This is a genomic window from Pectobacterium polonicum, from assembly GCF_005497185.1.
Classification (GTDB): domain Bacteria; phylum Pseudomonadota; class Gammaproteobacteria; order Enterobacterales; family Enterobacteriaceae; genus Pectobacterium; species Pectobacterium polonicum.
In genome coordinates, this window is record NZ_RJTN01000010.1 from 57,672 (window position 1) to 152,229 (window position 94,558).

The following is a 94,558-nucleotide window of genomic DNA, read 5'->3' on the forward strand; positions in this document are numbered from 1 at the left end:
CGGCTGGTTTGCGTTTCCGGGTTAAACATCACCAGACGCGTAAACTGCGCTTTGTTTTTGGTTTTGCCGTCGATATCCAGCGTACTTTGCACGGCCATGACGATCGTGCCGTCCGGCAGGCGAGTCAGCCCTTCAAAACCCCGATTTGGCTGACGCCACTTGATGATGTTTGGTAAGCCGCTGGCGACGGAGTGCTCATTGCCCGCAGGCGTTGGCCCAAATTTTTGCAGAATTTTTCCGCTGGCATCAATATGGATCAGGAACGGGCCGTATTCATCACACAGCCAGAAGCCGCCTTTGCCATCCGGCGTGATCCCTTCGGTGTCCAGTCCGCGCTGGCTGGTGCTGAGCGGTTGTAGCGCGTCATTCAGCGCCACTTCGTTGGTGGTACCAATAAAATCCGCAGGCAGTGGCAGACCGGTGATGTTGCCCTCGGCATCGTGCAGCGAGCGTGGGTTTATAGCTTCGGCAGCGTTCGCGCTAACCCGAATATCCATAATTAGCGGTGCGTAGTCGGGGCTAGCGAAGATTTTGGCCTCTTTCTCTCCGACCAGCGGCGAATCGGCGTTCGGGCCACGATCGGTGACGGTAGTGAACATGAGGTCATCGCCTTGTTTGCCCGTGAAGTAAAGACCAGAACCAATACCGACAGGCAGACCGTTGGGAAAATTTTTGGCGAATTTGCCTTGATATGAAACATGATCGCTGGCCGGGAAGGTGACGACATAACGCGTCACTTTTTCTCCTGCGGCCTGAACGCTGAACGGCAAAAACCCGGCAACCAGCAGTGCTAACAACGTGTGTTTCATGGCGTTTGCTCTTTGATGTGGATCGATTTGACTGAAGTATCGTCGGAGCATAGATAATAGACATGTCAGTTCTGTGACCGCACGCTTGATTTTGAAATGAAGCATGCGGTTTTCATGACACATCACTGGTTAGAAAGTCTGCCGCTATCCTTTTCCGCGTGGTTTCCTGAAGGTGAAAAAGAGTTGCAGCGTATTGCATAACACCAGAAAAGCGGTGACGACGAACACCCAGCGGAACCCCATCAGGGCGGAGACACCGGAACCCATCAGTGGCCCCAGCACGTTGCCTAAATACATGAATGACTGGTTATAGCCGAAGATGCGGCCTGTCACCTGCTGACTGCTGTATTTGACCAACAGCGCCTGCACGGTTGGCATCAGTGCGCCATCGGCAAAGCCCAGCATGAAACGCAGAATGCCAAGCTGTGTGGGGCTTTGTACCACAGCCATGACCAGGAATAGCAGTACGCTGATCGCCAGCGCGGCGATCAAGACACGATGTGCGCCGATGCGGTCACCTAAACGGCCAAGGCGTGGTGCCGATAGCAGGGCGGAAACGCCAGGAATGGCCGCAATCACGCCGCTGATAAAAGCAATATTGTCCGTACCGGGAGCCAGATCGCGGATGAATAAGGTGAGAATAGGGCTGATGGAGCCGTTTGCCATCTGGATCATCATTGTCGTAATGAACAGACAGATGATAAGTGCTGGATAGGGAAGCGAAGCAAAGACCGCTTTCCCGCTGAGTCGATTCTCTTTGGTGACCTTAACCACGCTCTCTTTAATGGCGAAAAGCGTAATCAGGAAGCTGGTAAACAGCATGCCTCCCGTGATGAAAAAGACGATACGTAGCCCGATATAGTCGGCCATAAAGCCACCGAATAAGGGACCGAGGATGACGCCTGCGATCTGTCCGGTCGATAGCATCCCCAGCGCCCAGCCGCTTTTTTCACGCGGAACCTGTGAGGCGATCAGCGCCATCGCGTTGGGAATGTAGCCGGAGGTCAGCCCCATTAACGAACGCAGGATGAACAACTGCCACACGTTGGTCGCTAACCCTTGCAGCGACATCACGATCGCCATGCCGAGCGCAGCGCGCAGCAGCATGAGTTTGCGCCCCTTACGATCGGCGAGGCTTCCCCACAGTGGTGCCACGGCAGCAGAGATGAGAAAAGACGAGCTGAAGATCAAACCAGACCACAGGCTCAGCGACTCGTGTGAATTAACACCAAGCTGCTCAATGTACAGTGGCAAGAAGGGCAGTATCTGGCTCATGGCCAGCCCGGTGAAAAAGCATCCCAGCCAGGCAGAGAAGAGGTTAAGTTTCCAGGTTTCCATGTGGGCGGAAGGGGCCTTCATCAGCGAATAACCAATGGCGAAATTGTGGTTACCCTGCGTAAAAAGCGGGCTAACCGCTAGCGAATAGCGCTCAATTAATAACGGACAGTGACTAAAATTTCGTCTTTCATCATGAGCATAGCATAGCCCACAGCGTATTGGTTACTGAGGGTAATGATTCGCAACAAAAGAAAATCAGCATGAGCAGGGGATAGTGCGGGTAAATTTAATTTTGTGATTCACGTCACAAAAAATGTGCTTTTGCCAGGCAGTCGTTGTACAATTCACCGACATAAGGCAAAGCATCGCCATTAAGAGAAAAGTTATTCCATCGCGTGATTAAAACTATTGCTTAATTAAACAATAAGCTAAGTAAAACCAAGGTGAAAAAAGTGCGTAACTTCTTTAAAAAAATGCTGGCGGCTTACCTGAATACCTATAAAGACGTGCCGCCTGGCGCACTGTTCTAAGAATCTGTGCTATGCAAACAGGCCGCCATATTGGCGGCCTGTTTATTGATGGGGCCGACGCATTTTGAGAATCAACGTAACGTGGTTCTCAGTCCGTTCACCATTTTCATGGTGATATTACTTCGTACTGTAGACCGGAACAGCGGTCACTTCTGGCACGGCCTCGGTCAGGTAAGCACCGGCTGCGCTGCTTTTGACTTCATTCTCATCAATAAAGCCATAGAACACGCCCTGCGACGCGGAAACGCCGCGAATTTCCGCATCCCCGCGCATTTGCGCATTGCCTGATAACACAATACCGCGTTCATAGGCTCCCGGCCCCATGAAGACTGTATGTAGCCGTGCGTTATCACGAACGACAGTATCGCCCTGCATGACGGTGAGGCCGCTAACAACGGCACGTCCTTCCACTGTTCCGCTCAGAATCGTTGCACGATCTTCAATTCTGGCGTTATCCCTCACCGTACCACCGATGACGCGCGCATAAGGCCCGACGTAGGCGGTAGGCGCGACATTCGCAGAATTAGACACCCAGCCGCCGCCGTTTGGATGGCGAGAGCCGTTAGCGGTTGGATTCGGCGCACCGGGCTGGCTGCCTTCTGGCCAAACGCCTGTGAAATCGGCCATCCACGGATAGCGGTAAAGAGAGTAGTAAGCCTGATCCCACTTGATCTTCTGCATTTGCGACGGTGTGCCCATCACCACCATGTAAATGCCGCGATCGTCCTGTCGGATAGTGAAATTTTTCACCGTAGCCGACGCGCCGCGCTGCAATTCACTGTAGCGAGAAACGCCGTCCGAACCGACAGCGACAATACCCCAGCGCCAGTCGGAATTTGGCTGCGGCATGGTTGCCGGATCGTTTTTCAGCCCCGGGAAGCGGGTAATGGCCGATTTACTCTGCACCATACCACGGAATTTAACGGTGATTTTCGTCGCACCGCTTTCTGGGATAAGTTTGACGATGTTGTAGCCTAACTGCTGCGGAGCCTGATCGAACGGCACGGAGAAGCGGCGAAAGCTGGCGCTGGCACCGACAACGGGCTCAAGCGCGGTGGTTCTCAGCAAACGGTCAGCGTTACTCTGGTTGGGTTGGACCGCCCCATAGCTGCCGTAGGTTGAGCGGTAAAAACGACCACGATCGAAACCATCTGGATCGACGTAATCCCAGTTGACGTTGTGCATCGCCCAGTCGCCGAAGACGTCGTTGAATTCTGACTGGCTCCAGCCCATGTTGGTACGCAAAACGGATAGCGGATCGGCGGTAGATTGGCCGCTTTCGCCCCATTTCGGCGCTTTTGCCCACATATCGTTGATGGCGCCATAACCAAAGCGGTTCTTCAGGTATTCCATAAACTGCCAGTTGCAGTAACGGTTACGCGTTGAACCCAGATAAATATGCGAGTAGTTGACCTGCATTTCCGAACAGTGTGCCGACGTACCGCGGAATTCATCCATCTGGTGCGTCATCCAGTTCGCGTGGGATTCCCAAATCCAGCCCACGTAGTTATCTCCCGTACTCTGGAAACCGCCTGTTTGCCCTTGCAGTGCATGGGTAAATTCGTGCGCCAGTCCCCAGTTATCTTTGAGTGAGGCTGGTCCGATCCACATTCCCATACTGCCACCGCCAGCAATACCACCGCTGAGGCCAAAAGTGGGATCGATGTGAATATTGGCCTTATATTTCACGGTTTGTTTGCAGTAAGGCTCGGGATACTGAATTTGGTTAATGAACTTATCCCAAATTTGTTCCAGTTTTTGCCCTGCGGCAACCGCATCATTCCGATTAACGTCGTTATTATTCCAGCGGAAGGCAAAGTGCTCCGTTTGGTATTTCACGGAAGGCATATCAGTGATGGAATTATCCACCTGCCAACTGCCTGCGACACAAGCCTCAGCGGCGTTTGCCGTATTGACCATTAATGCGCCACTTAAAACGAGTAGACAGTTTAGGGGCGTGAGACGTGTTTTTATTTTTGGCATAAATCCTTTTCCTAGCATGAATATTGCTAATCAGCCTTATTATTTATCGAGAATAAATTCCTCGTTAATATATAAGACTCCATCCCAAGGCCATCATGGCCTATTTTGCTTAAGTAAAAAAATATTGGCCTCTGTAAGAAGAGGCCGATTGGATTATAGATTAGTTTTATCTTGTTACCTATTTCATTTTAATTTTTTGGTTATGTTTTAGTTTCCTAAAATAAGTATGGTTATTGATGTGATGCTGTATTACCAAATAAATCAGGCTGGCGGCCAGTAATGAATTAAATGCCGGTACGCCCCACTCAAAGGCTAATCCGACGATGGCGCCGACAGTGCTGGCAATAATAGCCGGCCAGCCAATCAGCGGCGTTTGTGCGCTGTCGGGTAATTGGCCTTCAGCACGACTGGTGTCGAGCAGGGTTCTGTGAGTGCGTAAAATATAATAATCAACCAGCATCACGCCGATAATCGGTGGGAATAACACGCCCAATAGCGTCAGAAAATCGATAAAGCGGTCCAGAATACCGGCTACGGATAGCGCAGTGCCGATGAGGCCAATCACCAGTGTTATTGATACATAACGTAGTTTTTTTCCCGTAACGCCTTCTATCGCATTGGCGATGCCTAAAGAGGAAGAATAAAGATTAATATCATTCACCCTCAATGTTGAAAATATAACGGCAATCAGCCCGAGCCCACCCGCAGCCTGGGACATGATCGTTACGACGTCTGCGGTGTTGAGTGCGCGGGCAATAATGATGGCAAGACCGTTCACAATAAATTCCCCGACGATAATCGACAGCATCGTCATCCAGAAAACGTGTTTTCCTTTTTGGGAATAACGCGTCATATCTGGGGTAATTAAGCTGGCGACAATACAGCCGCCTACCACCATCGTCGCGCCTGCGCTAATGGAAATAACCTCGCCGTTGGGGGCTGAGGCAAGCAGTTCAGCAATATTGTGGCCGGAGAGCGTCATGATCGAAATATAGCCGACAACGAGAACAAACATCGGTACGGCAATTTTGGCGGTGAAGCGTAATGCTCTGAAGCCAAAGGCAACCAGCAGTGTCAGCGCAATGCCGGAAAGGGCAGCGGACCAGCCAAAGCCGAGCTTATCCGCCATCGCAAAGTTAAGCGCCTTGGCGAATACGGCATTTTGGACACCAAACCAGCCGATGAGGCTAATGGCGATCACCAGCCCAATCAGGACGGAGCCAATACGGCCAAAGCCGCACCAGCGTGCGAGCAGGCTACCCGACATGCCTTCTTTCATTCCCGCATAGCCCAGCCCCACGGTCACCACGCCAAAAATGGCGCTGCCAATAAAGATGGCGATAAATGCCTGGCTTAGCGTCATTGAATGGCCGAGTACTGCGCCTAGCATAAATTGGTCTAGCGCGGTTAACATCCCGATGTGCACTAAAGCTACATTTAAAAAAGGCAGTCGAACATTTAGCGGAACGCGACTGACCGGATAATCATCTATTTTTTCCATGTGGGTATATTCGCTTATATAAATTGAATGCCTTTTTCGATGAGTGAATTGGGAATATAACCATCTATCCCAAGGTGACGACAAAATTCCTCAAATTGAGGTAATGAATGAGTCTCCGCTTTTTGATAAATACTATATATTCTGTTCTCGATGGTTTTAGGTGATACATTCATTTTTCTTGCAATTTCTTTGTTTGAAAAACGTTGTAACATCAAAAAGATAGTGTCAAGCTCCGACTGGGTGAAAATGCTGGTAGTTAACTCAGTTTGCAACGTAGTCGGCTTTTTTTGGTCTATATAAATGAGCGGAGAGCGCGTATCCAGAGCTCTGGCGTTCCACATCGTACCAATGCACACTTTATTTTCATCAAAGATAGGAATCTTTTCGCTGACAAAGGGAGTTAGCGTTTTCTTTCCATACCAATAGTGTGTTTCGATCACGGTTACGCGTTGCTCGCTATTTTCTGTTAACCGGTCATGTTCTTTTAAATCGTCAGAAAGTTCCGCCCAACTGGCAGGAAATTCATCATCTAATCGCCCTTCAATATCAAAACGTATTGGCGTATTGGTATAAAGGTAAGCGGCTTTATTCATGTAAACATGGCGCGATGATAAATCTTTAATACCCCATGGTTCATTTAAACACTCCATCATAATAATCAGATTGCGAATATAATCAGTCATGTTTGCTTGTGATGATGGCATCCTGCCCTCCTTATAGGTCGGGATTAATTCAACGGATCAATTTAGCTAAATAGTGTCGAGTATGCTTGTGTGCATATCCCGGTAGGTTTCCATATTCTTTGTAGCCCAACTTTTCGTAAAACCCCTTGGCTTGAAAGTCGAATGTGTCTACATAAGCTAGATGGCAGCCTCGTTTTAGTGCTTCTTTTTCAGCAGCTTGCATAAGTTGACGACCAAGGCCACTTTTACGGTGCTTATCACTAACCCACAGGTATTGAACTTCTAATGCTCCCCACCAGGTTCTGGATATTAACCCTGCGATGATATTATTTTCATCGTCTTTGAAATTTAAAAAAAGGGGAGAAATATCAACCGCGTCATACTGTGCGTTGTGCTTCCACAGGCTTTCTATTACAAATTCTTCTTCATCCAGCTCTGGTGTGCCAGTAATATTCAGATTCATTACAATAAAACCTCATTATTAGCATGCTAAATTATACTTCCAATGTGAATGCTTCTTTATCATATCAAATATATTTAGGCAAGAGTGAATTTCACTCGTTCTTAGGTGGCTATATTACTCTATGATAAACAGCATAATCTGATAGGTATTGATTGTATTTTGATGATAATCAGAAAGTAAGCACGTATTTGCCTCACCAGGGAAAATACCAGATCATTTATAATAAAAATGTATGTTTTGTCGAAAAATGTGTTTTTTATGAGGGGGTTAGTTACTTGCTGATCTTCTTGAAAACCGATGCTGGCTAAACACAATATGCTGACTAAAAACAAGGTGGAGGCCATGGTAAATCCGGCCTCCTTTATCCTGCATATCTTTAACTTATTTCTGCTTCAATTTCCGCTAGGGAAACGATACGACGTTCTGCCGCGGCACGCGTTGCGGCTTCTGCCATCATTTGAGCACGCAGTCCATCATAAACGCCGGGAACGGAAATGGCTTCTGGCGTACCAGCATTGCGCACAAATACCGTAAAAGCCTGAATTGCGGCCGCATAGCTTGGTGCCATGCGGATCATGGGATCTTTCGGCAGCCCTTCCGTCAGGACTTTGTCATCAAAAATACGCATGACGCTGCCCTCGGTAATGCGTGATGATTCAGCCAGCCCGCCTGTACCAAACACTTCAATGCGATCGTCATAGCCATATACGGCGCGACGGGCGTTATCGATTTGGCAAAGCGCCCCGCTGGCGGTGCGCAGTGTCACCATCGCGGTATCGACATCGTTAGCTTCAAGAAACAGCGGGTCGGCAATCACCGAACCGAAGGCCGAGATATCCGTAACTTCTTCACCGGTTAACCAGCGCACCAGATCAAAAAAGTGGATCATCTTGTCATAAAACAAGCCACCGGAAACGCGTAGATATTCTAGGGAGGGAATTCCGTTAGGGCCGCGTGACGTGATTTGCACGGTCTGTATTCGACCCAAACGCCCCTGTGTAATGTCCGTTTGTATTGCGGCGTGGTTACGATCGAAACGGCGGTTAAAGCCGACCATCACCTGCTGCTGCTGTTCACCTAATTCAATCAGTGTGCGGTGGGCTTCTGCCAGCGTTGAGGCCAGCGGCTTTTCGCAATACACTTTTTTTCCTGCTCGCACGGCCGCCAGCATTAGCGGGCAATGTGTCTCTGTTGATGACGCGATGATGACGGCATCAATCTCATGAGCCGCGATGATGGCTTCTGCGTCAGGGAATACACGGGCACCGTGTTCAGCGGCAATTGCTTCTGCCCGTGCTGCTACGGGGTCGGTAACGGCAACCAGCCGTGCGAACGGGTGATTTTTCAGGTGTTGAGCGTGTACCGAGGCAATGCGCCCGGCACCAATAAGTCCGATAGAAATCAAAACGGTTCTCCAGTAATTATTCGGTAATCATGAGCTATTGCAGGCTATTAGCCGACGGTCATGGGGAGATCGTCCGCGTCTGCCCATTCGGACAGCGAGGCATCGTAAAGGGCGACATTAGGATGGCCGAGTAACGTCAGGACAAAAACGTCGGCACTGGCAGCCACGCCGTGTCCGCAATAGGCAATGACTTTTTTATTATCGAGATCGAGCGCGGCAGCGGCCTCACGCAGCCGATCCAGCGGAAAATAGGTTCCACTGTCGGCATCGAACAGGCTGGCGGCAGGCAAATTATGGCTACCAGTGATGCGCCCAGCACGACCGTAATTGTTTCCCTCCGCGCCGGAGAACTGTGCGGGCTGGCGTGCGCTAAGGATGCAAATATGTTGGTTACCGATGGCGGCCAGCACTTCAGTTTTCTCGGCAATCAGGTGCGGACGCAGCGAAGCGATGAACTGACCTGCTGGGCGATGGCGACCCTTACCACTTTCCAGCGGCAGGTGTTCGCGCCGCCACTTTTGCAGTCCGCCATCCAGCACAGCGACGTTATCAAAGCCAAAAACGCGTAACAGCCACCAGACGCGAGTCGCCCACCACGGGTCGGCGCTGGAATAAACCACAACGCGAGTGTCGGGCCGAACGCCAAAGCGTGTCATGGCGGCAGCGAAATTCTCTGTCGTAGGGAGCATGTATTTATAGCGGTGGGTGTTATCAGACAGGTCGGCTTGTACATCAATAAACTGCGCGCCTGGGATATGGCCAGCATGAAAATCAGCCCGTGCTGGTTCTGCGCGGTATAGCGTTTTTTCATCAGGGACTAAACGGGTGGTACAGTCAAAAATCAATATATCGGGGTCGGTCAGGTGGGCGGCGAGCCATTCGGTACTCACCAGCCCGTCAGCATGTGACGTCTTCATCGTGTTTTGTCCGTTACTCTCACAGCACCTTGTCCAGAAAGGCTTGTGTCCGAGGGTCCTGTGGATGATCAAAGAATGCCTGCGGCGTGTTGCTTTCGACGATTTTTCCTTTGTCGGTAAAGTAAATACGGTCGGCAACCTCGCGGGCAAAGCGCATTTCGTGGGTGACCAAAATGCAAGTCATGCCATCACGCGCCACATCCTGAATAGTGGTCAGCACTTCTTTGACCATTTCAGGGTCCAGCGCGGCTGTCACTTCATCAAACATCATTACTTCCGGGTTCATACACAGCGCCCGCGCAATGGCTACGCGCTGCTGTTGTCCGCCGGACAACTCGCCCGGATAGGCGTTTGCTTTGGCTTCCAGATGCACTTTTGCCAACAGCTCACGCGCACGGACTTCCACGTCTCGCGCTGGCTGTTTTAACACCTGCATAGGGGCCATCATGATGTTTTCCAGGACGGTACGATGCGGGAAGAGGTTGTAGCTCTGGAAAACCATTCCTACCTTACGTCGCAGTGCCAGCGCATCCAGCTTGGGATCGTTCACCTCAATGCCACCGACGGTGATCGAACCTGCATTGATGGGAGCCAGCGCATTGATGCAGCGCAGCAGCGTAGATTTGCCGGAGCCGGAAGGGCCGATGATGCAAACAATTTCCGAACGGGCGACGGACAGGGAAATACCGCTCAGCACGTTTGTTTTGCCAAAGGATTTATGAACATCAGTCAGGATTACCTGTGCAGGCGGCGTATGCGTATCAGTCATCAGCGGGTTCCAAATTGCCACGTCCGTTCTAAACGGCGTGAAAATAGCGAGATCGGAAAAACAAAGGCAAAAAAGAGGACCAGCGTAATGCCATAGGCTGGCAGAATCAGGCCGGGGCGTGTTTCCGTGGTTAGAATCGTTTGGGTGATCGTCATAACTTCCTGCACGCCGACCACATTGGCCAGCGATGTTGCCATGACCACTGAACAATAGAGGTTCATGGTAGGCGGTACCATCTGGCGTATCGCCTGCGGTAAAATGATCGTGAGCGTGGTGCGAACGCTACCAAAGGCGAGGGCAGCAGCGGCTTCCCACTGTGTCGTGGGGATGGATTTCAGCCCGCCTCGCACAATCTCCGAGGTATAGCCACTGACGGGGATAGCCAGTGCCACAACGGCTTTCACCCAGTCGGGAAAGCTGAACCATGTACCTGCAATCTTGATCTCAAACGGCAGCAGGAACATCACGTAAAACATGATGACCAGCCAAGGGCTGTTGCGAAAGAATAAGGTCAGAATGCGAGCGGGCAGCCGGATAATCGCAACATTGGCCATCTGGGCGGCGCCCAGCAGCGTACCGGCCAGCATGCCAATCGCCATACTCAGAATCGAAATGAGTAAATTGAGTCCGAACCCTTTTAGAATCAGCGGCAGCCAGGGAAGTAGTACCGCGGAAGCGCTACCTGCGGGGAAAATTGTGTCTATGATCGTCATCGTCCTAGCCCCGGTACTTTTAGCCAACGCTCCAGCAGTTTCACCAGTAGGGTGAATATGCCCATTAATCCCAGATAGCTGAGCAGCACCACATTCATCATTTCGAGCACATTGAAGTGTTCCGTCCAGATTTCATGCGCCACATATAGGGCTTCAGGCACCGCGATGGCATAGGCAAGCGCGGTGCTTTTGACGATCTGAGCCATGTTATTACCCAGCGCAGGCAGGCTGGTGCGAAAGGCCAGCGGCAAAATGATATGAATCATGGCGCGGGTGCGGTTGTAACCGAGAGATTCTGCTGCTTCGACGGTCGTTCTCGGCACGGCTTCAATACCCGCCCGCAGGATCTCGGCGACAAAGGCGCCGTATTGCAATGACAGGGCGATAACCACGAATTGAAACGGCGAGACCAGCGGCAGTTCACCGTTTTGTCCGTAGGTGGAAAGATGGAAGTAGGAGCCGATACCAAAGAATAAAAAGTAGAGCTGGGCGAGTCCCGGTGTATTCCTAAATAGTTCGACATAGGCAGTGACCAGCCAGCGCAAAGGCCGCAGGCTGGACTGCCTGGCAAACACGCAGAGAAAGCCAATGAGCATTGAGCCGAGGAGCGACCAGACTGCCAGCTCAACGGCAAGGGTAAGCCCCGTAAAGTATTTACGGGCTTCCCATGCGTTGTAAAACACCGAAAAGTTCCAGCCTGTTTGCTCGTAGAGCGCTTTAAACCCATCGGCGATAAATAACATCATTGTTACAGCTTAATCGCTTCTTCGTGGGCTTTTACGGCAAACGGTGCCGGTTTCAGGCCCCATTTTTTCGCCAATTCAATGATGGTGCCTTGCTTATTCCAGTCTTTGATCACATCGGAAATGAAGTGGGTAAACTGCGGCTCGTTAAAGCGAACGGCCAGACCCCACGGGCCTTCGGTAAACGGCGTTAGGTTCTGAATGATGTAATCTTTCCAGATGCCTTCTTTGTCGTTAAGAAAACGAGCCTGAAGATAACTGTCATCGGATACCAGCGCGGCACAGCGACCGTCACGTAAGGACTGATCGACTTCCTGCTGAGTCTGGAAAGCAACGATGTTCGCGCCAAACTTCTGTTCTAACGGGACGTTCCAGCTCGATCCCTGATTGCTACAAATCGCTTTGCCTTTCACCTCTTCCCAGTTCGAGAAAGTCACGCCTTTTTTCGTCAGCAGCGCTGGGCCTGCGGCGTAATAGTAAGGTTCGACAAACTGAACCAGTTTCTTACGCTCTTCGCTAACCGTCAGTGAGGTAAACAGGATGTCGCATTTGCCCTGTTGCAAGAATTGCACGCGGTTTGCGGGCAGAACGGGCACCAGATCGACTTTGACCGTTTTACCCAGTTGCGTGGACAGGCGTTGAGTAAAGTCGTTCAGCAGATCGATGTGCAGGCCTTTGGTTTCTCCCGATGACTCGAGAAAGGCCAGTGGCGGGTTGTTGACGTTAGTACAGACTGAAATCACACCGCGATCGGCGATTTTTTCCAGTACGTCAGCGTGGGCAATCGTGGGAATGAATGATGCGGTAAGCGCAACACCACTCAAGGTCATCAGAGAACTCAGCATTGTTTTTGACATATGATCAATTTACCTTAGTTAAGATAAGAGCCTCTGATATATTTTGCTAACGAGGCAGCCCACAGATAGGGGGGAATGTAGGGGGAATTGCCATTTTGTGTCAATAAAATCAACATTCGATTAAGTTGTATATATATCAACTTTTTGTATATGCCCGTTAAATAGAGAGAATGGAAACGTGAAAACTCGCAACGTCCAGCCTGTGGCGAACATAGCTGAAGAGGTGACTCGAACTGAAAATGTAAAAGGGGAGCTTAAGACGCTGACAAAAGGTCTGGCGGCACTGGATTTGCTGATGCACAACCAAACGGTGCGAACCAGCGATGTCGCTGATGTACTCGCAATCGATAAAAGCAGCGCGTCACGTATTCTGCAAACGCTGGCTCAGGCGGGCTATGCGCAATCCGGCGAGCGCCGCAGCTTTGTGCTGGGGCCAAAATTGGCCGATAGGCCGAATACCGTGCGCCCAAAGAAAAGCCTGCGCGTGTGCGCTCGTCCGGTTCTGGAATGCCTATCTGCCCGTACCGGAGAAGCGGTACATTTATCGATTCTGGCAGATGAGCAGGTTTTATATTTGGATACGATCGAATCCAGCTACTCTTTGCGGGTTGATAGCCGTCCTGGCACCCTGGCACCTCTGGCGTATACCGCGATTGGCCGGATTTTTCTCGCGCTGGCGGGAGCACCCTTACCCGATCAATTGCAGGCGCAAACGGAGCACACTATTACTGACCCTCGCCTCTTTCAAATGGCGCTACAGACTATCGCACAGCAGGGTTATGCACTGCATGATGAAGAGTTTCATTTGGGTATTCGCGGTGCGGCTGCGCCCTTGTTCGATCGCAACGGTTACGTTATTGGGGCCGTTGGCGTTTCTGGCCCAACCGTGCGTATTCACACCGAAGACCTCGATGCGTTGGGTGTGCTGGTGCGTGAAGAAGCGAATAAATTTATCATGGAATAATCGGATGAGACCCGCGCGTTCCGGCGTGTCTCTCACTGTGTGACATCAGGTTAAGGTCAATTCGGAATATGATGTAATATTGCTGTATATGCAAAATTGAAGATAGTTGTTGATTTAGGGATGGGTTGCGGCAGACTGGTAAAAAGAGAGGAATCGGGGCCAGCCCATCAACGAGAACACGATTTATCATGAAACCTGAAACGAAGGTTATCCATGCCGGACGCCATCCAGATGATTTTCTTGGTGCGGTTAATACACCGGTCTACCGTACATCCACGGTAATTTGCAGTTCGATGGCAGAGTGGGACAGTAAACAGCGCCAGCAAACCTCTTTCGATGAGCCAGAACTCTTCTACGGCCGCCATGGCACTCCAACCACAAAGTCGTTGCAAGAAGCCATCGCAGAGCTGGAAGGTGGCTATAAATCCTTTGTTTATCCCTCCGGCGTGTCCGCGTGCGCGACAGCCATTTTAGCGTTTACCTCGGCAGATGATCATGTGCTGGTGCCTGACAGCGTCTATGGCCCAGTGCGTCAGATTGCTGGCACGCTGTTGAAAAGATTTCGAATCAACGTCGAGTTTTACGATCCGGCGCTGGGGGCGGATATTGAAAAATTATTCCGACCTGAAACCCGCGTGGTATACACCGAAGCGCCAGGTTCAATGACGTTTGAAATGCAGGATATACCGGCCATTGCTGAGGCCGCTCATCGTCATGGTGCCATTGTCGTGATGGATAACACTTGGGCTAGCCCGCTGTATTTTCAACCCTTTACTAAAGGTGTAGATATCTCTGTGCAGGCGGCGACAAAATACATTGTCGGCCATTCTGATGTCATGATGGGGATTGTTACCGCCACCGAAGCGACCTACCAACGTCTGAAAGCGACCACGCATGAGCTGGGTTTGCTTGCTAGTCCTGACGATTGTTATCTGGCGCAGCGCGGTTTGCGCACGTTGCATGTCCGCTTGGAACGTCATTATCAAACGGGGCTTCGGCTTGCCGAATTTATTGCCCGCCAGCCAGAAGTTGCCCGCGTCATTCACCCTGCGTTACCCGACGATCCGGGGCATGCCCTGTGGAAACGTGATTTCACGGGGGCATCGGGGCTCTTTGCGTTTGCGCTCCACCCTGCGTTAAGCCACAAACGCACTGCGTTTGTTGAAGCGCTCACCTTGTTTGGCATTGGCGGTTCCTGGGGAGGCTACGAAAGCCTAATCCTGCCGCTGAACCCCGTCCGATCGGTTCACCCTGATGCGCATCCGGGGACGTTGCTGCGTATTCATGCGGGATTAGAGAGTGTGGACGATCTGCTAGCCGATCTAGAACGGGCTTTTGCCCTTATTCGCCAATCTTAGCCTGCCATTTGGGGCATTTCATCGAACGACACATCATTCTAAAAGAGAGTCATGCTATGCGAATTATTGCCTGTGGGGATTTGCTGTTTTCCAGTCGCAATCTGGCCGCGCGAGTAGACAAAAATATCGTTGACCAACTTGCAGCAGCGGATGCTGTTTTCGCCAATGCCGAATTTTGTTGCCCAAAACCCACCACGCCACCTGCGGCGGGTCGTGGCTATATCACGGCGGTGAAGCAGGCAACGCTGGACGAGTTTGTTGATTTAAATATCAAGCTGGTTTCCTTTGCCAACAACCACACGGGGGATTTTGGCTGGGAAGGCGTCGTTGATACGATCGATGCAGCAGAAGAACGCGGGCTGATTCACTGCGGCGTAGGGCGTAACCTTGACGATGCCCGTGCGGCGCGGTTCCTCGATACGCCAAAAGGGCGAGTTGGTGTCGTTGCCGTCAGCAGCACCCGTTCGGAAATCTTTGCCGCGAGTGTCGCAGGGGGCAGTGTGGTCGCACGCCCTGGCCTCAACCCGCTGCGCTGGGGGCGAGCTTACGTATTACCGGACAAAGAATTCGAGCAGCTACAGGGGATCACTGAACTGCTTGGCGTCGCTGACAGCAACCGTGAGGGTGCCCGAATTGAAGTGATGGCAGATCAGGGGCCCGATCGTTTTAAATTCGGTTCGCTGTTTGAAAGTTCGATACAGATAGAGCGCGGCGAACAGGCTCACGTTCGCACGTTTATGAATGAAGAAGACTGCGCTGCGATTCTGAAAAGTGTACGCGATGCGGCAAACCGTTCTGATGTCGCCATCGTTAGCCTTCATACGCATGAAGGGGAAGGCGATGGCTGGTATGCCCCACATCCCCCAGCATTTATCGAAGATTTTGCCCGCCGGGCCATTGATGCGGGGGCATCAGCCGTGGTGGGGCATGGCGCGCATTTCCTGCGTGGGGTGGAAATTTATAATAAACGCCCGATTTTTTACAATCTGGGCAGCCTGCTGATGGAGTTTGAAGCGGGTGAATCGATTATCGCGCCAGAAATGTATACCGCTTACGGCTACGATCACGATGCGCGTCCTTCCGATTTGCACCGGGCGCGAGCAAAAGATCGGGAAGGGAACTTCATTGGCTTCAATGCCGAATCCCGTTTCTCCAAAAACTGTGCCGCGTTGCTGGATTATGCCGACGGGGCGCTACAGTTCACATTGTTACCCCTCGATCTGGGTATGAACCGTGAGCGTCCGCTCGATCGTGGCTTACCCGTTACGGTGTCTGCGGCTCTCGGGCATGAAATCGCGGCCGATCTGACGCGCATGAGTGCACGCTATGGCACGGTATTACGCTATGACGAGGTGCTCGGAACGATCGCGATTGAAGCAGCCTAAACGGCAATTCTCTGTCAGCCTATGCCTCATGAAGGAGGCATAGGTGAATATTTTCCCGCTCGTTTTTCCTCTATGCTTCTCTTTTCTCACTTTACCGGGCTGTTATACCCGCCATACTTCACGCTGCTTTGCGTTGGCTGCGTTTAGCGATCTTTTGCTTTTCTGTGCAAATGTTGGCAAGAAACGCCCCTTTTTACCCTGTTTGTCTCTATCGGAGAGTGGACTGAATGTCGTTAAAAGCCTTACGCACGTTGGTTGCGATTGCTCAGTATGGATCGTTTGCCCGCGCGGCTGAAGCCGTATGCCTGACGCAATCTGCCGTCAGTCTGCATGTCCGCAGCCTGGAAGAAGACTTCAAGGTGTCGCTTTTCGATCGCTCACGCCGCATTCCGGTGCTCACCGAAGCCGGACATCGCGCAGTGGAGCAGGCGCGGGATATCCTTGCGCAGTATGACGGTATTGCCGCCGAGTTAGGCGAGGGTGGGGAACTGGCCGGACGCCTGCGAATTGGCGCGATCCAGACCGCACTGGCTGGCGTTTTGCCCGCTGCGCTGGCCGCATTACGTCGCGCTCATCCACGCCTGCGTGTTCTGGTGAATTCGGGGATGTCGGCGGAGCTGGCAATTCGCATTGATGCTGGCGAACTGGACGCCGCTGTGACCACCGAGCCGGTAAAACCTTATCCAACCGGTCTGGTGAGCACGCCGCTGTATCAGGAAGGATTCTGGATCGTTGCCCCACCGGCGCTGGCGTCTCTGGATGCCAGGCAGCTCCTGCAAGATCGTCCTTTCATTCGTTTCGATCGTCGTGCCTGGGCTGGGAGAACTATCGATCGCGAGCTGCGCCGCCAGCGGCTGCGGGTACAAACCGATATGGAGCTGGACAGTCAGGACGCGATTATTCAGATGGTCGCCAGTGGGCTTGGCGTAGCGGTGATTCCCCTGTCCGAACGGGAGAAGAACCGTTTGGATAATCTGCTCTGTATCCCCTTCGGTGAGCCTCAGCAGCAGCGTCGTGTTGTGCTGCTGGAGCGCGAAGACCGCCCGGCAGCGCGCCTTGCTGCGGCACTGGCGGAAGCGATTCGAACACAGTCTGGTGACGACGCCATTCATGAGAAATAATTGAGTTAACGTCGATTTAATCTCGTTTTTTTCTCATCAGAAGTCCCGCTATGGTAGTGCCAGTTTCTTCACTTTCAGGTACTGACTCATGGTGTCCACTTCGCAGTCCATTTCCCCTCCGCTATCACCGATTTTGCAAATGGCTCGGCGAGCCGCAGCGCGACGAGCCGAAGGGCATGATGTTATCGATCTGACATTGGGTGAGCCTGATTTCAGCGCGCCTGAGCATGTGATTAGTGCGGCGCACGAGGCACTTGAACAGCCGTTAACCTATTCACCGGCGAATGGTCTACCGCGTTTGCGTCAGGCGATTCGGGCGCGGTTGCAACAGGATCGTGGGCTAACGTATGGCGATGATCAGATTGCCGTTGGCTGTGGAGCCAAGCAGATTATCTTCAATGCGTTCCTCGCCACGCTACGGCCAGGGGATGAGGTCATCATTCCTGCACCCTATTGGGCAAGCTACCCCGACATGGTGCGGATGTTTGGTGGCGTGCCGATTATTCTGCCGACGGAAACGCGGAACGGGTTTCGGCTGGAGCCGTCATCCCTTGCGACAGCGCTGAGTGACCGTACACGCTGGCTGGTACTTAATGCGCCGGGAAATCCGTCGGGTGCCACTTATGAGCCAGTGACGTTGCTGGCCTTCGCGGAAATTCTTCGTCAGTATCCTCAGGTGAATGTGCTCTCGGACGATATCTATGCGCATATCCGCTTTGGTTCGGAGCCTTATGCCACGCTGGCGGCGGTGGCAGAGGAGATGAGAGAGCGTACGCTAGTGGTTGATGGCGTTTCCAAAGCGTATGCCATGACGGGCTGGCGCGTGGGGTGGGGCTGCGGTTCGGCGGAATTGGTTCGGGCGATCACATCGATACAATCGCAGAACTGTACGCAGACCAGCACACTCAGCCAATTGGCGGCTATCGCTGCGTTGGAAGGGCCGCAGGATGGGCTGGCAGAACGAGCGGTAATCTATCGGCAGCGGCGCGACGCGGCGTTGACGGAGTTACGCCGTAGCCCACGTATCGACGTGATGACGCCCGATGGCGCGTTTTACCTGTTGCCAAAAATCCACGGTGTGCGTGACGATAATGCGCTGGCATTGCGCCTGCTTGATGCGGGCGTCGCGACGGTTCCGGGAAGCGCATTTGGTGTTCCAGGTCACCTGCGTGTGTCTTTCGCTACCGATTTGGCGGTTTTGGTCGAAGGATGCAGACGGATGGTTACCGCGCTGGAGGCAAGCGAATGATCGTCTCGCTCCTGCTGGCGCTGTTGCCTATCGCGCTACTGATCGTGTTGGGATCGTGGTTACGTCAGCGTGCTTTTCTGACGGCGGCATTTTGGCCACAGGCTGAAAGGCTGGGTTATTACCTTCTGCTTCCCGCACTATTTCTGCATGGGCTGGCGACAGCGCGTCTGGATGGCGTGCCGGTAGCGGCGATGATCCTGACGCTGGTGTGCTCGACGCTGGCTGTCGCTGTCGGGCTGGTTGCAGTACGCCGCTGCTTTCCCGTTGATGATGCGGCGTTTACCTCGATATTTCAGGGCGGCGTCCGTTTTAATAACTATGTTGGCGTGTCTGCCGCTGCCGGGCTATTTGGCGCACACGGTGTGGCGCTTGCCGCCGTCGCGAACGCGGCAATTGTGCCGACGGTCAATATTCTCTGTGTCTTGATTTTCGCCCGCTACGGCAATGCCGGGACGCCGTCATTCAAGAATATCGTGCGGCTGCTGGCGCTAAACCCGCTGGTGGTGGCCTGTGCCATCGGCATTACTTTGCAGATTACCGGGTTAGGGTTGCCGCCGGGGATTGAGCCGGTAATGAAATCATTGGGACAGGCGTCGCTACCGCTCGGTCTGCTGTGTGTGGGCGCGGCGCTGGATTTCTCTGCCGCGCGTAGCTGGCTGCGTCCTGTAGTGATTGCATCATGCGCGAAATTTATTGCGATGCCGCTGGTGACGATCGTCGCCTGCCACCTCTTCGGTCTGTCTGGCCCAGCGGCGATTGCCTCACTGCTGTTTCAGGCGCTGCCGACGGCATCGTCGTCTTACATCATGGCTCGCCAGCTTGGTGGTGATGCGCCATTGATGGCAGGTATCATTGCGGTTCAGACACTGGTGGCGGGCATTGCGCTGCCGATTGCCGTCCTTGGGCTGAGTGGACTGTTATAAATTCTTCGAATGTTCTTTTTGTAACAATGCCTTGCTAACGATATGGTGATTTGTTCTTTTCTATCTATTTGTATTTTAAATGAATTAATCCTTGCGTTGAAATAACAATAATAATGCGTATAGTTATCATTTACCTTTCTGTGCAAATGTTGACAAGAAACGCCTCAGCATCTCGCCAAAATCACCATCAGTTAACCGAGGATATACCATGTCTTTTAGAGTTACTCGCGCCGAAAAAACGCGCGTTTGTGATTCTTCGCTGGCCGGAGTAAAACCATTCGGAGTCTCTCTTCTCGCCCTGTTGATCTCAGCCTCTTTCCTACCTGTTCAGGCCGCTGCCGAAGAAAAACCAGCTTCCGGTGATACGCTTGTCGTCAGCGCGAATGCTAACGCTAATGCAGAAGTCAGCGACCCGCAGGATTACAGCGTGAAAGTGACTAACGCCGGAACCAAGATGACGCTGACCCCACGTGATATCCCACAGTCGGTGAGCGTCATCAGCCAGCAGCGTATCGAAGATCAAGGTCTGCAAACGATTGGTGAGGTGATGGCGAACACGACGGGTGTATCCTCCAAAATTATCGACTCCGAACGCATGACGTATTTCGCGCGTGGTTTCCTTATCAATAACTACCTGTTCGACGGTATTCCAACGGTGGTTGACGATATCTGGAACTTTGGTGATTCAGCTTCGGACACGGCGATTTACGATCGTATCGAGGTGGTGCGCGGGGCGACTGGGTTAATGACCGGAACGGGCAACCCTTCTGCCGCGGTAAACATGGTGCGCAAACATGCGGACAGCCGTGAATTTAAAGGCTCGGTATCCGGCAGCTACGGCTCATGGGATAAACAGCGGATGGTGACGGATCTGTCTGCGCCGCTGACGGAGTCCGGTAATGTGCGTGGGCGTGTGGTTGCAGGCTATCAGGATAATGACAGCTGGCTCGATCGTTACCACAGCCGCAAAAAATTCGTCTACGGCGTGATTGATGCCGATGTTACAGATTCCACCACGTTATCCCTTGGCTATGATTATCAGGATAACCACAACACTAACTCAACGTGGGGTGGGTTGCCGACGTGGTACAGCGATGGCAGCCGTGTTCGTTTTGATCGCAGCCTTAACTCCGCGCCGAACTGGAGTTATACAGACTCAACGTCGAAAAAAGTGTTTGCCGGTTTGACCCAGCGTTTTGATAACGGCTGGCAGCTGCGTATGAACGGAACGCATGACGAAACGAACTTTGACTCGAAACAGATGTATGCCAACGGTTTCCCAGATAAAAATACTGGGGTACTGGTTGACCCTTACTATCCTACTTATAACCCTGTAGCCGTTGGTGCCTATGGTGGCTGGAATAGAGGGAAGCGTAAAGTTGATTCTGTTGATACCTATGCGACAGGTCCCTTCGAGCTGTTAGGCCGCCAGCATGAGTTGGTGGTGGGGGCTAGCTATAGTAGACAAAGTAATGACTACTATAACTCTTACCCGACAGATACGCTGACTTCTACTGCTGTTGGTAATTATTTCAACTGGAATGGCAATCTTGCCGACCCTGCATGGAGTTCTTGGCAACCTTACGAAAACTCTACGACACGCCAGAAATCAGCTTATACCTCGGCACGATTCTCGTTAGCCGATCCGCTGCACTTGATCGTTGGTGCGCGCTATACCGATTGGAGCGTAGACGGGTCCTCGGATAGCGATAGCCGAAACCGCATTACGCCATATGCGGGACTGGTGTATGACATTGATGATACTTGGTCGACGTATGCCAGCTACACCGATATCTTCCAGCCGAACAACAAGCGCGATATCAACAAAACCTATCTACAGCCGACTACGGGCAGAAACTACGAAACGGGTCTGAAAGGGGATTGGTATAACAGTCGTCTGACCGCGTCAGTTTCGGTTTTCCGTATCGAACAGGATCACGTTGCACAGACAAATAGTGCTCGCTTTGCTGGGTCGAACGAGACAATTTATTACGCTGTTGATGGTGTCGTCAGCAAAGGGATCGAATTTGAAGTCAACGGCGCGGTGACGGACAACCTGCAAATGACGTTTGGCGGTTCTCGTTTTGTTGTGGACGACAAAGATGGCAAGTCGGTCAATCCAGAATTACCACGCACGTCGTTCAAGCTGTTTACTCGCTACCAGTTGCCAATGGTGCCGGACTTAACCGTTGGCGGCGGCGTGAACTGGCAAAATGGCATCTGGCAGGAAGGCTCTGGCCCGCAAAACACCACGCTGCGTGCCGATCAGGGCAGCTATGCGCTGGTTAACTTGTTTGGCCGCTATCAGGTGACTAAACAGCTGGCGGTACAGGCGAATATCAACAACCTGTTTGATAAAGAGTACTACGACTACGTTGCGCCTTATGCTGTGTATGGCACGCCGCGCAGCGTCTCGATGACGGTTAACTATGCGTTCTAGTCCGATGCTCTAAATTGATGCAAGTGACTTGCCCGATGGCTCGGTGACCTGCTGTCGGGAATAATCGTAGCGCTCGTTGTTTCAATGACTCGGGCGCTTTTTCTTTTGCTGCGATGTTGAAATGTCTCCCTTCATCACCTGAAGCATTGGTTACATGAATATACCCGTCATACTTCAAGTTGCAGGTGCGTTGGCTTCGCTACTCGGCACACTGACGTGTGCCTCGCCCCTTGGGGCCGTTGCAAGCCGCGTTACAAGGCTTATCAATAAGCCTTGCCCTATCGGGCCAACGCTTTGCGTTGTTCAAACGTTACGTGTGTCCTGAAACTCGAATTATTTAGGGTTATATACCCGTAATACTTCAAGCCGCAGGTGCGTTGGCTGCGTTCACTCACCCGAATCACTTACCTGAGTAAGCTCATCGGGACTCCCTCTCTTGCCGCCTTCCTGCAACTCGAATTATTTGGGGTATAGATAGTGGAATAGGGGGTTAACATTGATTCGGGGATCGGGGACAATTGCGTATTATATTCAGGCGGGGAACCGTTACCGTTTTTTCCTTTCGGAACATTTTTACAGGGATTGAAAAATGAAGTGCTTGAACTGCGAGAACGATGCGCAAAAAGAATCTGGCTTGTGTACAGATTGTGAAGGAAAAGAGCAGCAGAAGATTAACGGTATTCTCTACCTTCCGGCGCTGGGAATTATTCTCTCTGTCATTATGGCGCCGTTCTCACTGTATGAACTGGTCAGTGTCGTGTTGGCGCATTTCAAAAAAACGGGGTTTGTTAGTTATTACAGTCTGTTCGCTATATTTTGCGTCATTGCTTTATTCGGCATGTCTATTTTTACTGCGCTAACGTTTTTTCGCCGCAAGAGGCGGACAAAGGTGGTAATGGTCGCTTACTATGTCATTAATGCCGTTTGCGTATGTTGCCTAACGTTATTGCCTTCACTGCTGTTTGGTGTCGCGCTGGACGATGATGCATTGAGTATGCTTTCTGGCGTTGTTGTCGGCATTATCGTCTGGGTTCCGTATTTCTTGTTCTCGAAAAGAATTCCGCTGGTTTTTAGTCGCTAACAAATAGGTTCAGCCGAGAGTGAGTGCCTGTGCGGCCAGTGTCTGGTAAGCACGTAGCGATCTGCACTTTCCCCTTAACCGACTATAAATAGCTCAACGTGAAGTTTGCCGTTGCCACAAAATCGCCGGACTTAATCAGGTCGTCGCGTATCTTTTCGATACGGGCTGAAAAGGGAATGGTGTTGTCCCCACTTTGCAGCACAATGCTATCTGTGCTGCTGTTGATGCCGACCAGTTGATTGGCATGATAAATGCCAATCGCGATACCTTTGGCACCGGATGGCGTATCCAGCGCCAGACGCTTGGGCAGTAGCGGCTCTTCTTTCCCTGAAAAGCGGACGGTGACGTTTTGGTAGGTATCCAGATTGCAGTCCGTGAGGTTAATCGTGAAATCATGCCAACTGCCGTAGCTATTGGTTTTTAAATAGCGCTCAGAGATTTCGCTCATGTTCACCACAATCGCTTTGCTTTCCGTACTGACATTACAGGCGGCGTTGACGACGGAAACGCGGAACGTCACTTCACGATCGCTCAAAAGAGGGGGCTGTTGTGCAAAAGGTGAACTTGATTGTAGTGTCATAATACCGGCCGCTACGGTGAGCAGGATGCGGCAAGACGTGATTCTTATTACTGTATTGTCATTTTTTATCATCGTTGCTATCTCATACAGGCACGCGGATTAGTGATAATTAAAACGCAGAATAATATTTTTTTCGGTATCGCCGACAGTCGCGGGGCCTGCGGCATAGAGTTGTGCTTTATAGCGTCGCTCAACTACGCCACTTGCTGTCGTCAGTCCTTCGACCAGACTAATGAACTGATTAAACGTCACGTTATTACCGCTGCGCATATCTTCGATTTTCAGCGTAGCGCCGTTCCCCATATTCATGCCGTCTATCCCGACGAGTGAATTCCCTCGTGAGGTGGCATCAAAATTGATGTCCAGATCGAATCCCTTACCGCAGTCTTCGCCACCGTCGGTGGACACATCAATGTTAAATTCCGACTGTGCTAGTGGACCGGCCTCCGTGCCTGACCACGCCCTGACCGTACCAAAGTCGACATAACTATCGGGCGAAACGTTGATCGTCGCGGCGCACTGCATAATGTCGATGCCGTGTAGTCCTGACAGGCTCAAGCCATAGTTACTGTCGGGTTTATTATTGATGCCCCCTTCACCATCAATCTGGAAGACTGACAGGGAGTCCGCTCCTGCTGTGGTGTCGGTAATGTTCCCCGTTTTTTCGAGATAGAGCTGTACTGTGACATTTAGCATGGTTGGGGAAGCGGGCGGGCGTGAACCGCTGGGGCCTGCGATGACCCACTGTCCTGTGGGTACGCGGGAAGAGGTGGAGCCGCCATTGGTAATCACGCCGAGATCCTGCCCGTTATAGATGATGCCGATTCCGATGCCCTGTCCGATGATCTTTCCTTCGGGATTGGGATAGAAATAGGACATCTCACCCTGCGGGCGGACGGAATGATATGCCCAGCAGGCCAAATTGCGGGTATAGCTTTTCGACGTCCAGAGACGGCTGCCGATCGGTAGCGTCGCCGGGATCTTGAGCGTGCCGATATCTTCATAATCGGCTACCGGGCCCGTCACGGTACCCAATCGACATTCCAGCGCACTGGCGTTAAACGCGGTTAAGCTGAGACAGAGTGTTGCACAGAAGACAACATAGCGATTTTTACGAATGGTTAACCAATGCATGGTCGATATCCCTGTAGCTTATTCATCGGTAATGGGCTGGCACTGGTTTTGTGCGCAAGTAAAAGGCAATGCAACATGGCCGCCGTAGTCGTTGACGTAGTACAGATAGAAGCGATTGATCGCGCCGTCATTGACTTCAACAGGAAACGTTGAGCGCGGTGCCACCATAAAGGCGTTGCCTTTTAACAGATTGGCAGGGTTGGCATTGGCTACCTTGGGTTGCTTCAGGATGCGGCTTACGGTGATGTAGTACGGGGTCGGGTTTTCCACCTGAAAAACGTTGCCCGTTTTTTTGATCCGCAGTTTTTGCTGCCATATCTCATCTTTTGCGGGCTTCACACCGCGTGGGCGGAAGAACACCTTGATTTCAGACTGAATGGCGATCTGCAAGACGTTAGCCTTTTCCGTTTTGGGCGGAATTTCCCGCACGTTAAGATAAAACAACGATTCGCGATCGGTTGGCAACTGTGTGATTTGTTCCGTCTTAACCAGACGGATCAGGCTATATCCTTTCGCTTCGATGCGCTGTAATGGCGGTAACACCATCAGCGGACTTGTTACTTTATTGCGTCGCTCGTCCGTCAGCCAGGACTGTGCCAGAAACGGATTCTCCGCGTTTTGGTTCATCAACATCACCGTTGCTGACTGTTCATCATCGTTAAAAATAACGCGGGTGCGATCGAGGCTCAGCGCACTATAGGCTGAGGGTATCAAAAGCAGGCAGCCGATAATGATTCCTGCTGTTCGCCGATAAGATGGGTATTTCATACGTACTCTCCGGGATTTTCTATTTCTTGCCGCTTATTTGCAGGGCAGCAGCAATGTATCAAGGTGGTTTAAGGTAGCGGGTAGGGTGATGGAGCACTGCGCCTCCCCTGCCCAGATGACGGACAGCGTTTCGTCAGGCGACACGCCCGTGATATAGGCCTGTCCACTGTTGGTGATCATGGCAATATCGCGGCCTTTCTTGTTTTTTATCTGAGCCGCGAAGGGGGGATATTTGCCATCGACCAGCGTGATATGCCCCATGATTTTTGCCCCGCTGACCACATCAAATTTGCGGTAACCAATTGCACCTTCAGTCAGAGTTCCTTGAACCACGGTCGTCATCGCTTCAATATTTTGCGGTAATTTCTGCATATCGATGCGGGTCGAGATATCGTAGTAGCTACTGCTGCCAGCAATGACAGCCAGGCCATAGCGGTTAGTCTCGACTTGGCTGCCAGCGAATGCCACGCCTGCCTGATCCGTGTCGACCATAATGCGAGTGCCGCCCTGATTGCCTTTCGGATGTGCTGCAACGCCGTGGCGGGTTGCGGTAATACCGCCGCGCAGCGAACCGTTCAGATAGGTATAACGATCCTGCTGCCAGGCGACACCCACGGAGGCATCGGTCATCGGTGCCAGACGGGTATAGTTGCCGCTCAGGTACGTGTTCTCCCTGCTGTCGTGTCGAGTGCTCAGGTTCCAGGTTCGGCTCGGATCGGCGTGATTGGAATAGGTCAGCGTCTGATTACTGCTGTTGTTATAGTGTCCCACGCTGTAGCTCAGACGATCCTTCTCCCTGAGTGGAATGGAAAAGCTGAGGTACAGACTGTCATCAGTACGTTGGTTGAATTCGGTACGATAGGCCGATAAATTCGCAGAAATGCCTTTAATCTCGCCGATATCAAAATATTTGTTCAGTGAAATCCCATAGCGATCCTGCTCGGCTTCATTCCAGTAGGTTTGGCGCGTATAGGTAACGTAAGTTGATAGTCCACTCAGCAGTGAGGCTGTCTCTTGTGTCGCGAAGTTTTTTGAGACCGTAATGGTGTAGCGTTCTTTTTCATTGCGATAGCGGCTATCAAGATTCAGGGCGTAGAGATACTGCGCCATGCTCATGTAGGTTTTTTCTGAGAAGCGGTAGCCCGCAAAGCTGACTTGGCTATCGATCGAATTGAAATATTTAGACCAGTTAAGTGAAAAAGCATGCCCCATTTGCGACGTGGATGGGGCCGGTAGTGTTGCGCGTGACTGGGTGACGTCAGCGGACAGTGCGCCAAAGAGATAAAGATTTTTCCCGATGCCCGCCGACCAAGACTGATAACTATCAGACAAAATAGTGCCGCCGTACACCGACCAGGCATTGGATAATCCCCATGAGGCTTCCGCGGCAGAAAAGGCAGGCCCTTGCAGGCGGTGATTGGTATTCGACGGTTTACCCGCGGCGAGTTTGTACTGGACGTGGCCTGGTCGTGTCAGGTAAGGCAGATTGGCCGACTCGGTCTGGAACGTTGTTACCGTGCCATCTTCTTCTGTTACGCGAACATCCAGCGTACCGCTGACGCCATTTTTCATATCTTGAATCGCAAAAGGACCCGCAGGCACGGTTGTTTCATAGATCAGCCTGCCATTTTGCATCACGGTCACCGTCGCGTTTGATTTGGCGACACCGCGAATTTCTGGCGCATAACCACGCAGAGAAGGGGGAAGCATATTGTCGTTATTGGCTAATGACACACCGGTAAAGCGATAGCTATCAAATAAATTACTGCTGAAATACATTTCACCCAGTTTGAGATCGGCTGACAGGGTGGGAAGCGGGCGGTAGGCGTAAAACTGATCCCACGAGAAGCTATCGCGATTCGAATTGCGTGATTTTTGCAGGAAATAGCGATAATCGGCACGGTAGCGCCAGGCTCCAAGATTGAATCCGGTTGTGCCGTAACTACTGAGATAGTGCGATGTGCCTCTGCCGTTAGTATCACGACGCATGTTCCCAACGAGGTTATAGTCCAGCAGCGCACCGCCGATCCCGTGGTCCCATTGTTCTGGTGGAACCCAGTTGCGATCGCTGTACATCAACCATGCTTGGGGGATCGTAATATTCAGCGTTCCCATGCCAATTTGATTAGAGACTTTGACGCCGGCAATGGGGGTCAGATCGACGCACGTTCCATTATTCCAGGATTCGATTTTATCGCGTGCTTCTTTTTTTAGCGCCAGTTTATCGACAAGTTCAGGTGGAAGGCAGGCTGTAGGCCGGGTGCTCTTATTGCCTTCTGGTAGATAGTTTATTATCTGCTGCTGTATTTCACGTGAGTTTACTTTTAGGGATAAAAGGTAGGCACCTGGTGTGACATATTCGGGATCGGAAAAATGGCTAAGATCAATGTCGTTGCGATCGTCAACATCAAGCACATTGACGTTAAATTCCGTCGCACTGAGCGATGTCGTGCCCAAAGAAAAAATAAAAATACTATAGCGGGCTAACATGGTTTTTATTTTTTCTTTGAACGTAATGTTTTTCATTGCCATAGGGAATATATGCTTAAGCAGATGCCGCGTTGTCGGTATCCACGCACGTCAAATGACATGTGGAATAAAGAGGGTATAGGGGAAGAATTCTCCCCCCTGTTATTGGATATACCCGTTCAAACCTGCTGTTGGCATAGCTGCCTTTTATTGATAAGAAACAACAAAATTAGCTGTGCTAGAGAAGCTACCCGTTGTGACTACAGGGGCTTGGCCTGCCTCTGGTGTTGGCAGTTTTTCGACATAAGAGGTGAAGGAGAAAATATTGTCCCCATTTGATAACGGCGTGGCAGCTACGGCCAGCGTCGTTCCGTCGAATTTAATTTTTTCGCCGACCCGTTCTACGGCAATACCTGCACCGCCGGCACTGCCATTTAACGCTAACAGCTCATTATTGGTGCCAGATGCAACACCGCCAGAGAAAACAATTTTGGCGCTGGTTGCTGTGTCCAAACTGCAATCTTTTAATGTGATATCAAAAGGCTTAATTTCTGATGTACCACCGTTTTCCAATACAGTTTTACTGATTTCACCAAAATCGATAGTTTGGTGCAGATCTTCGGGAGACACCGAGCAGGGCGTATCAATAATTTTTCCTTTAAACGTCACCGATCCATTGTGTGAATCTGCTGCCTGTGCACCGACAGAAAATATCACGGAGATGAGTGATGCCAGGGTGAATTTTGATAATTTCATATGATGCTCTCTCTGTTGGTTACTCTATTAAAAACGTGAACGCGAATCATGAGTACTCGCCACATTCCTACATGGTGAGTCGTGCCTTTTTTGTGGTTGGTTAACGATTTGCAGCCTTACTCACGTGGTGAATATATTGGCTGACTTGTCCAGTAGGCTGCCCTGGAGCTGGTGAAATAGTAGTGTTAGGTTGTTTTGTGGTCAAATATATTAATTTAATTATATTTATTTAGATTAAATGTTTTAAATTTATGTTTATTTAGGTTTTTATTCTAATTGTTGTGCGTGGCAGATAATATCGAATGATGTGATGTAAATATCATTTTATAGATAAGTTATTTTAATTCAGTGTGTTATTTGTCATTTGTCTTCTTGGGGTGTTGATAAGATTGAATGTCTTTTTATTTGTAAAAATAATGAAATGTCTTTTTATTTATATAATGATTAAATGAAAATCAAATAGTCTTTGACAATATATGGGTAAATTTTTATCCTTGCCAAGGATCGCCTTGGTAAGGCTATGTATATAATTTATTTTTCTTTTGTAGATAACGTTTTTTTTGTTTGGTTATAGTGGTTTTTCAGACTATTCCGTAGATTTTATGTCCATAAAAAAGCGTATCTATAGTCTTACTGTAACAAATGAATAGTGCCTCTAATCTTGATGGAAAAAGGTCGAATGGTTTATTTGATTAATGATTTAATCATTTTCAACGAGGGAGAGGGAACGCTGGCATGGATAGAACGTGAAAATGAAGCAACCTCTGTGAATTTTCCTATTTCACGATTGCTCTGTTTGTTAATTGAGAATCAAGGAGTAACGTTAAGCCGTGATTTTTTGTTAAAAGAAGCACTGGAAAAGCATGCACTTTGCCCTTCTCTCAATAATCTCAACAATTATCTCTCTCTACTCAGGAAGGTATTGCGTGAGTTTGATCTTTCGGACTCGATTGTGACTATCCCTAAACTGGGCGTTGTTTTTAACGCCGTGAGTATTGTTCCCTACCCAATGTTAGAGGGGAGAGAAAAAGAAACGTCAAATCAAGGGGAAGAGGAAGAAGTTAAAGAAGACGTTTATGAAGAAGAAAAGCCATTTTCTATAAAACATCACGCCATACCTGAGCCAGTAAAAAAACAGCAATATGTCCGGTTCCTTCTCATATGGATAATGATAGTTGGGGTTTTCCTGCTCGTGTTGGAGAACGTAAATCGTTTTCCGTATCGACATCTTGTCGATGTGAAGATGAATGGGAAGTGTGATCTTTTCTATTTATATAACAGTGTGGGTTATCCTCTCCCGACCGACTATAAAAATCTGTGCTCAGATAACGCATTATTCTTCCTATCGAAAAAGATTGTTATATCTGGAGTGTTGGATAGGAAAAGTGAAATCGTTATTTCCTGCAATAAAGATGGGCATGGATGTATCACTTATGTTAATAATTAAAGTCAGAAAGAAATTTTTTTGCACCATGTTGGTGCTTTTTATTTCATTTTCTCTTGGGGTTGTTTTTTATTTAACCAGCAATTTATATAGAAAGCCGCTGATATGTCAGGGTGAGGTAAAGCTCTACGAAGAAGATCAGAAGGTCAGAAAGGAATATGACGTCTATTTTTATCTAAATAAACAAAATAGAGCGCTGGTTTTAGTCAATGGTCTTTACATTGGCGAGGATAGCGTACCGTTGACGATTCGGCGGACGTTCAGCTTTGATTCCGTGTGGGAGGGGAATCGACTGGTGGTGAACAATATCGGGATGAGTAAGAATACCAATGATAATGCGCCCGATGAGGCGATTCCCATTCTGGCTGAAAATGATGTTATCCAGTTCGAAATGCTGACGAAGCATGCCTATCTGATTAGCACCGTCCAGTCAAAGATGGCATGTAATATCCGCGATTAATGGATGTTGGAACTACACATTAATCGCAATTCAGGGGGTTATCGCTATTTTTGGCGTGCGGCTCATGCGTTTCACAACACGCGTTGTATAAAATCATCAATGTCTTCAATTGCTTGCTTAAAATCAGCGGGAGTAGGGTTAATAACCAGATGATCGGAGTAGCCGTTTAACAACGCACCTAGCTGGCGGGAAACTCGCTGGGTATCGGTATTTTTAAGATCGTGAGGCACTGGGCTACCTTGCTATCGGTGCCGCTGTTGCCGTCCTGTTTTCACTGACGATTGTGTATATGGCGCTTAACGGCGGAACCAATGCGGGGCATATCTATTCGGTGATGACCTACATGTGGATGTTTGCAATGAATCTGGATGATGCGCCTGGGCTGTTAGAAAAATACTCGCAGCCCAAAGATATCGGTAAGCGCGTGGATACTGGCGTGGTGACGGGGTGATTCCAGATGCCCGATAGCCTTCTATGCGATAACGCAATATTGTTTTTAGCATGTAGTAGTAGAATGGCTAGTACAATTTGTTACAGGGAGTTTGTGATGAGAGTTGGCGTTTTTTGTGGTTCGGCATCAGGTAATTCACCTATCTATATTGAGAAAACTAAACAGATGGGGCATTTCCTTGCCGATTCTGGTGTAGAGATTGTATACGGTGGCGGTAAAGTCGGGCTGATGGGGGAGATTGCGAATTCCGTACTATCCCATGCTGGCACCGCGATCGGCGTGATGCCCAAAGCACTCGTTGAAAAAGAAATTGTGCATCAGGGGCTGACAGAATTGCATGTTGTTGAAAATATGCATGAACGTAAGAGCAAGATGGCAGAACTATCTGATGCGTTTATTGCACTTCCCGGCGGCGCGGGAACATTTGAAGAAATATTCGAGCAATGGACATGGGCACAGTTGGGCATTCACGATAAACCCTGTGCTTTTCTCAACATCGCGGGTTATTTTGATCCCTTGCAAGACATGATTAGCGGCATGGTTGAGGCCGGGTTCTTACGTCGTGACTATGCGGATATGCTGCTGTTTTCCGACAGTCCTGAGGCGTTATTAACATTCTTTCATGCTTATCAGCCACCAGAAAAGAAATGGACGCAAAAGTAAAAGCGCCGATTTTTGTCTGTGTAACCTGTATTTTTAATCTCGCTACATAATGCCTTCTGGTGTGTAAATAAGAAGCGAGAGCTATTTTTGCCGGGGGCATCCTCGGCAAAAATAGGCATGGTGTTTCCTATCGTGCAGTAGATTCGTACTTTTCACTACGCCTGTTCTTTCAATGGCAATGTCGTCATGCAGGTCTGGCTGTCGCTATAGGTTGCAAACGCTGAGCTTGCCACGCGTCCCTGATAGGTGACGTTAATCGTGCCTTCAATATTGCGTGGTAACCATACGCCAACAAAACCATTCTGGTGACTACTTAGGGTTTTCTGCACGACAACGTTACCGGCTTTATCCGTGATTTTTACGTCAAATGCCGTATTGGCGAGTTCGCCCTGACACCCAGACAAGCTGTGGTTAAAGCAGGGATGGGTTTGCTGAATATAAGGGGCGAATGAGAGATAAAATTTATCTCCCAGCGGATAGCTGTATTGCTGCTGCCCATCCGATAATTTCAGTTCTTTGCTGGTAATGGAAGCGCTGTAGGGCAAAGGCCTCGCTTGCGGCGACCGATCGATAGCATCGACGATCTGCTCGACAGTTTTCCCCGCCAGTCCTTGCTTGGCGAGAAAAGCGTTGGCATCAGTTGTCGCTGCGAAACCATGGCTGCTTAATGTCAGGCCGAGTAGTACCGCCATCATCTTTATCTTCATTATTGCTTTCCCCTCAATAGCGTCATTATCTTGAAATAAGATGCTATGACGTTACACCTTCCCCCTACGGGAAGGTCAAAAGCTTGAGCGTATAGAAAGGTAAATTAATGTATTTGCTAGTTTTTTATTGATTTTGATCAATTTTAAACCATGCTAAGTGGCGGTGATCTCTGAGCCGTTATTGATGTGGAACATGAACCGGGTTTTCTTAATCCGTGCTTACTGACCTGACCAGTAAAACTCGATGCGGATTCCACTCGGTTCATAGCACATCATATGCATTGCCGGACCACCATTAATCAGAGAAGGCGCGAACTCAATGTTGATCTTATGGGCGGATAATTTCTCAAGGATCTCAAACAGCGCGGCTTTGTTATCAACCTTAATCGCAAGATGATGCAAACCGACATTGTTTTTTCGATCGAACTGGACAGGTTCGCTGGCTTGTACCTGCCAAAGCGTTAGCATCACCGTTCCGTCGCTGACAAAAATAGCAGGGTAATCCTCTCTTCGTTTCACTTCTTGCCAACCCAGCAGTTCGGTGAAGAAATGTGCGCTTTCTTCCAATGCTGATACCGTCAAACCAATATGGTGAGCGCCTTGCGTTACTGGTGAATTCATAGTGACTTCCTCAATTAAAGACAACATCAATGGTGACTACTCGTTCGTCGGTTTGCTTTGCCGATGTGCGGTAGGCACCGCGTTATTACTGGCTGAGAGAAGGATGAGATAATGCTAAGAACTTCGCGTGTCGGCGATAAACATCCTCGCTGCTGGCTACGCCGATAAATTCCGCTCTCACGATCATGCCTTCAAGAAACGTCATGATAGCTTCGGCTTTATATTCCTTGTCTGCTTCTTCGGGCGTGAAGATTGACAGTAGGAATGACTTGAGCCAGGTTTTATGGCGCAACGCTAGAGCCGTAATGGCTTCATCTTGCCCTTTAAATTCAGCCAGCGCATGCATGAACATACATCCTTTAAAGCTTGCGGTTCGGAACCAGGAAAAATGCCAATCCATCACGGCATCGAGGCGACTTTCCGCGTCTTTACCCCCTGATACTACGTGAGTTAGTCCTTCCTCAAAATGCGTATGCCGACGAATCAGTACGGCTTCAATCAGCTTGTTTTTTGAACCGAAATGGCGATACATGGAGGTCTTGGAGACTTCCGCCTTATCTCGAATTAAATCTACGCCAACGGCGGTATAGCCAAATTCATTAAATAGCGCTTCTGCGATATCTAGAATGTGCTCTTTCTTACCCACGCTCTCTTTCATCGTTTTTCTTCATCGGTAATAGGTTGATTTTTTGTGTACAGATCTGTACTGTTCTTTTGTGAGTGTACAGATCTGTACACTCAATATAGCACAGCAATTTCATAAAACTCACATTTTTTATCGGGGATGACAATGAAGAGACTCAGAGGCGGCGGTGCTTTGCCACCAAAACCAACAATTATGCAGTTGATGAAAGGGTTAATTGGCGGAAGTGTGGGGATTCTATTCCTAAGCTACTTAGGGCAATCCACTGGCGCACCCTGGTTGATGGCACCTTTTGGCGCAACGTGCGTTATTTTATTTGCTGCGTCAGCGTCGCCTTTCGCGCAGCCAAGAAACGTAATTGGAGGACATTTCATTACATCAGCCGTAGGTCTAATTGCTTTATATGGATTCGGTGACACGATCGTTGTTTTGTCACTCGCGGTTGGTGTGGCGACGATGTTGATGCAATATTTTCGTGCGGTTCACCCACCAGCTGGCGCTAACCCACTAGTCATTATTCTGGCAGGGAAAAGCGCCGTGGGGTTTGAGTTCTTAGTCACGCCCGTTCTGCTAGGGAGCGTTGTGCTGGTGGCGATCGCCGCTGTGATCAACAACTACGCTGAGGAAAACAACTGGCCTACGTACTGGCACGGCATTGGTCTGCGTAAGCGCCAACCCTGAGATGGTCTACCTCAGGGATGAGGCGGGTCGTTAGATGTTCTTTGATGTGGGGTGTTTTCTTTCTAATTCAGTGTGGTGCGGCTAGCCAGAGAACATTTGAAAAACGTGGCTACACGGACGCCTTTCATGCACAGATCGCACACGGGATTTTTGACTACTGCGGTGCGCCAGTGATGACATCTAAGATGATGTTGATGCCGGAATCAGGAACACCGGAAGCGTGTATCGATGCCGTTCGCCATATTGGCGAAAATGTTTTTCGGTAATTTTTTCATTGAGCCTACGTTTCGTATCATCGCTGAATTGACAAGGGCATGCCATACGTGTGGAAAACTTCTATATGCTATTTGATAATCCATGCTGGAGCATGAAGGAGATTATTAATGAATACATCTTTCAATCAGTTATCTGTCAGAATGGAACGTGGTGCAGAATGTCGAAAGATATGAACGATACGCTTAACTTAAGCAGATTCATCATCGTGGATATGAATAAAGTAAAAACCAGCCATCCGGTCTTTGCAATTAGAGAAAACACAGTGCCGCATGGCTAAATTTCGTTAATACTGTTATTAAAAACATGTTATTAATAACAGTATTGACATGGTTTTTAAAACCCGTAAATTGGTTATCAATAGCAGTAAGTTTTCAGTCTGCTGTTATATTAAAGACAACGAACATGTTCTTTAATAAGTATTTTTGCGATAAAGGCCACGACGTGTTTTTGTATGGGGAATCGGTGTTGAGAAAAATTTATATTCTCACTCGATGATGCTTTAAGGCCACGTAGTCAGTACCGACAATCGCAAAAAATGGGGCGAAAGCGCGATGATGTAAGGCTATGATTTAGCGTTATTGTTTGCGATAGGTTGTGATTGAGTTATGTGTAAAATATCGCAACGAGAGTAAGGCCACGCATCAAAGAGTATATATCGCGATGGGGGATGTACCTGCTAACCGCCTATCTTTAAGTGTCTGGTAAGGTTGGTGGGGTGTTTAAACCAGCAAATATATGGGAGGTTTTAGCTATTTTTTTAATACCCAATATTATCTGTGATAAACGCGTACATTTGAGGCAGTATCAATAGTAGTAAGACGTTACTAAGTCAATGAATGTTAAATATTAAGTCTGTAGTACCTTAAAAGCCCTGGCTATGCAGTCAGGGCTTTTATCATTTTATATCTAACTATCAGAGAGTCACTTTTTCGGCTAACAGAACGTTAACTTTTATGCTTTCTTTTTGTGCAAGGGAATTATTTATTGAAACCATTAGCATATACTCGATCAACCCACTTAAAGCAGCCCTTATAGCAATTTATAAAAGAAGGTTGTGCCATCGAGAGTACCAGCGGAGCTACGAGCAAACTGTGGGATTTGACCTGCTTCCTGATAGCCCGATTTGCGATACAAAATAGAGGCTGTGTCATTAGTTCGGGTATCAAGGACGAGCAGGGTACGCTGATTGGCTTGTGCCTGACGTTCCACTTCAGCCATTAACTGCTGAGCAATGCCGCGTTGACGAAATGCCGTATGCACCATCAGTTTTTCTACTTCAGCACGGTGGCTGCCATTTTTCTTTGGACAATAGCTAATCTGTACTGCACCCGTGATGCGTCCCGCGTCACGCGCTACCAATAACGTACGACCACCTTCAGCCAGATCGGCGGCAACCCCCTGCCAATAGCGTTCTGCTTCACCGGGTTCCAGTGGTGCAACAAAACCGATGGACGCTCCACTTTCCACACAATCGTTTAATAAGACAGCTAACTCATCATAGCTTTCTGACAGCGTACTCAATTGTTCAATTTTCATATGTCCTTGCCTCTCAAAGTACAAACTTGGGATAAAGAAACCAACATCTTCCCTGACATTTTCATCTACGCTTTTACCAAAACAAGCTCTGGTCCACGCTAGATTCAGCGCCGCAGACGGTGTGGCTGGCCGCATGAATGAGCAAGGCTGTTATCCCACCGATATTATTGCGGTGTTGAAAACGCGAGGAAGATTACTGGCAGCAGTTTCACGTAAAGCTGGGCTGGTGCCTTTAAATAAGTGATGCAGAATTCGGGGGCATCCAGTTCTCTATTAAGTTGAAATGTAGCATAAATTTTAAGCGTTGGTGTTGTCAATAACCGCAATGTAACCCGTATTTCTATAGATAGATCAGAATGATATGGCTCGTGTGATAAAGAAATGCCCGGTTAGTTCCTTCGGTTCGATTCCCTATGATATCGATAAATCGTAATGACATCAGCGTTACGTTTGCTGTATGATTAATATCCAGAGAGTATGACGGAGGATAACATCATGCCAGTGACGAACAACGTTTCTGTTAAACGCGAAACACTAAATTTACGCATCAAACCCGCAGAACGGGATCTTATCGATCGTGCAGCGAAGGCCAGAGGAAAAAATCGCACTGATTTTGTCCTTGAGGCTGCTCGCGCCGCCGCAGAGGAAGCGTTGATCGATCAGCGCATCATCATGGCAGATCCCGATGCTTATCAGGAGTTTCTCGCCCGTTTGGATCAGGCTCCTTCACCGAATGCCGCGCTGCGTAAAACCATGCAAACACCTGCACCGTGGGAACAGAAAAAATGATTTCCGCCCCTGAGCCACTCCGCGCCAAACATGTACTATCTTCATTCTGTTGCGGCGTGGAGTCTATGGACAACTGGCTAAAACTACGGGCGATGAAAAATCAGGTCACTGGCGCATCACGAACTTTCGTTAGTTGCAATGATTCAAAAGTGTTGGCGTATTACTCATTGGCCTCCAGCGCCGTAGCAACGAATGCCGCTCCCGGACGTTTTCGCCGCAATATGCCCGATCCGATCCCGGTTGTGGTGCTGGGACGTCTGGCGGTTGATACGTCATTGCATGGTCAAGGTGTTGGCCGTGCTCTGATACGTGATGCTGGGCTAAGAGTGATTCAGGTGGCGGATACTATCGGTATTCGCGGGATGTTGGTTCATGCGCTGTCTGATGAAGCACGGGCGTTTTACCTGCGGGTGGGATTTGAGCCTTCACCGATTGACCCTATGATGTTGATGGTGACGTTGGGGGATTTGGTGGGAAGTTTATCAATTTGAAATTGATACCGCGCTCATAAATTCCCTAAAAATGAATGGTCCGTTTTGCTGGGATACTTACAAGTTCAGTTGTCATCAGCCGATAATCTTCGCCGTCGATGCCGATCAGAGGGAACAGCGTTTTATTCACTTTCTCAGACAGGTGATGTGATTCGATAAGCGGAATGACCATACGCCGCTTGGGTGTCTCGACAATATCGCTTTGTACATCGACAAATATTTTGTAGTGACTGGCGCGTTTGTATTGATAAACAATGAATTGCATGATCACCAATTCCTGTTTTCATCTGCAAAGGAGCCATTCTGCGCGATAAATCGGGCGACTTCTTCCATCCCTTCGCGGTTTTCCTTCTTCCACTCTTCAGCCTTGATACGGCGGGCTTCTTTGCCAATGGCGTCATTCACCAGCCCGGAAATATTGACTCCGGCAGCACTCAGAATCTGATAATTGTCTTTGTCCACGGTAATGCTAATCCGGTGTTTCATTGTAGTGCTCCTCTTTAACCAAGCGCTTTATATTTTGCAGGGATCTTAGCAATAATGCTGGCGGGGTCTAGAGAAAGTAAACGAGCGATATGAATAAATTCTACGATGTCTAACCTTCTTTCCCCGTTCTCAACTTTGGCGATAAACGATTGGGGACGATCCAGCGCGAGCGCCAAGTTTCCCTGCGTGATCCCTTTGGCAATGCGTGCTTCACGTAATGCCTTGATAACGATTTGATATTCATCAGAGTAAACAGAAGCCATCGATTCAACCCCATAAAATTTGGGATCAAATATCAGTCGCTCACTGTTTTATCCCAAAATGGGATAAGTGGTTTTTTTGTGTTGATTACTTAATGCTATCTGTCTGTATTTTATGCGCTATTTTTTCTAAAACTGTGGAAGCGTCTACAGATAACAGGTGAGCGATGTGGATAAATTCAACAACATCCAGCCTACGTTCCCCATTCTCGATTTTGGCTACAAAAGACTGAGGTCGACCTAAAGCGTTGGCCAAATTTTCTTGGGTTATGCCTTTTTCGATTCTGGCCTCTCGCAGTATTTTTATAACTGATTGATATTCATCTGAATAAATCGATGCCATTTTGGTGACCTTGCTTAATATCCCAAAATCGAATATCAATCATTTCTCTTTTTATCCCAAAATGGGATAATTGGGATAATTCATCATAGGGAGAGGTAAGAGAAATGGATAAGCACGATTGGCATCCAGCAGACATTATTGCTGGCTTAAGAAAGAAAGGAACAACGCTGGCGGCGGTATCAAGAGCATCAGGATTAGCGTCTTCAACACTCGCTAATGCTTTAACAAGACATTGGCCCAAAGGCGAAAGGTTAATTGCCTGTGCATTGGGAAAGCAGCCGGAGGAGATTTGGCCGTCACGGTATCAAGGCACGAGCATGAATCATGGGGAAGGGGAGGCGGGATAACACTCTTGTAGAGAATCGAACCCTATTCAGGACCAATCCCCCAAAAGCAAAAAACCAGCCGTTAGGCTGGTTTCTTTAAATTAGTGGTGCCGGACTCGGAATCGAACCAAGGACACGAGGATTTTCAATCCTCGTGCTGAGATAGCCGCAAAAAAGCTGCGCATTCAACCGAGTGTGCAAAATGAAAATTTTACCCGTGATTTCAACAAAGGGCGGCGAAGGTAAGTCTACTCAAGCTGCTAATCTTGCAGGTTTTTTTGCAGATGCAGGCTTAAAGACTCTGCTTATCGATGGCGACTATTCGCAGCCTACAGCCAGCAGTATTTATGCGCTGGAGCATGAGGCTCCGTTTGGTTTGTTTGAGCTGTTAATGCAAACAACAGATTTAAACCAGCCAGACAGCATAATTTCTCGGACAGCTATACCCAACCTCGACCTCATCATTTCCAACGATCCTGATGATCGCCTTCCCACTGCAATGCTTCATGCCCCTGATGGACGCATGCGTCTCAAGAACATCCTTCAGCATCACAGCTTCCAGAGTTACGACGTCATCATGATTGACTCGAAAGGGGCCGCCGGTGTGATGGTTGAGCTCGTTGTTCTGGCTGCCACAGAAAATGTTGTTGGCGTGATTAAACCCATACTTCCTGATGTTCGGGAATTCATGCGCGGAACCGTGCGTCTAATGTCCCGACTACTGGCGTTGCAGGCTTATGGGATTCAGATCCCTGATATAAAAATCCTGGCCAACTGTGTTGAGAACACCTCATTGGATCGTAAGACGTTGGAAGAGTTGGGCAACATCGTTTCTGAGAAAAAATACCTTCAATCCGAAAGCATAAACATCTCGATACTTGAAACAAAAATTGACCAGCTCGAAGTCTATAAGCGCGGTCACGCCTTTGGTCAACCAGTCCACCGTCTTGAATATGTCACTGATCGTAAGAGCGCAGCGGCGGCTGTGACCATGCATAGTCTTGCTTGTGAGCTATTCCCCCATTGGAAAGAGCAGTTTGATTCCGTGTTACGGAATCAAACTGGCGCAGGGGAGGTCGCTAATGTCTAACCTTCAGCCACTATTATGCCGGAATGGCATTTGCCTGCGTGCTTTTCGGCCAAATATCCATTCCGGTGTACGGATCATCCAATCGGTCGAGCTGCTTCTCGATATCCCATTGCTTGGAGCTCCATTCAAGATCGGCTGCGAAAGCAGTCCAATAGTCGGTCAGCGCCAGCGACATCTCTTTATCGGACATGCTTTGAATAATTTCGGGCGTCCATTGATGTTGCTTAATCAGCGCATATTCCAATGCTTCTCGCGGGGAACAGGGACTGAATTGCTGATGCCAGCTATGTGTCAGACGAAGCCATTCGCCCAGCCACAGCAAGCGGTAGGACATCTGAATCAGTTCTGCACCGGGATATTCCGAATACTTTTCTGCTGCCTGCTGGTAAAAAAAGCTACAGCGTTTTTCAAAAGAATCCATGTCGGATCTCCGTTGTTAGGTTCTCTGTTGTTGGATTTACTGCCAGTTCCTTCTGACCGGAGTCGTCAAACTAAGCGGTCAGGAAATGATCTGTCAGTAGAAGGGAATGTATCCCTCGCAACGGTAGATTCGACGCCCTTTTCAGAAGTTTACATAACCTCATTAAAAATACTGTTATTACATGGCCTTAATGTAGTTTTAGCAGGTGATTATGTCGTGGAGGGAGTGCGATGAAGGCCCTCTATCGAGCATTCTGTTCCTGTAATCATTGGCGCTATAAAGACGTTGATGAACAGACCGTTTTTTTTGAAACATTTCACAATGAGCATGCAGGCGATCGTTTACGGTCACTGCTTGCGAATACGTGGGGCGTACCTGAGTCCTCAGTCATTGTTTACAACGTGTTTCCTGAACAGGAACTGTCTCTTCTCTCATTAGATGATTCACTATCATCTGGTGACAAGATGCTGTTTGAGACTGGCTGGAATCGAGACGCCAAATGTCCCTGTTATTTGGATGATTGGCCGTTAATGCTGGTTTCTCCTCGGACACAGGAACGTCTTGTGAAAGCATTCATGAGTCTTGGCCTGCCTGGTTGTGGCGAAATGAAGGAGGCTGCGCATGGCTAACTCTCAGATGCAACATATTCCTTTTTCTTTGGAGGCCGAGCAGTCAGTTATCGGGGCATTAATGCTCGAGAACAATCGCTGGGATGATGTGGTTGAACGGATTGTTGCCGGCGATTTTTATAATCGGGCACATCAGCAGATATTTAAGGCTATGCAACGGTTAGTCGAGAGCGGCCAACCCATCGACCTTATAACGCTTTCTGAATCAATCGAAAAAGCCCCTAATAACCTGTTTGAGTCAATTGGGGGATTTGCCTACCTCGCAGAACTGGCCAAAAACACACCCAGCGCAGCAAATACGAATGCCTATGCTGAGATTGTCAGAGACCGGAGTCAGGCTCGTCAGTTGATCTCATTGGGTAAAAAAATCAGTGCTGACGCCATGTCTACGGCACAGGGACGAATAAAGATTTCTGATATTGCAGAGCAGGCTGAGCAAGCGCTTTTTGACATATCTGAGCAGCGGGAAGCCAAAAGTGAGACAACAGTCCAAGAGGGATTGACGCTGGTTGCAAATCGTTTAGAGCGTAACTTCTCCATACCTGATGGAATAACCGGAACGCCTACGGGATATAGCGAGTTAGACAAAGAAACGTGCGGTCTTCAGGACGCAGATCTGATTATTCTTGCCGCACGCCCTTCAATGGGGAAAACCTCGTTAGGGCTAAATTTCGCTGAAAATGCGATTGAACGTATATCCGATAAACCCATATTCATATTTAGCCTGGAGATGCCAACAGATCAGTTGCTTATGCGGATGGTTGCCTCTATCGCAGGTGTCAGTGTCCAGGCAATGCGTAGTGGTCAATTGAATGATGAGGAGTGGGGGAAAATATCCAATGCACTCGGTGTGATGAAAGACTGGGAAGATCGCTTGGTCATTGATGACAACAGTGATTTAACCCCATCTTTGTTACGTTCTCGTCTGCGCCGTTTTATTCGCAAGTATGGTAAACCCAGCTTGGTCATGGTTGATTACTTGCAGCTGATGAGTTCTCCTGGTTCTGAAAACCGTACTCAGGAAATATCGGTAATCTCTCGTTCTCTCAAGTTCATTGCCAAGTATTTTGATGTTCCTTTACTTGCGCTATCTCAGTTGAATCGTGCGTCACAAACCCGAGCTGATAAGCGACCGACCCTATCCGATCTTAGAGATGGTGGTTCTCTGGAGCAGGATGCGGACATGATTATGTTCATCCATCGTGAAGAGGTTTACGACTCGAATACCTCAGACAAAGGGTTGGCAGAAATCATTATTGGTAAACAACGTCAGGGACCCGTAGGCACGGTAAAACTTGCTTTTGATGCGCAATATACACGCTTCAGGGATTCGACATCTGGCCATAGGGATCAATACTAATGAATAAGAAAATAGCCTCGTTACAGCTTGGGAATGCGATGCTGCAAGGAAGTCGCGAGCCCGTAACGGCTCAGGTTTCTGTGTTGCCAGTTAATGAAATGCCAATGGTGTTGACGTTGGATCAGATGGCTCCTAATCCAGACAACCCACGTACTACCCGTAATCCCAAATATGACGAAATTAAAGAGTCTATTCGTCATAAAGGATTAGCCACTGTACCTATGGTCACGCGTGACCCTGACCTCCCAGATGTCTATATATTCAGTGATGGCGGTAATACCCGTCATAAAATTCTGAGTGAACTATGGGAAGAAACTCGGGAAGATCGCTTCTTTCGTCACACGGTTATTTTTAAACCTTGGCCCGGCCGCCTTAAGTGTGTCATTGGCCATCTGGTTGAGAATGAAGTGCGTGGTGAGCTGGCTTTTATCGAAAAGGCCTTTGGTATCCAGAAAGCTCGTGGCATTTATGAAGAACAACTGGGTAAACCTGTATCGCTGCGTGAGTTAGAGGAATTGTTAGCAGAAGAAGGATTACCAACAGACAAATCCAGTATTAGTCGCATGGAGAACACGATAACCTTCCTGTATCCCCACATGCCAAATTTACTTGAATCAGGGTTAGGAAGGCACCAAATAAAAAGCCTTTTATCACTTAGAAGTGTAGCGGAAACTGTTTGGTCTTCTTACGATTTTAGGGCGACACCGTTAATGTCTTTTGAGGATGTTTTTGGTGGATGCTGCAAAAAATTCGATTCTCCAGATGACTGGTCACTGGAAATATTCCGGGACGAGTTTATCGGCGCCCTGGTCAATGCTTTACCGCACCCGTCTCTTAACTACGACCGCTGGGTGATGGAATTAGATCCTAAAGTGCGTAATCAGCGCAAACTTTTCGGCGAGACTGACCCATTACCCGCGTTCGTCCACGAGCCTCCACCTGAAGCCGCAAATAAGGATAAAAACGATGACGATACGGGTCTAAAATCTACGCCTCCATCTTCCCAGCAGTCTGGAAATAATGACGACAGGCAACATTTTTCAGCACCGCCTTTAACATCTGTGCCTCCTTCGTTAAATAGCGCAATTGATGAACATCGTCAGCATACCGATGAACATGATGATGAAAACGCAGAGGACAGTGAATCTCTGGGCAATGACAATGCCTTCTCTCATGACAATCTTTCTGGGTACAACGTTTCATTAGCAAATAGCCAAAGTCAAAGCGCAGATAATCAGACAGCATTTTCTTTACCTTCTGGTGAGCATTCTACACAGCAGTTAGCCTCTTCTGCTTCTGTGCTTTCTTTTGCTAACGTGGGGCTGGAGCCTGTTTCTGATATCTGGCAGATCTCTGCGTTCCAGGATGACATCGAGCATCTGCAAGGTAGCGCCTACCGACTCGCATTTGAGCTGGCAGAAGTGATGGGGTATCCCGGTGAAATTCAAGAAGCAAAGGGGCCTCTTGATGCTGGCTATATCGCACCGATGACATCTAAGACTCCTTTTATTCTCTTTCTCAATGGGCTGGCCGGCGAACAAAGTGTTGAACCATTCAACATGTTCAGCTTCTGCCTGAATATTATCGGTTCTGCAAACAAAGGAGACTCTCCCGTTCTTGATGATGAATACACCGTAAAAATATTACGTCTGATTCGGGTATTGCGTCGTTTACGCGAACATCAGCGGCAGATCGCCACGGAACAAACAGAGCAGTAAAGGATGGGAAAATTGCGTTTACAAAGTGGCACCTATTATGAGGTGCTACTTAATGCACTATCCAGTGCGATAAAAGAAAAGGAACAACAGATACGGGATGCGTATACGGATGATGTCCAGGCATTGGATCGGTGCGGGGAAATACTCAGTCAGCATGGTGAATGTGATGCTTTCTTAAAAACAGCGAATGAATGTAAACCGCTAATTGATGACTTTCGGCGTATTCATTCGTATTTATCGGATAAGTATTTAGATAGTTCAAAAAAGAGATAAGTGACATTTTATAAATGGAGGGGTTTTATGAGTGAGAGTTCGTTACAAATAGCAAATGCATCCCAGTCAGCAAATAACCTTCTGACTCAATTAGTGATGGATTTAAAAAGTGGCCACATTCGTCGATGTGAGTCCCTTGGATTAAAACAAGAGGAGATGCAATTACTGCAAAGTTTGACTATTGATGACCTGCATTATATTTCCAATAGCTCTGTCTCTGTATTGCAATTCAACATTCATCACGAAAATTTTTACCGTCTGGTTCAGCATGCCCGCCGTGAGCAAATGCGTACGCAGCGCATTGATCGTGCGTTATCACTAGGTGGTTCTATTGAACTTATGCAACACATGTTTGGGCTATCCAGTCTGGAAGTCGCCAATCGACGACGCATTGCTGGCATTGACGTACGTCCTGGTCGAGGTGTTGTCTTGAGTGAAGAGGAAAGTGCCACACTTTGGCAGCGTTTGCAGTTGGCTACTGTAGAGAATATCGATAGCGGCGAGGGGCTGGATGTCATGATGTTAGCCGCAGAGCAGATGGATGTATCTTTGACTGCTGTTTGGCACGCCGTTCGGTCGTGGGGCCAAACGCATCGCATGAATGTGTCCGCTGAATCATCAAAAAAAACGATATCACGGTGAGGATAATAATGAGTTCTCGTTTATGCGAAATCATGCCGGGATTATATGCTCCGGCAACAGTGCCAAAATCACCTTATCAAAAAGCAAAGAGTCAAATTCAACGCTTTCGACAAGGTGAACGTAATTATACTCGCCTTGCGGAAAGGAATTCTAATTATCTAAAAATAGATATCGGTCCATTTTGGCGATTATTAAGTCGAAATCATGGTGATTCGTGGGAATTAATGAATCACGAACGTTATAACAAAGAAATACGAAAATAATATGAGGCGGTATATGACGATAGCGAAATAGTAAAAATGAGCCAATCAAAACATGACTAATCAGTGTGTTTATGCTGCATCTGTTTATTCGGATGCAGAAACAAGTGCATTGATGTTTTTTATCACGAGCCAACGGGCGGATAAGGAACAATCAGCGATAAGGATAATGTTATGAATCTGCCGGCAGACAGCCTGATAGCTTACACCGTTGAGAAGATGAACCTCCGGTTGGCTGAGCGAATACCCGGCGATGACGCAGGACAACTGCGTAGCGGGCTACTTTATATGGGGAATGTACATGATGCATACCCCAGACGTTTATTATTAGACACCCGACTATCTCCCCTGGATAAGATGGCCTGGATGATGATCCGCCTGTACGCCCAGCAAAATGAAGGGGCGATTTTCCCCACCTATGATGAATTACAGCTTCAGTTAGCTTCTCCCCATAAAGGCAAGGCTTCCCGGGAGACAATCAGCCGCGTGTTGTTGATGCTGAGGATCACTGGCTGGCTAAGTTTGTGCAAACGCGTTCGTGATGAAAAAGGCCGGGTCCGAGGGAATATTTATGCGCAGCATGATGAACCACTCTCATTCCGTGATGCAGAGATTTTCGATCCAGGTTGGCTGGATACGGTTGCTGAAGCATGTCAGAACAAGAACAAAACTATCAGTCAGACAGCATGGGAAGTATTGAACGAGCTCAAAAATGATACCACGATGCGGCATCGTCATAGCCGTATTGCGCTTATTGAGAGCCGTCTTGGTTCCGCACAAACACCGCAACAAATGGCGGTCAGACAGGCTGTTCGTCACCCTGGTTCGGAATCCGAACTAAGACAAAAATCACTGAGTTCGGACTCAAATTCACTGAGTTCGGTATCCGAACTCAGTCATCCTGAAGAGGATGAATCACCTAGTTCGGAATCCGAACTCAGTGGTATTTCAAGGGGTTGTCACTCAGTTCGGAATCCGAACCATTACGTACGTAGTAATACACAGTGTGTAAAAAGAAATACGTACGTACTGCCGAACGTGTTCGAACAATTGCTACCGATGGTCGACCGTAGCATGGTGACTGAACAACTTCAGGCACTGACCAGCGAGCAAGCTGAACAGGTGCTGCAATCGATAAACAGGGTGCTTTCTGACGGAGGACTTACTAACCCGATTGGCTGGCTACTGGCCGTATTGAAACGGGCCCGTGACGGGAAACTCTTTGCCCAAAAAGCGTCTAAACCGCCTGTACAGCCCCAAATGGTCATCCCTCCTGTGGTAGCTGATGTAGTGCCCAAGTCAGTTTCAGACAAAGCGTTCGTCCAGGATATGCTGGCCGAGATACGGAAAAAGTGTTCTCCAAGATAAACGGGGTGTCCAGATGGGACTTTTTAATAATTAGTGCCGTATTGGTTAAATATTGAACGCCGTTGCCCCGGGCAACGATGGTTAAAAAATAGACAAAACATAGTGGTGTTAGGCGATGTTATAGGGATGTGTAAATTTATATAATAGTGTTACCCGGGCGAGTTGGATTTTTGGTGGTTAGTGTGTGCTCCTCTCGTTCCGGCTCATTTATATTTACGTCTTCTCAAAACTGGTTTTGAATTGAGCTGATAACTTCTTTGCCCTGAATATTTCTACCCCAAATCAGAAATATTTCAGGTTAAAACAAGGAGTCAGCGATGTCAGATTCAGAGAACGGCGTGAATAAGGCACCTCATCAGGAGCCTGCTTTACCAGAGCCAACAACCTCATCTCCTACCATTCAGCCCTCCCGTGAACGAGAATCCCGTTCCGGTGCATTGAAATCATCCTTAACTCTCGATCTCCATACTCATTATGCTATCAGGTTATGGGACGGGCGCCGCAAAGAGCAAACGGCGACAGCTGATGTGAATTCACAACGGCCTCCTCGCCATATTTTTAGCATGCCGCAAGTGATATCACGGGCCGGTCAGGCATATCAGGCATCCGTTGCCGATAATCCTTATGCCGATGCACTGCTGGTTAGGTTGGAAGATGCTATTGAAATATCGACAGATAAAGTTCAGAAAGTGGTTCAAGAGATATCGGAGATCCTGAAGTCTATCCCTGTATCAATAAAGCTAACCGATGTTATGTCTGTTTCACCACTAAATATCGGGGTTTATAGCAGTTCTCCGCTTGGATATCGCTGCGTCTGGCTATTGGTCGGCTACGACCAATTAGCAATGAAGGTATTTCAGGCTTTCCACTATGGTCTTATTTCTCGTGCAACTCGCGATCAATACTTGGATAAGGGAGGGTATGCGATCAGACAGATATACAGCATCGTGCAGAATTACCGTGCTGTTGCTGTTACCCGCAATGATATTCTAGCCAGAACGCCAGCAGGCCTGAAAGCTATTGAGCTTTACGGCGAGCCTGATGCAGACATTATGTCTGGAAAAGTGCGTTCTTCTTTTTCTGCACGGCTTTCTCCAATCGGGGGGGCGTAATGCGTTTATTTTTATGCGAGAAACCTTCTCAGGCCAAAGACATAGCGAAAGTTATGGGAATAACCCAGCGTGGTAAAGGATTTCTTTTTGGTAAGGACATTACAATTACGTGGGCTATTGGTCACCTTCTGGAGCTGGCTAATCCTGAATCATATAGCGATGAATTTGCTCAATGGAGCCTTGATTCTCTGCCAATGATCCCTTCACAGTGGAAGCTTCTTGTAAAGAAAGATACGTCGGATCAATTCTCTGTCGTTAGTCGTTTGCTGAAGCAGGCTGATGACGTTGTTATTGCGTCAGATGCAGATCGGGAAGGTGAGGTTCTGGCCAGAGAGTTACTGGATTACTGCCATTTTACTGGAAATGTAAAACGCTTGTGGTTGAGTGCGCTCGACGACGCTAGTATCCGGAAGGGGTTAGACAATTTGTTGCCTGGGGAAAAAACGGTTCGCCTTTACTACGCAGGAATGGGACGTAGTAAAGCGGATTGGTTGATTGGCATGAATCTGACCCGCCTTTATACCTTAAAGGCTCGTGATAAAGGTTTTGGGCGACGTGATGTATTGTCAATCGGACGAGTGCAAACGCCAACGATGGCACTCGTGGTTCGCCGCGATCTTGAAATCGATAGTTTTGTGCCAAAGCCCTACTGGAAAGTTTGGGCTGAGTTAGAAAAAGATGGGATTCGGTTTAACGCAATCTGGATCCCAGCCGCTGGTTATTGTGATAGTGAGCATCGATGTATACAGCAGAACGCAGCATTGGCTGTAGAGCAATTGTGCCGAAATACTGAAACGGCCGTGGTACTTGATGTCACGATGAAGCGAGATAGGACCCCTGCACCTTTATGTTTTAGCTTAAGCGCTCTTCAGCAAGTTTGTTCTCGTAAATGGGGGATGGGGGCAAATCAGGTACTCGGTATCGCGCAAGCACTCTACGAAACACATAAAGCAACAACGTACCCTAGAACGGATTGTGGATATCTACCTGAGTCAATGAAAACAGAGATTGACGAAGTCCTTTCTGCGCTTGTGCAATCCGATCCTGTTATAGCCTCTGCTGTGCAAAGAGCTGACCGCTCGTTTATTTCCCGTGTCTGGAATGATAAAAAAATCACTGCGCACCATGCCATTATCCCTACCAGGCAATCCTTTGATATGGCGAAATTATCACAGGATGAATTGAAGGTTTATTCCCTCATTCGGCAACATTACTTGGCTCAATTCTTTCCGCTTCAGGAAGCTGATGTAACTGAAGCTACGTTTAATGTCGGTGGGCAACTATTTCGGACCCGAGGACGTATTAGTGTTGTTCTTGGCTGGAAGGCTCTCTTTGTCGACGAGAAAGAAGATCATGTAGTCACTAAGGAGCTGGATGATAACGGCGGTGGCGAGTTACCCAAATTAAGTCAAAACGATTTATGCCAGGTAAAAGGGGGGGAAGTTAAGTCTCTGCAAACGAAGCCACCATCTCATTTCACTGACGGAACGCTCATTGCAGCGATGGAAAATGCGGCAAGTTTTGTTACTGATCCTGAATTAAAAAAGGTACTTCGTGATAATGCAGGCCTAGGAACGGAGGCAACACGTGGCGGAATTATTGAAACATTGTTTAAACGGAATTATCTGGAGAGAAAAGGTGCCCATATTCACGCGACCTTAATCGCCAGAGAATTGGTGTCTGCCCTACCAGAGACGTTAACCAGTCCTGGTATGACGGCGTTGTGGGAACAGTCGTTGGAAGACATATATCAGGGAAAACTCTCTCTTGAAGTCTTTATGCAGCGTCAGACAGAATGGACGCGTATCTTGGTTGAAAAAGGTAAACAGCAGGCAATTTCACTAACGCCTCCCGTTACTCCGCCATGTCCAACATGCGGTGGTATTACTCAAAGAGTAAAAGGTACCAATGGAATATTTTGGGGATGTATAAAGTACCCCCTTTGTAAAGGCGTTGTAAGCGAAGGAACAAAGATGAAAAGTAAATCAGGTAAAAGGGCAGTAAAAATTAAGAATAAACCGGTTACCTGACAAGCGGTATTTTTGATATTGTAATTCCGCTTTGATGCAATTCGTACCTCGCAGGCTACGACGTAGTGTGATGTTCTTACGGGGAACTGAATACTACTAGCCCAGCAGATGACTACCGCACACTAGTCGATCTGTAAGACGCATGCCCTCCGTGAAAAGCGCGTCGGGAAACTTCCCCGGAGCCACATTGAATACCTCAGGGATATGGTACACCCCACCAGACGGTGTCGGATAAAACCGACACCGTTTTTATTTTTACAGGCACATAAACAATTTAGGTTTGACGATATTGCACTGTGATTTAAAAATGACCGTGCTTACTCGTCATCTTTGATGACCACCAATGATCCAGTGGCTCGTGAGGATCGCCTTCGGGTAGTCACAAAAGAACACTTCTGTAGCCTGTAAGGAAGAACACGCTCAGTTGCGTGTGGTAAATCTGCCAGCCTTTGGAAGCAGATATCACCAGGTAGTTTGAACGCCGTTGCGAGCGTGGTGATGAAGGTCCGATTTTACTAACCAGACAAGTCAGGATAACAGCTGATCCTGACCCTTGACGGGAAAAACAATTCCCTCAAGGGAAATGTTTTCTCCGTTACACCTTATTTAACACTCCTGGAGAACACTATGTCTGCAAATAACAATACTCAAGCTCAAAACCAAAACAATTCTCAAGCTGGCAAATCAGAATATTTTAATCTTCTGATTAATGGATTGGGATACGTCAGTAATATTCGTCACGTTACTGGCACGTCAGGACCATTCCTGAGTTGTGTCATTAATGCCTTAAGTGGTCCGGCAGATAAAGCGAACTATGTTCGTTTTGATGTCACTGTGGCCGGTAAGGAAGCAACTGACCTGATTGCACGCTGTCAAAAAGCGTCTGATGAGGATAAGAAAGTCCTTATTGGTTTCACACTGAGTAATCTCTCTGCTGAGATTTTTACATTAAAATCCGGTGAACATGCCGGTGAACAGCGTGTTAGCCAGAAAGCCCGATTGATTAAGGTTGACTGGATCAAAGTGGGCCAACAACAGGTCTATAAAGCTGAAAAACCTGACTCCGTGCCTCCTCAGAATAATGGTACCGCTGCGGCTAAATCCTATGCGAATAATTCATTCTGATATCAGGTACTCATTATAGACACCCCGTTCGCGGGGTGTTTTTCAATGTAAAAGGAGAAAGATTATGGCTTCACGTGGTGTTAACAAAGTTATTCTAGTTGGCCATCTTGGTCAGGATCCTGAAATTCGCTATATGCCGAATGGTGGTGCAGTTGCCAACATGACATTAGCGACTTCTGAAACCTGGCGGGATAAGCAAAGTGGTGAACAGAAAGAGAAGACCGAATGGCACCGTGTGGTGATTTTTGGGAAGCTCGCTGAAATCGCTGGCGAATATCTCCGCAAGGGATCTCAGGTTTACATTGAAGGTTCATTACAAACGCGTAAATGGGCCGATCAGGCCGGAGTAGAACGTTATACGACTGAAATTGTCGTTAATGTTGGCGGCACATTGCAGATGCTAGGTTCTCGTCCTAACGCTGGAAGCAACAACCAAAGTGCAGCCAGCACTTCATGGGGTAAACCTCAGCAACCAGCAGCACCTGCGCACAGTGGTACACCTCAGTCTCAACATCCAGCAGGCAATGAGCCGCCGATGGATTTTGACGACGACATACCGTTCCTGGGGTTTGGCTATGGCGTATGTCGTAAAGCGATTTATGCCATTTCTTAATCTCATGCGCCAGGGTTTTTCTGGCGCTTTTCTTATTTACCTTTCCTTGCGGGAGAATTTCCCCGCGGGAAAGTTCTCCTAATCAATCAGGAGAACCGAACTTATGATCAACAATATACCTTCTTTTTTTCATACACCGTATGAACCAGGTATTTCGCTACGCGAAGACATCTTCAACAGACAGTTCACAGCTGACGTTATGGGCAGTGTTGAGTACCTGGAAGATGATCGGAACTATGGTTCCTTTTACCGAATTGAATCACTTCAAATCTCTGGCGGTGCCACTATCGCAGAGATTATTGATCGATTAACTGTCATTTATCGCGATGATAGCTGGCCATTTCGTGATGAAGATGCTGATTACTATGATCCCGACCTTGGACATGATTCTGGGCCACAAAGTTTTTATCCTTCTCAGATCAGAATTCTAGACAGATTCGGAAAGCTGGTTCTCGGCGGTGTCTTTGCTGGGGATGGCATTCAGTGGACTAAGCCAGTTTCTAGTGATGTTGAGGCGAAACAGTTGTATTCCCAATGTGAAGAACTCCGCAAAGAAGCGGCGATTGAAGCATCATGGGATAATTATTCGACTGCCGAACGAATGAGGGAACAGGCAAACCGTTTATTACTTGCTGATGCGGATCGGCGTTGGCGACAGCATCCAGAAATTCTCGCTCTTGTTAGCTAAATTGACGGGTACTTTCTTACATGACAGACTTAGTAAAACACTTACTTTTTCTGTGATCCTTCGGGGGTAAAAATGACTACTCATACTCGATACGAGACTGATGTTGTCGCTTGGTCTAATGAGCAGGCGGAACTTTTACGCTCCGGTAAATTTTCAGAGATCGACGGCAAAAACATAGCCGAGGAGATTGCAGACGTGGGTAAGAGCGAACAACGGGAGCTGGCAAGCCGCATGGCTGTCTTGATTGCTCACTTACTGAAATGGAAATATCAACCGGAACGACGCGGTTCGAGCTGGGAAAAGACGATCAAAGCGCAGCGTAAAGATGTGGCATATGCGCTTAAAGAGTCTCCCAGTCTGAAAACCAAACTGAATGACCCTGATTGGTATGATGTGATCTGGTCTAAAGCAGTGGCTATTGCTGCATCGGAAACACAGCTTGAAAACTTACCAGATGAGCAAATCTGGACGGTAGAAGATGTGTTGTACTCCGAGTTTTGGCCAAATTAACCTTTCTCATGTAGCTATGGGACACTAACGCTGGCTTCGGTCAGCGTTTTTCTTTTCTGAGCACGTTTTTAGTTTAGCGTTGTTCAGTCCGGGCTTGTCGGCAGAATAACCACCTGATTTTGAGATTTCTCTTAAACACGGTGGAGACTGATGACAAGACCTATGCGGCACCCTCGAAATACGCCAGCTACGACGACGCTGGCATGCCTTTCTGCTGCAATGCTGGTAGTGGGGTGCGCACAACAAACAACCTCTTCAGTTTCCCGCCCGGCTGTGCAGCCAAGGACGAACGATATTTATCAAAATCGTTCACCTGAAGTCGTGCGTTATGACCGTTACACACTGGTCAGCACTCGCCCTGCAGATTCACAACGCGATCCACTCAACCAAATGATCGACATCACGATGCCGCCGCAACTGGTGCGTAGTGTCGGGGATGGATTTCGTTATTTGTTGTTAGAGTCTGGCTATTCGCTGTGCCCCTCAACGTCATCAACGTTTTCTGAGCTTCTTGGTCGACCTTTGCCAGGTGTCCAGCGCAATATCGGTCCGGTTCGTCTCAGTGAAGCGTTGCAGATAGTTGCGGGGCCCGCGTGGCGGCTACGCGTTGACGATGTGAATCGTGAAGTCTGCTTTGCTCTGCGTGATGAATATCGTTCGTTTGCACCGGCCGCTTCTGCATCATTGTCTACTTCCCCCGTTAAATCGGCCATTTCTGTCCCGCCTCGCACTTCCGGAAATCCTTTTACGAACCCAGGGGCGCAGACGAAGCCAGGCATGTTAAAACCGGACAGCCAACCCTTACCTGTACCAACCCTGACAACGCTTTCGCCGACAGCGACAGAGAGTAAACCTTCGGTATTGGCTACGGGGGTACCTGTTTCTGTGAACAAGCCGGTCGCTTCTGCCCCCATATCGAAACCTTCTGCTGCCGCCCAAACAGCCCCGTTGTCTGCGCTGCCATCACCTGTAAAATCCTCAGTCGCTCCAGCTCCAGCTGCAAAATCAATCCTAGCACCGACGACAGCATTGCCGCCGGCTCCTGTCGCGCAGCCGCCAAAAAAAGATGAAACGGCAAAGTTGCTTTCGATGTCGTCTAAGACGAGCCCGGCAGTAGCTGCACCTGTGGTCCCGACGCCAGTAGCGTCTCCAGCCCTAGCTTCTGACCCCAAGCCCGCACCAGTTATTACACCCGTCTGGAAAGCAGAGCCGGGCACCACCACATTACGTGAGTTTTTGACGCGGCAGGCCTCCACGGTGGATTGCCCGTATGGCGGTAAATGGGCCGTTGTTTGGCCGATCAATGTCGATTATCCCTTGCCGCCTCGTCTGGTTATCCATGGCAGTTTCGATGCATTCGTGAACCGCATTTTTTATTTATATGGACCAGAAAGGGTGGATGGGAAAGTGGATACCCCGCTCTATGGCCTCGCTAACCGCAGCCAGTGTGTTGTTGTGGTCTCTGATAAACCCCTAAGAACAGGGCTGAACTGATGCAAGGCATGTTGGTGTTAATGGCGTTGTTAGTCCTGGTTGGCGGATACCAGGGGGCACGCTCTACTGGTGATTTGTCGGTGGATACGGCCATAGAAACTTCTACGGCACGCCAAATGCTTCAGACAGCCAACACGCTAGGAAGGTTAAAAGCTCAGGGGGGAAATGTCCTGTCCTTATGTCCCGGGAACCGTCCTTCGAATCTGCTTTCAATCCCTGGTTTGGAAGATAACCCAGACATTTACTGCACCGAATATAACGGACGAGTTTTCGTGTGGGCAAAAGAAAAACCAGGTATGGCCAGGGTGTTACGTGAATTATCACGCGACTCACGGCTTCTGGCTCGTATCAACGAAGGGCGTGTGAATACTCTTGTTGACCCCGCTCCCTGGCCAGTTCCATTGCCTGCCGGCATCACGGAAGGCTCTTTGGTATACATCAACTAAGAGAAGACGATGTCACAATTTACCCCGCATTTTATATACCGGAACGTTGCGCTGGCATTGCTTGTTTCTACCGTCCTGAATGGTTGTGCTACCAACGGGTTTAGGGGGGCAGATGAGCAAGCGGAGCGGGATATCCGAACGGCTGAGCAGTTACATGGATTATCTCGCACACAGCCTTCCTCTCCTTCACTTGTCTGGGTTGACGAGCCCTGGGTCAATCCCCGTCCTATTCGTGTCAGTGCACGGGCGCAACAGGTCAAGTTACCTCCATGCAGCCTGACATTGATTATTGATGGCAGCTTGTCTCTGTATGAGGTTGGCCAGCGTATTACCCGCAGTTGCGGGTTCCCGGTTGTGATAACGCCTGATGCCATGAGTGCGCTATCCGGCTCAGCATCACAGGGGGGCGCTGGGGCGACTCGAGCTATCCAAGGGGCACTTCCTCGTCCGGATGAAGGTGGGCGTCCCGCACTGGCCAGTATTGGCGGCGTAACGTCTACCTCGTCATTTTCACCGAATATCGGTGCGGGACTGATTACTGATATCAGTTGGGAAGGTGAGCCTCTCGGTGGGGCTCTGGACCAAATCACATCGCGTACGGGGCTTAACTGGAAATTCGAAAACAATCAGGTGGTGCTGTATTACCTGGACACGCGAACTTACCGATTAAAGGTTCTCAACGCTGAAACATCCATGAATTCCAACTTGACCGGCACTAGTAGCTCGACGGCCGGAGGTGATAATAGCTCGGTAAGCGGTAGCCAGAATTCAGGACAGAGCACTAGCGTTAAGCTGGAAAGCAAAATTCATAATGACATCGGTCAATCCATTAAGTCGATGATCAGTCCATCGGGGAACTGGCACCTTTCTGGTTCAACGGGCGAACTTGTTGTAACAGATGTTCCCCAGGTACTGGACAGAGTTGAGGGATATATCGACAACCTGAATGTGCGTATGAATCGGATGGTCAAGCTTATGGTTAGCGTCTATTCGGTTCAGCGCAAAGGTTCAAGCCAGACGTCACTGGACTGGTCTGTTGTTGCTAATCGTCTCGATCGATTTGGCTTAACGTTGGCGGGTACGCCAACGGCCACTACTGCAATTTCATCCGCAGGTATCAATGTTATTGATGGAAAATTTGCAGGCACGACGGCGTTGTTCCGAGCGTTGGAGTCGCAAGGCAAGGTGTCTGTGGTGATGGCTCATGAGGCAACGACGACTAATTTGGTTCCTGCACCGTTTCAGATCGCGGGGCAAATGGTTTACCTGCGTAACCAGAAAACAACTGTGTCTGAAAATTATGCCACGACGGACATGGAACCCGGAAGCATCACTACGGGGACGCAGATGACGCTATTGCCTGATATCCGTGATGAGGGGGATATCCAACTGCAATTTAACTTCAGTCACTCCGATCCGGCTCAGTTGCGCAAAGAGTCATCTGAAGATGGCAGAACCAAAATGGAGATGCCGTATACCACCGTACGGAGCTTAAGTGAACGGGTTAATCTGAGGCCGGGTCAGACGTTGATCGTCAGTGGTTATAACTCGCGCAATCTGACTACATCTCGGGAAGGCGCATTTGATCCTGATGTCACTGTCGCCGGCGGTGGTAAATCAAGTGAAACGGATGATGTCACCCTGATCATCGCCGTTACGCCAGTTCTGATGTGAGGGCGGCGATGTGATTACTGTACCTCATGAGAATGGTGGGTTAGTCGCAGGATTGCGCTGGGAGCCGACAGCAGAGAAAAGTGTCCAGCGGTTTGGGCGCGATATGTTATCCCTGAAGCTCAACCCTGTTCGTCGACGCAATCCAGCTTCCGATATTCATTCTGGTGCGTCAGCGGTCACGGGCGCTTGCCCATGGAGGCCAGGTCGGTTGTGGTCACTTGCCGCACTGGCGACGAACTGGACGGGGGAAAACGGGTATGGCGTTGTCCAACTCGGTGACGATGAATATGTTTTTTTAGCGACTATTCACGGTGTTCCTGCGCTTAACGGCGACATTTGCGGTACGCGCGACGATATGTTCGCCATCACAAATGAATTTATTAACCTCACGCTTGCGCCGGAAGCGGGATGGCATGTGGCCTCTACGCCGGATGCGCCTGCGGTACCCGCTGATATCCTGCCGTTGCGTCGTCGCGACTGGCCAACACGTTATCGATTGACGTGTCCCGCCAGAATACAACGTACGTTATTGATTAGTGTGCCTGTGCTGTTTGCGGTCAGCATTGCAGGGATGTGGGGCGTGCAGTATTGGCAGAACTGGTCTGCTCGCCAGGCCCAAGCAGCAAAAGCAAAGCTGGCTGCTATGGCTGCAGGAGGCAGCGAGCTTTCTCAAAAAGAAAAACGTTTATTACCCCATCCATGGGTGATGCAACCATCGGCTCAGACTTTGCTAACGGTCTGCGAACGTAAGTTGGATGCGCTTCCTCTGGATCTGGGTTTTTGGCCATTGTCCTCTGCCGACTGCCGGGCTGATGGCGTTATGACCGCATGGGTGCGGGATAAGAACAATCGACTGGCGACGGTCAACCGCCTGATTCAGGCTGTGCAGTCTCTTCCAGGCTCACCGGTTGTCTTTATCGATGAGAGTGGGGATAACGCGCAGGTGGCGTTCTCCTATCCTGCGCTGCCCAGTGGCGGTGACGATCACGTGATTGACAGTGAAACTCACCGTCGACTTTTGCTGAGTTTCTTTCAGTCCCGGGGGATCCCTCCGTCACTCCAGAATGTTCCGCCAACATCAACTCCGGTGGATGAAACGGTCGAGTGGATTCAGGACTGGAGCGCATTTGCCTTTTCTCATACCTCTCGCTTAGCCCCTTCCTTTCAACTGGCAGGTTTGTCTGCGGTGGGACTCCGTCTGACGCGTGTTGGACTGAAGGTTGAGGGACGGTCATTGACCTGGTCATGGGATGGAACGGCGTACAGTCGTGCCCAGGACAGCGTTGCACCAGAAGGAAATACACCATGATGAAAGTTTTTTCCCTATTTCCGTTGCTGTTTACAGCATCGGTATTGGCTTCTGATATGACGGAAATTAGTCCTGTTCCCTCAGGGGACGTCCTGGTTTCTGATGAAGTGACAGTCAGGACGCTGAGAGCTGTCGAGCTGGAAATTGATTTGATAAAAACACAGCAGGCTCGTCAGGACGCGCAGAACGCACTGGCGGAAAGTCGGTTGAAGGGGCAAACGCTGAAGAACCGGCCCGATATGTTACTGCCTTCAGCTACACCAGGTGTTGGGCTTGGGACTGCGAGCAAAGGCGCCGGGATAAGCCTGGCTATTACGGCTGCGCGGTTGAAAGAGATATGGAGTGAAAACAGAACGCTGCGCGCGGCTGCCGAGTTTAACGGTCGGCGTATCGTACTTCAGCCAGGCGATGCCTGGCCAGGCAGTGAGCATCGCGTGAAAAGCATCACTTCACGCGGTGTCGAACTTAGCAACGGACAGATGATCCAGACAGGGGTAGCGCAGTAATGAAAACGGATAACCATCAATCAACTGATGCCGATTTGGCCTGCCGCGTTCCAGAGCCATACAGTGATGACATTGAGCTCATTCGTCTTGATAACGAGTCTGTGAGTGTGCGCATTAACCGGGAAATTAGTAAGGAGCCGGAATTCATCAGCTGGTTTGCAGGATTGCGCCGGGCCGGGCTGAAGCCATTGCCGCCTGAATTCGTGATGAAAAGTGAGCTTGGTCAGGTAGGGCTGGCCAATACGCATGATGTGGAGGCGGGGATCAGTGGTGCTCAGCGCGAGGTCCGTCGGATGTTCCGCGATGTCATCTCGATGAGCGCCTCTGATATTCACGTACATCTCGACCGTCGCCAGGGAAGCCGGATCCGTACCCGGATCAATGGGTTGTTGTACACAATTCGTGAACCGGATTTTGAAGAGGGAGGAACGCTGCTGTCGACTATGGTGGAAAGTATGTGTGACACCAAATCTCAGGGCTACAACCCGCGTGTTGCTCAGGATGGTCGTGTTAAACCTGAATTTCTGGCGGATATGAATTTGTATGCAGCCCGCTATAGCCATCGTCCGACTGACGATGGTGGTGTTTTTGCGGTGATGCGCCTGATTGAAGACGATCGTGGGCGTACCCGAACGCTGCAAAGCTTAGGCTATCAGCCGGAGCATGAAGCGGCGGTGGAAGAAATTGAGCTGACATCACAGGGACTTATCGGTCTGTGTGGGACGACCGGATCGGGTAAATCCACGACGCAAAGGGTACTTGCAAGTCGATGGCTGGCCAGAAACAACGGACAGGTCAGTCTACAAACCCAGGAAGCGCCGATTGAAGGGCTGATTTTGGGCGCAGTGCAGTGTGCCGTTAATACCGACAATCTCAGTCTGCATCAGGCGGGAGAAGCCTGGGCGGGCAGTGTGGTGATGTCCATGCGTCTTGACCCGGATGGTATCTATACCGGAGAAGCCCGCGACTACGCATCAGCATACGCTGCATTGGAAACGTCCGTCAGTGGCCACCCTGGCTGGTTTGGGCTCCACTGTACCTATCCGCTGGATGCACTGACCCGCATGCGTAACTGGGGAATTGACGCGCGTGAGCTGGCGAACCCGACGTATTTTCGGGGACTGATTGCACAGTCGTTGGTGAATACGCTCTGCCCGTCCTGCTCATTGCCGTGGTCTGAAGCCCTTAAACGTCAGTTGATCCCGGCTTCGCATCAGACGCTGGCAAAGCGCATGTTTAATGCGGATGAGCTTGAGCAGTTACGTTTTCGAAACCCTGATGGTTGCGGTAAGTGCACGAAGCAATTGCTGGGAACCGAGATTAATCAGGGGATTAGCGGACGAACCATCGTGGCTGAAATCGTGCGCCCCGACCGTCATATCATGAAAAGCTGGCTGGAAGAGGGGAGTTTTGTGGCGCGCCGGCTCTGGCTTCAGGCGGGCGGGTTTAGTCGTGGGCAGCATTTGCGGCGTCTGCTGCTGGCTGGTCAGACAGACCTGGTGATGGCCACAGAGCACATGGATCCCGATGAAGACCGCGATTTTAGGGAGTGTGCCTAGCCATGGTGACATTACTGATAGTCATCTTCTGTGTGCTGCTGGTCTTAGGGGTTTTTTTGATCCTCTCTGTAACCTGGCCGCCGATGATGCGCCGGACGTTTTGGCTGACGGAACGAATTAAGTTTTGGCAGATGGTGCGTACGTTCTGGCGAATGGAGATGCTGCCGGCAGAAATTTTCGACATTATGCGGGATATCTACAGCGATAACGGAAAACGGCGTAATCGCGGTAGCCTGCTGTGCCAGCAATTGAGCGATGCGGTTAGCAAACGCACATTCGGGGAGATGAATCTGCCCGGCCCCTGCGATCAGATAGCGACACCGGAAGATGTTCTGGCAGCCTGGTGCTCGCCACTAGAAGCTGTGCTTTTTCGGGTGGGTAATGTCTCGGGCAATATGTCTGAGGCATTAGCCCAATCTATCAGCCTGCTTAAATATATTCAGCAAATACGCAGTGCGATGGTCCCTGCATTGGGCCAGATGGGCCTGGTTCTGTGCTCTGTACCCGGGATACTCTACGGCGTATCACAACATCTGTTGCCGGCAATGTCCAAGCTGATCCCAGAGGAGCGCTGGACGTTGCATATCATCATATTGAACAGTGTCAGCCACGGGATACAAGAGCACGGAGCCGTTCTGTGTTTTGTCATCGGTATGATCACTTTCCGCATTATCCGCACTATTCCGAAGCGTGGGGGCGTTATCCGTCGCCGCTTTCTTGAGTTTATTCCTCCCTGGTCGATCTACTCCACCTTGCAAGGGGCGCTATTTATGCTCAGTGCCGGTTCGTTGCTGAAGGCGGGCATGTTGCCGCTGGACGTCCTGAATACGCTCAGTAAGCACGCCTCACCATGGCTTGTCGCGCGCCTTGATGCTGCGGCTTTCCGTGTGCGCAGTGGCCGAAACCTGGGGTTGGCGCTCTATGAAAGTGGCTACAACTTCCCTTCCAGGGAAAGTGCCATCTTTCTTAGTCGTGCCGGTGCCAGCCGGGATATTGCTGATGTGCTCAATGACTGGGGGCAGGAGCAAATGCCTGTCGCACTGGAGCGTATTCGGTCACTGAGTAACTGGCTGACCTTTGGTCTGGGGGGCGTGATCGGCGCTTTTCTGATTTACGTCATGTTCGCTGTGGTCGGGCTGACGATGACCTTGAGTTCTCAAGGGTTCTGACCCGTATCACTACATTATATTTTTTTAACGCTAGTTATTTATCAAGAGGTTATTGAATGGAAACGTCTCTGACTACATCCCGCCGCAAGGCTGGTATTGCGAAGTGGCTTATCACCCCTGCTCGGGGAGGCAATTTGAAAGATGCGATTATCGCGGTTGTGGTCGCTGCAGCGGTCGTTATTCTTGTCTTTCAACTGGGGGCTTATCTGTGGGGGTTGTATCAGAACAGTGCTACGCAAACTGAAGTAACGACCATGTTAGAACAGTCGCGTAAATTAAAGAGTCGGGCCGGGTATACCGGTGCCTCGATGGCAACCCTGCGTGCGGTCAATGGTATTCCCGCGTCTGTCGATCGCACTGGTGATGTCTATTACAACCGCTACGGCGGAACGTATGCCCTGGCTCCCGCCAGGACAAATGGATCGGCATTTAATAACTCGGTTGCGATGACGTTGACGGGAGTATCTGAGGGAGGCTGTGGTGATCTGGCTCAAATGTTCCTGAATGCTGGAGAATCTATTTATTCCGTCACCATTGGCAGTACCGCGATGCTGACGGCCAACGTGACCACTGGGACATCAACTGCCGCGACGTTGATTGGTACGCAATGTGATGGTGGTGACAAAACGTTGATTATTACTACTTCGCGTTGATGATCATGGCCAATGCATTGCTGCTGATCACCGTTATCTTTCTTGCTTATTCCCCAGGCAACAGTGTTGCCCTGGGTAAACCCCCTGTGAAATATACGGTGCAGCCCTGGTTGGCCTGTATTCACACCGCGAGTGTGAAGTACGTCATCGATTCACTGCTGATTGAGGCGGTGATGGAGCAGGAAAGCAGCTTTAATCCGCAAGCAGTCAACCGCAGCAACTCGGATGGTAGTGCGGATTACGGTCTGATGATGGTTAACTCGGGGAATGTACCAAAACTGATCCGGGAGGGCATTATCGCGACAGTGCAGGATTTGCTGGATAAGCCGTGCCTGAATATTCAGATTGGTACCCGATTGTTGGCATCCCATTTCCAGGTGTGTGGTGTGAGCTGGAACTGCCTGGGCAGTTACAACGCGGGGTTCGGCGATAAGCGCCACCGGCTGCGTGAGAAATACGCCAACCTCATCTGGGAACGCTATAAACGGTTGTTACGCGAACGACGGGGTGTCGTACTGAAATGAGTCTATTCATTTTAGCCCCGTTACTTTTCGTTGTATTGACGATGGTCGCCTGGCTGGCTTGCCAGCACGTTCGCTGGATAGAGCGTTTTTTGGCGCTGCAACCTGCACGAGTGCTGAACGGAATGACCTTGTTGTTGCTCGTTATTCCGTTCTGGCTTGCTAGTCTGGTATCACTTTATGTTCATGAGTCCGGCTCTCTGTTGCTACTGGTGATGCAGGCGGGTCTGCTTGCCTGTGCTGTGGCTGATGTGGAAAGGGAATGGCTACCTGAGAGTTATACCGTCCCGCTGTTTTTTCTTGCGCTGAATTACTCACCGTTGCCAACCTACATCATTCAGCCGGTGATGGTGATGTCTGCCGTGGTCGTGGTGGCTGCGCTTATTGCCGTTATTGTCCGACCGTCGCTGTCCGCTCTTCTACCCGGGCGGGGAGACATCATGCTGTGGCTGGTATTGAGCGCCTGGGGCGGAGTTGCAGGCAGCGTTATTCTGTTTGTGTCTCTGGTTACTGGTGCGCTGACGATGCAATTGACCAGACGCGATCATACGCCGATTGGCCCCTGGATGGCAGGATTTGGGGGGCTGCTTATTCCTTTTACGACGGACATCCAACGGTTAACGGACCGTTGGATGTTTACGCTCTGGCACTGATAGAGGTTGCCTTATGTTTTCGATAATCCAGTTATCACAGGGCTTTTTGAGCCGCTTTATCCGACGCCAGCCCGCCCGCGGTAGCTTAATCAAAGATTCGATCATCGGTGTGCTTGTTTTTATTGCGTTGATTGGTCTTGTAACGCAGGTGATCAGTAACTACGTGACTGAGCTGCACTATCAGACTGTGGCTCGTCACGCGAGTAAAGTCTCCCAGGCTGCAGGTAAGTATGTATCTGATAAACATGATGCTTATTTATGTCAGTTGGCGCCTGCCTCCTGTACTACGGGAACGTCTACACCCTTGCCACAGCCTTTCACTGCTCAGACGTTGATTGATGCCGGATATCTGGATGATGGGATGGGTACAACGACGGTGGACAGGCAAGTCTATCGTTTCGGGGTCAGGGCTAGAACACTCAGTGGGTCAGTTAAACCATCACTTGAAGCCCTGATGGTGACAACAGGCGGTGATGCGTTGGATGAGGGCGCCGTTCGTCGTATTGCACAGTTGATTGATGGGATGGGGGGATTTATCAGCGATCCATCGTTAACTGAACTCGGTGGGCAGGCAGATACCGCTTATGGTGCTGAGCTTTCCTGGTCACTTCCTGTAACGCCGTTTGGGTTAACTGCGGAACCAGGGCATATCGCTGTAGCCATTAGCGGCGGTGTGATTGGAGGCCTTAACAAAGAAAGCGATCGTCTGTACCGATTTAGTAGTGATGCGCATCCGGAATATAACCAGATGAATACTGCTATCGATATGAACTCGAACAATCTGAACAATGCTGAACAGGTCAACGCAAATGAAGTGAATGCCGCGAGATTTGTGGCATTGGAGAGCAATGGCTTTTTTGGTTGGCGCAATGGGAATGATATTGAGGCCTGGCTCAAATGGAATAATGACAAAAAGCGCGCGGAGCTCAATGCAGGGATTAATGCTGAAGGCGACATTAGTTCAGAAAAAAACGTTAGTGCTGCTGCTGATGTCAGTGCTGGTAAGTTGGTTATTGCTGACCAATTTTTGTATCAAAAGACGGTTGTTGTTTCGGGCGATTCCTGTGATGCGGTGACGCTGGGACTGACATCAATCAGTGATACAACTGGCCTGATAGGCCATGATAGCACTGGATCCATGCTTACTTGCCAATCCGGTGCGTGGAAATCATCTTCCTCTATCCAGCCCGGCACCATCACTATGTGGGGGACACCCGTCCCTCCAGAGGGCTGGCTGGAACTCAATGGTCAAGTGTTTAACCCTAGTGGAAATCCCGTTCTGGCCAGCCTGTATCCCTCCAGTCAGGTACCGGACTTCAGGGGATACTTTCCTCGGGGCTGGGATAATGGTGCAGGAATTGATCCCGACAGCAGAGCAATTCTCAGTGTTCAGGGAGATGCTATACGCAATATAACAGGCGAGTTTAATCCTGGAGGCTCATCCAACTGGGGGAAAGGTGTATTTAGTAGTTACGGCTGGCCTTACCCGTCTAACTCAGGTTCAGCTAACGATGCATCAATCATTACGTTTGATGCATCAAGAGTAGTCCCAACAGCTGCAGAAAATCGGCCCACAAATATCGCTGTGATGTTCATCATTAAAGCTGGTTGAACCGCTTGTGAGCACCTTGCCAATCCGGTGCGTGGTCAGGTGATGAAAAATCTCAGGGTGCATTGTGCGGTTTTGCTTCTGATGACCACTTATCAGGGAATATCAATATCTATCTTTGCAGGGGGCATAACCCATCGATTTCATGCCCCCATGACTATGTTCGATCGAGAATTTTCCAGGCAGACTCGAATTATCTCTATTCTTGCGTTGTCATCAAAGAGTTGATCGGTAGCTAACCTGTACTGCATTGACTGAGAGGTTTTACTGTTTCGAACAATCAACCGGCCTTGATGATGAACATCACAGCGATGTTCTTAGGCCTTGTCTCAACACCTCCAGTTTTTCCTGAATCGGATGGATCATAGTTATCAACACCTTGTGCATTATCAAGCCCCCAACCATCTATATGACCGCCCCATGTATATCGTCGAATGATAGAGCCGGTATGAGTATGTTCTTTTAATTCATCAGGTTGATAGCTAGCTATAGAGCGGGTGCTATCAGGATCGACCCCGGCACCATTATCCCACCCCCTAGGGAAATACCCGCGAAAATCAGGTACCTGACCAGTGGGGTACAAGCTAGTCAGAACGGGATTTCCACTAGGGTTAAACACTTGGCCATTGAGCTCCAGCCAACCATCGGGAGGAACCGGAGCTCCCCACATAGTGATGGTGCCAGGCTGGATAGAGGAAGATGATTTCCACGCACCGGATTGGCAAGGCGCTCACAAGCGGTTCAACCAGCTTTAATGATGAACATCACAGAGATATTTTTAGGTCGATTCTCGTCAGCGGTAGGTACTGAACGCGATGCATCAAGTTGAACTTTTGAATGACTCCAGTCTTGAGGTGTTCCACCTATTTGAGCTCTACCTGATTTTTCAACGCGACCAAATACACCACTAGCTTCATACCCGAAGTAATCAATTGTTTGGAATTCGCCAGTCAGATTTCTAATAGCATCTTCCTGATAACTAAGCATAGCCCGCTCATCTGGATCAATTCCTGCACCATTATCCCAGCCCCGAGGAAAGTATCCCCTGAAGTCCGGTACCTGACTGGAGGGATACAAGCTGGCCAGAACGGGATTGCCGCTGGGATTAAATAGCTGGCCATTGAGTTCCAGCCAACCCTCAGGGGGGACAGGTGTCCCCCACATCGTAATGGTACCAGGCTGAACGGAGGAAGATGATTTCCACAGACCGGATTGGCAATTAGGAAAACTGCGGTATTGTCTTCCCTTTTAAATTTTAGGGACGGACATTTCTGATGAAAAAATGTATAAAAAAGATGCTATTAAGCAAGGCGCTGGACAAATATTTCGCTACTGTCTCACGATATAAACGGGGGCAGTTGCAAGAATTTTATCGAATAAACGTTATCAAAAGATCACCGCTTGCTAACCGACATATGGATGAAATTTCATCAGTTGATATTGCTGGATATCGAGATGACAGACTGGCACAGATAAATCCACGTACAAAAAAATCTATCAGTGGCAACACCGTTCGTCTTGAGCTTGCGTTGCTCTCCGCATTGTATAATTTGGCCAAAGTCGAATGGGGAACATGCACGAGTAATCCAGTTGAACACGTCAGAAAGCCTGCGGTGTCTTCGGGTCGAGTACGTCGATTAACGTCACAAGAAGAACGAGGTCTGACCCGTTACTTCAGAGGTAAAAAACCTGAGTTATTAGCTATTTTCCGGTTGGCCATTGAGACCGCAATGCGGCAGGGCGAAATACTGTCATTACGATGGGAGAATATCGATCTTCGACTCGGGATTGCTCACCTGCCGTTAACAAAAAATGGCTCTGCTCGTGATGTGCCATTGTCTTCAAAGGCGCGTCTGGTTTTGAAGGAAATTGGCGAACTGGGGCGCGATGATATGGGGAGTGTTTTTACATATACGTCGAGTGGCTTTAAAAGTGCCTGGCGTATCGCATTACAATCCTTATCGATTAATGATCTGCATTTTCATGATTTGAGGCATGAAGCGATTAGCCGGCTGTTTGAATTGGGGACATTAAACGTCATGGAGGTCGCTGCGATATCGGGGCATAAGTCCATGAATATGCTAAAAAGGTATACGCATCTCAGGGCTACTCACCTTGTCAGTAAATTGGATGCTCGCAAAAAGCAGGCACAAAAACTGACCTCAATATTTATTCCTTACCCCGCAGATATCGAAGTTCATGATTGTGGCAGTCAGGTGACAATCACATTTTCTGACCTTGATGATTTGACAGTGACAGCATCAACGTATGATGACGCAGTAAAAGTAGCATCTGTCGAATTACTCAAATTCCAGGCTATTGCCGCGAAGAACGGTGAACGGCTGCCTCCCCCAGGCCATGTTTCTGTCAATATGCCTGAGCGCATACTGATCAACCCGCTTTAAACTTGCATAGGCGATATTGAGTTAAATATCGCCATTTCCTTAAGCAGTTCGCATGCTTAGATATCTAGAAGATATTCATGTGTCCAGCTATGACTTTTTTATTGGTATTTATCACCTTTCTTGTTCTGTACTGCCCACTCTACTCTGTCATATGTTTATTGGTGCCGTTTAAAGGGTTTGCTATTTCATCACTGAAGCATAGAAAAACACGGTATATGGTAATACATTTAGCGGTGTTTTCTCGTATAGGGAACATGAACAAGGCACAGTTACAGAAATTTAACTTTGCGTTTGTTACGGTCTTGCAACAGGCTCTTCAGAAGAATAGGCCAATCGTTTTTCGTTCTCATTTGATGCGAGCCTCTCAGGTGAAGCTAGCAGAGACGGTTTTGGCTAAATACGGTCATAGCTACCGGGTATCTAAAGTTATTCTCTCCAGAACTGAACGAATAGGGATCACGTGCCAGATGTTGTTTCAAGAATGGCGATTGGTGAGGGTCAGCCGTGGTGGTGTAATGATCGTAGTTATGGTTCGATAAATTTTTAATGATATGTGATTAATTTATCGTGGATTGAAAAAGTACATTACTTTAATGTGATCGATACATTAGATCGAACCGATCGATTTATTTTGTTGTACACGATTAATAATGTTGTTTAACCTCGCTAGTACATTAAAGCGAATTACTGAATTACATTGAAATGATTTTTATGTGGAGTCGTAGTGAATGAATCCTACATATACTGCGTTAATTGCATTATTGCGTTCAGGGGACATGGTCTTCCCTGAACGTGATGAAAAGTATGATGGTGGTAATAGCCAATTTTCAGTAAGAATCAAACCAGAAAGCAGGGCGTTCCTTGATATGCATGCCGAGCGTATCGGTGTTTCCAAGTCTACGCTCTACGGCATTATCTTGGAAGGGGTGCTTTCTGAAGCCAGGGCATCAACATCTGACAAAATAATGGGGGTTTATGAACGTTTTTGTTTGTTAATGGATGCTCATAGCGTAAATGTATTGCAACAGGCGCAATTACTTGCCCCATTTGGTATTAGTCAGGGGGCATTATCCAGCGCAGAACGAACACTGGACTTGCTAAACCCTCAAGTATTGCATCAATTGGCATCATGGTTTGAAATCGACGTGCAGTGGTTATTTTGCGAGAAAATGTATCCAATGGATAATTATCATTTTTTTGGACAGAAACCTCTGAATTATGATGATTTGAGTGATGACGCTGAGTTGGTTTTCTTTCGCGCAATGAATGATTGTGATGTGACTTTTGCTTTTACTCGGGAATGGAAAAATGTTCAGGGGGTAATTAATATCCCAATCATTAAGATTTATCGTGTATTGAAAGAATGGGAACTTCCGAAAGGGAAAAATATCAAGTATTTGGCTTATTCGCAGAAACAAGTTGAATCGTTAACTGATGGCTCTGTGTTTCCCATTCTGATTGTTGATAATTACAAGTGTGAATATAAAAACTATCAAGATTGGTTGGCCAGTTAAATAGTAATTTTTTCATTATTAATGGTGCGCCAGCATCAGGGGATCTTTTTGTCAAAAGAATGTTGTGCCAGTACCAGGGAATACCAAGAAAAACATAATCATAAATATTTAACCTCCATATAGGAATAAAGAATGAAACACTCATTAATTACACGCAGTTTTATTATTGCGGGCATCGTGGTTGCTGCTTCAGCTAACGCAGCCGGAACATGGACGGAAGCTCGGAATGACGCCATGGGGGGAACTGGGGTTGCATCATCACACTACGGTGCAGCTGCTCTGGTTAACCCTGCACTCTTGACGAAATTCGATAGGTCAGATGACTTTAGTCTGATTTTGCCAGCAGTCGGCGCTCAGGTTTCAGACCCGGATAATCTGGAGGATGGTGTCGATCGCATCAACAATGATTGGAAATCGTTTGAGCGTATCGTTAGTGCTAGCGGAGATGCCAGTTTAGCTGCGTCGAGGCTGCGTGGATCATTACAAGACTTTTCTGGAAGTCATGCTAAAGCGCATGCCGGTGCGTCAACGGTTGCTGCAGTTCCCAATAGCGTTCTGCCATTTGCAGTCGTTGCCAAGGCGTGGGGGACTGCAACGGTCAAAACGAATGTAACAGATATCGACCTGCAGTGGCTCGATGGTGTGTCAAACGGTACTGCAAACAGCTCAGATCTGAGTTCGTTAACGTCATCCGCTAATGGTCGTGCTGCTGTCGTGGCAGATGTCGGTGTTGCGATGGCACGCGAATTCAACGTCGGCGGATTCGAGTTCTCTGCCGGCATTACACCGAAAGTGCAGCGCGTCTATACATTCAATTACAACGTTGCGATCAACAACTATGACAGCTCTGATTTTCGTAGTGGCAACTATCGTAACGATAAAACGGGCGCCAACGTAGATGTCGGTTTTTCAACCAATCTGAGTGATAACTGGATTGTTGGTCTTGTTGGCCAGAACCTGGTTGCCCGCAGCATCGAGACGAAAGAAGTCAACGGCGTCAAAGACACGTTCAAAATCAAGCCTCAAGCCACATTGGGAACCGCATACAGTAACGACTTCTTTACTACTGCGCTTGATGTCGATCTGACTCCAGCAAGCCATTTTAACTCTGATAAAGATAGTCAATTTGTCAGCGTGGGCGGTGAGCTGAATGCCTGGAAATGGGCACAGCTGAGGGCAGGGTATCGTACTGATATTCATGACAGCGATAACTCCTATTTTACTGCCGGCATTGGTTTGTCCCCATTTGATGTCGTACATCTGGATATCACTGGCATGGCAGGAACAGACAGAACGTATGGTGCTGTTGCTCAACTGACGTTCACATTTTGACGATGGACAGGGGCTATTCACCAATAGCCCCTCCTGTGAATATCAGTAGAAAGGAGAAAGCCAGTGAGTGACGAAAAAGAAAAATACATGGAGAAAATCCAAAAACTCCTTCATTTAGCAAAGCGCAGTACAAATGAGCATGAGGCTGCTAATGCCATCAATCAGGCTCAAAATTTAATGCGTAAATTTGGCTTGAGTGAGTTGGATATTGATCTCCAGTCTATTAAAGAGTTTCGCAGTGAGAGTTGCCCATCAGATGCGAACAAGCTTCCTGAATATGTGGTCAGCTTGGCCAACATGCTGTGCCATGCATTCGGTGTGCGCTGTTATTATACTTGGGTAAGGAAGCACCGACGTTCTATTGCGTTCTACGGTCCGAATGAGCGGCCGCAGATTGCTGCATATGGGTTCGATGTATTGAGCATCCAGTTAGTTAAAGCCAGAGGGGAGTATATCTCTTCACAAAATAAACGAATCAAACGCAGCACAAAGACCAATCGTGCTGATCAATTTTGCGCTGGTTGGGTGAGTGGAGCCTGGAATGCCATCAGCCGGTTTTCCGTCGAGGCAGAAGAGCAAAGGTTAATGCTGCTGTATTACAAGCAGATCTCCGAAGGATTTGGAAAACTGGAAAGCCGTGAAGCGAAAAGCTGTCGCGGAGATGATGATGCGTATTCGGCTGGCTATAATTCTGGCAAAGATGCCAGGCTGCACCAAGCGGTTGGTGGAACCTCAATGGGGGAGATCGCGAGGTAATCCAGTTCAGTGATAAACCAATAACAATGGGTAGTCAGATGAATGGTTTGATAGCAGAATCATAAAGAAGAGAATCCTATATATCCTGCATTGTTTGAGATAAATGTATTAGCTAATATTTGAACTGTCACTTTTGTGGATCAACGCTACACCTAATTTTACAGACTGTTTTTTGTCAAGCGCTGACTCTTAATACCTAGATACTAAACTCTATGTGGAGTTGGGCACAGGCTGAAAACGTATAGACTAAAGGCCAGTTATGGTCAATAAATCTGGCCGTTTGTTTCACTCTGGAGGGCACTTGGGGGAACGAAATACATTGTACGTTAAGTGTTACAACCCTTAGCTGTGTCATAAGCTTGAACTGCGGCTTCTAGATTCTCAACGTACCGCTTAATTTCACCAACAGCGTACATTAAAAATCGGCCATCCATAAGGACACCATCAACGCGATTGACAGATATTCCTGAACTTTCATATTCAGCTCTGTGTATTGCTCTCTGTAACCTTTTTTCACGATCAGTTTTCTTGCTTTTTTTGTATAAGATTTCTTTATAGCCAGAAGCAACACCATCACCATGAGCCATAATATTTCGGATTATTGTAAGGTGATCTAAATCAACAATATCTTTTCCACCAATGACATCTGTTAGTATTGTGTGAGCTTTCTCAACCGTACCTCCTTTGATTTCGCCTCTGTAATCAGATCGATTAATCATAACGTTGAGACACCCGCTCATACGATGTTCGAACAAGCCAAATATAGTGAGAAATGCAGAGCGTCTTGTTAGCTGAGTGATTAGATGTTTGTATTCGGATTTTACTTCGTCATGGTCTAGACCAACGCATGAACCACATGAGTAATAGCTTTGTTGATACGTATAAATCTCTCCATACTCGTCTTGGCCCTCATCCATATATTCCCCTTCCGTTACAGCTCCTGGTAAATCGGCCTTTTCGACCGCATTGGCGATATTACTCTCTGCCTGCTCGGCGAGCATTTGCATGATGGATATTGAGGCGGTAGCCTCCCAAAGCTGTATGCTTATTGGTAAAAGAAGCCTTGCCATATATATCCTTTTATAAGATTGTCTGAATAAGGGAACTGTAAATTCCGCTATAACTTACTGTCCAAGGGGCGCAGGGTTTCTTTCTAGCTGTTGTACTGAAAAGAATTGCCTGAACGTCCCGAGAGGAATTACAGGAATAGTTCAGTATACTGAAAACTTTGATCTTGTTGTTGCCGACTGTCAGGTTTAATCGTGCTTTAATACTGTACAAAGGTCATGTCCATGCAAGCCCTAGTTTAAATTTCCCAATCTTAATATTCAGTTGTTTGTCGTCTCTGGTTCTCGATTTTTGCAAAGTAATGGCGAAAACCGTTAACCAAAGGCAAGGATTTGAGGCATGACAACTGAGTCCTCCATTATAGACACCGTAATACCATCGTTCACTAAAACTCAAGAAGATGATCCGTTTGCTGAAGAGGTCAACGCACATTACGCCAAGACTTCTTCGGCAGACGTCGCTGCGCGGCGCATGGGGCTCTTCAATAGAGAAGAATCTACGGATAAGGAAAATCAATCTTCGCGGCTCTCCTGGCTCTTTAAAAGTCTGCTTGCCGTTTTATTTTTCGTTCCGCTAGGTCTTTCTGTCGTGCTTTTCCTGATCGTTCAACAGCAGAGCGTTCAATTGGACTCTCTTGATGCCGCATTTCGGCGTGGCCAGCTTCAGCAATTGCCGGCAGAGATACAAGATGTGAAAAGTAAAATTGGCTTGCTTCGGAGCGAGTTTGTTTCTGTGCAGGAGCTAGACACATTGCGTCAGTCTCAGAATGATTGGGCTAACACCCTAGATACGAAACTGAATCAATACATAAAAAGTGTAGAAGGGCAATCAGCCATTCCTGAACGGCTCGCACACCTTGAACAGCGTATTAATGATCTTCAGGGAACTGCAGATGCACATGATAAACGCATTTCCTCTTTAGCCTCTGAATGGCAAAACAGATTTGAAAAGTTAGCACCGCAGAAGCAGAAGGCTACCCCTGCAAAAAAGTCTCAACGGGTAATTAAACCCGTTCCCGCCCCTTTTGCATTAACCAGTATTGAGCATCGGGGAGGGCAGCAATATGCCGTCATCATCCCTCATTCAGCAAGCAATCGCTGGTCAGATATACGAATGCTAACGCCTGGCGAATCGGTTAATGGCTGGACGTTAGCCAGCATTGACGGAAATCAGGCGCGTTTTTGGGTTAATGGGAAGCCTCAAATTCTCACATTGCAGTAAGGAACCGTTATGAAAGTGAAAGCAATGGCGCTGATGTTTGCTTTGGCAGGAATGGCACACGCGTCCGTCAATACCAGCATTCATGTTACACCTGAGTCGAATTCACAAACTCGAGCTGTTGATCAGGGATTATCTCACCTTCAGTCGACACAATGGGGGTTGACCGATGAAGAATGGGCTCGATATCAGGACATGATTCGAGGGAAAACCGGTATTCAATCCCCAGGATTGGATCCGTTAACCACCCTGGGTATTGAAGCTCGCAGCGATGCAGAACGGCGGCAGTTAGCAGAGAAGTGGGTTAAAGAAGAATTTCAGCGAACTGAAAAAATTCTGAAATTTCAGCGTGAGGTGGATGCGGCCTGGGGGCGTATTTATCCGAATGCATTGCCAGTCAACATGGGTAATGCGGGCGGTGTCGCACACGATAACGGTGGTCGATTGGCGTTATTTGTGAAATCCAAGGATTGCGGCAACTGTAATTCACGCCTCGCGGCCGTTCTGGCGGATGATCGCCCGGTTGACATCTATCTGGTTGATAGCGGCGGGGATGATAACAAACTGCGTGAATGGGCCAGAGAGCGCAATATCCCAGTGGATCGCGTGCGTAATCGCCAAATCACATTGAACCATGATGGTGGCCGTTGGATTCGATTTGGTAATGGACTGATGCCAGTGTTGCTGCAGCAGGGAGAAAGTGGATGGCGTGTCGCTGCCTTCTGATGCTGGTTATATTCAGCATTGTTTCTGCCAGTGCTAACGCATCACGACAACCGGTGCCTGACGGGTATCAGCGTGTTGCGCATTTACATCAGGTTCCGCCTGAACTGTTCTATGCACAATCATTACAGGAGTCTAGCCGAAAGCTGCCTCATGGCGTTCGCCCCTGGCCCTGGAGCCTTAATGTCCAGGGGAGAAGCTATCAATATGATAGCCGGCTGGAAGCCTGGCAGGCACTACAGCGTTTTCTGAAGACGGTTCCACATAAAAACATTGATGTTGGATTAGGGCAGGTTAACTGGGGTTGGAACGGTCGTCGTTTTGCAAACTCCTGGGAGGCGTTTGAACCCTATACCAATCTGAATGTTTCAGCACAAATTCTACGTGAATGCTACGAGAGAAAACCGGGCAGCTGGTTACGTGCTGTTGGTTGCTACCACCATCCAGCCGGCGGTGCTCCGGCTGCCAGATACATTTCTTCGGTGCAGCGCAAATTGGCCATGATTGAACCTTCGACAGCTTCCCTCCTTCCTGAGATTGCTCCTGCCACTCAACTTGTCTGGATCGAACCTCGGAGTATCAAATAAATGAAAATTATTTCTGCATCTGTGCTGTGTTTGCTGGCTATCCCGTTCTTTGTTCATGCAGAACTGAATGTTGTCGCCGATTTGGGAGGGAAAGATACCGCATCGTTCTTTGATGGTATTAACCGCCAGGACAACAACGAAGCCAATAACACTGAAAAACGCACCTGGAAAGGTCAGCCAGGAGAGGGAGCTATGCTGCCCGTGCTGACACCAGAACTGACTGTTGGTATTGAAGCGTCAAGAACGCTGAGTTTGCATGGAATTGGTGCGTTATTTCTCGTCGGAGACGATCCGGTGTCACGTTCCTGGTTACAGATGAATGCTGCAAAATTGAGCCAAATGCAGGCGGTTGGCTTAATCGTTAATGTAACGGATATGGCTGCGGTTCAGTCCCTGCGCTCACTGGTTCCTGATGTGCAGATGGCTCCTGCGTCAGGTGGTGAGTTAGCTCGCCGGCTACAATTGCGACATTATCCCGCGCTGATCACGGAGACCTCTGTATCCTCAGAGGTACAACCATGATCCCACCGCGTCCATATCTGGCTGAGGCTGTGATTGCAGACCCTGTCTTGATTGTTGTGCCTATTCTTTTTTTCATTCTTACTGTTGCCATTATAAGCATGTTATTCCGCTGGCGTGGCAAAGCTAGCGTGCGTCGCCATCGGCGTTATCGTAAAACGGCCGAACGCTTGTTAAAAAGACTCCCTACTTTGGCAGGCGATGCGCAGCGTTTTTCCTATCTCCGTCGTGTTAATCCGTATGTGTTCGAAGAACTGCTTTTACTGGCAATGGAGCGTCAGGGATTACAAGTGATTCGCAATGCATCATACAGCGGTGACGGTGGATTGGATGGGCAAGTATTTATTGAAGGGCAGCGTTGGTTAATCCAGGCAAAACGCTATAGCAGAGCGATAGATCCCGCGCACGTCGCTGAGTTCTCGGCATTGCTGATACAGCATCGGTGTGGCGGTTTATTTATTCATACCGGACGGACTGGCGCTAAAAGCAAGCAACATGCGATCTCTAGCCACAGCAATATCTTTCCCCTTTATATCATCAGTGGACAACGGCTGATTGCGTTGTTGGCTGGGAACCCAGACTGGATAAGGAAAAACCAATGAGCGATCGCTATGTCATTGAGGCATTGCTACGGCCAGCCGTTGAACTGAATACGGCTGCTGTATCTGCCACAGCAGCATTTGTCTGTGTGCAAGCGCCGTGGGCGATAGCACTTGCCCCTTCAGTCAGTTACGTGACGGCCGGTGGGTTTGCTGTTCTTGCCATGGTACGTACTCAGCAGGGAATGAAAGTGCTGCGTTACCGTCGTAATTTACGACGACTACCACGCTATGTGATGAGTAGTAAGCAAATCCCCGTAAGTAAACGCCGCTTGTTTATCGGTAAGGGATTCATGTGGACGCAGAAACACACTCAGCGGCTGCGTGACACGTTACGTCCGGAGGTTGAGCGCTATATTCAGCCATCAACGTTATATCAGGCAGCCCGTAAACTGGAGAATGTCTCAGAGCATAGTTTTCCATGGCTCACCAAACTGTTAAGTGTCGATTCTCCGATGAACCCGGTACGACCATTACCGCCAGTTGGTGGAAAGCCCGTTCTGCATGGTATTGAACCTGATGAGGTTGATGTCACCATGCCACTGGCCGATCGTCCTGGGCATACCATCATATTAGGGACGACTCGCGTTGGGAAAACGCGGTTGGCTGAACTGTTTATTACCCAGGATATTCGTCGCGGTGATGTAACGATCGTCTTTGATCCCAAAGGGGACTCCGATTTATTGCGCCGCGTCTGGGCTGAAGCGCGCCGGGCAGGACGGGAGGATGAACTCTATATCTTCCATCTGGGCTGGCCTGAAATATCCGCCCGCTATAACGCCGTCGGGCGATTTGGCCGCGTGTCTGAAGTCGCGTCACGTATCTCAGGGCAATTGGCAGGGGAAGGGAACAGTGCCGCGTTTAAAGAGTTTGCGTGGCGTTTCGTAAACATTGTGGCCAGGGCGCTGGTTGCATTGGGTGAACGACCTGATTACACGCTGATTATGCGTTACGTCAATAATATTGCGGATCTGTATCAGCGCTACGCGGAGAAGGTTATTGAAGAGGAATTGCCGGAGCTGCAGCAACAGATACGTAATAATCTGAGTGTGCTCACTGATGAGGACGTACCCCGGAATATGCAGGGGCAGCCGAATGGTGTTGGGATATGGGCGATAGAGGTTGCGTTAAGCTCCGAAGCTGGCAAGGCACTCTATGATCCAATTCTCGATGGTCTGCGTAGTGCTGTCCGCTACGACAGAACCTATTTCGATAAAATCGTCGCATCGTTGTTGCCGCTGCTGGAGAAGCTGACAACAGGTAAAACGGCGTCCCTTTTATCTCCTGATTATCTTGATATGGATGACCCCCGTCCCATCTTTGACTGGGAGCAAGTGATTCGCAAGCGGGGCGTTGTGTATATCGGTCTTGATGCATTGACAGATAGTGAGGTTGCTACGGCTGTCGGGAACAGTATGTTTGCCGACCTTGTCAGTGTTGCAGGCCATATTTATAAACATGGAATTAATGCAGGGCTGCCGCAGCAGAAAGAAGAAAAGGCCGTTATCAACCTGCACTGCGATGAATTCAATGAACTAATGGGTGATGAATTCATTCCGCTGATCAATAAAGGCGGCGGTGCTGGCGTTCAAGTGACGGCCTATACTCAAACGTCATCGGATATCGAAGCGCGTATTGGTAACGCTGCGAAAACCGCACAAGTTATTGGTAACTTCAATACCTTGATCATGCTGCGTGTCCGGGACAATAAAACCGCAGAACTCCTCACGACACAGCTGCCGCAGGTTGAGATCTACAGCAAAACGTTGGTTTCTGGCCACTCGGATACGGCTAATGTTGAAACTGGACAGGATTTTACCTCCAGCACGCAGGACCGTGTCGGCACGATAAAAACTCCACTGATTGAACCGTCTGATGTCGTTAGTCTACCTAAAGGTCAGGCGTTCGGCCTGCTTGAAGGTGGTCAGTTGTGGAAAATCAGGATGCCACTGCCGGCGAATGATTTGAATGATGCAATGATGCCAGCCAATTTGCAGGCTGTAGCGGCAGAGATGCGCCGTAACTACCGTTCCAGTGAGGGATGGTGGGACGGGCGTTCATTTGCTGCTGGAGGTGAGTAGTATGGCTGAACCTGCACGTAATGCACCTCCACAGAAGCCAGATCGCCAACATGGGTTGCTCTACAACGTGTTGTGGGGCTGGCCATGGAAACTGATTGGTATTGTTTTAGGTTCGCTGTTACTCAGTTTGCTGATCGAATATGTGGGGATCGCTTTCTTTTGGCCGACAGAAGGCGCCGCCCACAGCCTGCAGGTTATGAACACTGAGCTGGGGTATCTGTCGTCAGAGTTCAAGCGGAGCCTGCTGCTGTCTGAGCCATCAGTAACGGTTATCCACTGGATTAATACGGGATATCACTGGGCATTTATCAACAGTGGTTTTATGGATTGGGTCAGTAACCAGTATCAGATGCAGGCAAACAGTCATAGTGAGCTGACTCGTAGTTTAAATGCCTGGAGTGGCTGGCTGGCACAATCGTTACGGGAATATTTGCTGGCCACTGTCTATGTCACGGTAGTTACTCTGGTTAGGGTAACCATTCTGGTTCTCTCCATACCCCTATTCACCATGGTGGTAATTGTGGCCATTGTTGAGGGGTTGGGGCGGCGTGACCTGAGGCGTTTTGGCGCGGGCTATGAATCCAGTTTTCTCTATCACCATGCTAAGCGCCTGGTTAAACCTGCATTCTATGTACCTGCCATGCTGTACCTGTCCTGGCCTATGGCGGTCTACCCTAATTTATTACTGTTACCGGCAGCACTGCTGTTTGGTACCGCAATTACAGTAACAACAGCCACATTTAAAAAATATCTTTGATTTTATAGAAGGAGATACGGTAATGAGTGATGAATCCTGTGAGGCGGCTGTCGCTGCTATTCAGTTTGCGTTGGAGCTGGATGCAGATGAATGCAAGATGTTCCTGCGATACTGGAATGAAGGTGAATTCGATATTCTGCGGAAAGAATGGGGAGGTATCCCAGATGAGGTATTTATTGGCGCGGATCCTCTCTTTCATAAGATGCATGGCTCTTAATTGAGCTGGACAAAAGCGTACAAAACTTGCTTTTGTGCGCTTTTGTCAGCAGACAAGCCACGAACGTACAATTTCTGGCGCGTCAGCTTGCTAACTTAATGAGGGTAGTGGCAATTGCTGGATGATGTCAAAGACCTATAACTCCAATTATTAAACCTGCAACGCCGAGTATCACACTTAGGTATGTCATCTGACGTTCCCGTCTCGCTTGGCGTTTAGCTGAAATCGAGATATCACTGAGGGATTTTGACAGTTTGTTAACATCATCATGGTGACTGATTGCTGTTTTCTGTAGGTGCTGTAGCTGTAGTCTGATGTTATCTGGGAGATCAGAAAAAGGATCATTTTCCTGGTGCCAAAGGATAAGGCTTCTTATTTTTTCCAACTGTTCATCAGCACAATTCTTTTCATTAAGATAGTCGCTGAGAATGACATTAAGCACGACAGATATTTTTTCTTGTTTTACCGACCATCGCTTAGCCAAAAGATAAATATCTTCATTCTTTATTCTTCCCGTATTGATTGCCCTTTTTATCATCTCCTTATACTTACGTCTTTTGATGGAGAGATCTACATCATTGAGAATGAGAAAAAATAAAGCGATATATACCACAGATAAAAGTGGAGCAACTAATGATGCGTAAAACGCAGGGTCTTTAATAAATTCCATGTGTGTTCCTGTTGCATGAGCGTGTAGGTATATTTTCCACCATAAATTTTAGACATCGCAAATAGAGTTTATCGCTGACCAACCCTCCCTGATTCCTCATCCTATGCACACCGTCAACTCACTGTGAGGTGTGCATGTTTTCTCCCTCAGTCCGGCTTGCTTGTCTGCTCGGTGCTGCACTGCTGTTTACCCATGCAGCAAATGCATCAGAAAAAGACGAACTGGCCAGCACGCAGCGCTTGCTTGATCAGGTTCAGGCCTCGCTGGAACGAGCTCGCGTTGTCGCTGCGCAATCTGACCCTGCTGATCGTGCCCGATACCACTTTGACTATCAACGCATTACTGCTGATTTGAATGCCATCAGAGCGGGCATCGATACCTATTTGGCTCCATCCCGGGCGCAACCTCGGGAAGCCAGTTCTATTGCGGGGAACTACCGTCGGGAGAGCCCCTGATATGTCTATGACTGCCGCACAGTCTTCAGCCTTTAAATCGGCATCTGGTTTCGATCCCCAAATACTGAACCTCATCTGTGTCGGCTTTCTGTTGGCTGCGCTGTTCCTATGGGCTGCATGGGCGTTAGGTGATGTCTGGAATGGATGGGCTAACGAGAAAGTCAGAGACGCAGCGATGGGCAGATTTGCATTCAGGGCCGCGATCTTATTGGTCATCAGTATTTGGATGTTTGCCAGTTAATTTTTCTACACAAGGAGTTACCCATGTTTATGTTTCGTCGTTTTATCTCATTCCTGTTTTACATTGGAATATTATGCCAGTCCGCTTTTGCTGCTTTGCCTCCTGTTGAGGCTCCTCAATCCAGCGGAGGGTCAGGACTCATGGGACAAATTAAAGGCTATCTACAGGATGGCATTGTTCTGGCTGGATTATTGGTTGCGGCCATCATGTTTATTAATGTCGCGATTGCTGCAGGCCATACCTTCGTTGAAGTCCGTAATGGACGAGCAGAATGGCCAAAATTTGGTGCTATCGTTGTTGTAGGTGCTTGCTTACTCGTCCTCATTATCTGGTTACTGGGCAAATCTGCCAACATCATTTTGTGAGGTGCGAGCATGCGAACCATTCCTTTTTTACCCGATCGCCTGAATGCCGAACCCGTGGTGTTTCGTGGATTTACCACACCAGAGTTAGGGCTTGCTGCGTTGTTTGGGGCTTTTGTTGGCGTCTTGTGGTCCTTATTCCTTATCCCTCTAACCGGGTGGGTCATTATCCCGACAGGGATATTATTGACCCCTCTGTTGGTCATTGGCCTCGGAGGCAACTGGATGGCTCGAATTAAACGCGGTAAGCCTGAGAACTACATCTGGCAGAAGTTAGGGGAAAAGAAACGGCGCATTGGGATAGGGGATGAAACGTTGATTATTCACTCTCGCTGCTGGTCATTACGCCGCCACCAAGCGAAGGGACGAGCATGAGCATCTACCGTAACGCGGTAAGAAATCGCGACCAGCATATTCTGACATTACGCATTGCCTGCGGCGTTCTGGTTGTCCTGTTACTGGTCACTATACTCGGCTGGATGCGGGCGCCTAGCAATTTGACGGTTCACAATCCTCCCGATCTCCGGGCTGGTAGTACCAAGCCTTGGTGGGAAGTTCCTGCACCGACCGTCTATGGATTTGCGTTTTACATTTTCCAGCAACTAAACGCATGGCCTAAAAATGGCGAACAGGACTATCCCGGCAAGATATTCAGCCTATCCCCGTACCTGACGCCATCTTGTCTGGATTTTCTGAATGCAGATGCGAAAAAACGCTCATTGGGTAACGAGTTGCTGGACCGTGTTCGTGTGGTTTACGAGATCCCCGGGCGGGGATACAACGCGGAGAGCGTGGATGTTATCAGCCGTGATAACTGGGTTGTCCGTTTAGATTTGGTGACCGATGAGTATTACCACACCGAACCCGTTAAACGGGTGCTAGTGCGTTACCCATTGAAAGTCGTTCGTTGGGATGGGGATGCAGAACGTAACCCATTTGGTTTGGCTCTGGATTGTTATGACGCGATGCCACAGCGTCTGGAAATATCACATCAGCCACAGCCAGAGAAAAAGGGGGTTATGCAGTGAGAGTGAAACCTTCCACAGCACGGAGATTTTGTCAGCGCGGTTTACTGGCATTACTCATGACGGGGTCATTGCACGTTTCCGCTGATGAATTAATTAAATGGGAACGCATCCCCCTGCAGATCCCATTAAAGGTAGGGCAAGAACGCGTTATTTTTGCAGATAAAAATGTTCGTGTCGGTTTCCCCCCGGCACTGAATGACAAGTTACGCGTGCAATCGACCGGTGGGGCGGTTTATCTCAAGGCGGACAGTGCATTTCCTCAAACTCGGTTGCAGTTACAGGATCTGGAAAGCGGCGAGATTATTCTGCTCGACGTGACTGCGTCACCGAATGGCCCGACAGAACCTGTCCGTCTGGTATATAGCGGTGACGTAACCACTGTCGATAATAGCGATCGCCCGGCCAAATCCGGGCGTAGTAGCTCATCTTCGACTGTGGAAACAAAGTCAGACGCAAAAGAGTCTAAGGCCCCTCGCTACAATGCTCCGTTACCCGTTGTTCTGACTCGTTTTGCCGCGCAAACCCTTTACGGACCATTACGTGCAGTAGAGCCTGTGAGCGGTATTCATCCTGTTAATCCACGATTATCAGGGAAGATCACGACGCTATATCCCTCTGAACCACTTGATATTACGACGTTGTCAGCCTGGGGAGTGGGCTCTCGCTCCGTTGTGGCACTACGCGTTCGCAACACCTCAAGCAGAAAGATCGTTCTCGATCCCCGGATTCTTCAGGGGCAGTTTGTTTCTGCCACATTCCAGCATCGTTGGGTTGGGCCAATAGGTACACCAGAAGACACAACAACATTGTATCTGGTCACCGATAACCGTCCTGAACTGGCATTCGTCGCAGAGCCGGTCGTTAAAGTGAGTCCGACATCAGCTAAAGCCAGCAAGAAGGAGCGCGGCCATGCAAATTAAGTCCAATACGCTGGTAAAATTCATGGTTCCGTCGGTATTGGCCATCGGCGCATTGATTGGCGTAAAAAGCTGCCAGGGACCTGCTCAGACACAGAATACTACCGATACGTCAACGACGACGCTGGGGTTGTCTCAAGACGAACTGAAGGCATTAGGCGTCGCCGGTGATACCCCTCAGGATACATTACGCACGTTGGTCGGCTCGCTGAATCAGGTGCGTAGTGATTTAGGTAAACTCAGTCAGCAAAACGAAGATCTAAAAAAGCAAAATGAGGCGCTGACCCGCCGTAGTACTGACGTATCCGGGCAGGTGAACGAAGCCGTTTCTGGCGTGCAGCAGTCCTACGATACGCAGCAAAAACGCCTACAGGATGAACAGCTACGGTTACAGAATAAAATCCAGGAATTGACCGATAAACTGGCTAATTCGATGAGTAATCCCGGAGGCCATATTAGTGGAGGAAGTAGCTACCAGGGACCCTCCGGGCACGGCGATATCCCTCTGGGATTAGGGCTGGACGGTATGGGAAATGGTACCAGTGGCACTATGTCGCAAGGTGCAGATGGTCTGATATGGGTACAGCCAAAAGACCAGAAACCAGCCGACCCGAATAATACGTCCAGTTCAGGTATGCCTGAGCTTCCCCAATTTCCGACCTCTTTCCTGAACGATAATGAGCTGACGCGCCAGAAGGCGGCGTATGAGCAGCAGGTGAAGGGGTACTCGAACGAAAAAAGTGAGGTTACAACTGAGCCTGTTTACACCTTACCTGAGAATTCTACCCTGATCGGCAGTCGGGCAATGACGGCGCTACTGGGCCGAGTCCCGATTAACGGTACGGTGACTGACCCTTATCCCTTCAAAGTCTTAATTGGTAAAGACAACCTGACAGCAAATGGTATCGATTTACCGGATGTTGAAGGAGCAATCGTATCAGGAACAGCCAGTGGTGACTGGACGTTGTCGTGCGTTCGTGGGCAGGTCAACAATATTACGTTTGTGTTTGCCGATGGCACGGTTCGCACATTGCCGCGCTCTGACGCTAATGGCAACAGTAATAGCAATAATGGCGGCAGCAATCAGAGCGCGAGTGGCTCCAGCGGTGGTATTGGCTGGATTTCTGATGAAGCGGGGATCCCGTGCATCAGTGGTGAGCGAAAGTCTAACGCATCCACCTATCTGCCCACTATTTTTGCCCTTTCTGCTGGCTCAGGTGCAGCCAGCGCGCTGAGCCAGAATCAGCAAACGACGCAAACAAATGGTTACGGTGGAATGACGTCCTCACTCACGGGGGATGTAGGGCAAGCTGTTCTCGGTAAGGCGCTGGCCGGCGGCTTGAATGAGACGACTGACTGGGTGAAACAACGCTATGGCCAGACATTCGATGCGATTTATGTCCCGCCAGGCATGCGATTAGCCGTGCATATTACCAGGCAACTGGCGATTGATTACGAAGAAAAAGGGCGCAAGGTTCGGTACGACTTCTCGTTGCCGGCTGATGGTCGCAGTCAACGTGGTTTGGATTGAGGAGGCGAGATGGACGCTGTTCACGCCTGTTGGGAAAACATCTGGATCTTTAGCACGACATCCGTAATCGATCGGCTCCGTATAGATATTCACTATTGTCAGTCCGACTCTGAGCTGTTGGCCAAAAGTCTGGCTGAATCAGCGCAAGCCTCTCTGTACTGGGTTAACGACGCTCTGTTTCTTGACGTCGGCAGCCATTGTATTCCGGTGCAGGAGGGTTGTTTTTTTGTCAGACAACTACTGCCCACCTCACTCAAACGCTTTGAATTGGCCTGTTTTCTGGAGAAACAGGCAGATCCTTTCCTGATGGCCATCGAGCAGGGCCACTTTAATGACTGGCACACCGTACGGATGACTGTCGCCGAATTATCCCGCCACTCGATGTGTCGGTCGTTTTCACTCATTGCCGGTCATTTTCATTTATTCCGACGTTCTGGAGAAACACATGCCTAAATGCCAGATTATGGCCACACTGCTTGTAATAATGTTATTGAGCGGGTGCTCGACCTCAAAAGAAGAAATGCTGCCAGCTGGGGAGCACTCCATGCTGGAATTATGGAATGGCGCAGATGGTGAGGGAACAACTCGACGTTCTGCCCAGGCCAGGGATGCATTACGCCGACCGCTGAGTACCGGAGAGCTTCAAACGTCTTTACATGACGATCGTAGCTACAGTCGAACTCAGGAGAGTGAAATCAGCCAACAGTTTCCCCGTCTGCCGAACCCAGACATGGTGATATACATTTTCCCTCATCTTGCAGAGGGCAATACGCCCGTTCCTGGTTACAGCACGGTCTTTCCCTTCTATAGCCAGACCCAGTACGCGATGCCGGGTGAACGCGTGGAGGCGCTGTAATGTTCTCACTGTTTAATAAAAAGCGCCTATCCCGCTCTCGGGAAATCCGTGTACCTGATGACGCGATCGACAATCTTGCTGAAGGTATCCCGCTCCAGGTCGCGGGACGCCTGTCTATGCAACGGCCCGGGAAAATGACGATACAGGATGAGGTCAGGCTGAATCATGCCAATCCGTCAATTATCGATTACCTGCCGTGGGCTGAATTCCTGGATAACGATAAATGTCTGCTGTTGGATGACGGCATTTCTGTCGGGGCGGTATATGAAGTCTCTCCCGTTGCGACAGAAGGACGTACGGAAGATCGACTGGAACAAATCCGCGATACGGTCGAGGATGCCATACAGGACAGCTTTGAAGAACTTGATGAAAACCCCTGGGTTGTGCAGTTCTTTTGTCAGGATGAGAACAATGTCGATACTTATGTCGATCACCTGAGGGGCTATGTCAAACCCCATGCGCAGGGAACGCCTTTTTCGGAGGCCTGGCTGAAGGAAACGGAGCGTCATTTACGGGGGATTGCTCGTTCGGAAGGGTTGTTTACGGATACTAAAATTACTGGCCAACCCTGGCGTGGACAGCAGCGCCGTACGCGTATGGTGATCTATCGCTGGATTGGTAAAAACAACCGAGATCCAATGCCGCCAATCGCGATGCTCAATCAGGTCTGTGAACGTGTGACCAGCGCATTGTCCGGTGCCGGTGTAATGTGTGTGCGGCAGAATGGCCATCAGGTGCATGGCTGGTTGCTGCGACATTTTAATCCCTCACCGGAATGGGTCGATAAAGACACGTTATATCGCCAGGCTGCCTATTTTGACCGACGCGATACGCCTGATGGCACCATGCCGGTACTCAACGATTTTACAGAAACGCTGTGGTTCAACCCGCCACGTTCGGACGTGGAGAACGGCGTGTGGTGGTTTGATAATCAGGCGCATTGTGCGTTGCCGGTCGAAAAATTACGGCGCCCGCCAAAACCCGGCGCGATTACAGGGGAAATGCTCCGGGGAGAGAAGATCAATGCGTTGATGGATCTCTTTCCGGAAGGTACCACCCTGTGTATGACCATAGTGGTACAGCCGCAAGATAAACTGGAAGCTGATTTTACCCGGCTATCGAAGAACGCAGTGGGCGAGAACACCGAGTCAGGTCGCGTTCGCCAGGATGTTAAAACCGTCAAAGAGTATCTGGGAAATCGGCACAAGTTGTACCGTGCCGGACTGACCTTTTTGTTACGCGCCGATGATGTGGAAACGCTCAATCATAAACGGGTTGAGCTGACGACCGTATTGCTGGGAGCCGGCTTGCAGCCGGTGCGGCCCGAATATGACGTTGCGCCATTGAACACCTATTTACGTGCATTACCCATGTGTTTTAACCCGGAGACGGATAAGAAACACTGGTATACCCGGCTAACGTGGGTACAGCATCTGGCAGGGTTGTTACCCGTGACAGGTCGTGAAACGGGTACGGGTAATCCTGGGATCAGCTTTTTCAATCGCGGTGGTGACGTATTGTCATTCGATCCGTTGAATAAAGGTGATCGCAGCCAAAATGCCCATAAGCTGATATTCGGACCGACGGGAGCCGGGAAGTCGGCAACGCTGTGTTCGATGTTATCGCAGGTGATGGCCATACACCGCCCTCGGTTGTTCATTGCTGAAGCCGGCAACTCATTTGGGTTATTGGCCGATTATTTTGAAAGCCTTGGCCTGACGGTGAATAAGGTCAGTATCAAACCGGGTAATGGGTTGAGTCTTCCGTTGTTTGGTGATGCTTACCAGTTGGTGAATAGCGATGTGCCTCTGGCGATTGACGTTGATGCTTTGCCTGAGCTGGACGCCGATAGCGAAGAGCAAGATGACAGTCAACAGGACAAGAAAGAAAAACGAGACATCCTGGGGGAGATGGAGATCTCAGCTCGCATGATGATCACTGGCGGTGATGCGAAGGAAGAAACGGAACTGAAGCGTGCCGATCGCGCAATGATCCGTGAAGCACTGGTGATGGCCGCTAAAGCCTCTTACGCAGTTCCTAAACAAATGCTGCCGTCTGATCTGCAACGTGCCCTGCTTGATATTTCCATGGATACTGAACGCAATGAGCAGCGGCGCACTAAGGCCGCGGAGATGGCTGAATCGCTAAGTATTTTCACACAGGAAGGGAGTTTTGAGGCTGAGTTATTTAACCGTGAAGGGCAGCTTTGGCCAGAAGCAGACGTCACGTTGATAGACCTGGGATATTTTGCGCGCGAAGGGTATGAAGCACAGATGGCGTTGACCATGGTGTCACTGACGAACACCATCAACAACATTGCCGAGCGTGACCAGTATAAGAAACGGGATATCGTTTTCGCTGTCGATGAAGCGCACATTGCAACGGTTAACCCGCTGCTGGCGCCATATATGACTAAGATCGTCAAAATGTGGCGAAAACTGGGAGCCTGGCTCTGGCTTGCGACGCAAAACCTGGAGGATTTCCCTGATGCGGCCGGAAAAATGTTGAATATGGCGGAGTGGTGGTTGTGTCTGGTGATGCCGAAAAAAGAAGTCGATGATATCAGCCGCTTCAAATCCCTGACGGATGAACAGAAATCGGTGCTGATGTCAGCCAGTAAACTGGATAAATGCTACACCGAGGGGGTCGTATTATCGAAGAACGTTCAAGCGTTGTTCCGTGCCGTTCCCCCCAGTTTGTACCTGGCTCTTGGTATGACAGAAAAAGAAGAAAAAGTGGAACGACGTCGTTTGATGAATGAATTCCATTGTTCGGAGCTGGAAGCGGCAATGCGGGTCGCCACAGCATTAGATAAAGCCCGTGGCTTGGTTGAGCAGGAGAAAGTTGTAGCATGATGACATTGAAATACCCTACGCCAACTATCCAAACGGAGAGTGGCCATTTCCCCATGCTTTTTAGTCTGAAACCGCAAGGTGAGGCAGGTATTTCCCTGAAAAACGATAATGAACTGCAGCAACTGCGTGATGCTATTCGCCAGCGCTTACCCATGCAGTGCAATGTAACATGCCATCCTCACCGGGTTGGCACCCGAGGCGCTGTAGCGCTGCATTTTGATGGCGGGCACGGTATCGGTCCCTGCGTTGATATCCTGATTTCGGTTGCCGGCACAACGAGCTGGCCAGAGCCAGATGATTACGATCATCCACGCTGGTATGTTTCTGTTCCGGATGCGGTGGATGTGGTTTATCTGGTTCTGTACCTGAAAGAGGTTACGACTAGCTGCATAAAGAGTTGATGCTGTTGTGACAACCAATTGATTAAAATCGCTGTCGCATCGAATAATGAATACAGACGAATAGAGCCTCAGATTCGCTGAGGCTTTTATTATGTAAAATACTTAGACACCGTCATCATTCCATGTTTCTGGATGCCCTTCACAAAAGCTGCAGCCAGTCATTACGCTGAATTCATTTACATCTGTACTGTGATGAGAGCAGAACGCGCACTGGCCAATAGATTCGAAAAAGCTAAAGCAATGTGTGCAGAAATACCCCTCTCCAAGTTCACAAACAGAATGTTCGATCTCGCATTCGGAGCAACCCGCTGGAGTGGGGGCACAATTGTACTCGTCCAGTGAGTAACTACTCGTATCAAAAAGTTCATAACGGGAAGCAGAATACTTGCATTTGGTGCATTCAAAATCAGTTTCATCCCAAGCTATTAAACTTTGCTGCTTATTGCATTCAGGGCATGAAAATTCGATGAGCTTGTCCTGAAAAGAACCGCACACTAAGCATGACGCCGTTTTGACAGAATAATCATTTATTTGTAAAAGCACTTTTACCGGTGCGGCAGATTTATTGCATAGCTTGCAGTTGATAACCTGATCCCCGCTTTTTCGATGTTCTTTGATTACTTGTTTAATCTGCTTAAACTTAATATCTGCATAGTAAGTGTTTTTTATAAGAAGACTAGTTTCCTGCCTAGCTAGATAGCTTCCCAGTGCCCCTTCAAAAAGAGACTTCCAGTCTTCGCGCAGGAGTCGGTTCAGCGCAAACCAGGCATCAGCCTGCTCAGCAAGGAGTTGCGTTTTTGCTTCATCGGTAAAGGCATTGTGATAAAAATGGACTACTCGGTTGCGGTGCTGACGGATTTTGTCAAAGGCTTCAAATGTGGCCGATGGAAGAGGCTTTTCCAGTACATCCTTCAGTCGCTCACAGGCCTCTGCAAAGGTGATAGATTGAAAATCACCGCTAAGGTATTTCGCTCGAATAATTTTTCTTCCGCTACATACCAGAGACCAATGTTCATGAGCAAGCGGTACTTTAAGCAGCAATTCGACGGCAGTCCAGAAACTGACGATGGAATGGGTAGGGGAAGTGGAAAACTCATCCTGTGCCTTTTGTAAGAAGTCCATGCCGTTATCCAGTAGGCCACGTACCTCAGGGGAAAGTTTAAGACTGGCAGCCCCTAGTCTTCGAATAGCCATATGCCTCCGGTTGATGAAAAATTATGGGAAGTGGTCTTATTCATGTCGCAGTTATTGTAGCCCGTAAATTTTCATCTATTTAAAAAGAGTTTACCGCTGTTTATCTTTTCCGCTTGCTGCAACCTGATAGGTATTTATTAACCTAAAGGAGTGTGGTGATGAATGGCAAAATCAGTGCTTTTCTTCTCCTGTTTTTACCTGTGCCATTATTGGCTAACCCCGTTGTCTATACCGACCCGCAACACCCTCCTACCAATCTTACTCCCGAGACTCAGATAGTCTGGCTGGATGCACCGGAACGATTACAGCGTTCTGTGTTTGGCGAGTTTTCAGCATCGATGGAACAAGCGACAGCGCAAGCTCAGGCTGTCATGCGTTCCCCGCAGTGGCAACAGCATGAGAATGACCTGCAAACGGCTTATCGTGGTGTCGTGCATGCATGGGAAATAGGCGTGCGGAAATATCCCGCTGTTGTTTTTGACGATCGTGACGTGGTGTACGGCACGGCTGATGTTGCTATGGCGCTTGCATATAAAATGCAAGAAAGGGGACGACCATGAGTCGATGGCGAACCCGGTTACGGCCGATTGTAGTTGGCATTATGCTCACGACCGCGTGTGAGCCTGCTGCGATTGCTGCCGTTAACACTGCGCAAATTGTTGCCAGCGCTATTTCTCCAGGGTGTATCAGTTGGCGTGTCAGTGGTATCTGTTACTGGCTATTCTGCACGAAATTCGGCTGTACCATTCGCACGTCCGTCAAAGTTACTCACTTTATCCCAGATGCAGTTGTGTCCACGTACATGGCTCCTGGCGGTAATCCCTGGACTGAGATGTCTCCAGTCAGCCAGGGTGCTGGAGGGTTAGAAAGTACGATTACCAGTGGATTAAGTGGGATCGCTGCCGGCGGTGGGAACGCGGCAGACATTAAAGACCCTGGTCGACGAAAATCCAACATCAAATTTAAGTATGCGGATGCGATAGGCCATCCCGCCTCGACACTCATTGGTGGGCAAATTCCCGGTTATTCCTGCGACAGTGTTGCCACGCCGCTCATGCCGTATTTTCTGAGTACGCTGGATTCTCTCGCCTGGCGAACGGGAGTTCCTGAATCGTTGTATCCGGAGGCGCTCATTCCTGGCCAACGTGAAGTCGGTAGCACGGCATCAGGGAATATGTGGGGGAATGTTTATCCCCGATCTGGATTTATCCAGCATACCGATGACGATAAAGCGTCAGCTGTGGTCGCCCAGCGCGTGGCTGACATTATTACGCGTTCTGGGCAACTACATGTTTATCAGCCCCTGGCAGGCTCCCGCCGTGATGGGTATTGGCCTCCTGAACCCGTAGTGGAAAACACCAACAATCACAAGTGGCAGCGTTTGTCTCCACAGCTAACGTCCTCATGCGCGATCTTCCCTGATGGTGATCGCATGTCAGCTGAAAATGGCAGTGCAGCCTATACCCTCTGGCAACCGTACAGTTGCTGTCAACGCCGCGGTCAGCGGTTGTTATCTGTTACGAATTTTTAAGGAATAACGATGAGAATGAAGTTTTGCGTACTGGCTATCGGCCTGCAATTGATTACGCCGTGCGTTCTCGCCGATCAGTTCAACGTCAATTTGCCTCAGGCAAACAGCGGTTCGCCTGGGTATGGGGCTGATGTCAGTGGTGCAGTATCAGACAAACTCTTTTATACGCTTGGTGGAGGCTCTGTAATTTCACAGCCGGCGACGCGTATCAGTATGGAGAAGTTAGGTGTCGATCTCGGTTGGAGCTCTGATCTGCAGTGCGGTAATTTCGACCTGAAAACAACGGTTGGCAATCAGTTGAACGGGGTGACATCCGGATTCAAAAACCTGATGGGGGAGGTGATTCAGGGGGCGACAGGTGCGGTTGCCAGTTTACCGGGCGCCATTATTCAACGAGCGAGTCCAGGACTCTATGACATGCTGACTAACGGCGTTCTCCAGGCAAATGTCGCGTTTGATAAGGCCATGTTTAACTGCCAGAACATGACCAAACGGATGATGGATTTTTCGGACTCCAGCAAATGGACTCAATCAGCACAGGCCGATGAATACAAGCAACTGGTCAACAGCGGAAAAGCGGATGCCATTCAAACGGATAACGATTCCCAAAAACTCACCGGCAATAATGGCCAAAACTGGATTGGTGGTCAACGACGTGGCGGTAAAGGGCAACCGGCTATTCGTCCAACGCACGATTTGGCGGCCGCGGGTTATAACATGATGAACAGTCAGCCCGTGTTGAGTACATCTTCCGTCAGTACCAGCAATTGTACGGGCTCCGTTTGTCAAAAGTTCGCTAACTCGGAGGAAGCTGCAAAAGTTGTCGTTCAGGTACTTGGCGATCGCTCGATGCGGACGTGTAAGGTTGCCTCTGAATGCACCAGTGGGGATGAAGCTCAGCAACCCGGTACGACTCAGGCGGGAACGGGATTTGCCCCCATGTTGGAGGATGCGACGAAAGCCAATCAGGAACAACTGGTGAAAATGGTTAATGGGGTTGAGAAACCAACGGCTGCGAATCTGGCCAAACTGAAAGCCGGTAGCCTGACTATCACCAGTGGCGTTATCCGGGCGTTACAACGCGACCCGGATAACGCTGCGTTAACGGGACGGTTGGCGAGCGAGCTGGCGATGGCGGATACGGTTGAGACGGCATTACTGATGCGCCGTATGCTGATGACCGGAATGTCTGAACCCAATGCCGCCGCTCAGGAAGCTGCTGTTGATGAAGGAACCCGGCGTATTGAGTCGCTCGATCGGGAAATTAATGCACTGAAGAACGAGATGGAACTCAAGCGCGAGCTGGCACGTAACTCAGTGCTGACTATCATCGAACGGGAAAACAGTCGTGTAGAAACCAACCCGCAGAAGCAAATCCAGGACAACACGGATACGCGTTTCAACCAGATGACTATTCCTGCCCAGAGTAACTAACTATGCCTGAATCTAAAGAGATTTCACCCCAATCCTCTCTGAAACGACTACGCCAGGGAACCAAAGTGCTGCTGCTCGTGCTGGCCTTCGGCTCTGGCGTTATGTTTATTGCATTTCTGATTGCGAGTATTGGTGTGTCCTATCCGGATGAATTCTTAGCGCTACGCCACTGGATGCAGCGAACGAGCATTGGCTGGCTGGTCTGGCGGTTGACGCTGTATAGCGTGCTGGGATGGGGATTCTGGAAAATCTGGCATGCCCCAGGATGTAAGCCGGAGTATAGAGCATCGCTGAAGCGGATGGGCATCGTGAGCGTGATGTTTTTACTAGCGTGTGAATATGCCATGTATCTCGATACAGGAACGACACGATGACCACGAACAGCTATCTCGAGTATTTTCTGACGCTGTTAGGCTGGGTCATTAATAATGGCCTGTGGAACATCCTGATTGGTACCGGACTTTTTGCTGCGCCGCTGGCATTCAAGGTCGTTGGTATCTGGATGAAAGTTCGGGAAGAAGGGGAGGATGAAGGCAATAAAGGGATGCTGTCACTGCCCCGTATCGAGAACGCGTTGTACGGTGCGTTCTTTGTGATGCTGGCCTGTTGCGTTCCGTTGATTAATCTGAGCCTGAGTACCATGCAGTACGATACATCCCGGGCAAAAATGTGTGGAACCTGGACAACACAGTCTCCGGATGACAGTGGGTATTCCAGCGTGGTGTCTAGCCTCGGCGATCAAACAGCCGCGGTACCCTTCTGGTGGGCTGTCGTACACCGCCTGTCAAAAGGCGTAACGCAGGCTGCGGTCGCAACCATTCCCTGTCGACCGGATTTGCGCCAGGTTCGTTTTGAGGTGCAGAGGACCAACATCAGTAATCCGGCTCTGGCTGAAGAGCTGCAGGACTTTACCAACGACTGCTATGCGCTCGCGTTATACACGTGGAAACAACAAGATCAGGGTGCAACAACGGATAAGGATGTGCTGAAGGACATCGAATGGCTAGGCAGCTCAACATTTCGTTCTCGCTATTATGGTGAACTGAACTCAAAAATGCCGCGGTCAAATTTTCCCTGGAGCGATGCCAGGGACAGTGGTCGGCCGAATACGGGGCGGGGGGGGTATCCTACCTGTAATGAATGGTGGTCCACAGCGGATACCGGCTTGCAGGATAGAGTAGTCAATCAAGCTGACCCAGGCATGTGGCTGCGTCTTTCTGCCGCACTGAAAATGATGGGGAAAAGCACTGCTGACTATAAAGAAGCGGTGATCAGGCGTTTGGTGAGCCCTCAGAGCCTAAATATCTCTCAGGGAGGGCAAGTCTATGCCGGTTACGGTGGCAATGCGGACTTTACTACGATGAATACCGTCAATCGGTTTGGTGCTATTGCCGGCGGCGCGTTGGGAAGCCTTGGGGCATTTCCGGCATTTGATGCGATGCGTCAGGCTCTACCAATGGTTCAGGCTATTTTGCTGATGGCCACGTATGTCATGTTACCGTTGATTCTCGCTTTTGGTGTTTATGACTTCAAGGTCGTAGTTACTTTGACATTCGTTATATTCGCACTGAATTTCCTGACGTTCTGGTGGGAATTAGCGCGTTGGCTCGACAGTTGGTTACTTGAAGCACTGTACAGTTCTGATACCCATAGCCGGTTTAATCTGGCAGGTTTTCAGAATACTTCTGACGATATGGTCATGAACTTTGTTATGGGAACAATGTTTCTTGTACTTCCCACCGTATGGGTTGGCGCGTTGTCGTGGGCTGGCGTACGTATCGGAGATTTAGCGAGTGCGATGCGCAGTGGTACCCAGGATGCACAAAAAGCGGGGGGAAGTGCAGGGGAGGCGACAAGTAATGCTGTGAAACAGAAGGCTGCTGGTAGGATATAACTAGGGGGATATAGCCGAGGAGATAACAGATCTCGGCTATTTGCTTTTCCACCACCACCAGTAGTTGCTATCGTTGAGCGCTTGTCCTCCGACCACTCCCTTTTGGGGACTCAAAAGGATTAGAGCCCATAGAAAGAGCGCGACCCCAGCAATAATAAATCCACCAAAAAGGATCGAGGTAGCGGACAAAACACAAAGTGCGGCGACAGGAATATGCCCGATCCAAGTCGGTAAATGAAAACGTGTCGCCAATGCAATACACGTGGCATCCCAGTGTTTCAACGTGTTTTTGACGTGCTGCCAGACCCCCGCAGCTTTCAGTCCACGCTGATAGGCTCGATTTTTTGCTGTGCTAGGCATACGGATGTCCTTCTCGACGGAATACTTCATGGTTACATTTTAGTCTAATGAAGAGCGCAAATCCATCAAATTAAAAGGAATTAAGTTTCCTTTTGTTAATTTCAGCGTTAGTGTTTTTCAGTAAGGTGACGGCATCACTGCTCGGCATCTGAAACTGCACCCTGTGACGTGCGGCCACATCGAGCGCAAACACTTTCGTATAGACCTCCGTCGAGCTGATGCTCTTATGCCCCATTAAACTCTGCAGCACCTTCAGCGGAATACCGGCATACAGCATGTGCATCGCGTAGGAATGCCTAAACGTATGCGGCGTCACCGGCACCGAGAACATCACCCCGTCGGCCGCTGCGGCCTCCACCGCTTCATTCAGCCAGGTGCGGACGGTACGGTCTGTGATCTCCCAGATTCGCGTCTTTTCCATTCTGCCGGTGCGTTTATTTCGGCGCTCCTGGGGGATTTTAAGGGTGGCCACCATCATCTCCAGCTGACTGACGTAACTGTGATCGGAAAGCGGGACCAGGCGGTGGGGCTGACTGCCGGCAGGTGCACGTCCGGCCGTTCTGAC

102 protein-coding genes and 2 pseudogenes (1 of these 104 running past the window's edge) are annotated in these 94,558 nt (G+C 49.1%); 71 read left to right on the plus strand and 33 right to left on the minus strand.

From position 1 onward, the window contains the following. Together EDI29_RS11950 and EDI29_RS11955 are read right to left on the minus strand one after the other, a co-directional pair. A protein-coding gene (locus EDI29_RS11950; RefSeq protein WP_137741092.1) for an esterase-like activity of phytase family protein crosses the window boundary here: on the minus strand, positions 1-809 show its 5' portion. The gene continues 553 nt to the left of window position 1, outside the view; 809 of the gene's 1,362 nt are visible here — the first part of the coding sequence; the start codon lies at positions 807-809; its stop codon lies beyond the left edge, outside the window. A gap of 144 nt (positions 810-953) precedes the next feature. Then, positions 954-2,147, minus strand: a complete 1,194-nt coding sequence (locus EDI29_RS11955) for a multidrug efflux MFS transporter (RefSeq protein WP_137741134.1) — start codon at positions 2,145-2,147, stop codon at positions 954-956. Positions 2,148-2,539: 392 nt separating this feature from the next. Between EDI29_RS11955 and azuC the strand changes: the two genes are divergently transcribed. Then, positions 2,540-2,617, plus strand: coding sequence for a stress response protein AzuC (azuC, locus tag EDI29_RS23215; RefSeq protein ID WP_014914323.1), 78 nt, complete (start codon positions 2,540-2,542; stop codon positions 2,615-2,617). 117 nt (positions 2,618-2,734) lie between these two features. Here the strand turns inward: azuC and EDI29_RS11965 are convergent, their stop codons facing one another. From EDI29_RS11965 to EDI29_RS12010, 10 genes are all read right to left on the minus strand, one after another. After that, the gene (locus EDI29_RS11965) at positions 2,735-4,600 is read right to left on the minus strand and encodes an Svx/AvrXca family virulence/avirulence protein (RefSeq protein ID WP_137741093.1); all 1,866 of its coding nucleotides are present in this window, start codon (positions 4,598-4,600) and stop codon (positions 2,735-2,737) included. Positions 4,601-4,778: 178 nt separating this feature from the next. Further along, on the minus strand, positions 4,779-6,101 hold the full coding sequence (locus EDI29_RS11970; RefSeq protein WP_137741094.1) for a cytosine permease: 1,323 nt from the start codon (positions 6,099-6,101) through the stop codon (positions 4,779-4,781). A 14-nt stretch (positions 6,102-6,115) separates the two neighbouring features. Continuing rightward, positions 6,116-6,805 carry a helix-turn-helix transcriptional regulator gene (locus EDI29_RS11975; protein WP_137741095.1) on the minus strand — a complete coding sequence of 230 codons (690 nt, stop codon included), beginning with the start codon at positions 6,803-6,805 and terminating at the stop codon, positions 6,116-6,118. 28 nt (positions 6,806-6,833) lie between these two features. Continuing rightward, positions 6,834-7,247, minus strand: a complete 414-nt coding sequence (locus tag EDI29_RS11980) for a GNAT family N-acetyltransferase (RefSeq protein WP_137741096.1) — start codon at positions 7,245-7,247, stop codon at positions 6,834-6,836. A gap of 376 nt (positions 7,248-7,623) precedes the next feature. Then, positions 7,624-8,652: a Gfo/Idh/MocA family oxidoreductase gene (locus tag EDI29_RS11985; RefSeq protein ID WP_137741097.1), complete on the minus strand. Its 1,029-nt coding sequence runs from the start codon at positions 8,650-8,652 to the stop codon at positions 7,624-7,626. Positions 8,653-8,699: 47 nt separating this feature from the next. Then, on the minus strand, positions 8,700-9,569 hold the full coding sequence (locus EDI29_RS11990; protein WP_137741098.1) for a sulfurtransferase: 870 nt from the start codon (positions 9,567-9,569) through the stop codon (positions 8,700-8,702). A gap of 19 nt (positions 9,570-9,588) precedes the next feature. Continuing rightward, complete coding sequence (locus EDI29_RS11995) at positions 9,589-10,338, minus strand: amino acid ABC transporter ATP-binding protein (protein ID WP_137741099.1); 750 nt, start codon at positions 10,336-10,338, stop codon at positions 9,589-9,591. Next, the gene (locus EDI29_RS12000; RefSeq protein WP_137741100.1) at positions 10,338-11,051 is read right to left on the minus strand and encodes an amino acid ABC transporter permease; all 714 of its coding nucleotides are present in this window, start codon (positions 11,049-11,051) and stop codon (positions 10,338-10,340) included. Before EDI29_RS12000 ends, EDI29_RS11995 begins: the two co-directional genes overlap by 1 nt. Further along, entirely contained in the window at positions 11,048-11,797 is a 750-nt protein-coding gene (locus EDI29_RS12005) for an amino acid ABC transporter permease (RefSeq protein WP_137741101.1), read from the minus strand. The genes EDI29_RS12000 and EDI29_RS12005 overlap by 4 nt, the downstream gene beginning before the upstream one ends. A gap of 2 nt (positions 11,798-11,799) precedes the next feature. Further along, positions 11,800-12,651 carry a transporter substrate-binding domain-containing protein gene (locus EDI29_RS12010; RefSeq protein WP_224718253.1) on the minus strand — a complete coding sequence of 284 codons (852 nt, stop codon included), beginning with the start codon at positions 12,649-12,651 and terminating at the stop codon, positions 11,800-11,802. A gap of 178 nt (positions 12,652-12,829) precedes the next feature. On the opposite strand from EDI29_RS12010, the gene EDI29_RS12015 reads away from it, so the two are divergent. The 8 genes from EDI29_RS12015 to EDI29_RS12050 all read left to right on the plus strand — a co-directional run bounded on the left by EDI29_RS12015 (position 12,830) and on the right by EDI29_RS12050 (position 23,172). After that, positions 12,830-13,615 (plus strand): IclR family transcriptional regulator, encoded by a 786-nt coding sequence (locus tag EDI29_RS12015; protein ID WP_137741102.1) that lies wholly within the window; start codon positions 12,830-12,832, stop codon positions 13,613-13,615. Positions 13,616-13,803: 188 nt separating this feature from the next. After that, positions 13,804-14,973: a cystathionine beta-lyase gene (gene metC / locus EDI29_RS12020; protein ID WP_116586093.1), complete on the plus strand. Its 1,170-nt coding sequence runs from the start codon at positions 13,804-13,806 to the stop codon at positions 14,971-14,973. Between the two features lie 56 nt (positions 14,974-15,029). After that, complete coding sequence (locus EDI29_RS12025) at positions 15,030-16,358, plus strand: CapA family protein (RefSeq protein WP_137741103.1); 1,329 nt, start codon at positions 15,030-15,032, stop codon at positions 16,356-16,358. A 227-nt stretch (positions 16,359-16,585) separates the two neighbouring features. Further along, on the plus strand, positions 16,586-17,479 hold the full coding sequence (locus EDI29_RS12030) for a LysR family transcriptional regulator (RefSeq protein ID WP_137741104.1): 894 nt from the start codon (positions 16,586-16,588) through the stop codon (positions 17,477-17,479). A gap of 88 nt (positions 17,480-17,567) precedes the next feature. After that, positions 17,568-18,728, plus strand: coding sequence for a pyridoxal phosphate-dependent aminotransferase (locus EDI29_RS12035; RefSeq protein ID WP_137741105.1), 1,161 nt, complete (start codon positions 17,568-17,570; stop codon positions 18,726-18,728). Next, positions 18,725-19,651, plus strand: coding sequence for an AEC family transporter (locus tag EDI29_RS12040; RefSeq protein ID WP_137741106.1), 927 nt, complete (start codon positions 18,725-18,727; stop codon positions 19,649-19,651). Before EDI29_RS12035 ends, EDI29_RS12040 begins: the two co-directional genes overlap by 4 nt. A 208-nt stretch (positions 19,652-19,859) precedes the next feature. After that, positions 19,860-22,091 carry a ferric-rhodotorulic acid/ferric-coprogen receptor FhuE gene (fhuE, locus tag EDI29_RS12045; RefSeq protein ID WP_137741107.1) on the plus strand — a complete coding sequence of 744 codons (2,232 nt, stop codon included), beginning with the start codon at positions 19,860-19,862 and terminating at the stop codon, positions 22,089-22,091. Positions 22,092-22,680: 589 nt separating this feature from the next. Beyond that, positions 22,681-23,172, plus strand: a complete 492-nt coding sequence (locus EDI29_RS12050; RefSeq protein WP_137741108.1) for a DUF2569 domain-containing protein — start codon at positions 22,681-22,683, stop codon at positions 23,170-23,172. 82 nt (positions 23,173-23,254) lie between these two features. On the opposite strand, the gene EDI29_RS12055 is transcribed toward EDI29_RS12050, so the two are convergent. The 5 genes from EDI29_RS12055 to EDI29_RS12075 form a co-directional block, all read right to left on the minus strand. Next, entirely contained in the window at positions 23,255-23,752 is a 498-nt protein-coding gene (locus tag EDI29_RS12055) for a fimbrial protein (protein WP_241664926.1), read from the minus strand. A 99-nt stretch (positions 23,753-23,851) separates the two neighbouring features. Then, positions 23,852-24,886, minus strand: a complete 1,035-nt coding sequence (locus EDI29_RS12060) for a hypothetical protein (RefSeq protein WP_137741110.1) — start codon at positions 24,884-24,886, stop codon at positions 23,852-23,854. Between the two features lie 18 nt (positions 24,887-24,904). Beyond that, entirely contained in the window at positions 24,905-25,654 is a 750-nt protein-coding gene (locus EDI29_RS12065) for a fimbrial biogenesis chaperone (RefSeq protein ID WP_137741111.1), read from the minus strand. Positions 25,655-25,687: 33 nt separating this feature from the next. Further along, a complete protein-coding gene (locus tag EDI29_RS12070; RefSeq protein WP_137741112.1) occupies positions 25,688-28,186 on the minus strand; it encodes a fimbria/pilus outer membrane usher protein in 2,499 nt (832 codons plus the stop codon). Between the two features lie 144 nt (positions 28,187-28,330). Then, positions 28,331-28,879: a fimbrial protein gene (locus EDI29_RS12075; RefSeq protein WP_137741113.1), complete on the minus strand. Its 549-nt coding sequence runs from the start codon at positions 28,877-28,879 to the stop codon at positions 28,331-28,333. 679 nt (positions 28,880-29,558) lie between these two features. On the opposite strand from EDI29_RS12075, the gene EDI29_RS12080 reads away from it, so the two are divergent. The 4 genes and pseudogenes from EDI29_RS12080 to EDI29_RS12100 all read left to right on the plus strand — a co-directional run bounded on the left by EDI29_RS12080 (position 29,559) and on the right by EDI29_RS12100 (position 31,897). Further along, positions 29,559-30,326: a winged helix-turn-helix domain-containing protein gene (locus EDI29_RS12080; protein WP_137741114.1), complete on the plus strand. Its 768-nt coding sequence runs from the start codon at positions 29,559-29,561 to the stop codon at positions 30,324-30,326. Then, positions 30,313-30,783 carry a FidL gene (locus tag EDI29_RS12085; RefSeq protein WP_137741115.1) on the plus strand — a complete coding sequence of 157 codons (471 nt, stop codon included), beginning with the start codon at positions 30,313-30,315 and terminating at the stop codon, positions 30,781-30,783. Before EDI29_RS12080 ends, EDI29_RS12085 begins: the two co-directional genes overlap by 14 nt. 217 nt (positions 30,784-31,000) lie before the next feature. Then, positions 31,001-31,234 (plus strand): annotated as a pseudogene (locus tag EDI29_RS12095) (ABC transporter six-transmembrane domain-containing protein); the annotation flags it as partial. 93 nt (positions 31,235-31,327) lie between these two features. After that, on the plus strand, positions 31,328-31,897 hold the full coding sequence (locus EDI29_RS12100; RefSeq protein WP_167494503.1) for an LOG family protein: 570 nt from the start codon (positions 31,328-31,330) through the stop codon (positions 31,895-31,897). A 155-nt stretch (positions 31,898-32,052) separates the two neighbouring features. Here EDI29_RS12100 and cueP read toward each other — a convergent pair whose 3' ends face one another. The 3 genes from cueP to EDI29_RS12115 form a co-directional block, all read right to left on the minus strand. Beyond that, entirely contained in the window at positions 32,053-32,604 is a 552-nt protein-coding gene (gene cueP, locus EDI29_RS12105) for a copper-binding periplasmic metallochaperone CueP (protein WP_137741117.1), read from the minus strand. Positions 32,605-32,823: 219 nt separating this feature from the next. Continuing rightward, the gene (locus tag EDI29_RS12110; protein WP_137741118.1) at positions 32,824-33,225 is read right to left on the minus strand and encodes a VOC family protein; all 402 of its coding nucleotides are present in this window, start codon (positions 33,223-33,225) and stop codon (positions 32,824-32,826) included. A gap of 85 nt (positions 33,226-33,310) precedes the next feature. Beyond that, a complete protein-coding gene (locus EDI29_RS12115) occupies positions 33,311-33,883 on the minus strand; it encodes a TetR/AcrR family transcriptional regulator (protein ID WP_137741119.1) in 573 nt (190 codons plus the stop codon). A gap of 132 nt (positions 33,884-34,015) precedes the next feature. Here EDI29_RS12115 and EDI29_RS12120 point away from each other — a divergent pair, with 132 nt between their 5' ends. Both EDI29_RS12120 and EDI29_RS12125 read left to right on the plus strand, forming a co-directional pair. Beyond that, positions 34,016-34,549 carry an HPP family protein gene (locus tag EDI29_RS12120; RefSeq protein ID WP_137741120.1) on the plus strand — a complete coding sequence of 178 codons (534 nt, stop codon included), beginning with the start codon at positions 34,016-34,018 and terminating at the stop codon, positions 34,547-34,549. Between the two features lie 44 nt (positions 34,550-34,593). Continuing rightward, the gene (locus tag EDI29_RS12125; RefSeq protein ID WP_338325764.1) at positions 34,594-34,815 is read left to right on the plus strand and encodes a hypothetical protein; all 222 of its coding nucleotides are present in this window, start codon (positions 34,594-34,596) and stop codon (positions 34,813-34,815) included. 1,039 nt (positions 34,816-35,854) lie between these two features. Here EDI29_RS12125 and EDI29_RS12130 read toward each other — a convergent pair. Beyond that, positions 35,855-36,361 (minus strand): GNAT family N-acetyltransferase, encoded by a 507-nt coding sequence (locus EDI29_RS12130; protein ID WP_137741121.1) that lies wholly within the window; start codon positions 36,359-36,361, stop codon positions 35,855-35,857. A 495-nt stretch (positions 36,362-36,856) separates the two neighbouring features. Here EDI29_RS12130 and EDI29_RS12135 point away from each other — a divergent pair, with 495 nt between their 5' ends. Then, positions 36,857-37,150, plus strand: a complete 294-nt coding sequence (locus tag EDI29_RS12135; protein ID WP_137741122.1) for a type II toxin-antitoxin system TacA family antitoxin — start codon at positions 36,857-36,859, stop codon at positions 37,148-37,150. Beyond that, positions 37,147-37,641: a GNAT family N-acetyltransferase gene (locus EDI29_RS12140; RefSeq protein WP_137741123.1), complete on the plus strand. Its 495-nt coding sequence runs from the start codon at positions 37,147-37,149 to the stop codon at positions 37,639-37,641. Before EDI29_RS12135 ends, EDI29_RS12140 begins: the two co-directional genes overlap by 4 nt. Positions 37,642-37,684: 43 nt before the next feature. Here the strand turns inward: EDI29_RS12140 and EDI29_RS12145 are convergent. The 4 genes and pseudogenes from EDI29_RS12145 to EDI29_RS12160 form a co-directional block, all read right to left on the minus strand. After that, positions 37,685-37,906: pseudogene (locus EDI29_RS12145) on the minus strand (CcdB family protein); the annotation flags it as partial. Between the two features lie 2 nt (positions 37,907-37,908). Beyond that, on the minus strand, positions 37,909-38,127 hold the full coding sequence (gene ccdA, locus EDI29_RS12150) for a type II toxin-antitoxin system antitoxin CcdA (RefSeq protein ID WP_137741124.1): 219 nt from the start codon (positions 38,125-38,127) through the stop codon (positions 37,909-37,911). Between the two features lie 14 nt (positions 38,128-38,141). Continuing rightward, positions 38,142-38,390 (minus strand): helix-turn-helix domain-containing protein, encoded by a 249-nt coding sequence (locus tag EDI29_RS12155; RefSeq protein WP_010299606.1) that lies wholly within the window; start codon positions 38,388-38,390, stop codon positions 38,142-38,144. Positions 38,391-38,475: 85 nt separating this feature from the next. Further along, positions 38,476-38,730, minus strand: a complete 255-nt coding sequence (locus tag EDI29_RS12160) for a helix-turn-helix domain-containing protein (protein ID WP_137741125.1) — start codon at positions 38,728-38,730, stop codon at positions 38,476-38,478. A 104-nt stretch (positions 38,731-38,834) separates the two neighbouring features. On the opposite strand from EDI29_RS12160, the gene EDI29_RS12165 reads away from it, so the two are divergent. Next, a complete protein-coding gene (locus EDI29_RS12165) occupies positions 38,835-39,077 on the plus strand; it encodes a helix-turn-helix domain-containing protein (RefSeq protein WP_137741126.1) in 243 nt (80 codons plus the stop codon). A 181-nt stretch (positions 39,078-39,258) separates the two neighbouring features. Then, on the plus strand, positions 39,259-40,146 hold the full coding sequence (locus EDI29_RS12170; protein ID WP_039512803.1) for a ParA family protein: 888 nt from the start codon (positions 39,259-39,261) through the stop codon (positions 40,144-40,146). 13 nt (positions 40,147-40,159) lie between these two features. Here the strand turns inward: EDI29_RS12170 and EDI29_RS12175 are convergent, their stop codons facing one another. After that, positions 40,160-40,567, minus strand: a complete 408-nt coding sequence (locus EDI29_RS12175; protein WP_103199330.1) for a hypothetical protein — start codon at positions 40,565-40,567, stop codon at positions 40,160-40,162. 230 nt (positions 40,568-40,797) lie between these two features. Between EDI29_RS12175 and EDI29_RS12180 the strand changes: the two genes are divergently transcribed. The 24 genes from EDI29_RS12180 (at position 40,798) to pilV (ending at position 64,491) form a co-directional block, all read left to right on the plus strand. Further along, entirely contained in the window at positions 40,798-41,196 is a 399-nt protein-coding gene (locus EDI29_RS12180) for a hypothetical protein (protein ID WP_039507409.1), read from the plus strand. Continuing rightward, entirely contained in the window at positions 41,189-42,556 is a 1,368-nt protein-coding gene (gene dnaB-PI, locus EDI29_RS12185) for an SPI-7-type island replicative DNA helicase (RefSeq protein ID WP_103199329.1), read from the plus strand. The genes EDI29_RS12180 and dnaB-PI overlap by 8 nt, the downstream gene beginning before the upstream one ends. Beyond that, positions 42,556-44,274: a ParB family protein gene (locus EDI29_RS12190; protein ID WP_103199328.1), complete on the plus strand. Its 1,719-nt coding sequence runs from the start codon at positions 42,556-42,558 to the stop codon at positions 44,272-44,274. The genes dnaB-PI and EDI29_RS12190 overlap by 1 nt, the downstream gene beginning before the upstream one ends. A 3-nt stretch (positions 44,275-44,277) precedes the next feature. Then, on the plus strand, positions 44,278-44,547 hold the full coding sequence (locus EDI29_RS12195; RefSeq protein ID WP_103199327.1) for a hypothetical protein: 270 nt from the start codon (positions 44,278-44,280) through the stop codon (positions 44,545-44,547). Between the two features lie 27 nt (positions 44,548-44,574). Next, positions 44,575-45,189 (plus strand): DUF2857 domain-containing protein, encoded by a 615-nt coding sequence (locus tag EDI29_RS12200; RefSeq protein WP_103199326.1) that lies wholly within the window; start codon positions 44,575-44,577, stop codon positions 45,187-45,189. A gap of 8 nt (positions 45,190-45,197) precedes the next feature. Continuing rightward, positions 45,198-45,452 (plus strand): ParE family toxin-like protein, encoded by a 255-nt coding sequence (locus EDI29_RS12205; protein WP_103199325.1) that lies wholly within the window; start codon positions 45,198-45,200, stop codon positions 45,450-45,452. A 171-nt stretch (positions 45,453-45,623) separates the two neighbouring features. Continuing rightward, positions 45,624-46,817 (plus strand): STY4528 family pathogenicity island replication protein, encoded by a 1,194-nt coding sequence (locus EDI29_RS12210; protein WP_103199324.1) that lies wholly within the window; start codon positions 45,624-45,626, stop codon positions 46,815-46,817. A 317-nt stretch (positions 46,818-47,134) separates the two neighbouring features. Continuing rightward, complete coding sequence (locus tag EDI29_RS12215; RefSeq protein ID WP_103199323.1) at positions 47,135-47,929, plus strand: PFL_4669 family integrating conjugative element protein; 795 nt, start codon at positions 47,135-47,137, stop codon at positions 47,927-47,929. Beyond that, entirely contained in the window at positions 47,929-49,959 is a 2,031-nt protein-coding gene (locus EDI29_RS12220; protein ID WP_103199322.1) for a DNA topoisomerase III, read from the plus strand. Before EDI29_RS12215 ends, EDI29_RS12220 begins: the two co-directional genes overlap by 1 nt. A gap of 627 nt (positions 49,960-50,586) precedes the next feature. Beyond that, positions 50,587-51,084: an STY4534 family ICE replication protein gene (locus EDI29_RS12225; protein ID WP_103199321.1), complete on the plus strand. Its 498-nt coding sequence runs from the start codon at positions 50,587-50,589 to the stop codon at positions 51,082-51,084. A gap of 64 nt (positions 51,085-51,148) precedes the next feature. Further along, positions 51,149-51,697: a single-stranded DNA-binding protein gene (locus EDI29_RS12230; protein WP_103199320.1), complete on the plus strand. Its 549-nt coding sequence runs from the start codon at positions 51,149-51,151 to the stop codon at positions 51,695-51,697. Positions 51,698-51,800: 103 nt separating this feature from the next. Further along, a complete protein-coding gene (locus EDI29_RS12235) occupies positions 51,801-52,385 on the plus strand; it encodes a hypothetical protein (protein WP_103199319.1) in 585 nt (194 codons plus the stop codon). A 72-nt stretch (positions 52,386-52,457) separates the two neighbouring features. Beyond that, a complete protein-coding gene (locus tag EDI29_RS12240) occupies positions 52,458-52,895 on the plus strand; it encodes a DUF29 domain-containing protein (protein ID WP_039512823.1) in 438 nt (145 codons plus the stop codon). A gap of 150 nt (positions 52,896-53,045) precedes the next feature. Further along, positions 53,046-54,389, plus strand: a complete 1,344-nt coding sequence (gene pilL2 / locus EDI29_RS12245) for a PFGI-1 class ICE element type IV pilus protein PilL2 (RefSeq protein ID WP_103199318.1) — start codon at positions 53,046-53,048, stop codon at positions 54,387-54,389. Continuing rightward, positions 54,389-54,835 (plus strand): type IV pilus biogenesis protein PilM, encoded by a 447-nt coding sequence (locus EDI29_RS12250; protein WP_103199317.1) that lies wholly within the window; start codon positions 54,389-54,391, stop codon positions 54,833-54,835. Before pilL2 ends, EDI29_RS12250 begins: the two co-directional genes overlap by 1 nt. A gap of 9 nt (positions 54,836-54,844) precedes the next feature. Then, on the plus strand, positions 54,845-56,509 hold the full coding sequence (pilN, locus tag EDI29_RS12255) for a PilN family type IVB pilus formation outer membrane protein (protein WP_103199316.1): 1,665 nt from the start codon (positions 54,845-54,847) through the stop codon (positions 56,507-56,509). 10 nt (positions 56,510-56,519) lie between these two features. Beyond that, positions 56,520-57,818: a type 4b pilus protein PilO2 gene (gene pilO2 / locus EDI29_RS12260; protein ID WP_103199315.1), complete on the plus strand. Its 1,299-nt coding sequence runs from the start codon at positions 56,520-56,522 to the stop codon at positions 57,816-57,818. Next, on the plus strand, positions 57,815-58,324 hold the full coding sequence (gene pilP / locus EDI29_RS12265; protein WP_103199314.1) for a type IV pilus biogenesis protein PilP: 510 nt from the start codon (positions 57,815-57,817) through the stop codon (positions 58,322-58,324). The genes pilO2 and pilP overlap by 4 nt, the downstream gene beginning before the upstream one ends. Beyond that, positions 58,324-59,883, plus strand: coding sequence for an ATPase, T2SS/T4P/T4SS family (locus tag EDI29_RS12270; RefSeq protein WP_103199313.1), 1,560 nt, complete (start codon positions 58,324-58,326; stop codon positions 59,881-59,883). Before pilP ends, EDI29_RS12270 begins: the two co-directional genes overlap by 1 nt. Before the next feature lie 2 nt (positions 59,884-59,885). Further along, positions 59,886-61,052, plus strand: coding sequence for a type II secretion system F family protein (locus EDI29_RS12275; protein ID WP_103199312.1), 1,167 nt, complete (start codon positions 59,886-59,888; stop codon positions 61,050-61,052). 56 nt (positions 61,053-61,108) lie between these two features. Next, complete coding sequence (locus tag EDI29_RS12280; RefSeq protein ID WP_103157523.1) at positions 61,109-61,705, plus strand: type 4 pilus major pilin; 597 nt, start codon at positions 61,109-61,111, stop codon at positions 61,703-61,705. A gap of 5 nt (positions 61,706-61,710) precedes the next feature. Beyond that, positions 61,711-62,229, plus strand: a complete 519-nt coding sequence (locus tag EDI29_RS12285; protein ID WP_103157570.1) for a lytic transglycosylase domain-containing protein — start codon at positions 61,711-61,713, stop codon at positions 62,227-62,229. Then, positions 62,226-62,879, plus strand: a complete 654-nt coding sequence (locus EDI29_RS12290; protein WP_103157522.1) for a prepilin peptidase — start codon at positions 62,226-62,228, stop codon at positions 62,877-62,879. Before EDI29_RS12285 ends, EDI29_RS12290 begins: the two co-directional genes overlap by 4 nt. Positions 62,880-62,892: 13 nt before the next feature. Next, positions 62,893-64,491 (plus strand): shufflon system plasmid conjugative transfer pilus tip adhesin PilV, encoded by a 1,599-nt coding sequence (pilV, locus tag EDI29_RS12295; RefSeq protein WP_137741127.1) that lies wholly within the window; start codon positions 62,893-62,895, stop codon positions 64,489-64,491. Between the two features lie 277 nt (positions 64,492-64,768). Here the strand turns inward: pilV and EDI29_RS12305 are convergent, their stop codons facing one another. Next, the gene (locus EDI29_RS12305; RefSeq protein WP_103199311.1) at positions 64,769-65,158 is read right to left on the minus strand and encodes a phage tail protein; all 390 of its coding nucleotides are present in this window, start codon (positions 65,156-65,158) and stop codon (positions 64,769-64,771) included. A 71-nt stretch (positions 65,159-65,229) separates the two neighbouring features. Beyond that, on the minus strand, positions 65,230-65,652 hold the full coding sequence (locus tag EDI29_RS12310) for a phage tail protein (RefSeq protein ID WP_103199309.1): 423 nt from the start codon (positions 65,650-65,652) through the stop codon (positions 65,230-65,232). Positions 65,653-65,762: 110 nt separating this feature from the next. Between EDI29_RS12310 and EDI29_RS12315 the strand changes: the two genes are divergently transcribed. The 4 genes from EDI29_RS12315 (at position 65,763) to EDI29_RS12330 (ending at position 70,495) form a co-directional block, all read left to right on the plus strand. Continuing rightward, complete coding sequence (locus EDI29_RS12315; RefSeq protein WP_103199308.1) at positions 65,763-66,893, plus strand: site-specific integrase; 1,131 nt, start codon at positions 65,763-65,765, stop codon at positions 66,891-66,893. A 728-nt stretch (positions 66,894-67,621) separates the two neighbouring features. Continuing rightward, positions 67,622-68,407 carry a hypothetical protein gene (locus tag EDI29_RS22750; RefSeq protein WP_103199306.1) on the plus strand — a complete coding sequence of 262 codons (786 nt, stop codon included), beginning with the start codon at positions 67,622-67,624 and terminating at the stop codon, positions 68,405-68,407. 132 nt (positions 68,408-68,539) lie between these two features. Further along, complete coding sequence (locus tag EDI29_RS12325; RefSeq protein ID WP_103199305.1) at positions 68,540-69,739, plus strand: conjugal transfer protein TraF; 1,200 nt, start codon at positions 68,540-68,542, stop codon at positions 69,737-69,739. A gap of 63 nt (positions 69,740-69,802) precedes the next feature. Further along, the gene (locus EDI29_RS12330) at positions 69,803-70,495 is read left to right on the plus strand and encodes a DUF2786 domain-containing protein (RefSeq protein ID WP_103199304.1); all 693 of its coding nucleotides are present in this window, start codon (positions 69,803-69,805) and stop codon (positions 70,493-70,495) included. A 326-nt stretch (positions 70,496-70,821) separates the two neighbouring features. Here the strand turns inward: EDI29_RS12330 and EDI29_RS12335 are convergent, their stop codons facing one another. After that, positions 70,822-71,565: a hypothetical protein gene (locus EDI29_RS12335; RefSeq protein ID WP_103199303.1), complete on the minus strand. Its 744-nt coding sequence runs from the start codon at positions 71,563-71,565 to the stop codon at positions 70,822-70,824. Between the two features lie 337 nt (positions 71,566-71,902). On the opposite strand from EDI29_RS12335, the gene EDI29_RS12340 reads away from it, so the two are divergent. The 8 genes from EDI29_RS12340 to EDI29_RS12375 are packed head-to-tail and all read left to right on the plus strand — an operon-like array spanning position 71,903 to position 78,264. Then, a complete protein-coding gene (locus tag EDI29_RS12340; RefSeq protein WP_103199302.1) occupies positions 71,903-72,784 on the plus strand; it encodes a hypothetical protein in 882 nt (293 codons plus the stop codon). 9 nt (positions 72,785-72,793) lie between these two features. Beyond that, positions 72,794-73,507 carry a TIGR03759 family integrating conjugative element protein gene (locus EDI29_RS12345; protein WP_103199301.1) on the plus strand — a complete coding sequence of 238 codons (714 nt, stop codon included), beginning with the start codon at positions 72,794-72,796 and terminating at the stop codon, positions 73,505-73,507. Continuing rightward, entirely contained in the window at positions 73,486-74,091 is a 606-nt protein-coding gene (locus EDI29_RS12350; protein ID WP_241664928.1) for a lysozyme family protein, read from the plus strand. The genes EDI29_RS12345 and EDI29_RS12350 overlap by 22 nt, the downstream gene beginning before the upstream one ends. Continuing rightward, on the plus strand, positions 74,092-74,613 hold the full coding sequence (locus EDI29_RS12355) for an integrating conjugative element protein (RefSeq protein ID WP_103199299.1): 522 nt from the start codon (positions 74,092-74,094) through the stop codon (positions 74,611-74,613). It abuts the gene before it with no gap. Next, entirely contained in the window at positions 74,610-75,212 is a 603-nt protein-coding gene (locus EDI29_RS12360) for a restriction endonuclease (protein ID WP_103199298.1), read from the plus strand. The genes EDI29_RS12355 and EDI29_RS12360 overlap by 4 nt, the downstream gene beginning before the upstream one ends. Next, entirely contained in the window at positions 75,209-77,290 is a 2,082-nt protein-coding gene (gene traD, locus EDI29_RS12365; RefSeq protein ID WP_103199297.1) for a type IV conjugative transfer system coupling protein TraD, read from the plus strand. The genes EDI29_RS12360 and traD overlap by 4 nt, the downstream gene beginning before the upstream one ends. A gap of 1 nt (position 77,291) precedes the next feature. Then, positions 77,292-78,047, plus strand: coding sequence for a TIGR03747 family integrating conjugative element membrane protein (locus tag EDI29_RS12370; RefSeq protein ID WP_103199296.1), 756 nt, complete (start codon positions 77,292-77,294; stop codon positions 78,045-78,047). Between the two features lie 22 nt (positions 78,048-78,069). Next, positions 78,070-78,264, plus strand: coding sequence for a hypothetical protein (locus EDI29_RS12375; RefSeq protein WP_103199295.1), 195 nt, complete (start codon positions 78,070-78,072; stop codon positions 78,262-78,264). A gap of 127 nt (positions 78,265-78,391) precedes the next feature. Here EDI29_RS12375 and EDI29_RS12380 read toward each other — a convergent pair whose 3' ends face one another. Beyond that, positions 78,392-78,934 (minus strand): hypothetical protein, encoded by a 543-nt coding sequence (locus EDI29_RS12380; RefSeq protein ID WP_103199294.1) that lies wholly within the window; start codon positions 78,932-78,934, stop codon positions 78,392-78,394. Positions 78,935-79,068: 134 nt separating this feature from the next. Here EDI29_RS12380 and EDI29_RS12385 point away from each other — a divergent pair, with 134 nt between their 5' ends. Genes EDI29_RS12385 through EDI29_RS12435 form a run of 11 tightly spaced genes read left to right on the plus strand, consistent with a single transcriptional unit; the run spans position 79,069 to position 87,580 of the window. Further along, positions 79,069-79,389, plus strand: coding sequence for an integrative conjugative element protein, RAQPRD family (locus EDI29_RS12385; protein WP_103199293.1), 321 nt, complete (start codon positions 79,069-79,071; stop codon positions 79,387-79,389). 1 nt (position 79,390) lies between these two features. Continuing rightward, positions 79,391-79,630 (plus strand): TIGR03758 family integrating conjugative element protein, encoded by a 240-nt coding sequence (locus EDI29_RS12390; RefSeq protein WP_103199292.1) that lies wholly within the window; start codon positions 79,391-79,393, stop codon positions 79,628-79,630. A 23-nt stretch (positions 79,631-79,653) separates the two neighbouring features. Then, positions 79,654-79,995 (plus strand): TIGR03745 family integrating conjugative element membrane protein, encoded by a 342-nt coding sequence (locus EDI29_RS12395; RefSeq protein ID WP_103199291.1) that lies wholly within the window; start codon positions 79,654-79,656, stop codon positions 79,993-79,995. Positions 79,996-80,004: 9 nt separating this feature from the next. Next, positions 80,005-80,367 carry a TIGR03750 family conjugal transfer protein gene (locus EDI29_RS12400; protein ID WP_103199290.1) on the plus strand — a complete coding sequence of 121 codons (363 nt, stop codon included), beginning with the start codon at positions 80,005-80,007 and terminating at the stop codon, positions 80,365-80,367. After that, positions 80,364-81,020, plus strand: coding sequence for a PFL_4703 family integrating conjugative element protein (locus tag EDI29_RS12405; RefSeq protein WP_103199289.1), 657 nt, complete (start codon positions 80,364-80,366; stop codon positions 81,018-81,020). The genes EDI29_RS12400 and EDI29_RS12405 overlap by 4 nt, the downstream gene beginning before the upstream one ends. A 56-nt stretch (positions 81,021-81,076) precedes the next feature. Continuing rightward, positions 81,077-81,940 (plus strand): TIGR03749 family integrating conjugative element protein, encoded by an 864-nt coding sequence (locus tag EDI29_RS12410; RefSeq protein WP_103199288.1) that lies wholly within the window; start codon positions 81,077-81,079, stop codon positions 81,938-81,940. Next, positions 81,930-83,468 (plus strand): TIGR03752 family integrating conjugative element protein, encoded by a 1,539-nt coding sequence (locus EDI29_RS12415; protein ID WP_103199287.1) that lies wholly within the window; start codon positions 81,930-81,932, stop codon positions 83,466-83,468. Before EDI29_RS12410 ends, EDI29_RS12415 begins: the two co-directional genes overlap by 11 nt. 9 nt (positions 83,469-83,477) lie before the next feature. Then, entirely contained in the window at positions 83,478-83,921 is a 444-nt protein-coding gene (locus EDI29_RS12420) for a hypothetical protein (RefSeq protein WP_103199286.1), read from the plus strand. After that, complete coding sequence (locus EDI29_RS12425; RefSeq protein WP_103199285.1) at positions 83,914-84,324, plus strand: TIGR03751 family conjugal transfer lipoprotein; 411 nt, start codon at positions 83,914-83,916, stop codon at positions 84,322-84,324. The genes EDI29_RS12420 and EDI29_RS12425 overlap by 8 nt, the downstream gene beginning before the upstream one ends. Then, positions 84,324-87,179 carry a conjugative transfer ATPase gene (locus EDI29_RS12430; RefSeq protein WP_103199284.1) on the plus strand — a complete coding sequence of 952 codons (2,856 nt, stop codon included), beginning with the start codon at positions 84,324-84,326 and terminating at the stop codon, positions 87,177-87,179. The genes EDI29_RS12425 and EDI29_RS12430 overlap by 1 nt, the downstream gene beginning before the upstream one ends. Continuing rightward, entirely contained in the window at positions 87,176-87,580 is a 405-nt protein-coding gene (locus EDI29_RS12435) for an acetyltransferase (protein WP_103199283.1), read from the plus strand. The genes EDI29_RS12430 and EDI29_RS12435 overlap by 4 nt, the downstream gene beginning before the upstream one ends. Positions 87,581-87,682: 102 nt before the next feature. Here the strand turns inward: EDI29_RS12435 and EDI29_RS12440 are convergent, their stop codons facing one another. Then, on the minus strand, positions 87,683-88,774 hold the full coding sequence (locus EDI29_RS12440; RefSeq protein WP_103199282.1) for a hsdR: 1,092 nt from the start codon (positions 88,772-88,774) through the stop codon (positions 87,683-87,685). A gap of 158 nt (positions 88,775-88,932) precedes the next feature. Here EDI29_RS12440 and EDI29_RS12445 point away from each other — a divergent pair, with 158 nt between their 5' ends. Genes EDI29_RS12445 through EDI29_RS12465 form a run of 5 tightly spaced genes read left to right on the plus strand, consistent with a single transcriptional unit; the run spans position 88,933 to position 93,633 of the window. Next, positions 88,933-89,334: a TIGR03757 family integrating conjugative element protein gene (locus EDI29_RS12445; protein WP_103199281.1), complete on the plus strand. Its 402-nt coding sequence runs from the start codon at positions 88,933-88,935 to the stop codon at positions 89,332-89,334. Beyond that, a complete protein-coding gene (locus tag EDI29_RS12450; protein ID WP_103199280.1) occupies positions 89,331-90,305 on the plus strand; it encodes a TIGR03756 family integrating conjugative element protein in 975 nt (324 codons plus the stop codon). The genes EDI29_RS12445 and EDI29_RS12450 overlap by 4 nt, the downstream gene beginning before the upstream one ends. A 9-nt stretch (positions 90,306-90,314) precedes the next feature. Continuing rightward, positions 90,315-91,739, plus strand: a complete 1,425-nt coding sequence (locus tag EDI29_RS12455) for an integrating conjugative element protein (RefSeq protein ID WP_103199279.1) — start codon at positions 90,315-90,317, stop codon at positions 91,737-91,739. A gap of 2 nt (positions 91,740-91,741) precedes the next feature. Continuing rightward, entirely contained in the window at positions 91,742-92,113 is a 372-nt protein-coding gene (locus tag EDI29_RS12460) for a hypothetical protein (protein WP_103160239.1), read from the plus strand. Further along, positions 92,110-93,633 carry a conjugal transfer protein TraG N-terminal domain-containing protein gene (locus EDI29_RS12465; protein ID WP_103199278.1) on the plus strand — a complete coding sequence of 508 codons (1,524 nt, stop codon included), beginning with the start codon at positions 92,110-92,112 and terminating at the stop codon, positions 93,631-93,633. The genes EDI29_RS12460 and EDI29_RS12465 overlap by 4 nt, the downstream gene beginning before the upstream one ends. Before the next feature lie 36 nt (positions 93,634-93,669). Here the strand turns inward: EDI29_RS12465 and EDI29_RS12470 are convergent, their stop codons facing one another. Next, complete coding sequence (locus EDI29_RS12470) at positions 93,670-93,993, minus strand: hypothetical protein (RefSeq protein WP_137741128.1); 324 nt, start codon at positions 93,991-93,993, stop codon at positions 93,670-93,672. Between the two features lie 70 nt (positions 93,994-94,063). Next, on the minus strand, positions 94,064-94,558 hold a 495-nt coding region (locus EDI29_RS12475; RefSeq protein WP_137741129.1), incomplete at its 5' end, for a tyrosine-type recombinase/integrase.

Coding starts and splice junctions, on each gene's coding strand:
- EDI29_RS11955 (WP_137741134.1), bottom strand. CDS start 2,147: ATGGAAACCTGGAAACTTAACCTCTTCTCTGCCTGGCTGGGATGCTTT.
- EDI29_RS11965 (WP_137741093.1), bottom strand. CDS start 4,600: ATGCCAAAAATAAAAACACGTCTCACGCCCCTAAACTGTCTACTCGTT.
- EDI29_RS11970 (WP_137741094.1), bottom strand. CDS start 6,101: ATGGAAAAAATAGATGATTATCCGGTCAGTCGCGTTCCGCTAAATGTT.
- EDI29_RS11975 (WP_137741095.1), bottom strand. CDS start 6,805: ATGCCATCATCACAAGCAAACATGACTGATTATATTCGCAATCTGATT.
- EDI29_RS11980 (WP_137741096.1), bottom strand. CDS start 7,247: ATGAATCTGAATATTACTGGCACACCAGAGCTGGATGAAGAAGAATTT.
- EDI29_RS11990 (WP_137741098.1), bottom strand. CDS start 9,569: ATGAAGACGTCACATGCTGACGGGCTGGTGAGTACCGAATGGCTCGCC.
- EDI29_RS11995 (WP_137741099.1), bottom strand. CDS start 10,338: ATGACTGATACGCATACGCCGCCTGCACAGGTAATCCTGACTGATGTT.
- EDI29_RS12000 (WP_137741100.1), bottom strand. CDS start 11,051: ATGACGATCATAGACACAATTTTCCCCGCAGGTAGCGCTTCCGCGGTA.
- EDI29_RS12005 (WP_137741101.1), bottom strand. CDS start 11,797: ATGATGTTATTTATCGCCGATGGGTTTAAAGCGCTCTACGAGCAAACA.
- EDI29_RS12010 (WP_224718253.1), bottom strand. CDS start 12,651: ATGTCAAAAACAATGCTGAGTTCTCTGATGACCTTGAGTGGTGTTGCG.
- metC (WP_116586093.1), top strand. CDS start 13,804: ATGAAACCTGAAACGAAGGTTATCCATGCCGGACGCCATCCAGATGAT.
- EDI29_RS12025 (WP_137741103.1), top strand. CDS start 15,030: ATGCGAATTATTGCCTGTGGGGATTTGCTGTTTTCCAGTCGCAATCTG.
- EDI29_RS12030 (WP_137741104.1), top strand. CDS start 16,586: ATGTCGTTAAAAGCCTTACGCACGTTGGTTGCGATTGCTCAGTATGGA.
- EDI29_RS12035 (WP_137741105.1), top strand. CDS start 17,568: ATGGTGTCCACTTCGCAGTCCATTTCCCCTCCGCTATCACCGATTTTG.
- EDI29_RS12040 (WP_137741106.1), top strand. CDS start 18,725: ATGATCGTCTCGCTCCTGCTGGCGCTGTTGCCTATCGCGCTACTGATC.
- fhuE (WP_137741107.1), top strand. CDS start 19,860: ATGTCTTTTAGAGTTACTCGCGCCGAAAAAACGCGCGTTTGTGATTCT.
- EDI29_RS12050 (WP_137741108.1), top strand. CDS start 22,681: ATGAAGTGCTTGAACTGCGAGAACGATGCGCAAAAAGAATCTGGCTTG.
- EDI29_RS12055 (WP_241664926.1), bottom strand. CDS start 23,752: ATGACACTACAATCAAGTTCACCTTTTGCACAACAGCCCCCTCTTTTG.
- EDI29_RS12060 (WP_137741110.1), bottom strand. CDS start 24,886: ATGCATTGGTTAACCATTCGTAAAAATCGCTATGTTGTCTTCTGTGCA.
- EDI29_RS12065 (WP_137741111.1), bottom strand. CDS start 25,654: ATGAAATACCCATCTTATCGGCGAACAGCAGGAATCATTATCGGCTGC.
- EDI29_RS12070 (WP_137741112.1), bottom strand. CDS start 28,186: ATGGCAATGAAAAACATTACGTTCAAAGAAAAAATAAAAACCATGTTA.
- EDI29_RS12075 (WP_137741113.1), bottom strand. CDS start 28,879: ATGAAATTATCAAAATTCACCCTGGCATCACTCATCTCCGTGATATTT.
- EDI29_RS12080 (WP_137741114.1), top strand. CDS start 29,559: ATGGTTTATTTGATTAATGATTTAATCATTTTCAACGAGGGAGAGGGA.
- EDI29_RS12085 (WP_137741115.1), top strand. CDS start 30,313: ATGTTAATAATTAAAGTCAGAAAGAAATTTTTTTGCACCATGTTGGTG.
- cueP (WP_137741117.1), bottom strand. CDS start 32,604: ATGAAGATAAAGATGATGGCGGTACTACTCGGCCTGACATTAAGCAGC.
- EDI29_RS12110 (WP_137741118.1), bottom strand. CDS start 33,225: ATGAATTCACCAGTAACGCAAGGCGCTCACCATATTGGTTTGACGGTA.
- EDI29_RS12115 (WP_137741119.1), bottom strand. CDS start 33,883: ATGAAAGAGAGCGTGGGTAAGAAAGAGCACATTCTAGATATCGCAGAA.
- EDI29_RS12120 (WP_137741120.1), top strand. CDS start 34,016: ATGAAGAGACTCAGAGGCGGCGGTGCTTTGCCACCAAAACCAACAATT.
- EDI29_RS12125 (WP_338325764.1), top strand. CDS start 34,594: ATGTGGGGTGTTTTCTTTCTAATTCAGTGTGGTGCGGCTAGCCAGAGA.
- EDI29_RS12130 (WP_137741121.1), bottom strand. CDS start 36,361: ATGAAAATTGAACAATTGAGTACGCTGTCAGAAAGCTATGATGAGTTA.
- EDI29_RS12135 (WP_137741122.1), top strand. CDS start 36,857: ATGCCAGTGACGAACAACGTTTCTGTTAAACGCGAAACACTAAATTTA.
- EDI29_RS12140 (WP_137741123.1), top strand. CDS start 37,147: ATGATTTCCGCCCCTGAGCCACTCCGCGCCAAACATGTACTATCTTCA.
- ccdA (WP_137741124.1), bottom strand. CDS start 38,127: ATGAAACACCGGATTAGCATTACCGTGGACAAAGACAATTATCAGATT.
- EDI29_RS12155 (WP_010299606.1), bottom strand. CDS start 38,390: ATGGCTTCTGTTTACTCTGATGAATATCAAATCGTTATCAAGGCATTA.
- EDI29_RS12160 (WP_137741125.1), bottom strand. CDS start 38,730: ATGGCATCGATTTATTCAGATGAATATCAATCAGTTATAAAAATACTG.
- EDI29_RS12165 (WP_137741126.1), top strand. CDS start 38,835: ATGGATAAGCACGATTGGCATCCAGCAGACATTATTGCTGGCTTAAGA.
- EDI29_RS12170 (WP_039512803.1), top strand. CDS start 39,259: ATGAAAATTTTACCCGTGATTTCAACAAAGGGCGGCGAAGGTAAGTCT.
- EDI29_RS12175 (WP_103199330.1), bottom strand. CDS start 40,567: ATGGATTCTTTTGAAAAACGCTGTAGCTTTTTTTACCAGCAGGCAGCA.
- EDI29_RS12180 (WP_039507409.1), top strand. CDS start 40,798: ATGAAGGCCCTCTATCGAGCATTCTGTTCCTGTAATCATTGGCGCTAT.
- dnaB-PI (WP_103199329.1), top strand. CDS start 41,189: ATGGCTAACTCTCAGATGCAACATATTCCTTTTTCTTTGGAGGCCGAG.
- EDI29_RS12190 (WP_103199328.1), top strand. CDS start 42,556: ATGAATAAGAAAATAGCCTCGTTACAGCTTGGGAATGCGATGCTGCAA.
- EDI29_RS12195 (WP_103199327.1), top strand. CDS start 44,278: ATGGGAAAATTGCGTTTACAAAGTGGCACCTATTATGAGGTGCTACTT.
- EDI29_RS12200 (WP_103199326.1), top strand. CDS start 44,575: ATGAGTGAGAGTTCGTTACAAATAGCAAATGCATCCCAGTCAGCAAAT.
- EDI29_RS12205 (WP_103199325.1), top strand. CDS start 45,198: ATGAGTTCTCGTTTATGCGAAATCATGCCGGGATTATATGCTCCGGCA.
- EDI29_RS12210 (WP_103199324.1), top strand. CDS start 45,624: ATGAATCTGCCGGCAGACAGCCTGATAGCTTACACCGTTGAGAAGATG.
- EDI29_RS12215 (WP_103199323.1), top strand. CDS start 47,135: ATGTCAGATTCAGAGAACGGCGTGAATAAGGCACCTCATCAGGAGCCT.
- EDI29_RS12220 (WP_103199322.1), top strand. CDS start 47,929: ATGCGTTTATTTTTATGCGAGAAACCTTCTCAGGCCAAAGACATAGCG.
- EDI29_RS12225 (WP_103199321.1), top strand. CDS start 50,587: ATGTCTGCAAATAACAATACTCAAGCTCAAAACCAAAACAATTCTCAA.
- EDI29_RS12230 (WP_103199320.1), top strand. CDS start 51,149: ATGGCTTCACGTGGTGTTAACAAAGTTATTCTAGTTGGCCATCTTGGT.
- EDI29_RS12235 (WP_103199319.1), top strand. CDS start 51,801: ATGATCAACAATATACCTTCTTTTTTTCATACACCGTATGAACCAGGT.
- EDI29_RS12240 (WP_039512823.1), top strand. CDS start 52,458: ATGACTACTCATACTCGATACGAGACTGATGTTGTCGCTTGGTCTAAT.
- pilL2 (WP_103199318.1), top strand. CDS start 53,046: ATGACAAGACCTATGCGGCACCCTCGAAATACGCCAGCTACGACGACG.
- EDI29_RS12250 (WP_103199317.1), top strand. CDS start 54,389: ATGCAAGGCATGTTGGTGTTAATGGCGTTGTTAGTCCTGGTTGGCGGA.
- pilN (WP_103199316.1), top strand. CDS start 54,845: ATGTCACAATTTACCCCGCATTTTATATACCGGAACGTTGCGCTGGCA.
- pilP (WP_103199314.1), top strand. CDS start 57,815: ATGATGAAAGTTTTTTCCCTATTTCCGTTGCTGTTTACAGCATCGGTA.
- EDI29_RS12270 (WP_103199313.1), top strand. CDS start 58,324: ATGAAAACGGATAACCATCAATCAACTGATGCCGATTTGGCCTGCCGC.
- EDI29_RS12275 (WP_103199312.1), top strand. CDS start 59,886: ATGGTGACATTACTGATAGTCATCTTCTGTGTGCTGCTGGTCTTAGGG.
- EDI29_RS12280 (WP_103157523.1), top strand. CDS start 61,109: ATGGAAACGTCTCTGACTACATCCCGCCGCAAGGCTGGTATTGCGAAG.
- EDI29_RS12285 (WP_103157570.1), top strand. CDS start 61,711: ATGGCCAATGCATTGCTGCTGATCACCGTTATCTTTCTTGCTTATTCC.
- EDI29_RS12290 (WP_103157522.1), top strand. CDS start 62,226: ATGAGTCTATTCATTTTAGCCCCGTTACTTTTCGTTGTATTGACGATG.
- pilV (WP_137741127.1), top strand. CDS start 62,893: ATGTTTTCGATAATCCAGTTATCACAGGGCTTTTTGAGCCGCTTTATC.
- EDI29_RS12305 (WP_103199311.1), bottom strand. CDS start 65,158: ATGTGGGGAGCTCCGGTTCCTCCCGATGGTTGGCTGGAGCTCAATGGC.
- EDI29_RS12310 (WP_103199309.1), bottom strand. CDS start 65,652: ATGTGGGGGACACCTGTCCCCCCTGAGGGTTGGCTGGAACTCAATGGC.
- EDI29_RS12315 (WP_103199308.1), top strand. CDS start 65,763: ATGAAAAAATGTATAAAAAAGATGCTATTAAGCAAGGCGCTGGACAAA.
- EDI29_RS22750 (WP_103199306.1), top strand. CDS start 67,622: ATGAATCCTACATATACTGCGTTAATTGCATTATTGCGTTCAGGGGAC.
- EDI29_RS12325 (WP_103199305.1), top strand. CDS start 68,540: ATGAAACACTCATTAATTACACGCAGTTTTATTATTGCGGGCATCGTG.
- EDI29_RS12335 (WP_103199303.1), bottom strand. CDS start 71,565: ATGGCAAGGCTTCTTTTACCAATAAGCATACAGCTTTGGGAGGCTACC.
- EDI29_RS12340 (WP_103199302.1), top strand. CDS start 71,903: ATGACAACTGAGTCCTCCATTATAGACACCGTAATACCATCGTTCACT.
- EDI29_RS12345 (WP_103199301.1), top strand. CDS start 72,794: ATGAAAGTGAAAGCAATGGCGCTGATGTTTGCTTTGGCAGGAATGGCA.
- EDI29_RS12350 (WP_241664928.1), top strand. CDS start 73,486: ATGGCGTGTCGCTGCCTTCTGATGCTGGTTATATTCAGCATTGTTTCT.
- EDI29_RS12355 (WP_103199299.1), top strand. CDS start 74,092: ATGAAAATTATTTCTGCATCTGTGCTGTGTTTGCTGGCTATCCCGTTC.
- EDI29_RS12360 (WP_103199298.1), top strand. CDS start 74,610: ATGATCCCACCGCGTCCATATCTGGCTGAGGCTGTGATTGCAGACCCT.
- traD (WP_103199297.1), top strand. CDS start 75,209: ATGAGCGATCGCTATGTCATTGAGGCATTGCTACGGCCAGCCGTTGAA.
- EDI29_RS12370 (WP_103199296.1), top strand. CDS start 77,292: ATGGCTGAACCTGCACGTAATGCACCTCCACAGAAGCCAGATCGCCAA.
- EDI29_RS12375 (WP_103199295.1), top strand. CDS start 78,070: ATGAGTGATGAATCCTGTGAGGCGGCTGTCGCTGCTATTCAGTTTGCG.
- EDI29_RS12380 (WP_103199294.1), bottom strand. CDS start 78,934: ATGGAATTTATTAAAGACCCTGCGTTTTACGCATCATTAGTTGCTCCA.
- EDI29_RS12385 (WP_103199293.1), top strand. CDS start 79,069: ATGTTTTCTCCCTCAGTCCGGCTTGCTTGTCTGCTCGGTGCTGCACTG.
- EDI29_RS12390 (WP_103199292.1), top strand. CDS start 79,391: ATGTCTATGACTGCCGCACAGTCTTCAGCCTTTAAATCGGCATCTGGT.
- EDI29_RS12395 (WP_103199291.1), top strand. CDS start 79,654: ATGTTTATGTTTCGTCGTTTTATCTCATTCCTGTTTTACATTGGAATA.
- EDI29_RS12400 (WP_103199290.1), top strand. CDS start 80,005: ATGCGAACCATTCCTTTTTTACCCGATCGCCTGAATGCCGAACCCGTG.
- EDI29_RS12405 (WP_103199289.1), top strand. CDS start 80,364: ATGAGCATCTACCGTAACGCGGTAAGAAATCGCGACCAGCATATTCTG.
- EDI29_RS12410 (WP_103199288.1), top strand. CDS start 81,077: ATGACGGGGTCATTGCACGTTTCCGCTGATGAATTAATTAAATGGGAA.
- EDI29_RS12415 (WP_103199287.1), top strand. CDS start 81,930: ATGCAAATTAAGTCCAATACGCTGGTAAAATTCATGGTTCCGTCGGTA.
- EDI29_RS12420 (WP_103199286.1), top strand. CDS start 83,478: ATGGACGCTGTTCACGCCTGTTGGGAAAACATCTGGATCTTTAGCACG.
- EDI29_RS12425 (WP_103199285.1), top strand. CDS start 83,914: ATGCCTAAATGCCAGATTATGGCCACACTGCTTGTAATAATGTTATTG.
- EDI29_RS12430 (WP_103199284.1), top strand. CDS start 84,324: ATGTTCTCACTGTTTAATAAAAAGCGCCTATCCCGCTCTCGGGAAATC.
- EDI29_RS12435 (WP_103199283.1), top strand. CDS start 87,176: ATGATGACATTGAAATACCCTACGCCAACTATCCAAACGGAGAGTGGC.
- EDI29_RS12440 (WP_103199282.1), bottom strand. CDS start 88,774: ATGGCTATTCGAAGACTAGGGGCTGCCAGTCTTAAACTTTCCCCTGAG.
- EDI29_RS12445 (WP_103199281.1), top strand. CDS start 88,933: ATGAATGGCAAAATCAGTGCTTTTCTTCTCCTGTTTTTACCTGTGCCA.
- EDI29_RS12450 (WP_103199280.1), top strand. CDS start 89,331: ATGAGTCGATGGCGAACCCGGTTACGGCCGATTGTAGTTGGCATTATG.
- EDI29_RS12455 (WP_103199279.1), top strand. CDS start 90,315: ATGAGAATGAAGTTTTGCGTACTGGCTATCGGCCTGCAATTGATTACG.
- EDI29_RS12460 (WP_103160239.1), top strand. CDS start 91,742: ATGCCTGAATCTAAAGAGATTTCACCCCAATCCTCTCTGAAACGACTA.
- EDI29_RS12465 (WP_103199278.1), top strand. CDS start 92,110: ATGACCACGAACAGCTATCTCGAGTATTTTCTGACGCTGTTAGGCTGG.
- EDI29_RS12470 (WP_137741128.1), bottom strand. CDS start 93,993: ATGCCTAGCACAGCAAAAAATCGAGCCTATCAGCGTGGACTGAAAGCT.